104 protein-coding genes and 1 tRNA gene (1 of these 105 running past the window's edge) are annotated in these 115,343 nt (G+C 61.9%); 23 read left to right on the forward strand and 82 right to left on the reverse strand.

Annotated features, from left to right (window positions below):
- Window positions 1–497, reverse strand: a 497-nt coding sequence (locus BLR77_RS20220) for a POTRA domain-containing protein (protein ID WP_139203054.1), incomplete at its 3' end; no start/stop codon positions are given.
- 224 nt (window positions 498–721) lie between these two features.
- On the opposite strand from BLR77_RS20220, the gene BLR77_RS20225 reads away from it, so the two are divergent.
- Window positions 722–1,588: an ion transporter gene (locus tag BLR77_RS20225; RefSeq protein ID WP_074681186.1), complete on the forward strand. Its 867-nt coding sequence runs from the start codon at window positions 722–724 to the stop codon at window positions 1,586–1,588.
- 83 nt (window positions 1,589–1,671) lie between these two features.
- On the forward strand, window positions 1,672–3,129 hold the full coding sequence (locus tag BLR77_RS20230; protein WP_074681188.1) for an SLC13 family permease: 1,458 nt from the start codon (window positions 1,672–1,674) through the stop codon (window positions 3,127–3,129).
- Between the two features lie 133 nt (window positions 3,130–3,262).
- Here the strand turns inward: BLR77_RS20230 and BLR77_RS20235 are convergent, their stop codons facing one another.
- From BLR77_RS20235 to ccmA, 10 genes are read right to left on the reverse strand one after another with little or no spacing between them, the layout of a single operon-like run.
- Complete coding sequence (locus BLR77_RS20235; RefSeq protein WP_074681190.1) at window positions 3,263–3,589, reverse strand: hypothetical protein; 327 nt, start codon at window positions 3,587–3,589, stop codon at window positions 3,263–3,265.
- On the reverse strand, window positions 3,586–4,797 hold the full coding sequence (gene ccmI / locus BLR77_RS20240; protein WP_074681192.1) for a c-type cytochrome biogenesis protein CcmI: 1,212 nt from the start codon (window positions 4,795–4,797) through the stop codon (window positions 3,586–3,588). The genes BLR77_RS20235 and ccmI overlap by 4 nt, the downstream gene beginning before the upstream one ends.
- Complete coding sequence (locus BLR77_RS20245) at window positions 4,794–5,282, reverse strand: cytochrome c-type biogenesis protein (RefSeq protein WP_074681194.1); 489 nt, start codon at window positions 5,280–5,282, stop codon at window positions 4,794–4,796. The genes ccmI and BLR77_RS20245 overlap by 4 nt, the downstream gene beginning before the upstream one ends.
- Window positions 5,279–5,818, reverse strand: coding sequence for a DsbE family thiol:disulfide interchange protein (locus tag BLR77_RS20250; RefSeq protein ID WP_045735314.1), 540 nt, complete (start codon window positions 5,816–5,818; stop codon window positions 5,279–5,281). Before BLR77_RS20250 ends, BLR77_RS20245 begins: the two co-directional genes overlap by 4 nt.
- Window positions 5,815–7,788 carry a heme lyase CcmF/NrfE family subunit gene (locus BLR77_RS20255; protein WP_074681196.1) on the reverse strand — a complete coding sequence of 658 codons (1,974 nt, stop codon included), beginning with the start codon at window positions 7,786–7,788 and terminating at the stop codon, window positions 5,815–5,817. Before BLR77_RS20255 ends, BLR77_RS20250 begins: the two co-directional genes overlap by 4 nt.
- Window positions 7,785–8,273: a cytochrome c maturation protein CcmE gene (gene ccmE / locus BLR77_RS20260; protein WP_074681198.1), complete on the reverse strand. Its 489-nt coding sequence runs from the start codon at window positions 8,271–8,273 to the stop codon at window positions 7,785–7,787. Before ccmE ends, BLR77_RS20255 begins: the two co-directional genes overlap by 4 nt.
- The gene (ccmD, locus tag BLR77_RS20265) at window positions 8,270–8,446 is read right to left on the reverse strand and encodes a heme exporter protein CcmD (protein ID WP_021489619.1); all 177 of its coding nucleotides are present in this window, start codon (window positions 8,444–8,446) and stop codon (window positions 8,270–8,272) included. The genes ccmE and ccmD overlap by 4 nt, the downstream gene beginning before the upstream one ends.
- Entirely contained in the window at window positions 8,443–9,198 is a 756-nt protein-coding gene (locus BLR77_RS20270) for a heme ABC transporter permease (protein WP_074681200.1), read from the reverse strand. The genes ccmD and BLR77_RS20270 overlap by 4 nt, the downstream gene beginning before the upstream one ends.
- 59 nt (window positions 9,199–9,257) lie before the next feature.
- On the reverse strand, window positions 9,258–9,929 hold the full coding sequence (ccmB, locus tag BLR77_RS20275) for a heme exporter protein CcmB (RefSeq protein WP_003460796.1): 672 nt from the start codon (window positions 9,927–9,929) through the stop codon (window positions 9,258–9,260).
- Window positions 9,926–10,570: a cytochrome c biogenesis heme-transporting ATPase CcmA gene (ccmA, locus tag BLR77_RS20280; protein WP_074681202.1), complete on the reverse strand. Its 645-nt coding sequence runs from the start codon at window positions 10,568–10,570 to the stop codon at window positions 9,926–9,928. Before ccmA ends, ccmB begins: the two co-directional genes overlap by 4 nt.
- 230 nt (window positions 10,571–10,800) lie before the next feature.
- Here ccmA and fliK point away from each other — a divergent pair, with 230 nt between their 5' ends.
- Together fliK and BLR77_RS20290 are read left to right on the forward strand one after the other, a co-directional pair.
- Window positions 10,801–12,330, forward strand: coding sequence for a flagellar hook-length control protein FliK (fliK, locus tag BLR77_RS20285; RefSeq protein WP_074681204.1), 1,530 nt, complete (start codon window positions 10,801–10,803; stop codon window positions 12,328–12,330).
- Window positions 12,327–12,668, forward strand: a complete 342-nt coding sequence (locus BLR77_RS20290) for an EscU/YscU/HrcU family type III secretion system export apparatus switch protein (RefSeq protein WP_074681206.1) — start codon at window positions 12,327–12,329, stop codon at window positions 12,666–12,668. Before fliK ends, BLR77_RS20290 begins: the two co-directional genes overlap by 4 nt.
- Here the strand turns inward: BLR77_RS20290 and BLR77_RS20295 are convergent.
- The 54 genes from BLR77_RS20295 to flgB all read right to left on the reverse strand — a co-directional run bounded on the left by BLR77_RS20295 (window position 12,649) and on the right by flgB (window position 68,856).
- Window positions 12,649–13,092 carry a rhodanese-like domain-containing protein gene (locus BLR77_RS20295; protein ID WP_074681208.1) on the reverse strand — a complete coding sequence of 148 codons (444 nt, stop codon included), beginning with the start codon at window positions 13,090–13,092 and terminating at the stop codon, window positions 12,649–12,651. The two genes, BLR77_RS20290 and BLR77_RS20295, sit on opposite strands and share 20 nt — an antisense overlap.
- Window positions 13,093–13,237: 145 nt before the next feature.
- Complete coding sequence (locus BLR77_RS20300; RefSeq protein ID WP_074681210.1) at window positions 13,238–13,660, reverse strand: DUF2802 domain-containing protein; 423 nt, start codon at window positions 13,658–13,660, stop codon at window positions 13,238–13,240.
- Between the two features lie 3 nt (window positions 13,661–13,663).
- Entirely contained in the window at window positions 13,664–14,143 is a 480-nt protein-coding gene (locus BLR77_RS20305) for a chemotaxis protein CheW (protein ID WP_003243242.1), read from the reverse strand.
- Between the two features lie 95 nt (window positions 14,144–14,238).
- The gene (locus tag BLR77_RS20310) at window positions 14,239–15,051 is read right to left on the reverse strand and encodes a CheW domain-containing protein (protein ID WP_074681212.1); all 813 of its coding nucleotides are present in this window, start codon (window positions 15,049–15,051) and stop codon (window positions 14,239–14,241) included.
- Window positions 15,052–15,137: 86 nt separating this feature from the next.
- The gene (locus tag BLR77_RS20315) at window positions 15,138–15,926 is read right to left on the reverse strand and encodes a ParA family protein (RefSeq protein ID WP_074681214.1); all 789 of its coding nucleotides are present in this window, start codon (window positions 15,924–15,926) and stop codon (window positions 15,138–15,140) included.
- An 82-nt stretch (window positions 15,927–16,008) separates the two neighbouring features.
- Entirely contained in the window at window positions 16,009–16,818 is an 810-nt protein-coding gene (motD, locus tag BLR77_RS20320; RefSeq protein WP_074681216.1) for a flagellar motor protein MotD, read from the reverse strand.
- Window positions 16,819–16,830: 12 nt separating this feature from the next.
- Window positions 16,831–17,571, reverse strand: a complete 741-nt coding sequence (locus BLR77_RS20325; RefSeq protein ID WP_074681218.1) for a flagellar motor protein — start codon at window positions 17,569–17,571, stop codon at window positions 16,831–16,833.
- A gap of 25 nt (window positions 17,572–17,596) precedes the next feature.
- A complete protein-coding gene (locus tag BLR77_RS20330) occupies window positions 17,597–18,733 on the reverse strand; it encodes a protein-glutamate methylesterase/protein-glutamine glutaminase (RefSeq protein WP_074681220.1) in 1,137 nt (378 codons plus the stop codon).
- A gap of 45 nt (window positions 18,734–18,778) precedes the next feature.
- Entirely contained in the window at window positions 18,779–20,995 is a 2,217-nt protein-coding gene (locus BLR77_RS20335) for a chemotaxis protein CheA (RefSeq protein ID WP_074681222.1), read from the reverse strand.
- 12 nt (window positions 20,996–21,007) lie between these two features.
- Window positions 21,008–21,796: a protein phosphatase CheZ gene (locus BLR77_RS20340; RefSeq protein ID WP_074681224.1), complete on the reverse strand. Its 789-nt coding sequence runs from the start codon at window positions 21,794–21,796 to the stop codon at window positions 21,008–21,010.
- A gap of 19 nt (window positions 21,797–21,815) precedes the next feature.
- On the reverse strand, window positions 21,816–22,190 hold the full coding sequence (locus tag BLR77_RS20345; RefSeq protein ID WP_169968482.1) for a chemotaxis response regulator CheY: 375 nt from the start codon (window positions 22,188–22,190) through the stop codon (window positions 21,816–21,818).
- A 99-nt stretch (window positions 22,191–22,289) separates the two neighbouring features.
- Window positions 22,290–23,036, reverse strand: a complete 747-nt coding sequence (fliA, locus tag BLR77_RS20350) for an RNA polymerase sigma factor FliA (protein ID WP_026088789.1) — start codon at window positions 23,034–23,036, stop codon at window positions 22,290–22,292.
- Window positions 23,033–23,863, reverse strand: coding sequence for a flagellar synthesis regulator FleN (gene fleN, locus BLR77_RS20355; protein WP_162275021.1), 831 nt, complete (start codon window positions 23,861–23,863; stop codon window positions 23,033–23,035). Before fleN ends, fliA begins: the two co-directional genes overlap by 4 nt.
- A gap of 113 nt (window positions 23,864–23,976) precedes the next feature.
- Entirely contained in the window at window positions 23,977–25,287 is a 1,311-nt protein-coding gene (flhF, locus tag BLR77_RS20360; protein ID WP_074681228.1) for a flagellar biosynthesis GTPase FlhF, read from the reverse strand.
- A gap of 11 nt (window positions 25,288–25,298) precedes the next feature.
- Window positions 25,299–27,428 carry a flagellar biosynthesis protein FlhA gene (flhA, locus tag BLR77_RS20365; RefSeq protein ID WP_074681230.1) on the reverse strand — a complete coding sequence of 710 codons (2,130 nt, stop codon included), beginning with the start codon at window positions 27,426–27,428 and terminating at the stop codon, window positions 25,299–25,301.
- A 103-nt stretch (window positions 27,429–27,531) separates the two neighbouring features.
- The gene (gene flhB / locus BLR77_RS20370; protein ID WP_074681232.1) at window positions 27,532–28,668 is read right to left on the reverse strand and encodes a flagellar biosynthesis protein FlhB; all 1,137 of its coding nucleotides are present in this window, start codon (window positions 28,666–28,668) and stop codon (window positions 27,532–27,534) included.
- 2 nt (window positions 28,669–28,670) lie between these two features.
- On the reverse strand, window positions 28,671–29,447 hold the full coding sequence (gene fliR / locus BLR77_RS20375; RefSeq protein ID WP_074681234.1) for a flagellar biosynthetic protein FliR: 777 nt from the start codon (window positions 29,445–29,447) through the stop codon (window positions 28,671–28,673).
- A gap of 13 nt (window positions 29,448–29,460) precedes the next feature.
- A complete protein-coding gene (fliQ, locus tag BLR77_RS20380; RefSeq protein WP_074681236.1) occupies window positions 29,461–29,730 on the reverse strand; it encodes a flagellar biosynthesis protein FliQ in 270 nt (89 codons plus the stop codon).
- A gap of 11 nt (window positions 29,731–29,741) precedes the next feature.
- The gene (gene fliP, locus BLR77_RS20385; protein ID WP_074681238.1) at window positions 29,742–30,527 is read right to left on the reverse strand and encodes a flagellar type III secretion system pore protein FliP; all 786 of its coding nucleotides are present in this window, start codon (window positions 30,525–30,527) and stop codon (window positions 29,742–29,744) included.
- Window positions 30,527–30,958 (reverse strand): flagellar biosynthetic protein FliO, encoded by a 432-nt coding sequence (fliO, locus tag BLR77_RS20390; RefSeq protein ID WP_074681240.1) that lies wholly within the window; start codon window positions 30,956–30,958, stop codon window positions 30,527–30,529. The genes fliP and fliO overlap by 1 nt, the downstream gene beginning before the upstream one ends.
- Before the next feature lie 2 nt (window positions 30,959–30,960).
- Entirely contained in the window at window positions 30,961–31,437 is a 477-nt protein-coding gene (gene fliN, locus BLR77_RS20395; RefSeq protein ID WP_074681243.1) for a flagellar motor switch protein FliN, read from the reverse strand.
- A 70-nt stretch (window positions 31,438–31,507) separates the two neighbouring features.
- Window positions 31,508–32,479 (reverse strand): flagellar motor switch protein FliM, encoded by a 972-nt coding sequence (fliM, locus tag BLR77_RS20400; protein ID WP_074681245.1) that lies wholly within the window; start codon window positions 32,477–32,479, stop codon window positions 31,508–31,510.
- A 12-nt stretch (window positions 32,480–32,491) separates the two neighbouring features.
- Window positions 32,492–33,013 (reverse strand): flagellar basal body-associated protein FliL, encoded by a 522-nt coding sequence (gene fliL, locus BLR77_RS20405; RefSeq protein WP_074681247.1) that lies wholly within the window; start codon window positions 33,011–33,013, stop codon window positions 32,492–32,494.
- A gap of 240 nt (window positions 33,014–33,253) precedes the next feature.
- Complete coding sequence (locus BLR77_RS20410; protein ID WP_074681249.1) at window positions 33,254–34,480, reverse strand: flagellar hook-length control protein FliK; 1,227 nt, start codon at window positions 34,478–34,480, stop codon at window positions 33,254–33,256.
- 67 nt (window positions 34,481–34,547) lie between these two features.
- Window positions 34,548–34,901 (reverse strand): Hpt domain-containing protein, encoded by a 354-nt coding sequence (locus tag BLR77_RS20415; RefSeq protein WP_074681251.1) that lies wholly within the window; start codon window positions 34,899–34,901, stop codon window positions 34,548–34,550.
- Between the two features lie 29 nt (window positions 34,902–34,930).
- Window positions 34,931–36,619, reverse strand: a complete 1,689-nt coding sequence (locus BLR77_RS20420) for an ATP-binding SpoIIE family protein phosphatase (protein ID WP_083366099.1) — start codon at window positions 36,617–36,619, stop codon at window positions 34,931–34,933.
- A gap of 2 nt (window positions 36,620–36,621) precedes the next feature.
- Window positions 36,622–36,927: an STAS domain-containing protein gene (locus tag BLR77_RS20425; RefSeq protein WP_003460737.1), complete on the reverse strand. Its 306-nt coding sequence runs from the start codon at window positions 36,925–36,927 to the stop codon at window positions 36,622–36,624.
- Between the two features lie 268 nt (window positions 36,928–37,195).
- Window positions 37,196–37,645 carry a flagellar export protein FliJ gene (gene fliJ / locus BLR77_RS20430; RefSeq protein WP_074681253.1) on the reverse strand — a complete coding sequence of 150 codons (450 nt, stop codon included), beginning with the start codon at window positions 37,643–37,645 and terminating at the stop codon, window positions 37,196–37,198.
- A 46-nt stretch (window positions 37,646–37,691) separates the two neighbouring features.
- Window positions 37,692–39,038, reverse strand: coding sequence for a flagellar protein export ATPase FliI (fliI, locus tag BLR77_RS20435; protein ID WP_074681256.1), 1,347 nt, complete (start codon window positions 39,036–39,038; stop codon window positions 37,692–37,694).
- Entirely contained in the window at window positions 39,028–39,828 is an 801-nt protein-coding gene (gene fliH, locus BLR77_RS20440; protein ID WP_074681258.1) for a flagellar assembly protein FliH, read from the reverse strand. The genes fliI and fliH overlap by 11 nt, the downstream gene beginning before the upstream one ends.
- 3 nt (window positions 39,829–39,831) lie before the next feature.
- Window positions 39,832–40,848, reverse strand: a complete 1,017-nt coding sequence (gene fliG, locus BLR77_RS20445; protein WP_072425685.1) for a flagellar motor switch protein FliG — start codon at window positions 40,846–40,848, stop codon at window positions 39,832–39,834.
- Complete coding sequence (gene fliF / locus BLR77_RS20450) at window positions 40,841–42,625, reverse strand: flagellar basal-body MS-ring/collar protein FliF (RefSeq protein WP_074681260.1); 1,785 nt, start codon at window positions 42,623–42,625, stop codon at window positions 40,841–40,843. Before fliF ends, fliG begins: the two co-directional genes overlap by 8 nt.
- A gap of 10 nt (window positions 42,626–42,635) precedes the next feature.
- The gene (gene fliE / locus BLR77_RS20455; protein ID WP_013714978.1) at window positions 42,636–42,965 is read right to left on the reverse strand and encodes a flagellar hook-basal body complex protein FliE; all 330 of its coding nucleotides are present in this window, start codon (window positions 42,963–42,965) and stop codon (window positions 42,636–42,638) included.
- Between the two features lie 212 nt (window positions 42,966–43,177).
- Window positions 43,178–44,593 carry a sigma-54-dependent response regulator transcription factor FleR gene (gene fleR, locus BLR77_RS20460; protein WP_074681262.1) on the reverse strand — a complete coding sequence of 472 codons (1,416 nt, stop codon included), beginning with the start codon at window positions 44,591–44,593 and terminating at the stop codon, window positions 43,178–43,180.
- A gap of 3 nt (window positions 44,594–44,596) precedes the next feature.
- Window positions 44,597–45,811: a sensor histidine kinase gene (locus BLR77_RS20465; RefSeq protein ID WP_074681264.1), complete on the reverse strand. Its 1,215-nt coding sequence runs from the start codon at window positions 45,809–45,811 to the stop codon at window positions 44,597–44,599.
- Window positions 45,812–45,978: 167 nt separating this feature from the next.
- Window positions 45,979–47,454 (reverse strand): sigma-54 dependent transcriptional regulator, encoded by a 1,476-nt coding sequence (locus BLR77_RS20470; RefSeq protein ID WP_074681266.1) that lies wholly within the window; start codon window positions 47,452–47,454, stop codon window positions 45,979–45,981.
- A 258-nt stretch (window positions 47,455–47,712) separates the two neighbouring features.
- Complete coding sequence (gene fliT / locus BLR77_RS20475) at window positions 47,713–48,006, reverse strand: flagellar protein FliT (protein ID WP_010302606.1); 294 nt, start codon at window positions 48,004–48,006, stop codon at window positions 47,713–47,715.
- Between the two features lie 21 nt (window positions 48,007–48,027).
- A complete protein-coding gene (gene fliS, locus BLR77_RS20480; RefSeq protein WP_074681268.1) occupies window positions 48,028–48,408 on the reverse strand; it encodes a flagellar export chaperone FliS in 381 nt (126 codons plus the stop codon).
- Window positions 48,409–48,521: 113 nt separating this feature from the next.
- Window positions 48,522–48,914, reverse strand: coding sequence for a flagellar export chaperone FliS (gene fliS, locus BLR77_RS20485; RefSeq protein ID WP_074681270.1), 393 nt, complete (start codon window positions 48,912–48,914; stop codon window positions 48,522–48,524).
- Window positions 48,915–48,917: 3 nt separating this feature from the next.
- Window positions 48,918–50,390, reverse strand: coding sequence for a flagellar filament capping protein FliD (fliD, locus tag BLR77_RS20490; protein WP_074681272.1), 1,473 nt, complete (start codon window positions 50,388–50,390; stop codon window positions 48,918–48,920).
- A 79-nt stretch (window positions 50,391–50,469) separates the two neighbouring features.
- Complete coding sequence (locus tag BLR77_RS20495; RefSeq protein WP_074681274.1) at window positions 50,470–50,862, reverse strand: flagellar protein FlaG; 393 nt, start codon at window positions 50,860–50,862, stop codon at window positions 50,470–50,472.
- Window positions 50,863–50,934: 72 nt separating this feature from the next.
- The gene (locus BLR77_RS20500; protein ID WP_074681276.1) at window positions 50,935–52,416 is read right to left on the reverse strand and encodes a flagellin; all 1,482 of its coding nucleotides are present in this window, start codon (window positions 52,414–52,416) and stop codon (window positions 50,935–50,937) included.
- A gap of 247 nt (window positions 52,417–52,663) precedes the next feature.
- The gene (locus tag BLR77_RS20505) at window positions 52,664–56,302 is read right to left on the reverse strand and encodes a glycosyltransferase (protein ID WP_238380604.1); all 3,639 of its coding nucleotides are present in this window, start codon (window positions 56,300–56,302) and stop codon (window positions 52,664–52,666) included.
- A gap of 711 nt (window positions 56,303–57,013) precedes the next feature.
- Window positions 57,014–58,693, reverse strand: coding sequence for a flagellar hook-associated protein 3 (locus BLR77_RS20510; RefSeq protein ID WP_074681280.1), 1,680 nt, complete (start codon window positions 58,691–58,693; stop codon window positions 57,014–57,016).
- A gap of 68 nt (window positions 58,694–58,761) precedes the next feature.
- Entirely contained in the window at window positions 58,762–60,810 is a 2,049-nt protein-coding gene (gene flgK, locus BLR77_RS20515) for a flagellar hook-associated protein FlgK (RefSeq protein WP_074681282.1), read from the reverse strand.
- 9 nt (window positions 60,811–60,819) lie between these two features.
- A complete protein-coding gene (flgJ, locus tag BLR77_RS20520) occupies window positions 60,820–62,004 on the reverse strand; it encodes a flagellar assembly peptidoglycan hydrolase FlgJ (RefSeq protein ID WP_074681284.1) in 1,185 nt (394 codons plus the stop codon).
- 14 nt (window positions 62,005–62,018) lie between these two features.
- Window positions 62,019–63,098, reverse strand: coding sequence for a flagellar basal body P-ring protein FlgI (locus BLR77_RS20525; protein ID WP_074681540.1), 1,080 nt, complete (start codon window positions 63,096–63,098; stop codon window positions 62,019–62,021).
- 256 nt (window positions 63,099–63,354) lie between these two features.
- Entirely contained in the window at window positions 63,355–64,077 is a 723-nt protein-coding gene (gene flgH / locus BLR77_RS20530; protein WP_074681286.1) for a flagellar basal body L-ring protein FlgH, read from the reverse strand.
- A gap of 38 nt (window positions 64,078–64,115) precedes the next feature.
- A complete protein-coding gene (flgG, locus tag BLR77_RS20535) occupies window positions 64,116–64,901 on the reverse strand; it encodes a flagellar basal-body rod protein FlgG (protein WP_074681288.1) in 786 nt (261 codons plus the stop codon).
- A gap of 46 nt (window positions 64,902–64,947) precedes the next feature.
- Window positions 64,948–65,688, reverse strand: coding sequence for a flagellar basal body rod protein FlgF (locus BLR77_RS20540; RefSeq protein WP_074681290.1), 741 nt, complete (start codon window positions 65,686–65,688; stop codon window positions 64,948–64,950).
- A 211-nt stretch (window positions 65,689–65,899) separates the two neighbouring features.
- A complete protein-coding gene (gene flgE / locus BLR77_RS20545; RefSeq protein WP_074681292.1) occupies window positions 65,900–67,270 on the reverse strand; it encodes a flagellar hook protein FlgE in 1,371 nt (456 codons plus the stop codon).
- 36 nt (window positions 67,271–67,306) lie between these two features.
- Window positions 67,307–67,972 (reverse strand): flagellar hook assembly protein FlgD, encoded by a 666-nt coding sequence (gene flgD / locus BLR77_RS20550; RefSeq protein WP_074681294.1) that lies wholly within the window; start codon window positions 67,970–67,972, stop codon window positions 67,307–67,309.
- A gap of 21 nt (window positions 67,973–67,993) precedes the next feature.
- Window positions 67,994–68,437, reverse strand: a complete 444-nt coding sequence (flgC, locus tag BLR77_RS20555; RefSeq protein WP_074681296.1) for a flagellar basal body rod protein FlgC — start codon at window positions 68,435–68,437, stop codon at window positions 67,994–67,996.
- Between the two features lie 11 nt (window positions 68,438–68,448).
- The gene (gene flgB, locus BLR77_RS20560; RefSeq protein WP_074681298.1) at window positions 68,449–68,856 is read right to left on the reverse strand and encodes a flagellar basal body rod protein FlgB; all 408 of its coding nucleotides are present in this window, start codon (window positions 68,854–68,856) and stop codon (window positions 68,449–68,451) included.
- A gap of 99 nt (window positions 68,857–68,955) precedes the next feature.
- On the opposite strand from flgB, the gene BLR77_RS25855 reads away from it, so the two are divergent.
- Window positions 68,956–69,090, forward strand: a complete 135-nt coding sequence (locus tag BLR77_RS25855) for a hypothetical protein (protein WP_274379667.1) — start codon at window positions 68,956–68,958, stop codon at window positions 69,088–69,090.
- A gap of 135 nt (window positions 69,091–69,225) precedes the next feature.
- On the opposite strand, the gene cheR is transcribed toward BLR77_RS25855, so the two are convergent.
- Complete coding sequence (gene cheR / locus BLR77_RS20565; RefSeq protein WP_074681300.1) at window positions 69,226–70,053, reverse strand: protein-glutamate O-methyltransferase CheR; 828 nt, start codon at window positions 70,051–70,053, stop codon at window positions 69,226–69,228.
- 43 nt (window positions 70,054–70,096) lie between these two features.
- Window positions 70,097–71,029, reverse strand: a complete 933-nt coding sequence (locus BLR77_RS20570) for a chemotaxis protein CheV (RefSeq protein ID WP_074681302.1) — start codon at window positions 71,027–71,029, stop codon at window positions 70,097–70,099.
- A gap of 77 nt (window positions 71,030–71,106) precedes the next feature.
- Between BLR77_RS20570 and flgA the strand changes: the two genes are divergently transcribed.
- The 4 genes from flgA to BLR77_RS20590 all read left to right on the forward strand — a co-directional run bounded on the left by flgA (window position 71,107) and on the right by BLR77_RS20590 (window position 73,695).
- On the forward strand, window positions 71,107–71,865 hold the full coding sequence (flgA, locus tag BLR77_RS20575) for a flagellar basal body P-ring formation chaperone FlgA (RefSeq protein WP_074681304.1): 759 nt from the start codon (window positions 71,107–71,109) through the stop codon (window positions 71,863–71,865).
- 135 nt (window positions 71,866–72,000) lie between these two features.
- Window positions 72,001–72,336 carry a flagellar biosynthesis anti-sigma factor FlgM gene (gene flgM / locus BLR77_RS20580; RefSeq protein WP_074681306.1) on the forward strand — a complete coding sequence of 112 codons (336 nt, stop codon included), beginning with the start codon at window positions 72,001–72,003 and terminating at the stop codon, window positions 72,334–72,336.
- A gap of 50 nt (window positions 72,337–72,386) precedes the next feature.
- Entirely contained in the window at window positions 72,387–72,854 is a 468-nt protein-coding gene (locus tag BLR77_RS20585; protein WP_074681308.1) for a flagella synthesis protein FlgN, read from the forward strand.
- Window positions 72,855–72,945: 91 nt separating this feature from the next.
- Window positions 72,946–73,695 (forward strand): flagellar brake protein, encoded by a 750-nt coding sequence (locus BLR77_RS20590; RefSeq protein WP_074681310.1) that lies wholly within the window; start codon window positions 72,946–72,948, stop codon window positions 73,693–73,695.
- Window positions 73,696–73,708: 13 nt separating this feature from the next.
- Here the strand turns inward: BLR77_RS20590 and BLR77_RS20595 are convergent, their stop codons facing one another.
- Together BLR77_RS20595 and BLR77_RS20600 are read right to left on the reverse strand one after the other, a co-directional pair.
- Window positions 73,709–75,028 carry an MFS transporter gene (locus BLR77_RS20595; RefSeq protein WP_074681311.1) on the reverse strand — a complete coding sequence of 440 codons (1,320 nt, stop codon included), beginning with the start codon at window positions 75,026–75,028 and terminating at the stop codon, window positions 73,709–73,711.
- Window positions 75,029–75,067: 39 nt separating this feature from the next.
- Entirely contained in the window at window positions 75,068–76,411 is a 1,344-nt protein-coding gene (locus tag BLR77_RS20600) for a glutamine synthetase family protein (protein WP_074681313.1), read from the reverse strand.
- Window positions 76,412–76,690: 279 nt separating this feature from the next.
- Here BLR77_RS20600 and sstT point away from each other — a divergent pair, with 279 nt between their 5' ends.
- The 4 genes from sstT (at window position 76,691) to BLR77_RS20620 (ending at window position 81,749) form a co-directional block, all read left to right on the forward strand.
- A complete protein-coding gene (gene sstT / locus BLR77_RS20605) occupies window positions 76,691–77,914 on the forward strand; it encodes a serine/threonine transporter SstT (RefSeq protein ID WP_074681315.1) in 1,224 nt (407 codons plus the stop codon).
- A gap of 164 nt (window positions 77,915–78,078) precedes the next feature.
- Complete coding sequence (locus tag BLR77_RS20610) at window positions 78,079–78,828, forward strand: siderophore ferric iron reductase (protein ID WP_074681327.1); 750 nt, start codon at window positions 78,079–78,081, stop codon at window positions 78,826–78,828.
- A gap of 63 nt (window positions 78,829–78,891) precedes the next feature.
- A complete protein-coding gene (fhuB, locus tag BLR77_RS20615; protein WP_074681329.1) occupies window positions 78,892–80,886 on the forward strand; it encodes a Fe(3+)-hydroxamate ABC transporter permease FhuB in 1,995 nt (664 codons plus the stop codon).
- Window positions 80,883–81,749 (forward strand): ABC transporter substrate-binding protein, encoded by an 867-nt coding sequence (locus tag BLR77_RS20620; protein ID WP_074681331.1) that lies wholly within the window; start codon window positions 80,883–80,885, stop codon window positions 81,747–81,749. The genes fhuB and BLR77_RS20620 overlap by 4 nt, the downstream gene beginning before the upstream one ends.
- A gap of 38 nt (window positions 81,750–81,787) precedes the next feature.
- Here the strand turns inward: BLR77_RS20620 and BLR77_RS20625 are convergent, their stop codons facing one another.
- The 10 genes from BLR77_RS20625 to BLR77_RS20670 all read right to left on the reverse strand — a co-directional run bounded on the left by BLR77_RS20625 (window position 81,788) and on the right by BLR77_RS20670 (window position 97,066).
- The gene (locus tag BLR77_RS20625) at window positions 81,788–83,974 is read right to left on the reverse strand and encodes a TonB-dependent siderophore receptor (protein ID WP_083366100.1); all 2,187 of its coding nucleotides are present in this window, start codon (window positions 83,972–83,974) and stop codon (window positions 81,788–81,790) included.
- 102 nt (window positions 83,975–84,076) lie between these two features.
- The gene (locus BLR77_RS20630; RefSeq protein WP_083366101.1) at window positions 84,077–85,261 is read right to left on the reverse strand and encodes an aromatic ring-hydroxylating oxygenase subunit alpha; all 1,185 of its coding nucleotides are present in this window, start codon (window positions 85,259–85,261) and stop codon (window positions 84,077–84,079) included.
- Between the two features lie 168 nt (window positions 85,262–85,429).
- Entirely contained in the window at window positions 85,430–87,292 is a 1,863-nt protein-coding gene (locus tag BLR77_RS20635) for an IucA/IucC family protein (RefSeq protein WP_074681333.1), read from the reverse strand.
- Complete coding sequence (locus BLR77_RS20640) at window positions 87,289–87,873, reverse strand: GNAT family N-acetyltransferase (RefSeq protein WP_074681335.1); 585 nt, start codon at window positions 87,871–87,873, stop codon at window positions 87,289–87,291. The genes BLR77_RS20635 and BLR77_RS20640 overlap by 4 nt, the downstream gene beginning before the upstream one ends.
- Complete coding sequence (locus BLR77_RS20645) at window positions 87,863–89,062, reverse strand: MFS transporter (RefSeq protein ID WP_083366102.1); 1,200 nt, start codon at window positions 89,060–89,062, stop codon at window positions 87,863–87,865. Before BLR77_RS20645 ends, BLR77_RS20640 begins: the two co-directional genes overlap by 11 nt.
- A complete protein-coding gene (locus BLR77_RS20650) occupies window positions 89,059–90,396 on the reverse strand; it encodes a lysine N(6)-hydroxylase/L-ornithine N(5)-oxygenase family protein (protein WP_162275022.1) in 1,338 nt (445 codons plus the stop codon). The genes BLR77_RS20645 and BLR77_RS20650 overlap by 4 nt, the downstream gene beginning before the upstream one ends.
- A gap of 355 nt (window positions 90,397–90,751) precedes the next feature.
- Window positions 90,752–90,826 (reverse strand) — tRNA-Arg (locus tag BLR77_RS20655).
- Window positions 90,827–90,972: 146 nt separating this feature from the next.
- Window positions 90,973–92,370, reverse strand: a complete 1,398-nt coding sequence (locus tag BLR77_RS20660) for a sodium-dependent transporter (protein ID WP_074681339.1) — start codon at window positions 92,368–92,370, stop codon at window positions 90,973–90,975.
- 88 nt (window positions 92,371–92,458) lie between these two features.
- On the reverse strand, window positions 92,459–93,517 hold the full coding sequence (locus BLR77_RS20665) for a Leu/Phe/Val dehydrogenase (protein WP_074681341.1): 1,059 nt from the start codon (window positions 93,515–93,517) through the stop codon (window positions 92,459–92,461).
- A gap of 81 nt (window positions 93,518–93,598) precedes the next feature.
- Entirely contained in the window at window positions 93,599–97,066 is a 3,468-nt protein-coding gene (locus BLR77_RS20670; protein ID WP_074681343.1) for an indolepyruvate ferredoxin oxidoreductase family protein, read from the reverse strand.
- A 198-nt stretch (window positions 97,067–97,264) separates the two neighbouring features.
- On the opposite strand from BLR77_RS20670, the gene BLR77_RS20675 reads away from it, so the two are divergent.
- The gene (locus BLR77_RS20675; protein WP_072425327.1) at window positions 97,265–97,732 is read left to right on the forward strand and encodes an Lrp/AsnC family transcriptional regulator; all 468 of its coding nucleotides are present in this window, start codon (window positions 97,265–97,267) and stop codon (window positions 97,730–97,732) included.
- Here the strand turns inward: BLR77_RS20675 and BLR77_RS20680 are convergent.
- Window positions 97,729–98,691, reverse strand: a complete 963-nt coding sequence (locus tag BLR77_RS20680) for a DMT family transporter (RefSeq protein WP_074681345.1) — start codon at window positions 98,689–98,691, stop codon at window positions 97,729–97,731. The genes BLR77_RS20675 and BLR77_RS20680 overlap by 4 nt on opposite strands.
- Before the next feature lie 278 nt (window positions 98,692–98,969).
- On the opposite strand from BLR77_RS20680, the gene BLR77_RS20685 reads away from it, so the two are divergent.
- Window positions 98,970–99,230, forward strand: a complete 261-nt coding sequence (locus BLR77_RS20685; RefSeq protein WP_074681347.1) for a DUF6316 family protein — start codon at window positions 98,970–98,972, stop codon at window positions 99,228–99,230.
- Window positions 99,231–99,241: 11 nt separating this feature from the next.
- Here BLR77_RS20685 and BLR77_RS20690 read toward each other — a convergent pair whose 3' ends face one another.
- Window positions 99,242–100,231, reverse strand: a complete 990-nt coding sequence (locus tag BLR77_RS20690) for an alpha/beta fold hydrolase (protein WP_074681349.1) — start codon at window positions 100,229–100,231, stop codon at window positions 99,242–99,244.
- A 198-nt stretch (window positions 100,232–100,429) separates the two neighbouring features.
- On the reverse strand, window positions 100,430–102,733 hold the full coding sequence (gene metE / locus BLR77_RS20695) for a 5-methyltetrahydropteroyltriglutamate--homocysteine S-methyltransferase (RefSeq protein ID WP_074681351.1): 2,304 nt from the start codon (window positions 102,731–102,733) through the stop codon (window positions 100,430–100,432).
- A gap of 168 nt (window positions 102,734–102,901) precedes the next feature.
- Here metE and metR point away from each other — a divergent pair, with 168 nt between their 5' ends.
- The 8 genes from metR to BLR77_RS20735 form a co-directional block, all read left to right on the forward strand.
- Window positions 102,902–103,819, forward strand: a complete 918-nt coding sequence (gene metR / locus BLR77_RS20700) for a transcriptional regulator MetR (protein WP_061241551.1) — start codon at window positions 102,902–102,904, stop codon at window positions 103,817–103,819.
- A gap of 312 nt (window positions 103,820–104,131) precedes the next feature.
- The gene (locus tag BLR77_RS20705; protein ID WP_074681353.1) at window positions 104,132–104,788 is read left to right on the forward strand and encodes a TetR/AcrR family transcriptional regulator; all 657 of its coding nucleotides are present in this window, start codon (window positions 104,132–104,134) and stop codon (window positions 104,786–104,788) included.
- Window positions 104,789–104,794: 6 nt separating this feature from the next.
- Window positions 104,795–105,877: an efflux RND transporter periplasmic adaptor subunit gene (locus BLR77_RS20710; protein ID WP_074681355.1), complete on the forward strand. Its 1,083-nt coding sequence runs from the start codon at window positions 104,795–104,797 to the stop codon at window positions 105,875–105,877.
- A gap of 1 nt (window position 105,878) precedes the next feature.
- On the forward strand, window positions 105,879–109,025 hold the full coding sequence (locus tag BLR77_RS20715; protein WP_074681357.1) for an efflux RND transporter permease subunit: 3,147 nt from the start codon (window positions 105,879–105,881) through the stop codon (window positions 109,023–109,025).
- Between the two features lie 822 nt (window positions 109,026–109,847).
- Window positions 109,848–111,158: a nucleotide sugar dehydrogenase gene (locus tag BLR77_RS20720; protein ID WP_074681359.1), complete on the forward strand. Its 1,311-nt coding sequence runs from the start codon at window positions 109,848–109,850 to the stop codon at window positions 111,156–111,158.
- A 163-nt stretch (window positions 111,159–111,321) separates the two neighbouring features.
- The gene (locus tag BLR77_RS20725; protein WP_074681361.1) at window positions 111,322–112,746 is read left to right on the forward strand and encodes a mannose-1-phosphate guanylyltransferase/mannose-6-phosphate isomerase; all 1,425 of its coding nucleotides are present in this window, start codon (window positions 111,322–111,324) and stop codon (window positions 112,744–112,746) included.
- Window positions 112,747–112,807: 61 nt separating this feature from the next.
- The gene (locus tag BLR77_RS20730) at window positions 112,808–114,328 is read left to right on the forward strand and encodes a glycosyltransferase (protein WP_074681363.1); all 1,521 of its coding nucleotides are present in this window, start codon (window positions 112,808–112,810) and stop codon (window positions 114,326–114,328) included.
- 17 nt (window positions 114,329–114,345) lie between these two features.
- A protein-coding gene (locus BLR77_RS20735; RefSeq protein ID WP_074681365.1) for a PilZ domain-containing protein crosses the window boundary here: on the forward strand, window positions 114,346–115,343 show its 5' portion. 148 nt of this gene lie beyond the right edge of the window; only the first 998 of its 1,146 coding nucleotides appear in the window; the start codon lies at window positions 114,346–114,348; its stop codon lies off the right edge, out of view.

The raw sequence follows: 115,343 nt of genomic DNA on the forward strand, positions 1-115,343 counted from the left end.
AAACCCATGGTCAGTTCACGATCACTGGCCAACTCGGAGCTGTCCAGCCCTTCCAGGCGGCCTTCGACCACGATGACCCGTAGCTCGCCCGAGGACAGATCCTGCTGCGGTAGATAGGCGCGCGAGGTCACGTAGCCCCGGTCGATATAGAACTGGGTGATGGCCTTGAGCAGCTCGTTGAGCTGACCAACGCCCAAACACTCGCCAGCGAAACGCTGCAGAATGGCCTGCTGGTCGTCCTCAGCGAGGAGAGTGGCACCTTCCAGGCGGATCTGCTCGATGTCGAAGCAGCGTTCGTCTTCGACGGGGGCGGTTTGCAGTTGAGGCGTTTCACCTGGGAGTTGCTGCAGCTCGTCGAGGCGGCGCTGCTGCTCCTGCAGCAAACGCTCCTGGCGCTCGCGGATCAGCTCACGGTCGCCCGGCGTCTGCGCCAACGCGGTAACAGGAAGAGACAACAAACAAAGCCATACGGCCAAAGGGCTAATACGAGAAAGCATGCCTTCAGTCCTTTGAATAGCAGAAAAACGGCGTCGGAAAACCGGCGGCGATTAAAGCATATGGCACCTTGATATCAAATAGGACTTTGACGAACGGCGTCACCATCACTGGCTGCCAGCCTTTTCACCCGACGAATGGCATATAGCCATCAATTTTCTCATCCCTTGCCCTACCCCCTCCTTCCTGCCTAGGCTGTGCCCTTTCGCTCAATTTGGACCTTGCCATGGAAAACCGGCAGACCTGGCGTCAACGCATCTACATCATCATCTTCGAAACCAGTACGCCGGCCGCTCAGCGCTTCGACAACTGGCTGCTGGTGACCATCCTCGCCAGCCTGGTGGTGGTGATGCTCGACAGCATCGAACACTTCCACAACCAGTACGCCGGGCTGTTCAGCGCGCTGGAGTGGGGCTTCACCGCGCTGTTTGCCATCGAGTACGGCTTGCGCCTGTACAGCTCGCCCAAGCCGATGCGTTATGCCTTCAGTTTCTTCGGCCTGGTGGATCTGCTGGCGGTGCTGCCGGCCATCCTGGCGTTGATGTTCGCCGATGCGCAGTACCTGATGATCATTCGGGTCATCCGCATGATCCGCATCTTCCGCGTGCTCAAGCTGCGCCAGTACCTGACCCAGGCCAACTTCCTGCTGGTGGCGCTGCGCGGCAGCAAACAGAAGATCGTGGTGTTTCTGGTGAGCGTCTCGACCCTGGTCACCGTGTATGGCGCGATGATGTATGTCATCGAAGGCCCGGCCAACGGCTTCACCAGCATTCCCACTGGTATCTACTGGGCGGTGGTGACGCTGACCACGGTGGGCTTCGGCGATATCACGCCGCAAACGGCGCTGGGGCAGATGCTGGCCACGCTGGTGATGATCACCGGCTATTCGATCATCGCCGTGCCCACCGGCATCTTCACCGCCGAACTGGCCAATGCCATGCGTCAGGACGGGCTGATGGAGCACGACTGCCCGAACTGCCGCAAGAACCGCCACGAGTACAGCGCGGCGTTCTGCAGCCGCTGCGGTGGGCCGCTGTTCAGCCGGCAGGCTGCGCCCTTATCGCCAGCGCAAAACGCACCTGAAACAGACTGAAGCAAAACCGAACGGCCGTCGCGTGGTCATAAAGTCGCCCTGTGGGCTATAAAGCCCGACTTTTAATAACAAGGAAGCGCGCCATGGCCGTTACCACCAATGAATCCACGGCACCTGCCAAGGCCGCCTGGATTGGCCTGATTCTGGGCCCGTTGTTACTGCTCGTTTGCCTGGTTACCGAGCCGCCAGCCGGCCTGTCCAGCACCGCCTGGGCCACCATCGGCCTGACCCTGCTGATGGCCACCTGGTGGTCGACCGAAGCCATTCCGATTCCGGCCACCTCGCTGCTGCCGATCCTGCTGATCCCGGCACTGGGCATCGACAGTCTCAACGCCGCGACCGCGCCCTACGCCAACCCGACCATCTACCTGTTCCTCGGCGGTTTCATCCTCGGCCTGGCCATGGAGCGCTGGAACCTGCACAAGCGCATCGCCCTGATGACGCTGCTGGCCATGGGCAGCAAGCCGAGCAAGCAGATCGCCGGGTTCATGATGGCCACCGCGTTCCTCAGCATGTGGGTGAGCAACACCGCCACCACCATCATGATGTTGCCTATCGGTCTCTCGGTGATCGCCATGCTCACCGGCGAGAAGGACGCGGCCGACAGCGAGCGTGAACGCTTCGCCACCGCCCTGCTGCTGGCGATTGCTTACGCCGCCAGCGTCGGCGGTATCGCCACGCTGATCGGTACCCCGCCCAACGCCCTGCTGGCCGCCTTCCTCGCCGACAACTACGACGTGCAGATCGGCTTCGGCCAGTGGATGCTGCTGGGCGTGCCGGTGGCGGTGATCATGCTGGCGTTCATCTGGTGGTGGCTGACCCGTGGCGGCTTCAACCTGGCTGGACATGACAGCACACAGCTGATTCGCAGCGAGCTGGCCGAGCTCGGCCCGCTGAGCCGTGGCGAGAAGCTGGTGGCACTGGTGTTCGTGGTCACCGCGCTGGCCTGGGTGTTCCAGCCGCTGATCTCCGGCTGGGTGCCCGGCGTCAATGACACCAGCATTGCCATTGCTGCGGCGCTGGCATTGTTCATGATTCCGGTGGACGTCAAACAGCGCGTGTTCCTGATGAACTGGGAAAGCGCCAGCAAACTGCCCTGGGGCGTGCTGCTGCTGTTCGGCGGCGGCCTGTCGCTGGCGGGCGTGATTCGCAGCACCGGCCTGGCCGAATGGATCGCACAGAGCCTCGGTGCGCTGGGCGCCCTGCCGGTGATCGCGATGATCGGCGTGGTGGTGCTGGTGATCATCTTCCTCACCGAAGTCACCTCCAACACCGCCACCGCTGCCGCCTTCCTGCCGTTGCTGGGGGCGCTGGCCGTGTCGCAGGGCATGCCGGCCGAGCTGCTGGCGATTCCTGCCGCCATCGCTGCCAGCTGCGCCTTCATGATGCCGGTGGCGACGCCACCTAACGCCATCGTGTTCGGCACCGGGCACATGAAGATACAGTCGATGATCAGAGCAGGCTTCGCCCTCAACCTGTTCGGCGTGGTGCTGGTGACAGTGATCAGCTACCTGCTGGTGGGCTTGATCTGGGCGCATTGAGCCTGGATCGCACCAACAAAAACGGCGCCTTCGGGCGCCGTTTTCATATGTGGAGGTTGGGGTATAAGCCAGGGTTGAAACTCACCTGATCGATGCGGAGGTTTACAACCGTCGCCCCGCGTGTGACGGCCGATCAGCGATTCTGATACTGACGAAACAACCCCGGTGGAATGCCGGAGCTGTCGGTATCCTTCCACGGCCCGCCGGCTTGCGACGACCAGCTCCAGCCGCCGTCCCAGCGGTAGAAGATACGCTCGCGGTAGTACAGATCACGTGCGCCCTCGACCACATAGACGCCCAAACCCGGATTCCAGTGGCTCTGTACCCCAGGCGGCGGCGCATAGCGCGGGTGCGACGGCTGCTGCACCGGTGGCAGCTCGCCAACCGGTGTGCTCGGCTGCTGCAATACGCAGCCACTCAGGCCAAGCCCGAGCGCGCAGGCCAGCGCCAGGCGCTTCACTGGGCCTGCCCATCGCGGCTGTCGATCAGCAGCGCCTGGACGTCACGGGCGGTGTTGGCAACCGGGCCGGTCTGGCCGCTCCATTCGCCCTGGGTGGCGTTACCGGCGCGCGATACACGCGCCACCAGTTGCACCTGCTCGAATCGGGAAATTTTCAGTTCGGGCATCATCGCATCCACATCGGAAAGGCTGATCTGCGCCGGCAGGTCGGAGACCTTCAGGCGCTTGACCGCCAACGGCATCGGCGGGCCACTGAGTGCGCGGGCGAAGACGAATACAGCATCGTCCGGCTGCACGTTCTGCTGCACTTCAGGTGACAGCGATACGCTGACCTCCAGCGCATGCACCTTGGCGCCCGGCTCGGCGGCAGCGCTGGGCTGCTCGCCCTCGCCCATCTGCTGACGGGCACGTTCGATACCGCCGGCGATGGCCGCACGCGACGGGTCCTGCTCCGGCAGCACGGCGACCAGACGCTCCCAGTAGCGCACGGCATCAGCATAGCGCTGGCTTTCATAGGCGGCGATGCCGAGCAGGCCGAGGCTGGTGACCTCTTCCGGATCGGCCTTCAGCGCTTCGTCGGTGAGCGTCTGCATCTGCTCGCTCCACTGCTTGCCTTCAGCGAAGTACAGCGCCTGCGCCCACTGGCCGAGCAGCTCCGGGGCACGCCCGGCGATCTCCACGGCACGCTCGAACGCCTTGGCGGCATCGCCGGCACGCTCCTGTGCCATGTAGGTACGACCGAGGAAGTACCAGGCCTCGGCAGACTCCGGCTGTTGCTGCACGGTCTGCTCCAGGCGCGCGGTCATCTCCTCGATGCTCTGCGGCTGCATGGCGGCCAGTTGGCGAGTCTGTACGACCTCATCGACAGCGCCCCAGTGCAGGTAAAGGGCCACGCCCAGCACCGGCACCAGCAGCGCCGAGACCAGCGGGATCTTGCCGCCGAGCACGCTGCTGCGGCGCTGTACGCCTTCGGTGTCATCCAGCAGCTCGCGCGCCGCCTCAGCGCGGCCGGCCTCCATCTGCGCCTCATCGAGCACGCCGGCCTGGCGCTGGGTTTCCAGCTCCTGCAGACGCTCCTGATAGAGGGTGACGTTGAGTGCGGTGCGGTCTTCTTCGGCCTGCAGCTTGCGAATGCGCAGTACCGGAATCAGCAGAAACGCCAGGGCAGTCAGCAACAGCAGCCCGGCGGGCAACCAGAAATCGATCATCGGTCTTTCTTGTCCTGAGAGTTTTGCTCGAGCAACGCGGCGAGGCGCGCCTGCTCATCGACGGAGAGGCCAGCGGCCGAGCGGTCTTTGTTCTGGCCACGGCGGCGCAGGACGATCACCCCGAGCACACCGAAACCTATTACCAGCAGGCCGGCCGGGCCGTACCAGAGCAGCAGCGTGCGGCTGGTCAGCGGCGGTTTGTAGAGCACGAAATCGCCATAGCGCGAGACCAGGAAGTCGATGATCTCGTCGTTGCTCTTGCCCTCTTCGAGCATGCGGAAGATCTCGTTGCGCAGATCCATGGCGATCGGCGCGTCGGAGTCGGCGATGTTCTGGTTCTGGCACTTCGGGCAACGCAGCTCTTCGATCAGATTGCGATAGCGCTGACGCTCGGCCTCGTTGGCGAACTCGAAGGTATCGATGGCGGCATGCGCGCTGGCCAACAGGCCAAGCGCCAGACCGGCCGAAATCAACAGGCGCTTCATGGCTGGGCCTCGTCGACCAGTTGCTGGTAGATCGGCGCCAGTTTCTCGCGCCAGACGCGCTCGTCGATGGTGCCGACGAACTTGTGACGGATGATGCCCTTGGCATCGACGAAGAAGGTTTCCGGCGCGCCGTATACACCCAGGTCCAGACCGAGGCTGCCCTTGGCGTCCTCGATATTGAGCTGATAGGGGTTGTGCAGGTCGCGCAGCCATTTCTGTGCCGGTTCGCGCTGATCCTTGTAGTTGACCCCATGGATCACCACACCGGCCTCGGCCAGCTTGTTCAGCACCGGATGCTCGTGACGGCAGGCCGGGCACCAGGTGGCCCAGACGTTGACCAACGCAGGCCGCCCCTTGATGTCGGCCTCGCTGAGGGTACGCTCGGGATCGTCCAGAGACGGCAGGCTGAAAGCCGGGAACGGCTTGCCGATCAGCGCCGAGGGCAGCTCGGACGGGTCGAGGAACAGACCGCGATAGAGGAATACGGCAATCGCCAGAAAGGCCAGCAGCGGCAACAGCAGGAGCAGGCGTCTCATGCGCTGGCCTCCTGCCTGCCCAGGGCTTCGCGCACGCGGGTTCTGACCTTGATGCGGTAGCGTTTGTCAGCTGCGGCGAGGAAGCCGCCGAGGCCCATCAGCAGCGCGCCCAGCCAGATCCAGCGGACGAAGGGTTTGATGTGCACCCGCACTGCCCAGGCGCCCTGCTCCAGCGGCTCGCCGAGGGCAACGAACAGATCGCGAGTGAAGCCGGCATCGATGCCCGCCTCGGTCATGGTCGCCTGCTGCACGGTGTACAGGCGCTTCTCCGGGTGTAGCACGCTGATCTGCCGCTCGCCATCGAAGACCCGTATCGTGCCTTTGTCGGAGATGAAGTTGGGGCCTTCATGATGCACGGCGCCGTCAAACTGGAAGCGATAGCCGCCCAACTCCACGGAGTCCCCCGGCGCCATGCGCAGATCGCGCTCGTAGCTGCCCAGGCTGGTGAGCACCACACCGAGGGCACACACGGCGAAACCGAAGTGCGCCATCTGCATGCCCCAGTAGCTGCGGCCCAGGCTAGGCAGGCCCTTGATCAGGCCCTTGTGGCGCGTCTTGTCGAGAATGTCGCGCACGCCTGCCAGGATCACCCAGAAGGCCAGCAGGCAGACGGCCAGCACGGCCCAGTGGAAGTCACCATGCAGGAAGGTGGCGGCTACCGCCAGCACCACGCTGGCCACCAGCACCGGTGCGAGCATGCTGCCCAGCCATTTCAGCGGGGTGTCCTTCCAGCGCACCAGTACGCCGACACTGATCACGGCCATCAGCAGTGCCATCAGCGGCAGGAACAGCGCGTTGAAATAAGGCGGGCCAACCGACAGCTTGGCGCCGGTCAGGGCGTCGAGCACCAGCGGATAGAGCGTGCCGAGCAGGATCATCGCGGCCGAGACCACCAGCACGATGTTGTTGACCAGCAGCAGCGTCTCACGCGACCACAGGCCGAAGCCGACCTGGCTCTTGACCACTGGCGCGCGTACGGCAAACAGCGCCAGCGAACCGCCCACCACCACCAGCAGGAAGGCGAGGATGAACACGCCGCGCTCCGGATCGGTGGCGAAGGCGTGTACCGAGGTCAGTACGCCGGAGCGCACCAGAAAGGTACCCAGCAGGCTGAGGGAGAAGGCCGCGATGGCCAGCAACACGGTCCAGCTCTTGAACACGCCACGCTTCTCGGTCACCGCAAGCGAGTGAATCAACGCGGTGCCCACCAGCCAGGGCATGAACGAGGCGTTCTCTACCGGGTCCCAGAACCACCAGCCGCCCCAGCCCAGTTCGTAGTAGGCCCACCAGGAGCCCAGGGCGATACCAATGCCGAGGAAGGCCCAGGCGACGATGGTCCACGGACGCGACCAGCGTGCCCAGGCGGCGTCCAGCTTGCCGCCGAGCAGCGCGGCGATGGCGAAGGCGAAGGCCACCGAGAAACCGACATAGCCCATGTACAGCATCGGCGGATGCACGATCAGGCCGAAGTCCTGCAGCAAGGGGTTGAGGTCGCGGCCGTCGGCCGGCGAGTTCGGCAGCAAGCGCTCGAAGGGGTTGGAGGTGACGATGAGAAACAGCAGAAAACCGATGCTGATCATGCCCATCACCGCCAGCACACGGGCGAGCATCTCTTCCGGCAGATGGCGCGAGAAGATCGCCACGGCGAAGGTCCAACCCGCGAGGATCAGCGCCCACAGCAGCAAGGAGCCTTCGTGCGCCCCCCATACCGCACTGAACTTGTAGTACCAGGGCAGCGCGCTGTTGGAGTTGTTGGCCACGTAGGCGACGGAGAAATCGTCGACCATGAAGGCGTAGGTCAGGCAGATGAACGAGAACAGCAGGAAGGCGAACTGGCCCCAGGCAGCCGGCTGCGCCAGGCTCATCCACTGGTGGTCACCACGCCAGGCACCGATCAGCGGCAGCGTCGCCTGTACCAGGCACAGGCACAGCGCCAGGATCATCGCCAGATGGCCGAGCTCGGGGATCATTGTGCGCTCTCCTGCTGATAGCCCTGTTTGGCGGCTTTGGCCTCATTATGCTTCTGCATCATTCCGCTCTTTTCCAGCGCCTGCATGACTTCAGGCGGCATGTAATTCTCGTCGTGCTTGGCCAGCACCTCGTCAGCCACCAGCACACCCTCTTCATTGACCCGACCCAGGGCGACGATGCCCTGCCCTTCACGGAACAGGTCCGGGAGGATGCCGTGGTAGCGAATGGTCACGCCGTGAGCGCCGTCGGTGACGACGAAGTCGACTTCCAGAGTGTCGGCGGAGCGCTTGACCGAGCCCTCCTCGACCAGGCCGCCGGCCCGAATGCGGGTATCGACCGGGGCTTCGCCAGTGGCGATCTGACTGGGGGTGTAGAACAGGTTGATGTTCTCCTGCAGCGCGGTCAGCGCCAGCGCCACGGCGATGCTGACGCCGCAGAGGATGGCCAGAACGATGTACAGGCGTTTCTTGCGAACCGGATTCACTTCGACTTCTCCCGGCGCAAACGGCGCGCCTCGTCTTGCAGGTAACGGCGGCGCGCCAGGATCGGCAGCACCACATTCAACGCCAGAATCGCCAGGCTGATGCCGTAGGCGCTCCAGACGTAGGGGCCATGGGTACCCATGGCGAGAAACTCGGAGAACGACGCGAAACTCATGCCTTGCCCTCCACCAGCGTCTGCACTTCGGCTTTCACCCAGCTGCTGCGCGCTTCGCGCTTGAGCACTTCCAGACGCATGCGATAGAGCAGCACGGCGCCGAAGAAGCAGTAGAAACCCAGCACCGCGAGTAGCAGCGGCAACCACATCTCCATCGGCATCGCCGGCTTCTCGGTAATCTTGAAGGTGGCGGTCTGGTGCAGTGAATTCCACCACTCCACCGAGTACTTGATGATCGGGATATTGACCACGCCAACGATGGCCAGCACGGCGCAGGCCTTGGCGGCGCTGTCGCGGTTGCTGATGGCGTTGCCCAGGGCGATGACGCCGAAGTAGAGGAACAACAGGATCAGCATCGAGGTCAGGCGCGCGTCCCACACCCAGTACGTGCCCCAGGTCGGCTTGCCCCAGATGGCGCCGGTGAGCAACGCGATGGCAGTCATCCAGGCACCGATGGGAGCGGCCTGCTGCAAGGCGACGTCGGCCAGCTTCATCTTCCATACCAGCCCGACCAGGCCGGCAATGGCCAGGGTCACGTAGATCGACTGGGCCAGGAAGGCTGCCGGAACGTGGATGTAGATGATGCGAAAGCTGTTGCCCTGCTGGTAGTCCGGCGGTGCGAAAGCCAGGCCCCAGATCAGGCCGGCGGTGATCAGCACCACAGCAGCGATGCTGAGCCAGGGCAGCCAGCGGCCACTCATCTCATAGAACCACTTGGGCGAACCCCACTTGTGAAACCACGTCCAGTTCATGCTCGACTCATTATTCAGGCCTGGCTCGACTGTTATCGGCCAGATATCACGGTTCGTTCTTATTCGCCGACACTGATGGTCAGACCGGCGGCAATCGCAAAAGGTGTCAGGGTCACCGCCAGGGCAGTGAGGCTCGCCAGCCACAACAGGTGGCCGCTAGCCGGCAGTCCTTGCAAGGCCGCCTGCAGCGCCCCGCTGCCAAGAATCAGCACCGGGATGTACAGCGGCAGGATCAGCAGCGCCAGCAGCAGGCCGCCGCGCTTGAGACCAACGGTGAGCGCCGCGCCCACCGCGCCGAGCAGGCTCAGCACCGGAGTGCCGAGCAGCAGGGAAATCAGCAGTACCGGCAGGCAACGCCCAGGCAGACCGAGCATCAGTGCCAGCACAGGCGCCAGCAAAACCAGCGCCAGACCACTGAAAAGCCAGTGTGCCAGCACCTTGGCCAACACCAGAAGAGGCAGGGGGTGCGACGAAAGGACCCACTGCTCGAGCGAGCCGTCCTCGAAATCACTGCGGAAAAGCCCGTCCAGCGAGAGCAGCACGGCCAAAAGGGCCGCCACCCAGACCAGGCCCGGAGAAAGGGTTTGCAACAATTGCGTCTCAGGCCCCACTGCCAATGGGAACAGCGCGATGACGATGGCGAAGAACACCAGCGGATTGGCCAGGTCGGATGGGCGACGAGCGAGCAAGCGCATTTCGCGCGACAGCAGCTGGGTGAAGACGTTACTCATGCGGCGTACTGCCCCAGATCCAGATCACGATAAGTCGCTGGTTTGTGTTGCAGGCTGTGGTGGGTGGTCAGCACCACCACACCGCCGCGCTCGCAATGGCTGGCCAGGTGCGCTTCGAGTTGCGCCACACCGCTCTTGTCCAGTGCGGTGAACGGCTCATCGAGCACCCACAACGGCGGCGTATCGGCCAGATACAGGCGTGCCAGGGCGACACGGCGCTGTTGGCCGGCCGACAGGGTATGACAGGGAACATCCTCGAAACCGCGCAGACCAACTGCCTCCAGCGCCTGCCAGATCGCCTCGCGACTCGCTGGGCGATGCAACGCACAGAGCCAGGCCAGGTTTTCTTCGGCGCTCAGCAGCCCCTTGATCCCAGCGGCATGGCCGATCCATAGCAGGTTGCGCGCCAGCTCGCTGCGTTGTTCAGCCAGGGCCTGGCCCTGCAGGAAGATGTCACCGACAGTCGGCTGACGCAGCCCGGCGATCAGCCTTAGCAGGCTGGTCTTACCGCTGCCGTTGGGGCCACTGATCTGCAACATGTCGCCTGGCTGCAGGGCAAAATGCAGCTGCTCGAAGAGCATGCGCCAGTCCCGCTCACAGCTGAGCGCCACGGCTTCGAGAAGGGGAACGGGACGGGTCATCGATACCTGGCAGGGTTAAAGTCGACGGTGCTCCGGCCGCTATACTGACGCGTGCCGGAAGTGCGGTGCGGAACGGGCCGGCATTATACATGTCGCATCACTGTCCCCGCAGTCAGCATTTTCGACAGGGTGTTAATCACGTAGGGTGTACCGTACGCACCTCCCACCGAAAGCCGGTGCGCACGGCGCAGCCTACGGCACCTGCAAAGGACGGAGCCCAACGAAAGCCCATGAGCGAAATCAGCAGCCCACGCCCACTTCCCCCCTCCGTGCCGGTAATTCGCAACACTGCGAGCGCGGCTGACCTGGCCGTGCGCCTGTTGCAGCCGCTGGAAGGCATGCTGGCGGCCGGCGAAAGCGCCAAGGCCGAAGTCGTCGCGATTCGCGAGCAGGCGCAAAGCTTCCAGCTTTTGCTCAAACTGACCCTCGCAGGTGGCAAGCAGGCCACTCTGCAAGCCGAAAGCCCCAGGCCATTGGCCCAGGGCAGCGCACTGGTGGTCACCGCACTGTCCGACACCCGCCTGGCGCTGGCCTTGCAGGCTGGCGGCGACAAGCCGCTGACCAGCCTCGACCTCCAGCAACTGCCGCCCGGCACATTGGTCCAGGGCAAAGTGGTCAGCCGCGACACGTTGCCGCCGCAGGGCGCGCAGACGATCTATCGCCTGGTGGTAAACCTGCTCAATACCCCGCTTGCCGGCAGCCAGCTGGCGCTCGACAGTCCGCTGGCACTGCCACTCGGCAGCCTGCTCAGCGCCCAGGTTCAGGGTAGCCAGAGCCTCGCCTTCCTGCCTCTCAGTGGCCGCCTCGATCAACTGGTGCTGGGCCAGCAACTGGCCGCACAACAGAATCGCCAGGCCTCGCTGGAAGGTTTGTTCAAGGGCCTGCAAAAGCTGAGCGGCGGCGACGAAGCGCTGCGCGGCAGCATCGACAAGCTGCTTGGCGCCCTCCCCGACAGCACCCAGTTGAGTACCGCCAAAGGCCTGGCGCAGGCACTCGAAGGCAGCGGTGTGCTGCTCGAAGCCAAACTGCTGCAGGGGCAGACCGGCACATTGCCGCAGGACCTGAAGGCCAACCTGCTGCGCCTGATCGCCCAGCTTATGCCGCAACTGCCAGGTGGCACCGGTCCCCTTGCCGGCCTGCAGAGCGCCCTCAGCCAGAACCTGCCCAACCTGGCCCGGCAACTGCTCGGGGCAGGCGCTGCCGGCTCGGCGCGCCAACAGGCATTGACCTTCCCATTACCTTCGCGCCTGTTGCAAAACATGGATGGCGAGGCCGACCTGGAAACCCTGCTGAAGCTCGCCGCAGCGGCCGTCTCACGGCTGCAGACCCACCAACTGTCGAGCCTGGCGCAAACCCAGGTCGACGCCAACGGCAACCTGCTGACCACCTGGCAGCTGGAGCTGCCCATGCGTCATCAGCAGGAAGTGATTCCCCTGCAGATCAAACTGCAGCGTGAAGACAGCGGCAAGGCGGAAAAAACGGAGCAAAAGGAGACGCTCTGGCGCGTGGAACTGGCCTTCGACCTCGATCACCTTGGCCCGCTGCAGGTTCGCGCCCAGCTGCTACGCGGCAGCCTCTCCAGCCAGCTATGGGCCGAACGCGCCGATACCGCCTCGCTGATCACCGCCGAACTGGGCAATCTGCGGGAACGCCTGCTGGCCGCAGGCCTGGAGGTCGGCGAACTGGCCTGTAGCCAGGGCATGCCGCCGCAAGGGCCGAAAACCTCGCTGGAACAACGCTGGGTGGATGAAACCGCATGAGCCGCAAGCCGAAGTCCGAAGCGCGTCAGGCCATCGCCCTCAACTACGACGGGCAGAACGCGCCGATACTCAGCGCCAAGGGTGATGACGAGCTGGCCGAAGCCATCCTCGCCATCGCTCGCGAATACGAAGTACCGATTTACGAAAATGCCGAGTTGGTGCGTCTGCTGGCGCGTCTGGAACTGGGCGACGCCATTCCGGAAGCATTGTATCGCTGCATCGCCGAGATCATCGCCTTCGCCTGGCACCTGCAGGGCAAGGCCCCGCCGGGTTTCGAGGCCGATGCCGAGCGCGACGTCACCCCGCCGCTTCCCTTGCTCAAGGGTCCGGCGAACTGAGTGCCAGGCGCTCGTTGACGCTGCCCTTGCTGCTTGGCATATCGAACAGCTGCCAGGCGAAGTAACCGCCACGAAAATAGAACACACGGGTAAAACCCCAGCCAACTGCCTGCTCGACTGCAACGGCGCTCTGCGCGCACACCTCACTGTCGCAATAGATGACCAGGGGCACCTCGCGCGGCCACGGCACCTGCGCCAGAGATGCAAAGCGCCCGCGCAGATCCAGATGGATGGCTCCCTCGATATGCCCCCAGCCCCACTCGCGGGCCGGCCGCACATCGATGAACAGTGCGCCGTGGTCGTGCAAGTGCTTGGCCTGTATGACGTTGACCGTGATCGCACCCGCGACCTGCAGCGGCGCCTCCTGAGCAACCAGAGGCTGGCAGAGCAGCCAGCCAACGCAAACCAAAACCAGACGATGCATGACCAATCCCCCGTGACGACCACAGCTGGATGAACCACTGCCTTCTATCAGCGTAGATGGACACACAGGGGGCTCTAGGATTGATTGCGCAGGCGACAAGGCCTGCTAAGAACGCGCTCGACTATGCGTCAAGGCTTGAGGGAGGCTATTGCGGCTGGCCAGCCTTGGGTGTGTGCAGGCGGCTGATCAGTTCGGCCTCGGCCTTGCTCAGGCCGCAGGACTGGGTCAGGTCCTCGACGCTCGCGCCCATGCCTACCAGGCGTGCAGCCTGGGTGAAAGACAGGCTGCTGGGGTCACGCTGTTCGATCTGGCTGACCTTGTCCGGCAACGGCGCCACCACGCGGCGCAGCTCATGCAGCTCTTCGCCCATGCGAATGCTGCCGGTCAGGTAGGCGTCGAGACGTTTACTCAGTTCCCTGATCCGCGCATCGCGCACGGCGTCACGCTTGGCCTGCTCGTCCAGCAGGCGCTGCTGGTTGCGGTACAGGCCTTTGCAGACGATGCCCAGTGCCACGCACAGCAGCGCCACGAAGGCCAGGGCCGCGGCAAGCATGGCAAACTCGGACATGGCTCAGATGCTCTCCAGCTCCGACCATTCTTCCTCGGACATCATCTTGTCCAGCTCGACCAGGATCAGCAGCTCGCCGTTCTTGTTGCACACGCCCTGGATGAACTTGGCCGACTCGTCGTTGCCGACGTTCGGTGCAGTCTCGATCTCGGACTGACGCAGATAGACCACTTCGGCCACGCTATCGACCAGAATGCCGACCACTTGCTTGTCCGCTTCGATGATGACGATACGAGTGTTGTCGGTGACCGGCGCCGAACCCAGGCCGAAACGCTGGCGGGTATCGATCACGGTGACCACATTGCCGCGCAGGTTGATGATGCCCAGCACGTAGCTCGGAGCGCCCGGTACCGGGGCGATCTCGGTGTAGCGCAGGACTTCCTGCACCTGCATCACGTTGATGCCGTAGGTCTCGTTGTCCAGGCGAAAGGTCACCCACTGCAGAATCGGATCTTCGGCACCTTGTGCAGAACTTTTCTTCATGTCCCTAGCCTCGTCAAAAACCGCTCAGTGCGGCATGTGCGGGTCGACCCGCTTGTCATCAACTATAGAGCCCGTTGGCACAGGCTCACCAATTCTCAATGCAGTTTTCCGCCATTCAGGCGTTTTGCCCCGCCGCTGGCGATCAGTTCGGCCAATGCCGCCACGTCGAGCAGCGCGCACATGTGCTCGATCACCGTACCGGCCAACCAGGGCCGCTGGGTACGCTGACTGCGCCACTTGACCTCGCTCGGGTCCAGGCGAATCGAACGGCTGACCTGATGCACCGACAGACCCCACTCGTAGCCCTGCACCGAAATCACGTACTGCAGGCCTTCGCGGAAGTCCTCGCGGTAACGGTCCGGCATCACCCAGCGCGCGGTGTCCAGCACCTTCAGGTTACCGGCCTGGCTCGGCAGGATACCGAGGAACCACTCCGGCTGACCGAACAGCGGCGTAAGCTCCTGTCCTTCCAGCGGGTAGATCGACCCCAAACAAATCAATGGCACGGCCAGGGTCAACCCGGCAACGTCGAACAGCAGGCATTCGAACGGCTCCTCGGCCCAGGCAGGGCGACCATCGGCCAGGACAGCAGCCGGTTGCGGCACCTGTTCGGCAGCGGGGGCAAGCGCTGGCGGCGCTTCGTCGATGACCGGGGCCTGTATCGGCGCGAGTAATTCAACCGGTGCGACTTCCACCTGTACCTGCGGCTCGACCACGGTAGCCAGTGCGACCGGCGCTACCGGCTCGACCAATCGCGCATCACGCACCTGCTCCTCGAGCACCGCGGCCTCGAACTCGTCGAGGCTGACGGACATCTCCAGTTCGGCGGCAGCCTCCTGCAGCAACCCGTCGAGGTAGGACTGCAGGGCCAGCTGGGAACGCGTGGCGGTGGCGACATTACGACTCATGACTGGAACCCGGAATAAGATCTTGACAGCCTATCGGCCGCTGCATGCTCCGACTTGAGTGATGCAGTTCAACACAGACGCTCATTTCAAGCCACCTGCGCCGCCGGCTGATGACTCAACAGATGCTTGAGTAGCGCACGATAGGCGATCACCCCACGGCTGCCCGCATCGAACTGCGAGGGCGTGCGCCCTGCCCGGCTGGCATCACGCAAGCGCGTATCGACCGGAATGTAGGCCGGCCACAGGTGATCGGGATAGGTATTGCGCAGCACCCGCAACGTGCTCATGGACGCCTGGGTACGACGGTCGAACAGCGTCGGCACTATGGTGTAGGGCAAGGCCTGCTTGCGCGAACGGTTGATCATGGCCAGCGTGGTGATCATGCGCTCCAGGCCCTTTACCGCGAGGAACTCGGTCTGTACCGGAATCACCAGTTGCTGGCTGGCTGCCAGGGCGTTGACCATCAGCACGCCGAGCAATGGCGGGCTGTCGATAACGGCGTGATCGAAATCTTCCCACAGCTGCGCCAGGCTCTTGGCGATCACCAGCCCCAGGCCACTTTGCCCAGGCGACTGGCGCTCGAGCGTGGCCAGCGCAGTGCTCGACGGCAACAGGGAGATATTCTCGTGACTGGTGCTATGCAGCAACTGCTTGGGCAGGCCTTGCGGCACATTGCCCTGGTGCAGGAACAGATCGAAGCAACTGTGCTCCAGTGCATCGGGATCATGACCGAAGTAACTGGTCATCGACCCGTGCGGATCGAGATCGACCACGACCACACGCTTGCCGGCATCGGCCAACAGGCCTGCCAGAGCGATGGAGGTGGTGGTCTTGCCGACCCCACCCTTCTGATTGGCTACTGCCCAGACTTTCATCTTCTCTCATCCTCCCGGCAAGAGGCGCTCAGGCCGAGAATGGCTGTCGCACGCACGCAGCAGGCGACTGGGATTTGACGGCTCACGACTGTGGAACCCCCGACGCAGACGCTGGTGCAGGTTGCGTGCCAGCCTCCGACTGCTGGGTCGCGGCACTGCCAGCGCCACGTCGCGTGTCGAGGTTGCGCGAAATCACCAGCACGACCCGGCGGTTACGCCCCCTGCCCTCCGCAGTGGCATTGTCCGCCACCGGCTGGAACTCACCGTAACCTACGGCAGCCAGACGTGAAGGGTCGACGCCATCCATGGCCAACATACGCACGATGCTCGCCGCGCGCGCCGAAGACAACTCCCAGTTGGTTGGGTATTGAGCGGTCTGGATCGGCAGGTTGTCGGTGAATCCCTCTACCTTAACTGGATTCTGATAGGGCGCCAAAATCTTGGCGACCTTTTCGATGATGTCGAACGCCTGATTGTTCGGAATGGCATCACCGCTGGGAAACAACAGACTGGAGCTGAGCTCGATCTCGATCCACATCTCGTTGCCGCGCACGGTCAGCTGATCACTCTGGATCAGCTCGCCAAACACCTCGCGCACGCTGGACGCGATGCTTTGCAGGGTCGAGTCCGAACTGGGGTCGTCCATCGTGGTGTCGTCAGGCTCGCTGGTGCGCGGCCGTTCCTCACCGACCGGAATCGGCTTGATCGAGCGATCGGGCTGATTGAACACGCCCGTCAGCGACTCCGAGAGGATCTTGTACTTGCCTTCGTTGATCGAGGAAATCGAGTACATCACCACGAAGAAGGCGAATAGCAGGGTAATGAAGTCGGCATAGGAGACCAGCCAACGCTCGTGATTCTCGTGCTCTTCATGATGCCGCCTGCGCGCCATGCCATACCTCCATCAGTCCATGAAGCCTTGCAGCTTCAGTTCGATGGAGCGCGGGTTCTCACCCTCGGCGATGGACAGGATGCCTTCGAGGAGCATCTCGCGATATCGCGACTGGCGCAGGGCAATGGACTTGAGCTTGTTGCCCGCCGGCAACAACAGCAGGTTGGCGAAGCCGACGCCGTAGATGGTGGCAACGAACGCCACGGCAATGCCGCTGCCGAGCATGCTCGGATCGGCCAGATTGCCCATCACATGGATCAGTCCCATCACCGCACCGATGATGCCAATGGTCGGCGCATAGCCACCCATGCTCTCGAACACCTTGGCGGCCTGGATATCGCGAGCCTCCTGAGTATAGAGATCGACCTCCAGAATGCTGCGAATGGATTCCGGCTCGGCGCCGTCGACCAGCAACTGCAGACCTTTGCGCGCATAAGGATCCGGCTCGGCATCGGCCACCGCCTCCAGGCCGAGCAGGCCTTCCTTGCGCGCCACCATGCTCCACCCGGTCACACGATTGATGCCGCCGACCAGATCGATATGCGGCGGGAAGAAGATCCAGCGCATGATGGCCATGGCACGCTTGAACACCTGCACCGGCGCCTGCAGAAAAGCCGCGCCCAGGGTGCCGCCGATGACGATCAGCGCCGCCGGACCGTTGAGCAAGGCACCAGCGTGCCCGCCTTCGAGATAATTGCCGCCCAGAATGGCAACGAACGCCAGGATGACGCCAATCAGGCTCAGTACATCCATGCGCATGTTTCCGACTTAGCGTTCGTCACTGACAGGCCTCGGTCAGATGCCGGCCGATGTCATCCAGGCCGTAGACCGCATCCGCCAGATTGGCTTTGACCACGGCCATGGGCATGCCATAGATCACGCAACTGGCTTCATCCTGCGCCCACACCTGGCTGCCGCCCTGCTTGAGCAGACGCGCGCCCTCACGGCCATCGGCGCCCATCCCGGTCAGCACCACGGCCAGTACCTTGTCGCCATAGGACTTGGCCGCTGAGCCGAAGGTGATGTCGACACAGGGCTTGTAGTTGAGGCGTTCGTCACCCGGCAGGATTTTTACCGCGCCGCGCGCATCGACCATCATCTGCTTGCCACCAGGAGCCAGCAGCGCAAGGCCAGGGCGCAGAATATCGCCGTCCTCAGCCTCCTTGACCTGGATGCGGCACAGCTTGTCCAGGCGCTCGGCGAAGGCCTTGGTAAAGGCCGCCGGCATGTGCTGGATCAAGACCAGCGGCGCCGGGAAATTGGCTGGCAACTGGGTCAGTACACGCTGCAGCGCCACCGGGCCACCGGTAGAGGTGCCGATGGCCACCAGCCTGTAAGCCTTGCGCTTGGGTGCTGGTGACGCAGGTGCTGCGCCACCGGCCGATGCTGACGAACGCGCAGGCGCAGCGGGAGCCGGTGCGGCGGGACGCGTCGAAACGGCTGGGCGACTAATCGGCGCCGCGCTCGGACTGGCCGCAGTCGGCGCCGGAGCCACCGCGGCCGCACTGAAACGGCGGTTGCTGCGAGCGATGCTGTGCACCTTCTCGCACAGCATCTGCTTGACCTTTTCGGGGTTACGCGAGATGTCTTCGAAGTTCTTCGGCAGGAAATCCACCGCCCCCGCATCCAGCGCATCGAGCGTGACGCGGGCGCCTTCATGAGTCAGCGAGGAGAACATCAGCACCGGCGTCGGACAGCGCTGCATGATGTTCCGCACAGCGGTGATGCCGTCCATCATCGGCATCTCGTAATCCATGGTGATCACGTCGGGCTTGAGCGCCAACGCCTGATCGATGGCTTCGCGCCCGTTGGTGGCCGTGCCCACGACCTGAATACTCGGGTCAGCAGACAGAATTTCCGACACGCGCCGACGGAAGAAACCGGAGTCGTCTACCACCAAGACCTTGACTACCATACACACTCCTAGACGGCGTGGACCTGAGGTCCACGCCGCGAAACATCAGAAACGTCGAGCGTAGCGTTTGAGCATGCTCGGTACGTCGAGAATCAACGCGATACGTCCGTCGCCCGTGATCGTGGCGCCGGACATTCCGGGCGTGCCTTGCAGCATCTTGCCCAGTGGCTTGATTACCACTTCTTCCTGGCCAACCAATTGATCGACGACAAAGCCGATGCGCTGACTGCCAACGGTGAGAATCACCACATGGCCTTCGCGCTGACCTTCATGGAAGGCCTGTGGCACCAGCCAGCGCTTGAGATAGAACAGCGGTAATGCCTTGTCACGCACGATCACCACCTCCTGCCCGTCGACCACGTTGGTACGCGACAGGTCGAGATGGAAGATCTCGTTGACGTTGACCAGCGGGAAAGCGAAGGCCTGGTTCTCCAGCATCACCATCAGCGTCGGCATGATCGCCAGGGTCAGCGGCACCTTGATGATGATCTTCGAGCCCTGCCCTTTCTGCGAGAACACGTTGACCGTGCCGTTGAGCTGGGAAATCTTGGTCTTCACCACATCCATGCCGACGCCACGGCCAGACACGTCGGAAATCTCGGTCTTGGTCGAGAAGCCTGGGGCGAAGATCAGGTTGTAGCATTCGAACTCGTTGAGACGATCGGCTGCGTCCTTGTCCAGCAGCCCCTTCTCCACCGCCTTGGCACGCAGCACGTCTGCATCCATGCCCTTGCCGTCGTCAGTGATCGACAGCAGGATATGGTCGCCTTCCTGCTCTGCGGAGAGCACCACACGGCCAGCACGGGCCTTGCCGCTCTTCTCGCGTTCTTCCGGCGTTTCCACCCCGTGGTCGACGGCGTTGCGCACCAAGTGCACCAACGGGTCAGCCAGGGCCTCGACCAGGTTCTTGTCGAGATCGGTTTCTTCGCCCACCAGCTCGAGATTGATTTCCTTCTTCAGGTTACGCGCCAGATCGCGTACCAGGCGTGGGAAACGGCCGAACACCTTCTTGATCGGCTGCATCCGGGTCTTCATCACCGAAGTCTGCAGATCGGCCGTGACCACGTCGAGGTTCGACACTGCCTTGGACATGGCCTCGTCGCCGCTGTTGAGCCCCAGGCGCACCAGGCGGTTACGCACCAGCACCAGCTCGCCGACCATGTTCATGATCTCGTCGAGGCGCGCGGTGTCGACCCGTACGGTGGTTTCCGCTTCACTCGCGGCAGGCGCCTTGTCGGCCGCAGTTGCAGGCGCGGCGGGAGTACGCACAGCAGCGGGCTCGGCCTTGGCAGGTGCGGGGCTGGCAGGAGCGGCCTTGGCTGCCACAGCCGGTTTGGCAGCCGGCGCAGGGGTTGGAGCCGGCTCGCTGGGCGGCACGAACTTGCCCTTGCCGTGCAATTGGTCGAGCAACGACTCGAACTCGTCGTCGGTGATCTCATCACCCGCCGGAGCGGTCGCAGCAGCAACGGTTGTAGCCGGAGCAGCGGCTTCGGCCGTGGCCGCGAACTGGCCTTTGCCATGCAGTTGATCGAGCAGCGCTTCGAATTCGTCGTCGGTGATGTCATCGCCTGCCGTTGCGCCAGCAGGCGCAGAAGCGACTGCCGCGGCAGCAGAGGTCTCGACCGTACCGGCGAACTGCCCTTTACCGTGCAACTGATCGAGCAGCGACTCGAACTCGTCATCAGTGATCTCATCGCCGGCACTGCTCTGCGCACTCGGGGCGGCAGCCGGCGCTTCACCCAGTGCATCGAGCAGTTGCTCGAATTCGCTGTCGGTGATGTCGCCCGAGGGGGCGGACGGCGCAGCTGGCTGAGGCACCGGCGCGGGTTCCGGCTCGGCCTGCTGCACCGGCGCAGGAGCCGCTTCGGCGCCGCCCGGCTCGGCCAGGCGTGCCAGTGCCGCCAGAAGTTCAGGCGACGCTGGCGTGGGCTCGCGGCGCTCACGCACCTCGCCAAACATGCCGTTTACTGCATCAAGAGCCTCGAGCACCACATCCATCAGTTCCGAATCGACGCGACGCTCACCCTTGCGCAGGATGTCGAACACGTTTTCGGCGATATGGCAGCACTCCACCAACTCGTTGAGCTGGAGGAAACCCGCTCCGCCCTTGACGGTATGAAAACCGCGGAAGATGGCGTTGAGCAGGTTCATGTCGTCCGGTCGGCTTTCCAGCTCGACTAACTGCTCGGACAACTGTTCGAGAATCTCGCCGGCCTCTACCAGGAAGTCCTGGAGGATCTCTTCATCGGCGCCGAAGCTCATATTGTGTGCTCCTTAGAACCCTAGGCTGGACAGCAGGTCGTCGACATCGTCTTGACTGGAGGCGACGTCATCACGCTTATCGGCATGAATCTGCGGACCTTCACCCCGCGATGGCTCTTTTGATTTTTCCTGTTCGGTACGCAGCGCTTCGTGGTCGTGCTGAATACCGGCAAAACGGTCGACCTGGCTGGCCATGAGCATCAGCTTGAGCAGGTTGCTTTCCACTTCGGTCACCAGCTGGGTGACACGCTTGATCACCTGACCGGTAAGGTCCTGGTAGTCCTGCGCCAGCAGAATGTCGTTGAGATGGCCTGAGAGCTTGACGCCATCTCGCTCACTGCGTGCGAGGAACAGCTCGACACGCTTGGCCAGCTCGCGAAAACCGTCGGCACCGATTTCACGGCGCATGAAGCGGCCCCATTCGACGTTCAGGCTCTGCGCTTCATCACTCAGATCATTGACCAGCGGCGCGCTCTGTTCGACCAGATCCATGGTCCGGTTGGCAGCCTTCTCGGTCATGGTCACGACGTAGTTCAGCCGCTCGGTAGCGTCGGCAATCTGCGACAGCTCCTGGGCATGCGGCATACGCGGATCGAGTTGAAAATTGACAATGGCGTTGTGCAGTTCACGGGTCAGTTTGCCGACCTCGTGATACAGCCCGCGATCACGAACCTTGTTGAGCTCGTTGATCAGTTGCACCGCGTTGCCGAAGTTACCTTTTTCGAGGCTATCGACCAGCTCACGGGCATTGGTTTTCAGGGACGATTCAAGATCGCCCAGCGTGGAGTCATCGTGTTCCATAGCACCCTCGCGGCTGGCATCAGCCGTTGACTCGCTCGAAGATCTTCTCGATCTTTTCCTTCAGCACCTGAGCGGTGAAGGGTTTGACTACATAGCCATTCACGCCGGCCTGGGCCGCCTCGATGATCTGATCGCGCTTGGCTTCAGCGGTCACCATCAGCACCGGCAGGTGCTTGAGGCGCTCGTCGGCGCGTACGGCACGCAGCAGGTCGATGCCGGTCATGCCGGGCATGTTCCAGTCGGTCACCAGAAAGTCGAAACTGCCGCTTTGCAGCATCGGCAGCGCCGAGGTGCCGTCATCGGCTTCCGCGGTGTTGGTGAAACCCAAATCCCGCAAGAGGTTCTTGATGATCCGTCGCATCGTCGAGAAATCGTCAACGATGAGGATTTTCATGTTCTTGTCCAAGTCGACCTCCGTACAGTCCCAAACGTATTGCGCTTGCAACTACGTCCTTTAATCGTGAAACCGTTTGCGCCTGCGAGTACGCCGCCTTCAGCCAGCACGCCATTCACTCAGCCGCGAGCGCAGACGCGCCGCGCACTGGCTGTGCAACTGGCTCACGCGTGACTCGCTAACCCCCAGCACTTCACCGATTTCCTTCAAGTTCAGTTCTTCATCGTAATACAGCGCCAGCACCAGACGCTCGCGCTCCGGCAAACCGGCGATGGCATCGGCCAAGGCCGCCTGGAAGCGTTCGTCTTCGAGGTCCCGCGAAGGTTCGAGGTGAGTGTGTCCGGCGTCTTCGTGCAACCCGCCATGCTCGCCGTCCTGCAACAGGTCGTCGAAGCTGAACAGGCGGCTGCCCAAAGTGTCGCCAAGAATGCCGTAGTAATCCTCCAGACTCAATTGGAGTTCGGCCGCGACCTCGTGATCTTTAGCGTCGCGCCCAGTTCTTGCTTCAACGACACGAATGGCATCGCTGACCATACGGCTGTTGCGGTGCACCGAACGCGGCGCCCAATCACCCTTGCGCACCTCGTCGAGCATGGAGCCACGGATACGGATACCCGCGAAGGTCTCGAAACTGGCGCCCTTGCTGGAGTCGTATTTGCGCGAGGCTTCGAGCAGGCCGATCATGCCGGCCTGGATAAGATCGTCGACCTGCACGCTGGCCGGCAAGCGGGCCAGCAGGTGGTAGGCGATGCGCTTGACCAGCGGCGCATAGCGCTCGATCAGCTGGTGCTGGGAGTCCTGCGCCTGAGCCTTGTTGTACATACGAAGTCCAGAGGCTGCTGTCATACGGCCGAGTCTGCGGTCGGTTGTTGCACCAGACGCTCGACGAAAAACTCCAGATGACCACGAGGATTGGCCGGTAACGGCCAGGTATCTACCTTCTGAGCTATCGCCTTGAACGCCAGGGCGCACTTGGATCGAGGGAAGGCTTCATAAACGGCGCGCTGCTTCTGCACGGCCTTACGCACACATTCATCGTAGGGCACGGCACCGACATACTGCAGGGCGACATCGAGGAAACGATCCGTCACCTTGGTCAGCTTAGCAAAGAGATTGCGTCCTTCCTGCGGGCTATGGGCCATATTGGCCAATACACGGAAGCGACTGATGCCGTGATCGCGATTGAGCAGCTTGATCAGCGCGTAGGCATCGGTAATCGAGGTGGGCTCATCGCACACCACCACGAGGATCTCCTGCGCAGCCCGCACGAAGCTGACTACCGCATCGCCGATGCCGGCAGCGGTGTCGATCACCAGCACGTCAAGATTTTCGCTGATGTCACTGAACGCCTGGATCAAGCCTGCGTGCTGCATCGGCGTGAGACTGACCATGCTCTGTGTGCCGGACGCTGCCGGCACGATGCGGATGCCGCCTGGCCCCTGCAGCAGGACGTCACGCAGATCGCATTCACCCGAGATGACATCAGCCAGGGTGCGCTTGGGCGTGAGTCCCAACAGAACGTCGACGTTGGCCAAGCCAAGGTCAGCGTCCATCAGCATCACCCGACGGCCGAGATCGGCCAGGGCCATGGACAGATTGACCGACACATTGGTCTTGCCGACGCCACCCTTGCCGCCAGTAACCGCAATCACCTGTACGGGATGCATAGCCATGTTCTTTCTACACCTTGTCTAACTTCGACTTGGCCCTACAGGCCTTTAAAACTGCCTGTTGAGGCCGTTCACTCCCGCACCATCTGGCGAGAGGGTGCAACATTATCGCCGCTTCAGCCGGCTCGCTTGGCCGGGTTGTGATAGAGACCAGCGAACATCTGCGCCATGGCGTCTTCACTCGGTTCCTCAGCTGCCTGCAGCCCCACGGCCCGGCTGACCAACTGATGGCTGCGCGGCACTTGCAGATCATCCGGAATTCGCGGCCCGTCCGTCACATAGGCTACCGGCAGTTGCTGGCCTATAGCCAGATCTAAAACCTCACCCAGACTCGCGGCTTCATCCAGCTTCGTCAGTATGCAGCCTGAAAGGCCACAACGCTTGTAACTATGGTAGGCCGCCTTGAGCACTTGGCTCTGACTTGTTGCGGCAAGTACCAGATAATTCTTCGCCTTGATGCGTGCCGAGGCCAGGCTCTCCAGTTGCATACGCAGCGCCGGATCGTTGCCTGGCAGGCCAGCGGTATCGACCAGCACCACGCGTTTCTTGGCCAGCGGCGCCAGCGCCTGCAGCAGAGACTGACCAGGATCGACCTGAGTCACCGACACACCGAGAATGCGCCCCAGGGTCTTGAGCTGCTCCTGCGCGCCAATACGGAAGCTGTCCATGCTCACCAGAGCGACCTGTTGCGAGCCGTACTTAAGCACGTAACGTGCTGCCAGCTTGGCCAGGGTGGTGGTCTTGCCCATGCCGGCCGGACCGACCAGAGCGATCACTCCGCCCTCTTCCAGCGGCTCGACCTTGGGCGTGCTGATCGCGTGAGCCAGATGCGCCAGCAGCATACGCCAGGCCTGACGCGGCTCGGCAACGCCGGCCACCTTGCTCAGCAGCGCCTGCGACAGCTCGGCAGACAGCCCCATGCGCTGCAGACGGCGCCACAGATTGGCCTGCTGCGGGCGGCGATTCTGCAACTGCCCCCAGGCGATGGAACCCAGCTGTACTTCGATCAGCTCACGCAAGCCGTGCAGCTCGAAGCGCATGGCTTCCAGTGCGCGCGGGTCGACCGCAGGCGTAGCAGGTACAGCGGCTTCGACCGGGCGCTGCGGCTTGACCAGGGTCGCCGGCAGTTCGGGCGCCAGCAGCGACTCATTGGCGAACAGTTGACGGTCCTTGCCGGCATCCTGCTCGGCACGCGTGGTCAGCTCGGCCTGGGCACTGGCGATGCGCGCCTGGGTCTTGCGCAGCTCGGCTTCCAGCGCCGGGTTCGGGCGCACCGGCGTCGGCGCCTGATAGTCCAGCGCTGCCGTCAGCTCGACGCCACCGGCGACACGGCGATTGCCGATGATCGAGGCGTCGGCGCCCAATTCATCACGCACCAGTTTCATGGCGGTCCGCATATCGGCGGCGAAGAAGCGTTTGACCTGCATGACCCTTTACCTCAGTTCTGGCCAACCGTAGCGACTATGGTGACCTGCTTGTTGTCCGGAATTTCCTGGTATGCCAGCACGTGCATGCTGGGTACCGCCAGCCGCGCGAAGCGCGACAACATCGCCCGGACCGGTCCGGCCACCAGCAGAATCACCGGCTTGCCGAGCATTTCCTGGCGCTGCGCCGCTTCCACCAGGGAACGCTGCAGCTTCTCGGCCATGCCTGGTTCGAGGAGGATGCCATCCTCACCGCCCTGACCGGCCTTCTGCAGACTGTTGAGCAAGATCTGTTCCAACCTTGGCTCGAGGGTTATCACAGGCAGCTCCGGCTCTAGTCCCACGATGCCTTGCACGATGGCGCGGGCCAGCGAGACGCGTACCGCGGCGACCATCGCGGCGGGATCTTGACTCTTCGGCGCGACGTTGGCGATGGCCTCGGCGATGGTACGGATGTCACGCACCGGCACCTGCTCCTGGAGCAGCGCCTGCAGCACCTTGAGCAGGGTCGACAGCGATACCAGCCCCGGCACCAATTCTTCGGCCAGCTTCGGCGAGCTCTTGGCCAGCAGCTGCATCAGTTGTTGCACTTCCTCGTGCCCCAGCAGCTCGTGGGCATGCTTGTGCAGAATCTGGTTGAGATGAGTAGCCACCACGGTACTGGCATCGACCACGGTGTAGCCCAGCGACTGCGCCTGATCGCGCTGAGTGGGGTCGATCCACACGGCCTCCAGACCGAACGCCGGATCCTTGGCGGCGATGCCATTGAGCGGGCCGAACACCTGGCCGGGGTTGATCGCCAGCTCGCGGTCCGGATAGACCTCCGCCTCGGCGACACTGACCCCCATCAGCGTCAGACGATAGGCGTTGGGCGCCAAATCAAGGTTGTCGCGGATATGCACTGAGGGCATGAGAAAGCCCATCTCCTGCGACAGCTTCTTGCGCACACCCTTGATCCGCGCCAGCAGCTGGCCACCCTGGTTGCGGTCGACCAGCGGAATCAGGCGATAACCTACCTCCAGGCCGACCATGTCCACCGGGGTGACATCGTCCCAACCCAGCTCCTTGACCTCCTGGGCCTTCTGCGCAGGCAGCAGCTCCTGCTGGCGCTGTACCTCCTTGACCTCGTCTTCCTTGACCTTGCGATTCTTGTGCGCGATCCAGTAGGCACCACCGGCCGCCACCAGCCCCAGACTGATGAAGGAAAAATGCGGCATGCCCGGCACCAGGCCCATGGCGATCAGGATGGCAGCAGCCACCGCCAGCGCGCGGGGCGATGCAAACATCTGCCGGTTGACCTGCGCCCCCATGTCTTCGGAGGTGGACACCCGGGTCACCATCACGGCGGCGGCCGTGGACAGCAACAGCGAAGGAATCTGCGCCACCAGACCGTCACCGATGGTCAGCAAGGTGTAGACCTTACCGGAGTCGGCGAAAGCCAGGTTGTGCTGCAGCACGCCGATGGCGATACCGCCGATCAGGTTGATGAACAGGATCAGCAGACCGGCGATGGCGTCGCCGCGAACGAACTTGCTGGCACCGTCCATCGAGCCGTAGAAGTCAGCCTCCTGGGCCACTTCGCTGCGGCGTTTCTTGGCCTCGTTCTGATCGATCAGACCGGCGTTGAGGTCGGCATCGATGGCCATCTGCTTGCCGGGCATGGCATCGAGGGTGAAGCGCGCGCTGACCTCGGAAATCCGTCCGGCACCCTTGGTGACCACCACGAAGTTGATGATCATGAGGATGGCGAACACCACGATACCGACCACGTAGTTGCCACCGATCACCACCTCACCGAAGGCCTGGATCACCTGACCAGCCGCTCCATGCCCCTCGTGGCCGTTGAGCAGCACCACACGGGTCGAAGCCACGTTGAGCGCCAGACGCAGCAGCGTGGCGGCCAGCAGGATGGTGGGAAATACAGCGAAGTCCAGCGGCCGCAGCGCATAGATACTGACCAGCAGCACGACGATGGATAGCGCGATACTGAAGGTGAACAGGGTGTCGAGCAGAAACGGCGGGATCGGCAGCATGACCATGCCGAGCATGACCAGCAGCAGCAGCGGAATGCCCAGGTTGCCATGGCGCAAACCTGCAAGGTTGCTGCGTACGTCACCGATTATCTGTGCGCGATCTACTGCCACGTCCCTACCTCAAACCATTCAATCTTTTGACGCGAAAGTGCGTCCTGGAGAGGTAATGGCAAGAAGCGTTCCAGAAATGACGGGGCAGCGCGCAAGGTGCTCTTTACGGGTCGCGGCGTAGATCCGCCGGGATCGGAAAGTCCGGCAGTGGCCCCGGCGGCTTGCCCTTGCCGGCCTTGTACTGACGAAGCTGATAGACGTAGGCCAGCACCTGCGCCACGGCCAGATACAGGCCGGCGGGGATTTCCTGATCCAGCTCGGTGGAGTAATACACGGCACGGGCCAATGCTGGCGACTCCAGCACCATCACCCGATGCTCCTGAGCGATCTCGCGAATCTTCAGCGCCAGGAAGTCGCCGCCCTTCGCCAGCAACAGCGGCGCGCTGCCTTTCTCCGGATCGTACTTGAGCGCTACGGCGAAGTGCGTCGGGTTGGTGATCACCACGTCAGCCTGCGGCACGGCCTGCATCATCCGCCGCTCGGCCATCTCACGCTGCAACTGACGAATACGTCCTTTGACCTCGGGCTTACCCTCGGTGTCCTTGTACTCGTCGCGCACTTCCTGCTTGGTCATCTTCAGCTTCTGCTTGTGACTCCACAGCTGGAACGGCACATCCACGGCGGCAATCAGGATCAGCCCGCAGGACAACCAGAACGCGCTCCAACCGACGACCTGGAGGCTGTGCAGGATGGCCGGCTCGACCGATTCGTTGGCGATTGCCAGCAGATCGTCCTGATCCACCGAAAGCACCACCAGCGCCACCGCAAGAATGACCAGAAACTTGGCCAGCGCCTTGAGCAACTCGACCAATGCCTGAACCGAGAACATGCGTTTGAGGCCCGCCAGAGGATTCATCCGACTGGCCTTGGGTTGCAGCGCCTCGGCAGAGAACAACCACCCTCCCAGTGCGATGGGGCCGGCGACGGAGGCGATCAACAGGGCAATGAAGAAGGGTTGCACCGCCAGCAATGCCTGCTTGCCAGAAGCCAGCAGATAGAGAGCCATGCTGCCTTCGCTCATCAGCACATCACGCGGCAGGCTGAAATTGCCGCGCATGACATCCATCAGCACGTTGCCCATGTAGGCGCCGAAAAGGATCAGGGCTACGGTGCCGGTGAGCGTCACCGCCACCGTGTTGAGCTCCTTGGAACGAGCGATCTGGCCTTTCTTGCGCGACTCTTCAAGTCGCTTGCCTGTGGGTTCCTCGCTCTTGTCAGCACCACTCTCGCTTTCGGCCACGGCTACCTCACAAGAGCGAATTCGCTCAGTTGCTGCAGGGCTTCACTGGCCAGTGCCTGGAACAGGTTGCCGAAATCGGAAAGCCCCACCCAGAAAATAACCAGGCCCATGGCCAGGGTCAGGGGGAAGCCGATGGAAAAGATGTTCAGCTGTGGCGCAGCGCGGGTCATCACGCCAAACGCCAGGTTGATCACCAGCAGCGCGGTGACCATGGGCAGGGTCAAAAGGAGGCCAGCACCTATCACCCAGCTCAGCTTGCCAGCCAGCTCCCAGTAGTGATTGACCATCAACCCTTGCCCGGACGGCAGTGTGACGAAGCTTTCCGCCAGAATCTCCAGCACCACCAGATGGCCGTTGATTGCCAGAAACAACAGGGTCACCAGCATCAGCATGAACTGGCCAAGCACCGGCACCGACACACCATTGGTGGGGTCGACCATGGAAGCAAAACCCAGCCCCATCTGCATCGCGATGATCTGCCCCGCTACCGCGAACAGATGGAAGAACAACTGCAGGATAAAGCCGAACATGACACCTATCAGCACCTGTTCCAGGATCAGCAGCAGACTGCGCAGGTTCAAGGCATCGACTTGCGGCATGGGCGGCAGCGTCGGTACCAGCACCACGCTGATGGCCAGAGCCAGATAGAGGCGTACGCGGGTCGGCACCAGCTGGGTACCGATGATGGGCATGACCATCAGCATCGCGGCGATCCGGAACAATGGCAGCAAAAACTGGCCGACCCAGCCACTGATCTGCTCGTTGCTCAACTCCAGCATCGCACCCAGCCCCTCAACCTATGAGGTACGGAATGTTCTGTATCAGCGTCTGGGTGTACTCCATCAGCTGACTCACCAGCCAGGGGCCGGCCCAGATCAGCGTGATCAGCATCACCATCAGGCGCGGCAAAAAGCTCAGCGTCTGTTCGTTGATCTGCGTGGCGGCCTGGAACATGGCGACCAACAGACCGACCATCAGACTCGGCACCACCGCCAGACCGACGATCAGCACGATCAGCCACAGCGCTTCGCGAAACAGGTCAACCGCAACCTCGGGAGTCATCAAAGGCCTCGCTATAACGTGCCGAAACTGGCGGCCAGGGTGCCCATGATCAGCGCCCAGCCGTCGACCAAGACGAACAGCATGATCTTGAACGGCAATGAGATGATCAGCGGCGAAAGCATCATCATACCCATCGCCATGAGGATACTGGCGACCACCATGTCGATGATCAGAAACGGAATGAAGATCATGAAACCGATCTGGAACGCGGTCTTCAACTCGGAGGTGACGAACGCCGGCACCAGAATGGTCAACGGCACGTCCTCGACGCTGGCCAGGTCGGTACGCTTGGACAGCCGCACGAACAGCTCCAGGTCGCTTTCGCGGGTCTGCGCCAGCATGAAATCACGGATAGGCCCCTCGGCCCGTGTCAGCGCCTCCTGAGCGACGATTTCCTCATTCAGATAAGGCTGCAACGCATCGGTGTTAATCCGGTCGAAAATTGGCGCCATGATGAACATCGTCAGAAACAGCGCCAGGCCGACCAGTATCTGGTTAGAGGGTGTCTGCTGCAGGCCCAGCGCCTGACGCAGGATGGAAAAGACGATGATGATCCGGGTAAAGCTGGTCATCAGCATGACGAATGCCGGGATGAAACTCAGCGCCGTCATGATCAGCAGGATCTGCAGGCTGACCGAGTATTCCTGCTGGCCCTGCGCGTCCGTTGACAGGGTAATGGCCGGGATCGACAGCGGACTGCTGCCCTGCTGAATCAGTGTGCTGCCGCCAGGTGGGTCCTCGGCGAACGCCAGCGAAGCGGCGAGGCTCAGCACCAGCACCAGCAACAAACGCAGCATCAGGATTTGTCCTTCTGATCCTTGCCCATCAGCTCCATCAGGCGCTGGGCGAATTCTGGTGTGGCCTGCTCGACGTCGCCCAGATGCACGGGTTCCTTGAGCACGTGCAACGGGGTGATCCGTCCGGCGGACAGGCCCAGCAAAATCTGCTCATTGCCCACCTGCACCAGTACCAGGCGATCACGCGGGCCGAGCGCTTGGGTCGACAGCAGCTTGATCACCTGACCACCGCGCGGAGCCAGCTTCTGCATACGGCGTAGCAGCCAGGCGAGCAGGAAGATCAGACCGATCACCAGCAGCAGGCCGAGTAGCAACTGACCGAGCTGGCCGGCTATGTCGCTGCCCGCCATGGGAGTCGCCGCCTTGCCGGTGGGTTCGGCAGCCATGGCCGCCAGGGGCATGCTCAGAAACAGAACGAGAAGACGAGCCATGGTCAGCGCAGCTTCTTGATACGTTCGCTGGGGCTGATCACGTCGGTCAGGCGAATGCCAAACTTCTCGTTGACCACCACCACTTCGCCGTGAGCAATCAATGTGCCGTTGACCAGCACGTCGAGCGGCTCACCGGCCAGACGATCCAGTTCGATCACCGAGCCCTGATTGAGCTGCAGCAGGTTACGGATAGTGATATCGGTGTTGCCCACTTCCATGGAGATGGACACCGGAATATCCAGGATCACATCCAGATTGGGCCCATCCAGATTGACCGGCAGATTGCTGGGAGGCGGCGCGCTACCGAATTCTTCCATCGGTGCACGCGGCGCTGCAGGTTGCTCCGACTGAGCGGGCGCCTGCCCGGCCAGCATGGCATCGATATCGTCCTGATCGGCATCACCTGCCTCGGCCAGCGCTGCGGCCCATTCATCGGCCAGTGCCTGCTCCTCGGGGGAGGTGTTCTCTTCGTCTGCCATCGTCGTTCCTCGCCTGGCTTCTGCTATTCGTTCGCTTCGGGCCCAGCGGCCCTACGGAGTTGCCAGCGCCTCAGCGCTGGCGTTCGATTGGTTCCAGTACTTGCAGGGCCAGATTGCCCTTGTGCGCACCGAGCTTGACCTTGAAGGTCGGTACGCCGTTGGCGCGCATGACCACGTTGTCCGGCAATTCCACGGGAATCACATCGCCCGGCTGCATATGCAGGATGTCGCGCAGTTTGAGCTGGCGACGGGCCACGGTGGCGGCCAGCGGCACGCTGACATCGAGGATGTCCTCACGCAGCGCCTTGATCCAGCGTTCGTCCTGGTCATCGACATCGGACTGAAAGCCAGCATCGAGCATCTCGCGGATCGGCTCGATCATCGAGTACGGCATGGTGATGTGCAGGTCGCCGCCACCTCCATCCAGCTCAATGTGGAAGGTGGACACGACCACCACCTCGCTCGGACTGACGATGTTAGCCAGCGCCGGGTTGACCTCGGAATTGACGTACTCGAAGTTGATATCCATCACCGCGTGCCAGGCCTCACGCAGATCGACGAAGGCCTGGTCGAGTACCATGCGTACCACGCGCAGCTCGGTGGGGGTGAACTCGCGCCCCTCGATCTTGGCGTGACGCCCATCGCCGCCGAAGAAGTTGTCCACCAGCTTGAACACCAGCTTGGCGTCGAGGATGAACAGACCGGTGCCGCGCAGCGGCTTCATCTTCACCAGGTTGAGGCTGGTGGGCACATACAGCGAATGCACGTATTCGCCGAACTTCATCACCTGCACGCCACCCACCGCCACGTCAGCCGAGCGGCGCAGCAGGTTGAACATGCTGATGCGGGTGTAACGGGCGAAGCGTTCGTTGATCATCTCCAGCGTCGGCATGCGCCCACGAACGATACGATCCTGACTGGTCAGATCATATTGCTTGACGCTCCCCGGCTCCCCGGCATCCTCGGTTTCGACCAGGCCGTCGTCGACGCCATGCAACAGCGCATCGATCTCGTCCTGGGAAAGCAGGTCTTGCACGGCCATCTTCGGCTCCCGCTACTGCAACACGAAATTGGTGAACAGCACTTGCTCGACCACAGTGCTGCCCGTTTCCTTCTGCGCCAGCTCCTGCACGCTGGCCAGCGCCTGCTGCAGAAGCATCTCCTTGCCCAGCGGGGTTTGCAGCGCGGCAAAATCCTGGCCGGACAGCAGCATCACCAGACGGTTGCGCAATACCGGCATATGCACCTTGAGCTTTTCCATGCCGGCGGCATCGCGGCTCATCAAGGCCATGCTGACCTGCAGGTAGCGGGTACGATTCTGGTGACTGAAATTGACCACGAAGGCGGGCATCAGATCCTGGTAGATAGCAGGCTGGCGCACTGGCGCCGCCGGTGCCGCGGCCTCTGCCGGCTTGGCCTCCTCGCTCTTGTCGCCTTTGCTGAGAATGAACCAGGTACCGCCCACGGAAAGACCAACGGCCAGAAGCAAACCCACCACGATAAGGATGATGAGTTTGAGCTTGCTCTTGCCGGCGGGTTGTCCGTCGGCAGCCGGTGCCGCTTCTTTCTTAGCCATGCCAATAATCCGTCACTATCGGAGTTCTTTCCGCATTCAAAGGGTTAAGAGCAAGTGTTATGCCAGCATATGAGCAGGCTTGTCTAACTCTGGGCTGCGGATTTAACAGCTCCAGCTCGCTGCTGTCACCCAAAATGCATTCGCCCGGGCACCTTTCGGCAACCCGGGCGAATACAAGTCTAGCGGAGGAATACCGATCATCGGGCATTGCCCAGTGCCGATACAGTGTTTAACCGCTACTCACGCGTAGTAGTCGATCAGCCCACGGCCAGTGCTCAAACGCTCACCGCGCACGTCCTGATGGACACCAGGCTGCAGTTCGTCACTGGCAAGCAGATCATCACGCGAACCGGAACCACCACGCCCACCCTCGCCCTGCCCCTGCCAGCCACGGTTAAGCGACTGATCGGAAACGTTGGCATCGGCCAGGTTCATGCCTTGCTGCGCGAACAGCTCGCGCAGACGATGCATCTGCCCTTCCAGCGCCTCGCGTACGCCAGCATTGGGGCTGGCGAACGTCACCTGGGCCTGGTCCTGGGACAGGTTCACGCGCACTTCGAGACGCCCAAGGTCTGCCGGGTCCAGCTGAATTTCAGCCGACTTGAGGTTCTGGCTGGAAAGCCACATGACGCGATCCACCACCGCCTCGCTCCAGCCGCCCTGCTGCATGGCGACCGGCTGACCAGGCACCAATGGCAGACGCTGCGTAGCACCAGCCTGATGATTGAACGCCTGCGTCAGCGCATTGAGCTTGCTGACGAATTGATCGGGTCGAGTGGGCTGAGCGCTGTCCTTGAGACTCTCCAGCGCGTCCTTGGCCAGGCTTTCAAGCGGCAGGTCCAGGGCCGGTTCGTCAGTGCTCTCTGCTGACTCCTCGCCTTTGCCCATGGCCGCCATGGCTGCGGCGAAGTCAGTGCTGGTGGCCACTCTGGTGCTCTTGATCGCAGCGTCCTGCGGGGCCTGGGCCTTGCTCGCCTCTTCCGCTGGCTGCTTGAGCAGTGCCAACGGATCGAGCGCCTCCTCCTCCAGCACCGGCTCGGCATTCTCAGCGGCATCGGTGCCTGCGCCAGTAATCACCAGCGCCGGCAGCTCCGGCGACTCCTCGGTTACCGGCGCGTCGTCTACCTGAGTCTGAATACCGCCCAGCGCCATTGCCAGCAACGGATCGAGCTCTTCTTCAGCGCCCTCCTGCGTCGGCAAGGAATTGCCGGGGGCGGCAACCGCAGGCTGCTCGGCGGCAGCAGAAGCGGCATCGGGCTCCCCTGCTGATGGCGCAGACTTCTGCTCCTGGCTGGTTTTGTCGGTACTGCCTGCGCGCTCGCCAGGCTTGGCCTGACGCTCCTTGGCATATACCTCGGCAAAGCTGGAAGCACCGTTCTTGCTGGGTTCCGGCGCTTTGGCCGGCTGCTTCGCTTTGCTCTTCACCTCAGGCGTAGCCTGCAGGCGTAGGTCGGGCAACGCGGACATGGACGCTCTCCGTCTGATGGGTCGTGACGGGATCAGAGCAAAGGGCGGGCCAACTCGTGAAAAGGCATCAAACGCGATAGCGCTGACGCTCGGATTTGAACAGGATACGGACGATGGCGAACTCGCGCTCGATCTGCTCGATCAGGGCCGGAGCCGGTTCCAGAACCTCGCGCCGCCCCGCGTCCTCGAGCTCCTTGCACAAACTGGCCAGAAGCACCGCCCCCATGTTGCTGCAGCTGCCCTTGAAGCTGTGCGCAGCCAGGCGCAAGCCCTGCGCGTCACCCTCGGCCACAGCTTTATGCAGCAGACGCAGACGCTCCTCGGAATCGGCCACGAAGGTATCGAGCAGAACGGGGTATTCGTCCTCCATGACGTCCTGCAGGGCCGCCAGGACGGCATCGTCGAGATGGATATCGGACACCGGGTCACTCCCTGAACAACAGCCTCGCATTATGCCTCACCGGACCAGCAAAACTCCACGCTGACCCCCTGGCCAACCGGGGAGATCTGGAAACCATCGCTGAGCTGACGTACCAGGGCAAGACCGCGACCACACAGGGCTTCGTCGCCAGCCGCCATGACGGTGACCGGATCGAATCCGGGGCCACTGTCCTCGACCCGGACGATCAATCGCCCTCCCCCCTCTTCCGGCAGCATCTGCAAGTGAAATCGCACATAGCCATCGTGCAATGCGGCCAAACGCAGACGTCGCTCCCGATAGTACTCGGCAAAGCCGCTGGCATCCTGCTTGAGCGAGGAGTCCAGGCCCATCACCCCATGCTCCAGGGCATTGGAATAGAGCTCGGCGAGCACGGTATACAGCTCACCACCACGCGGACGCAGTGCCCGCACGTCCAGCAGCAGCTGCAGCAAAAATGGCAGGGGGTTGAAGTGACGCAGGCTCAGCGCACGAAACTCGAAACTGGCCGACCAGTCCATCACGCTGCCTTGGCCACTGTCGGCAAAGGCCAGCGGGCGAGGATGCTCGTCGTCTTCGGCGAGCCCGACCTGAACCAGGCTGACGTCGTCCTGCTGCTCGCCACGGAATGCCGCCAGCGCCAGCTGGATTTCCTCGAACAGCGCCTGCGGCTGACGATTGGCCTCCAGAAGCTTGAGCAGGCGCGCCTCGCCGAATAGCTGCCCTTGCTGGTCACTGGCCTCGAGCACACCATCACTGAGCAAAAAAATCCGATCCCCCGGCGCCAGTGGGTAGACCTCGCAACGATCGCTGAACGCCGCCGGATCGAGAATTCCAAGGGGCAAATGACGTGACACCAGTGCCTGACGCGGACGACCATCGGCATGTAGCAGGTAACCATCCGGCAACCCGCCATTCCACACTTCGAGCAAGCCCCGCTTGCTGCTGATGTTGAGCACGGTGGCGCAGCAGAAAACGCCCACCGGAAGGATGCGCTTGAGTTTGGCGTTGATCTCGCGAAGGATCTCGGCAAGGGCGTGGCCTTTGGCGGTCATGCCGTAGAACACCTCGGCTAGCGGCATCGCGCCAATAGCCGCAGGCAAACCATGACCGGTGAAATCGCCCAGCATCACGTGCATGCCGCCAGATGGTTTGTACGCCGCCAGCAGCAAATCGCCGTTGAACAGCGCATAAGGCGACTGCATGTAGCGGATGTTCGGCGCATCCAGACAGCCGGAATGCGCCACCTTGTCGAAGACCGCCTTGGCCACGCGCTGCTCGCGCAACAGGTGCTCGTTGTGTCGGGCGATCAGGTCGCGCTGTTTCAGTACCGTGTCATGCAGACGGCGCAGGCGATCCATCGCACCGATCTTGGCCTCGAGTATCACCCGGTTATAGGGCTTGGCGAGAAAGTCGTCGCCACCGGCCTCGAGACAACGCACCAGCGCCTCGCCCTCGGTCAACGAGGTGAGAAAGATGATCGGCACCATCGCTTCACCGGCCTGATCCTTGATCCGCCGCGCCGCCTCGAAGCCATCCATCACCGGCATCAGCGCGTCCATCAGCACCAGGTGCGGGCGCTCCTGCTCGAACAGAGCGACCGCCTCCAGGCCATTGCTGGCGGTCAGTACGCGGTGGCCCTGACGACTGACGATGGTGGACAACAGCATGCGGTCGGCCGCGTTGTCCTCGGCGATCAGGATCGCAAGACGGTCAGGCATGCTCAGCTGATCTTGAACAGCTGCTCGAAGTTGGAGATGGCGAGGATCTTGCGCACGTCACTGCTGCAGTTGAGCAGGCTGATCTGCGCCGAATCGCCGCCAGCATGGTCACGCAACAACAGCAGCATGCCCAGTGCCGAGCTATCCAGATAGCTGGTGTCGCGCAAATCGACCTGATAACGCTTGGGCGTCAGATTGACGCGCTCATAGGCGTCACGAAATTCCTGGTGGGAGGCGAAGTCGAAGCGTCCTCTAATCACGATGGTCAGCTCTTGCCCGTCTGCCGAGGGCTGCGAGGTAATGGCCATGTCTACTCCTTTGTCGAGACTTTGCCAGATAGGGCAATTCACGTCTGAAGGTGTAGCACTTGGCCGGCGACGAAACAACCTCAAGGTTTGTATGAAAAGTCGTCAAGCGAAGGTCAGGCGAGGCAAAAACGGCAAGGGACGGACTGGGTTCGCACTCGACTTCACGAGCTGTAAATGAGCATTTTGACGGGTGGCCCGGTTGGCGTTGCCTCTCCAGCCCGCTTTTAGCAGGCACCACCGAGCGGGGGCACTGTTCGTACACACCCGATCAGGGTTCACCGCGATCCATAAGGCGTTGCGCCAGCTCGTCGAGCAGTTTCTGTTCGCGCTTGTCCTCGGCCAGCCGAGCCTCGTCGATGTAGCGCTGGACCAGTTTGCGCAGCCCCTCGAGACGCGCATAGCGCTGCTGCCAAACGGCCCGCACTTTTTCAAGATTGGCGCGATGCCACTCCAGACTTTGCTGCTGTTGGCCGACCGCCGTTTCCAGCTGCGACAGAAAGCGCTGATAGTTCATCAGCCACTGACCGGAAACGCCCTTGCTACCCTCGCTGATCCACTGCTGCTGGTAATCGCCACGGAAACGCTCCAGCTCACCCAGCTTGGCTTCGGCCTGACCGACCAGCCCCTGGCAATGCCCGAGCTGGCGCGCGGCCTCGCGCTCGGCCTTTTCTGCCATCTCGACGACCGGCTGCAGACGCTTTGCGCGACTGAGGCTCATCGATGCACGACCTCAGCGACGACGAAAAATACTCCAATCAACACCATCATTGCCCCAGCACGGCAGCCAGTTGCTCACGGCTCAGCGGCATGCCCACACTTTCGTCCAGCCCCTGACGCAGGTATTGAGCCATGACCGGCTGGCGAGCGATGGCCTGGTCAGTGTCCGCGTCACCACCCGGAACATAGGCGCCAACACTGATGAGATCGCGGCTCTGTTGATAGCGTGACCACAGCTGTTTGAACCGCTGGGCGTGCTTGAGCTGCTCCGGCGGCACCACCTGCGGCATCACCCGGCTGATCGAGGATTCGATATCGATAGCGGGATAGTGCCCCTCCTCGGCCAGACGCCGGGACAGGACAAAGTGCCCGTCGAGCACACCACGGGCGGCATCGGCGATGGGGTCCTGCTGGTCGTCGCCCTCACTCAGTACGGTGTAGAACGCGGTGATCGAACCGCCGCCGGCCTCGGCATTACCGGCACGCTCGACCAACTTGGGCAACTTGGCAAACACCGATGGGGGATAACCCTTGGTCGCCGGCGGCTCGCCGATAGCCAGAGCGATTTCACGCTGAGCCTGGGCATAGCGCGTCAGTGAATCCATCAGCAGCAGAACGTTCTTGCCCTTGTCACGGAAGTACTCGGCGATACGCGTGCAGTACTGCGCCGCGCGCAAACGCATTAGCGGCGCTTCATCGGCCGGCGAAGCCACGACCACGGAGCGCTTGAGACCTTCTTCGCCGAGAATCTCGTCGATGAACTCCTTGACCTCACGCCCGCGCTCACCGATCAACCCGACCACGATGATCTCGGCCTCGGTAAACCGCGTCATCATGCCCAACAGCACCGATTTGCCCACACCGGTACCGGCGAACAAGCCCAGACGCTGGCCGCGTCCTACGGTGAGCAGGCCGTTGATCGAGCGAATGCCTACATCCAATGGCTGGCTGATGGGGTCGCGATTGAGCGGGTTGATGGTCGGGCCATCCACCGGCACCCAGTCCTCGGCCTTCATCCCGCCTTTGCCATCCAGGGCGCGGCCGGCGCCGTCGAGCACTCGACCCAGCATGGACATGCCCATGGGCAAACGCCCGGCATCGGGCAGCGGCACCACGCGCGCGCCGGGCGCAATACCCGCCAGACTGCCCGCCGGCATCAGATAGATCTTGCCCCCGGAGAAGCCCATCACTTCGGCCTCGACCTGCACCGGGTGGTAACTGTCCTCGTTGATGACTAGGCAGCGACTGCCTATGGCCGCGCGCAGTCCTTCGGCCTCCAGGGTGAGACCGACCATACGCAACAGACGACCTTCGAGTATGGGCTGGCTGGGCAGGCTGATCGCGTCACTGTAGCCCTCCAGACGCCGGGCAAAACTCACGCGATCAAGGCGCATCGTCGCGGTCCAGATCCAGATTGATGTCCGCTTCCGGCGGCTGGGTGCTCTGCGCGCGCTGCTGCTCGAACAATTGCTTGAGCGCCTGCGCCATGCGCGTCTCGACGCTGGCATCGATCTGGCTATGCTCCGACTCGATACGGCAGCCACCTGGCAGCAGACTGTCGTCCTCGAGGATGCGCCAGCTTTCCTCATGACGCTCGCGCAGTGCCTTGATCGCCTCGAAGTCCTGCGGGTTGACCTGAATGCGCACGTTGCCCGCGCCCATCGGCAGCAGCTTGAGTGCTTCGCGCAGAACCTGACGAATCTGGCTGGAGTCGGTGTTCAGTTCGCGCTGAATCACCTCGCGCACCATATGACTGACCAGACGCACCATGGCCACTTCCATCTGCTGGTCCTGCTCGGCAATCGGATCGAGCAGCTGCGTCATGAGCTTTTCCAGGCTGCCAACCTTCAGCGCCAAGGCCGCATCGGCCTCCTGCTTGGCCTTGATCTGGCCGGCATGAAAGCCGTCCTTCTCGCCCGTGGCAAAACCTTCGTTGTAGGCGTCCTGGCGGATGGCTTCGAGCTCATCGAGCGTCAGCGGTTTGACATCTTCGAGTGCGACCTCTTCGACCTGCGCAGTGTCCTGCTCCTCGACCTCGACTGGAGACTGCGCCTGTTCATCAGCAGCAACGTCGGCGTCCGCAGGTTCTTCACCCGGTGCATCGAAGCTGGGCAACGCCCAGCGGTCGAAAGTGCCCAGATCCTTGGCGCGAATCAGCTCGCTCTCAGGCTCCTTGGCAGCCATGACTTAAACCATCTCCTCGCCACCCTTGCCGCCGAGCACGATCTCTCCGGCTTCGGCCATGCGCCGGGCGATGGTGAGAATTTCCTTCTGCGCCCCTTCGACATCGCTGACGCGCACCGGCCCCTTGGCCTCCAGGTCGTCGCGCAGCAGCTCGGCTGCACGCTTGGACATGTTCTTGAAGACCTTGTCCTTGATCGCGTCGTCGGCGCCCTTGAGCGCCAGCACCAGAACCTCGGACGAGACTTCGCGCATCAGCGCCTGGATACCGCGGTCGTCGACATCGGCCAGGTTGTCGAAGACGAACATGAGGTCTTCGATCTGCGTCGACAGGTCTTCGTCCACCTCGCGGATGGAGTCCATCAGCTGACCTTCCACCGAGCTGTCGAGGAAGTTCATGATGTCCGCCGCACGCTTGACGCCACCCATGGTGGCGCGTGTGGTGTTAGCGCTGCCGGAGAACTGCTTCTCGAGGATCTGATTGAGTTCCTTGAGCGCGGACGGCTGCACGGTATTGAGCGAGGACACGCGCAGGATGATGTCCAGGCGCACCTTGTGGTCGAAATGGCTGAGCACCTCACCGGCCTGGTCCGGGTCGAGATAGGCGACGACGATGGCCTGGATCTGCGGGTGCTCGTAGCGAATCACGTCGGCAACGGCACGTGGCTCCATCCACTTCAGGCTGTCCAGGCCACTGGTGCTGCCGCCAAGCAGGATGCGGTCGATCAGATTACCGGCCTTGTCCTCACCCAACGCAGAGGTGAGCATCTTGCGGATGTAGGCATCGGAACCCACACCGAGGCTGGTCTGGTCGCCGACGATATCGACGAACTCGGCCATCACCTGCTCGACCTGCTCACGATGGATATTGCGCATGCCGGCCATGGCCACGCCGACGCGCTGCACTTCCTTCGGCCCGAGGTGACGCAACACCTGTGCGGCATCAGTCTCGCCCAGCGAAAGCAGCAGAATCGCAGCCTTGTCGACCTTGTTCAGCTTGGTAGCGGTACGATTGTCACTCATCGGCGTTGATCCACTCTTTCACGACCTGGGCGACGCGGCCAGGATCATCCGCTACCAGACTCTTGATAGCGTTCAGTTGTGCATCATACCCCTCACTGGGGCTCGGCAACATGATGCTCTGCGGCCCGCCGAGGCTGACGCGATCGTCGGACAGCTCGCCGTCCAGACCTGCCATTTCACCAAGCTCCACATCGCCAGAGCCTGCCAGCTCCTTGCCCCTGCCGCCGCCGGTGATGTTGTTGAGTACCGGGCGCAGCACACCGAACACCAGCACCAGGATGAACAGCACGCCGAGCACCTGCTTGACGATGTCCCAGAACCAGGGCTGGGTGTAGAACGGAATATCGGGGATTTCCTCGCCCAGCGAAGCGGTGAAGGCGGTATTGATCACACTGACGCTGTCGCCGCGACTGGCATCGAAGCCAACCGAATCCTGGACCAGACGGGTGAAGCGCGCCAGATCATCGGTCGTCCACGGCACTCGGCTGCTCTCGCCAGTAGCCGGATCGATACGTACCTGGTCGTCCACCACCACCGCGACCGACAGGCGACGCAGACGTCCCTGCTGCTGACGGGTGTAGCTGATGGAACGGTCCAACTCGAAATTGCGGGTGGACTGCTCGCGCTTGTCTGCCGGGTACGGTGCCAGCATCGGCTGGCCGGTTACCGGGTCCATGATCTGCTGGCCATTGGCGTCGATCAGCGGCTGACCAGCTGCGACCGGGCCGGCCGGGGCAGCAGCGCCAGCGGCCTGCTCCGGCGCGGCAGCCGGACCAGGTGGTTGATTGGACAGCGCGCCCGGCACGCCCTGCGGCGGCAAGCTGCTCTGACGTTGTTCGTTGACCTGTTGCTCGCTGCGCAGCGCGGGTTGATCCGGATTGAACATTTCGGAAGTGGATTCTACCGAGCTGAAATCCACGTCAGCCGATACTTCCGCCTTGTAGCGACCCGTGCCCAGCACCGGCTGCAGAATGTTGTGCACACGCTGGGTGAACAGCGTTTCCATGCGGCGGGTGTAGTCGAACTGCTTGCCGGCCATGGTCAGCTCGGACAGCTCCTGCTGATCGGAGAGCAGATTGCCCTTCTGGTCGACCACCGTGACCTGGCCCTTGTCCAGCTCAGGCACGCTGGTCGCCACCAGGTTGACGATCGCCATGACCTGGCTGGGCTCCAGCCCACGCCCCGGGTACAGCTCGACCAGAACCGAGGCGGACGGTTTGCGCTCGTCACGCACGAAAACGGAGGCTTTGGGCATGGCCAGATGCACGCGCGCCGCCTTGACGTTGTTGAGGCTGGCAACCGTACGCGCCAGTTCGCCCTCGAGGCCACGGCGATAACGGGTCGCCTCCATGAACTGGCTGGTGCCGAGGCCTTGATCACGGTCGAGAATTTCGAAACCGACGCTGTTGTCGGTCGGCGCCACACCGGCAGCAGCGAGGCGCATGCGCGCACGTGCCAGATCATCTGCCTTGACCAGCAGCGCGCCGGAGTTGGGTTCGATGGTGTAGTCGATGCCGGAGGCGGCCAGGGTTTCGACTACCTGAGAGGCATCCATACCGTTGAGGCTGCCGTAGAGCGGACGGTAATCCGGTTGCTGCGACCAGAGCACCACGGCAAAACCGATCGCCACGCTGGCAGCCAGACCGACCAACAGGCCGAGCTGACGCAACACCGACATCTCGGCGAGGTTTTCCAGGAAGCTAAGGCCCAGCAGGGGCTTCTTGGGCTCGCCCGATTCGGCCTTGGCCGGTACGTTTGCTACTACTGCTTCAGCCATGAATCAACCCTCAGACCGGCATCTGCATGATGTCTTGATAAGCCTGGACCAGCTTGTTACGCACTTGGGTCATGGCCTGGAAGGATACGCTGGCTTTCTGCGAGGCGATCATCACGTCGGTCAGATCGACCCCGCTCTGCCCCATCTCGAAAGCGGTAGCCAGTTTATTGGAAGCCTGCTGGGTCTCATTGACCTTGTTCACCGCCTGGCCGAGCATTTCCGAGAAGCTCGGCGCCCCCTGCACCGGCTCGCTCGCAGCAGGCTTCTGACGCGCCATGGCCTCAGCCTGCATGGAACGCATTTCCAGCATCAAGCGATTGAATTCGACACCTTGGCTCATGACTTCCTCCACTGCCCGCTTTTTGACACTAGCGGCGCTATGCAGGGGTATTTGCAACAAGGGTGCCAACAAAGCCACGACTAGCGGCACGCCTCAAGCGGCAGGTAGAAGCAGGCCCGAAGCGGGCTTATAGGAGGGGCAAGCGAAGATGGCGAACCAGACGGAGGGTACGCCTGGTTCGCCTGCATAGGCAGGACATGGCCAGGGCCAGACTAGCTGGCGTAGAGATACGCCTCGACATCCATACCGGCATCACGCATCTGCGCCAGCTTGTAACGCAGCGTACGCGGGCTGATGCCCAGGCGTTCGGCGGCTTCCTTGCGGCGGCCGCGCTCGGCGCGCAGGGTATCGATGATCACCTGGAACTCGCGGCGACGAAGGTCCTCACCCAGAGCACCGGAATCCGCCGCACTCGGCGACTCGACCGGCTGCGACGCAGGCGGCGCCACGCTGGGTACAACCGCAAGACGTGGCGCCGTACTCTGCACCGTCTGGCCGATGGGTGCATGCAGGCAGAGATCCTGCGCCTGAATTACCCCGCCCTGCTGCAGGATCAATGCGCGCTGAATGGCGTTGTCCAACTCGCGCACATTGCCCGGCCACTGATGCTGCACCAGGCTCTGCGCAGCCGACTCGGACAACCTCACCTGAGCTTGATTCATTTTTTTGACGTGCTTGGCCAGCAGACGCTCAGCCAGCGGCAGAATGTCGGCAGGCCGCTCACGCAGCGGTCGCCAGGCCAAGGGAAAGACCGACAGGCGATAGTAGAGATCCTCACGGAAGCGCCCCGCCGCCACTTCACTGGCCAAGTCACGGTTGCTGGTGGCCAGCACGCGAATGTCCAGATTGATCGGTTTGCGCGCCCCTACCCGCTCCACCTCACGCTCCTGCAGCACACGCAGCAACTTGGCCTGTAGACCCAGCGGCATTTCGGAAATCTCGTCGAGCAGGATGGTGCCGCCATCGGCCAGCTCGAACTTACCCGGCTGAGCGGTGACCGCACCAGTGAATGCGCCCTTCTCATGCCCGAACAACGTGGCCTCAAGCATGTTGTCGGGAATCGCCGCACAGTTGATGGCGATGAAGGGCCCGGATGCACGCGGCGACTGCTGATGGATATAGCGCGCCAGCACTTCCTTACCGGTACCGGACTCACCCGTGATCATCACCGTCGAGTCACTCTGCGCCACTCGGCACGCCAGCTCCAGCAGCTGCACGCTGGCCGGTTCGAGCGCTACCGGACCATCACGGTCCCCCGCGATCAGCTTGCCGAGTGCATGCCTGGCCACCAATTCCAGCAGCGTGCGCGGCTCGAACGGCTTGACCAGATAGTCGGCGGCGCCCTGGCGAATGGCATCCACTGCCCGCTCCACCGCACCGAAAGCCGTCATCAGCAACACCGGCAGTTGCGGGTAACGACTACGAATCTGCGCCAGCAGCTGATGACCGTCCATGCCCGGCATGTTGACATCGCTGACCACCAAGCCGAACGGCTCCTCGGTCAACGCGACCAACGCCGCCTCGGCGCAATCGACCGCCCGATAATCATGCCCGCCCAGGCACAGGGTATCGGCCAGGGCTTCGCGCAGCGCGCGATCGTCTTCAACCAGCAGGACTTTGGCAGCCATGGGTTACTCCTGATTCGAGTGAGGCGCTGCATCGAGCAGCGGCAAAGAAACGATGGCGCAGGTGCCACGACCCGCACGCGATTGCAGCAGCAGCTGGCCCTGATGAGCACGCGCCACCGCCTTGACCACCGCCAGCCCGAGGCCGGTCCCAGTGGTTTTGGTGGTAAAGAAAGGTTCGCCAAGACGCGCCAGGACTTCCCTGCTCATTCCAGGCCCGTTGTCACTGACAGACAGGCGCAACTGGCTGTCGCGGCGGTAGAGATGAATCTTCAGACGTGCATCACGCCCTGCAGCCTGAATGGCGTTGTCGATCAGATTGAGCACGGTGCCCACCAGCGTGTCGCGATTGCACAGCAGCTCGCCGTCGCGCACATCGCACTGCCAACGCACGGCCATATCGCCCACATGCGCATCGGCAGCCGCACGTAACGCGTCGAACAAGACCGACGGCGACAGGCGATCCGGCAACGGCAGCTCGCCCCGGGCGAAGATCAGCATGTCGCGCACCTGGTTTTCCAGCTCGTGCAGCCGCTCCTTCAAACGCCCGGCGAAGCGCTGCTGCTGTTCAGCCGGCAGCACCTGCTCGTTCAGATGGCTTGCGTAAAGCAGCGCAGCGGAGAGTGGCGTACGGATTTGATGCGCGAGGGAAGCAACCATTCGCCCCAGCGCCGATAGGCGCTCATGGCGAGAAAGCTGATCCTGTAGGCGACGGGTTTCCGTCAGGTCGGTCAGCAGCACAAGCTGCCCCGGTTCCCCGTGCAGAGAACGCGTGGCAATAGATAGACGGCGGCCGTCGCGCATGGAGATTTCGTGACCATCGTCTTCGCGCGGCGCAAAGTTGCGAGCGATCACCTGGCGCCAGAGCATACCCACCAGTGGCTGGCCGAGCAGAGCACGCGCGACGGGATTGGCCTCGCGCACGACGCCCTGACCATCGATGACGATCACACCGCCAGGCAGCAGATCCAGCAGGCTTTGCAGACGATGGGCCAGACGCTCCTTCTCCGCCAGTTCCTGCATACGCTGAGCACTGACCAGTGCCAGCTGCCCCTTCAGCTCATTGACCCTCGCCTCGAGCAGGCTGTAGGACTCGCTGAGCTGATTGGACATCTGATTGAACAGGGCAAAGGCCTGCTCCAGTCCTGCACGGCTGGCTTGTTCGAGCGGCGCCGGAACGCCTGGCTCGGCTGACTCGGTAGGACGAAGGTTGGCTTCCATCTGCTTCTCTCGTACGACGCACCGTCAGAAGACGGTCAGATACAAGAGCTTTAGCAATCCCCGTGCCTACTTTTTTATCCTTACTTATCAGTTACTTGAAAAAACAAAGCCGGAGCTCGCGTCAAAGCTCCGGCTTTCTTTGTGCTATTTACCGCGAGGCTGCTGGATCAATCCTCGTCCTGACCATCCTCTTCGCGACGGCTCATGCCGTACTTGCGCATCTTCTCGACCAGCGTGGTACGACGAATGCGCAGACGCTCAGCCGCACGCGCGACCACACCGCCAGCATCATCCAGCGCCTGCTGGATAAGACCCTGCTCCAGGTTACCGAGGTAGTCCTTCAGATCCAGCCCCTCCGGCGGCAGCATGGCTGGCGTATCGAGGCCCGGCAAACCGGCCATGATTGCCGCGCGCTCTTCCATTTCATCACGCAGGCTGGCTGCAAGCTGCTCATCCTCGTCATCGACATGACGGAATTTCTTCGGCAACTCGCCCACCCCGATCACACCATAGGGATGCATGATCGCCATGCGCTCCACCAGGTTGGCCAATTCACGTACGTTGCCCGCCCAGTCATGACGGCACAGCGACATGATGGCGGCCGAGTTGAAGCGAATGGAGCCGCGCTTCTCGTGCTCCATGCGCGAAATCAGCTCATTCATCAGCAGCGGAATGTCTTCGATGCGCTCGCGCAGCGGCGCCATCTCGATCGGGAAGACATTGAGGCGGTAATACAGGTCCTCACGGAAACTGCCGTCCTCGATCATCTTCTCCAGGTTCTTGTGCGTGGCGGCGATGATGCGTACGTCGGCCGTCTGCGTCTTGTTGCTGCCCACACGCTCGAAGGTTCGCTCCTGCAGCACGCGCAGCAGCTTGACCTGCATCGGCAGCGGCATGTCACCGATCTCATCGAGAAATAGCGTACCGCCGTTGGCCAGCTCGAAGCGCCCTGCACGACTGGTGATGGCTCCAGTGAAGGCGCCCTTCTCGTGACCGAACAACTCGCTTTCCAACAACTCGGCCGGAATCGCGCCACAGTTGACCGGCACGAACGGCGCTTCGCGGCGCTTGGAGTGGTAGTGCAGATTGCGCGCCACCACTTCCTTGCCGGTTCCGGATTCGCCGAGGATCAGCACACTGGCCTCGGTATCGGCCACCTGCTGCATCATCTGCCGCACCTGCTGAATGGCACGACTGGTACCGACCAGGCTGCGGAACAGATTGGGTTCGCGCTGCCGACCCCGATCACGAGCCTGGTCGTACATCTCGCGATAGACCTGGGCACGATGCAGAGAGTCGAGCAGCTTGTTATAGCTGAGCGGAGTCTCCAGGCTGGCCAGCACGCGTCTGCGCAAATCCTCCGGCCACTCGACGATACTGGAGTCGCCAACCGTCAACAGCGGCAGGAACTCATCCCAGCCGGCAATCTGCTTGGTCAGTTCGAGCGCACCGCCCTTGGCCTCGACATCACCCAGCAATACGCTGAGCACTTCGCGGCTGGAAGCGAGCTCGGTCACCGCATTGCGCCAGTCCTGACTGGTGCAGGCCAGATGCTCTTCGCCGAGAAAACTCAGAATGATCGCCAACTCGTGGCGGCGCGCAGCATTGTCGTCGATCAACAGGATTTTGGTTTCACGCCACATCTTGTGCTTGTCTGACCCGAGAAGTGAGGAAAATTGCGCGCCAGATCTTCGGCGCACGCCGGCAATTAGCCACTAGTAAAGTCAAAAAATTGAAGCCAGTCAATTTTATGGCGTAACTTTTTTGCCCGCCAATGGAATTAGCTAAGCAGCTGTTTGCAGAGCCGGGTAGTGGCAACCGATAAAAAAGAAAGAGAAACGCAAGCGGAGAGAGGGACAACCGAGCCGAACCTGCTGGTTAAACTCGGTAACACGCCGTTATCAGCCGAAAAGCTGATAAACCTTGGCTCCCTGACGGGACTGATTGAGCTGCACCAATTCGCCGGCCAGGCGCTGCTGCTCGGTCTGACAGACGGTCACCAGCTCACGGTACAGTGACAGCAGATTTTCCAAGCCACTGCGTAGCTCTTCTTCATCGTGACTATCGACCATAGCCGCGTCGACGACCATGCGGCACTGCAGATCAAGCTCGCCAATCGCGGCCCAGTCCTGTTTGGCCAGGGCGTCGCGCAGGGCCGAACCGGTCGCTTGCAAACGCTGGACGGATGAACTCATTCGCTTCTCCTCCGATGCTCGCTACTGAGCGATGGCATCCCAACCCTGTTTGACGTTACGCAGCAGCACAGAGACTTCTTCGAGAAGCTCGGACTCGTTGCTCACATTGGCCTCGGTCAAACGGGCGATCATGTATTCGTACAGGCTATCGAGGTTACCGGCCAGCTCGCCACCTTGCTGGTGGTCGAGACTCTCGCGCAGTCCCGCGACGATGGCAATGCTCTTGCCAATCAATTCACCTTTCAGCGCTGTCTGTCCGCGCTCCATGGCACCACGTGCCTGAGCGATTCGAGACAGACCACCCTCCATCAACATCTGGATCAGTCGATGAGGGCTGGCTTCTGCAGCCTGCGCTTGGTTGTTGACGGTCTGATACTGCTTGAGGGCCGCCATTGCGTTCATAGTCGCTCTCGCTCTACCGATGGGCTGATACTTCAGGTATCGGCCCTGCAGCTCAAAGCTTTAACGCTTTTGTCGCTGAAACGGCCCAGCTAAAGCGAAAACGAAACGATCAATCACCCAGCAGGCGTCGGCTCGACCTCTGGGCCAATGGCATCCCAGGCACTTTTGATATCACCCAACAGCACCTGAACTTCTTCCAGGGTACGCGGCGTATCGTCCAGCGCAACGCCGGCCAGGCGGCGTGTCATGTAGTCGTACAGGGCATCCAGATTCTCGGCGATTTCACCGCCCAGCTCCTTGTCCAGAGCCGCCTGCAACACGCCCAGAATGGTGATGGTGCTACCCACGGCCATGCCACGAATCTCGGTATCACCCTCGGCCTGTGCCTGCTTGGCAAGCATCACGCGCTGCAATGCGCCTTCGAGCAACAGCTGTACCGTGCGATAAGGCGATACCTCTTGGCTGGTCTTGACCTGCTTGTAGGCATCGATGGGATTTTTGCTCATGAATTATTTATCCTTTCTGACGAAGCCTGGCAGGTTGGCGAGCATGCCACTCAAGCTATCACTGGTGCGCTTGAGCTGACCGACCAGGGAGTCCATGGCGTTGTATTGGGCAAAAAGACGAGTTTCCAGACTTTCGACACGTTTGTTCAGACTTTCGCGCTGAGAGTCAATGTTCTTCAAGGTACCGCGCAAGGCACTGTCACGCTGCTTCAATACACCATCGGTCGCCACATAGCTCGAAACAAACCCGGATAAACGCCCCATCAGGCCATCGCTCCCGGTGAGATAACCGCCTACCTGATCGAAGTTGCTATCGAGCGCCTTGGTCAGCGTGGCGTCATCGAGAGACAGTTTGCCATCCTTGCCTGTTGTAATCCCCAGATCTGCCAGCGCCCGCACGCCACTCTCTCCACCGCCGGTCATCTTGACGATTTCATTGCGCAAGCCAGCCAGAACGCTGCGCACCGTGGAATCACCAACCAGAGGGCCTGCCACAGGCTTGGAGCCTTCCACTTCGACGACCGCAGTGAGCTGCGCCGATGAGGTGATCAAGGCATTGTAGGCGTCGACAAACTTCTGCAGATTGCTCTTCACGCTCGACTTGTCGACACCAACGGTGAGACTGATGGTCTTGCCATCAGTCAAGTCGGCAGTACTTTGTGCCGCGACCAGATCGAGCGTAACACCCTCGAGCGCATCCTCGATCTTGTTACTGTCACGCACCAGCTGGAGACCATCGATGGTCAATTTCGCAGACTTGGCCTGGCTAATTACCCCGCCCGCGCCACTGTCCGAGCTTGGCTTGAGGAAAGCGCCAGCATTGTCAGGATCAGCCTCTGGCGTGAACGCCTGAGTCGTCAGGGCATTGCCGCCAGTCGTTTCACCATCTTCGGTAACCGCTACCTGGATGTCATTGCCTTCGCCAGTCTTGGTTGAGCTCAGCACCAAGCGGGAACCGGAATCATCGGTAATGATGGTGGCACTTATACCGCTGCCTTTCCCGGCTTCGTTTATCGCGTCACGCATACCAGCAAGCGTATTGTTAGCTGCGGTGACATCGACACTGATGCTGGTACTGCCAGCGGAAATTTCCAGCGTACCGCTGTTGAAAGTAGCCGCGGCGCTACCCACCCCCGAGACGGACTGCAGGGCAACCTTGCTGCTGGCAGCCAGTTGCTGAACCTGAACTCCGTATGTTCCTGCAGGCGCAGTTGTGACAGCAGTAGCCTTGAGCACGCTGCTATTGGAAGTACTTGCAGTGCGGGCCTCGAACAGGGAAGGCTTGTTGAGCGCATCAAGGGCCGTCTTGAAGGAGTTCATCGCCCCCATGAGAGTGCCAATCGCCGATATACGAGTGGTGGTCTGCTTCTCGAGGTTGTTGAGCTGGTTGGTCTTCGGCGCTTTCTCCGCATTAACCAACGCAGTGACAATCTCGTTGATGTTGAGACCCGAACCGATTCCCGTGATACCTGCCATGATTTTGCACCTCGTCAAAAATTCGACTGCACCCTGTCGATTGAAGAGTATCAGTCAAAAATCATGCCAAAACGTGTTGCTATGCCTCGGCCTGAAACAGAAGGCTGCGCACCTCTGACAGATTTTCTGCCAACTTCAACGCTTCCTCAGATGGAATCTGTCGGATCACATCACCCGACCCGGCATCCGTTACCTTGACAACCACACGCCCAGAACCGTCATCGACTGCGAAATTGATACTTCGACGAACCGACTGAACGAACTCCTGGATGGTCGCTACCGCATCCTCGACCTGTTCACGACTTACTTCCTGAGTAGGTGTGACGGCCCGGGCAACGGTCTGATCATCACCAGTCGAAACCGCCGCGCTATTCGAGAGACCTTGCTTCTGCCGAGACTCAGCGGCATTGGAGACGCCACCATCGCGGACAACCGTAGAATTGACCTGGGGCTTAATTGAGCTGACGTCCATAAATTACTCCTCAGAATGAGGTAACGGGGGGAAGAGCATAGCCCTTCCCCCCGTAGTCTAGCGCCTTCGAGCTTAGCCCAGCAGACTGAGCACGGCCTGTGGCAGCTGGTTGGCCTGGGCCAGGATCGCAGTACCGGCCTGCTGCAGGATCTGATTCTTGGTCAGTTCCGAGGTTTCGGCAGCGAAGTCAGTGTCACGAATCCGGCTACGAGCAGCCGAGGAGTTCTCAGCGATATTCTGCAGGTTCGAGATGGTGTTCTCGAAGCGGTTCTGCACGGCACCGAGCTGAGCACGCTGGCTGTCGATGTTGGAGATCGCACCGTTGATGATACCCAGTGCATCCTGAGCGCCTACCGCTGTGCTGATATCAATCTCCTTGACACTATTCAAGATACTGAAGCCATCAGTGAAACCATCACCAGAGCCAGTAATCTGGAAAGCACTAGAGGCTTCGAACTGAATCTGACCATCGACACGTGCACCGCCAGTGGCGACGATATCAACTGCATCACCATTATTTTCACTGCCATCGAAGTTCTTGGCCTGCAGACTTGCGGTGCCACCACTTGCCAGATTGAACTCGGTAATTTCGATTTTTTCGCCGCGATCACTGACCAACTCCAGCTTGTCGCCTTTGGAGATAGCCGAGATACCAGTCTTGCCACTTTCCTTGTTGATCGCGTCAGCAAGAGCAGACAGTTGAGACTGATCATCGATGACAGCAGAGATGACAGAAGCCGTTTCACCGGCACCGCCCAATTTGAAGGAGACGGTACCCGACGCACTCAGACCTGACAGCTCAGCAACGGTACGCGCGTTCGCAGTGACACCGGTTTCATCGCTCTTCGAATTGATCGCTGAAGCGATATCGCGAGCCGAGGAGTTCGCTCCATAACTGACTGCTACGGAACCGCCAGACGCATTGGTAGTGAACTGAGACGTGATATTGAAAGAGCCAGAAGCTGCACCGTATGCCGATGCACCGCTAGCACCAGCTGCAGCGATGGCTACGGCACCCGAACTATCAGAGGTAACACGGTTGATGCCGATGCGGTCAGTGGCTGCGGAGCCGATAGACACACTGATAGTCTCATAGGCGTTTGCACCAACCTGGAAAGCCTGCGAACCGAAGCTGCCGTCAAGGATCTTGCGACCACCGAAACTGGTGGTATCGGAGATACGGTTCAGTTCCTGTTGCAACTGTGCGACTTCGCCTTGCAAGGCAGACCGCTCGATAGCACCGTTGGAGCCGTTAGAAGCTTGCAGGGCCAGATCACGCATACGCTGCAGAATGCCGGTGGACTGCTGCAGGGCACCTTCAGCGGTCTGCGCCAGGGAGATACCGTCGTTGGCGTTACGGGTAGCAACACCCAAGCCACTGATCTGGCTGGTCAGGCGGTTGGAGATTTGTAGACCCGCAGCGTCGTCTTTAGCGCTGTTGATACGGAAACCAGTGGACAGGCGCTGGAGGGAAGTATCCAGACCCTTCGAGGAAGTGTTCAGGTTACGTTGGGTGTTGAGGGACGCAACGTTAGTGTTGACTGTAAGGGCCATGGTATTGCCTCCAGATGACCGTAGAACCGTTTGTCTGAGCTTGCGAGCTCGGGCCTGCATGCTCAGACGCCCAGAGAGTTCGCATTCGATCTCTTTATCGGCGCTTGCCTAAGGAGCTTTAGAGAAAATTTTCAGCTTTTTTTATTCTTTAAAGTCATTCACTTAACCAAGCAAACCAGCCAGGCAGGCGGCTTTGACTGAAATCCGTCGAGCGCCATTGCAGCACCCGACGGATTTTTCGTCCCGATCAGTCCGGCATCCACGCCCTACGCCAGCGCTCCAGGTTCTCGCCTTCGAGCATCCAGTCACGATAAACGGCGTCGCGTAGACGATCACCGGCCTGGGCGGCCGCATCCAGATCGCTGATGTGCATGCGGATCGCGTCGACCCAGTCCCGGAAGCGGTTCTTCACCCGCGTCACCGGTAGGTCACCGCGATAGCACACAAGGTCGCTGCAAATTACCGGGAAGCCACATGCGCCATATTCCAGCAGGCGCAAGTTACTTTTGCACTCGTTGAACAGGTTCTGCTCTACCGGCGCTAGAGCCAGATCCAAATTCAGGCTGGCAAGCGTAGCCGGGTATTTTTCGATCTCAACCCCCACGTGTATTTCATGTACATAAGGGCGGATTTTATCGGGACACATCCCGAAGAATACCCACTCCACCTCATGGGTGAGCTCCTTTACCACGTCGGCAATCAAATCCAGATCTCCGGTGTGGCTTATACCTCCGGCCCAGCCGACCCTCGGCTTGCGACCACGACGACGCTGATTTTCGAGGCCTCTCCACCATTTCGCCGGCAGGCGATTCTCGATTACCCGAATATCATGATGCAAGCCGGCGAACGCCTCCGCCAGCGACTGGGTGGACACTACGAAGCGGTCGACGAAATCCAGACCACGACGAAGCGACTTGAGGATATCGCGTGGCATCTGATCCCTATGCACGCTCTTGAGCGGCAGGTTTGGCAGGTAGTCATCCAGCTCGTAGACTTTGAAGGCACGCGAAAAGCGCTTGATACGACGCATGGCGTCTAGACGCTCGTCGCCGATCTGTCGCTGCAACACAACCACGTCCGGGTCGTAGCGCTCCAGATCGGTCACATGCAGCAGCCCCATGGACAGGGTGCCGTCGATCAGCCCTTGCGCCTTCAACGCCGAGAACGGTTGGATGACGCGGTAGTGACCACAGCCCCAGGGATCTGCAGGATGCGCCAGCACCACCGGCGACGGACGCCAGCTGAGCGGACGCCAGGTCAGCGACACATCGCTTTCAAGATCGAAGCCGCGCCCGTTCAGCGCCAGGTTGCGGTTGTAGGCCGGATCGTTGGCCAATTGCGGTAGGTAGCGGTCATAGAACTGATCCTGCGCCTCGGCGTCGGCGCTGACCAGTTCGGCCTCATGCAATACGATGGCATGGGCCGCCCAGACCGTCAGGTAACCGGCCTCCCGCACACGCAGGCAGAGATCCACATCGCGGAACGCGGCCAGCTCGCCATCCATGCCGCCGAGCTGACGGTACACTTCGGTACGAATCATCAGGCAGGCTTCGCCGACCGCACTGTAGTTCTGGTCCACCTGCAAGCGATGCAGATAACCGGCGGCCTCCATCGGCTCGCCAGCAAATGCCGGCGTGGACGGACCATTTAGCCCCAGCAGCAGCCCAGCCTGGGCGACTCGTCCATTTGCAGTCAGCAATTTGCCGCCGACTACGCCGACTTCCGGACGCTGGGCATGATTGAGCAACTCATCCAACCAGTCGGCGTTGACGATCGCAGCTTCGCCGGAAAGCAGCAGCAGGTACTCGCCGCGCGCCTGTTCGGCAACACGATTCTGCGCCAGCCCGGCCCCGGCCGCGATCACACGTACCTTGTCGTCACCCAGAGCCGCTACATCATGCAGCCAGGCAGTGACGTCTGCACGATTTCCACTATCGGCCAGAAGCAACTCGTAGTGATCATAGGTCGTCTTTTCCAGCAGACTGTCGGCGCAACGCTGCAGCGCCGCCAGCGGCACATCCGTAGAAAGAATGATCGACACTAACGGCCTAGTGACATGACCATAATGCGTGCGGTAGCGGCCCGGTAAGCCAGGCAGAACCCGTGCCTGATAGCCCCGTTTGCCCAGGTGGTGCTCGATCACCCGACGCTCGTCGGGATTGTCGCGCAACTGCGGCGCATTGGTGATCAGTAGCGGCTCGTCGATGTGCCCAAGGCCAACTAGCCCTTCCTGCTCAACGAGTCGGGTCAAAAACTCGAACTCGAAGGCCTCCGAGAACTCGCCGTCGAAGCCGCCGACAGCGAGAAACAGGTCGCGGCGATACAGCCAGTGGCGCGCCATGACCAAGGGGAAGCTGAGCAACAGATCAAGGTTGAACCCTGGCAGAAAGGCGCCGCCAAGGCTGCCATCCGGCAGGCGCTGTAACTGGTCGCCATACACCGCTCGGCATTCGGGATTGCGGGCCAGTTCCACCCCCGCGACCATCAACCCGCTCTGGGTGAACTCATCGCCGGCGCGGGCCAGCATGAACCACTGGCAATCGCTCGCTTCGACTGCACAGTTGATCTGCACAGCCAAAGGCTCGCCGGTCATTTTCAGGAAACGCAGCTTGTCCGCTGCCGAGGGGGCAGGTACATCGGCCGGGGTAATCACCAAGATACGCAGCGTCGCGTAGAGGCAACGCTCACCGAGCAAGCTCTTGAGCGTGAGCATCAGCTGTTCGGCCTGACCTTCAAGATCAAGCACCAACACACCGATTAGCGGCCCGCCTTGATGATCCTGCAGGTAATCGGCTATCAGACGGTTCTCGCTGGCCGTCGGCAAGCGCTCGGCCAACCAGGCCGTCAGGCTGTCTCTGGGCCGTTCGCCCAGACTGGCCAGCATCTGCTGGCGACCGCGCTTTAAATCCTCGCTGGCAGAGCCGGAGTAGCGCTGGTAGAGCTCGCGGTACAGCGCCGGGAAATTCTTGCGCTCGCGGCCCAGCATGTGGTCGCTACCGGCGCCCGGGGGGCGCGTGTGGACTTCACTCGTCACGGTCGGAACATGCACGAAGGGATAACGCGTAGCCAGGCGCAAGAGCATGTCCCAGTCTTCGAACGCGGCAAGGTCGGTATCGAACTCGCCGACCGTGGCGAGCATCTCGCGCGGATGCGCCCAAGTGTTGACCGGAATGTAGTTCTGCACGAACAGGCGGTCACGGTCGAATACCTCATGCTTGAACGGCTGGCCACGGCCAAGTTCGATGCGTTGGCCGTCCTCCAGCTTTTCGTTGACGTATTCGACACCAGTGTAGATGACGCTACCAGGGTGCTGATCGAAGGCCTCGGCCAGCACGGCCAGGTGATTGGGCAGGTAGATGTCGTCGTCATCGAGGTAGACGATGTAGCGCCCGCGCGCCATCGCAAGGCCGGCGTTACGCGCAGCGGACAAGCCCTTGTTGCGCCCCTGACGGAGATAGGTGATGGGGAAGTCGTAGTCCGCCAGAAGGTGCTCCACTGGAGCGCCGTTGTCGTTGATCAGGATGACCTCGAAGTCGAGCAGCGTCTGCGTACCGACGCTGGCTAGGGCATCCCTTAGCAAATCGGGGCGATTGTAGGTGGTGAGAACAATGGAGAATAGTGGGCCTTCGCTATAAGGCCCTGGAGACGCCACCGACGAAAACCCACTACATGCGTACTTGGCAACTTCATCTTCTTTGTAAGATGACCACCCTAAAATCTCGACCAAATTACTAGCGGGGTAAACAACATCGAAGCCCAGCTCGCGCTGGGCAATTTCCTTAGTTTTCTTTGAATCTGTATAAATTCCGAAGAATTCTGGAAAAACGCTTTCAGCATAGCAACCGGATACTTGCTCTTGGGATAATCCAGGATCATTTATAGCCATCGAATCGCCATAGACAGCCACTTCACAGCCAATTGACGCTGCGTACATGATAGCCGTCGAAAGCCTGTTAGAAATTACACGACGATGCCTGGCAAGCTCGGTATATTGTCGATAGAGAAAATCTTCGTCGCCCGGCCGAGCAGTATCACCACCTCTATAGCCATGGCATATCACCCTAAAACCAGCTGCTTCGTATACTGACCGAATCTCTGGCGTTTCATATTCTAGCCAATAAAGACAGACCGTGACTGGATCGACCTCAACTGCCTTAACCTGACTAATTAAGGCTTGGTGATCACCAGAAACACGTCCACCTTCCCACCCATGAAAAGGGTATAAAAGAGTACCCTTTCTGCTATTGGAAACAGGACTTAGACAGGGATCTCTTAATAAATAAGCCCATGGCGAACCAATTGCCACCCCCTTATCCCACCCTTTTTCCTGCAGAGCTGAAAGAACTCGTTTAGACCAAACAAACTTGAAAGAACCTGGATAAATATCCTTATCAAATCCAAACCCATGATGGGCGTTCCACCCATGCTGAAGATAACCATTTATTCTTGGAGCTACCGCACTGGAAATATTACAATAGCGAGCAAGTATGGACTTATGTCCATAGTAAGAATTTCCAGAATTCATTATATATAATTCTCAAAATTTAAGTTCATTCCACAGCGATACTAGCGCAACAAATTAATCAGGCACATGACGTTAACGCAACTGGTTGAACAGATTCAGCCCGGCGATCTTCACGTAGCTCTGCTGCGCCGCCTCGAGAATGATGGTCTGGAACGACAGGCGCGACAATGCCTCAGCGTAATCCAGCTCGCGCAATTCGGCCTGCACAGACCGGTTCACCAGCGTTACGTCCTCGTTGTCGGTACCGGTGGTCTCGATCAGATTGAGGCGCGCGCCGATTTCGGTCTGCACTTCCAGTACCTTGCCCATGCCGTTGTCGAGGTTCTTCAGGGCGATGGCCACTTCGTCGCGCACGGCCAGGTTGCCCGCTGGCGAGGTGGGCGAGGATTCCAGGGCCTGGCGTAGACGAGAGATGGTATTGAGGATGCTGCGTTGTTCTTGGAATTGCGGCTGAACGCCGAACTCATCCCCCCCCGCAGCAGCGGCGGGGCCGGAGATGCTGAACTCCGCACCATAGACGGTGAAGGTTGCGGGATAGGGAGCGGTAACGGTTCCGGTGGTGAGTACCGGGCTGTTAGGCCCGACCGGCTGGGCGTACACCTCGTAGTTGGTGTCATCGGTAAAACGCAGCACCACGCCCGAGGTTGGGAACTGGCTGTCGAACACAGCCTGGTTGACGACGTTGCCCCCAGCCACCACGGCGGCCGAGCCGTTGGTGGAGGCGCGGGTCACGGCGAACTCGGTGGACGCCGACTGCAGGGTGAAGCTATGGGTGCCTATTCCTGGCGCACCAGGCGTCCCGGTGTCGGCCAGGAGATTATCCAGGTCGAGGGCGTTATCACCGTCCTTCAGCACTACATCGAGCTGAAAACGCATGCCGCGGAAGTTGATGACGTTGCCACCGTTAACCAGCGGATCGACCTTGCCGCCTCCGGGGATCTCGGAAGTGACATCGGCACCGCTGGCGTCGTAGATGCGGAATTCGGTACCGCTGACGAAGGCCAGCGAATAGGGTTCGCCGCCGCGGAAATCGGAGTTGAATGCGCGGTTGTCCTCGACCAGCCCCGGCGAAATGAAGACCCGTTGATCAGCGGCGGGTACTGCGGGAATGGTGGTAGCCGGCAAGGGCGGCGACGGCAGCGCCGGGTTATTGACTCCATTGCCATTGGCGACGCGGTTGGCGTTGGTGACGGCTTCGAACAAGCGCTTGCCGTTGTCGTTGATCGCCACGTTGGTGGAACTGGCGACCTGCAGCGTCCGCTGCCCTTCGTCACCGAAGTACGAGTAGGTACCATCCGGGTTGCGCACGAAGGGTTCGGTCTTGCCCAGATTCCCCGCAAACAGATACTCCCCCCGGGCGTTACGGCTGTTCATCAGATTGAGCAGCTCGGCCTCGCGCTCGGAAAGCTCCTTGGCGATGGAGTTGCGGTCCTCCGATGAGAGCGAACCACCACCGGCACGCACCGCCAGCTCACGCACACGCTGCAGCACGGTATTGACCGAGTTCAGTGTGGTCTCTTCCTGGGTCAGGCTGTTCTTGGCAGCGGTGAGGTTGTCGCTGTACTGCTTGAGCACAGCCTGCTGCTGCTCGAGTTGCAGCAGGCGAACCGATGCTACCGGATCATCCGCCGGGGTCAGGATGCGGTTGCCGCTGCTGATCTGTTCCTGGGTGCGAATCAGGTTCGAATAGTTGCGCCCAAGGCCGGAAACGCCGTTATTGAACGCCTGAATGGATGAGATGCGCATGACCATGGGGCTTGCCTCTTGCAACGCCTGTCATCAGCACAGGCGGCACCCTCCCCTGTTCGGGAAGGCGACTATCAGAATGTATTGATCAGAGTATCGAACAGGTTACGCGCAACTTGAATGATCTGCGCGGATGCCTGGTAGTACTGCTCGAACTGGATTAGCTTGGCCGCTTCTTCATCGAGGTTGACCCCGGAAACCGAGTCGCGGTTGTCGGTAGCCTGTTTGAGGATCGCGCCAGTCGCCTCGCCGTCCACACGCGCCTGGCTGGTCAGCGTACCGACCCGCTCTACCAGGTCACCATAGGAGTCGGAAAAGCTCGACCCCGTAGTATCGGGCGCCGCCGGATTGACCCCGACCACGGCTTTGTTCTGCAAATTGACCAGGTTCAGCGCGTTACGGTTATCCGATACGCCATTGGTGTTGAACGACACCGAGAAGTTGTCGCCGCCCGACGGTCGACCACTGATGGTCACCTGATAGTCGAAAGCAGCGGGAACCGCTGGCGGGTTGGCCGGCACGCTGATGGTCAGTGCGTTGTCCTGCCCCGGAACGATGCTGCCGGTGTCGATCACGTTGCCGTTGATATCGACGACCTCGTAGCTCTGCGTCGCGCCACCACCGGCACCCATCACGATACGCAGCGGCGGCGCGTTGCGCAGGCTGGTTTCCAGATCCGCCTGCGCGGCAGGATCGTAGATATTGATCTCCGTCAGCAGCTTCGGCTGGGTAATCTTGCCGGTGCCGATATTGGCCGGGCTGGTTTCCGCTTTCAGCGGCGCGGCGAAGGCCAGTTCTTCGGCATTCTTCATGTCCGCACGGATATCACGGCCGGCATTGCGGGTCGGCATCACCTGAAAACGATCACCTGCAGCGAAGGTGCTGCCGGTCACCATACCGAGAGAAAATCCGTCTACTTCGGGAGCTGGCACTGTGTTGATATCAAAAGTGCCGGGGCTGGGTGGAAACATCGTGCCGTCGGATGCACGCCGGACCACATACTCAGTGGCACTGGTGAACTGCACTTCGTAGTCGCTGGTAGTCAGCCGCGTGGTATCGGTGATGCTGACATTGAGATTGGCATTCGGATCGCTGTTACCGACCCGCGCCAGGCTCCGCTGGCTGAGCAGCAGCGGATCATTGAGTGGGCGAAACAGCTCGTTGCCGAACTGGCCGTTGAGATCCAGCCCCTGCCCCAACTGCCGGTTGATCTGATCAGTAATCGACAATGCCAGACGTCCGACGGCATTCATCGAGGTATCCAGCACATCCTCGCGATAACGCAGCAGCCCTCCCATCTCGCCACCCGTGATCAGCGAGGTGACGTTCTGTCGGGAGTTGCCACTGACGAACTGGATCTCGTTGCGTAGCGGGTCGGCCAGCCCAGGCGTTATCTCAAGGCGGGACGCCTGCTTACCGACGACCAGCGGCTGGCCAGAACCGATGAACAGGTTATAGCTATTGTCGTCCTGCTGAACCACGGTTACGCCGACGAACTCGGAAAGCTTGCGTACCGCCTCTTCACGGGCATCGAGCAGATCGTTCGGCGCCTGGCCATTGGAGGCCGCCACGGCGATGGCATCGTTGTAGCCAGCAATCGCTGTTGCTAGTTGATTGACCTGATCGGTGACTGCCGAGAGCTGCTTGTTGATGAACGAGTTTTGCTCGTACAGGCGGTCGTAAACAGTATTGAAGCGCTTGGCCAGCCCCTCGGCCTCGGACAACGCCAACTGCCGTGCCGGCACGTTGGCCGGGTCTTCGGCAGCGGTCTGCAGGGCAGCGAACAACTTCTGCAGGCCCGGTGTGATGCCTGTGGTACTACCGGCCAGCAACGAGTCGAGCTGGTTGATCTGGCTCAGGTACGCCTTGGTATCGCTGTTGAGCGCCGTGCTGCTGCGCACCTGGGTATTGAGGAATTCGTTGTAGATGCGCCGCACGTCGGTTAGGGTCGTACCCGAACCGATATAGCCGGCACCACTGAACTGCGGCGTGCGCGTGGCCTGAATCGTCTCCTGACGAGAGAAGCCAGGCGTATTGACGTTGACGATGTTGTGGCCGGTAACAGCCAGCGAAGTCTTGTTCGCCGCCAGGCCCGAGAGGCCTATGTTCAATAGGTCAGCCATGGTTCAACCTCAAGTCCTTGTAGTGGCGCTATCGGCAGCGGCGATTGCTTGATAGGTCTGCATCTTGCGGGCGATCTGCGAGATCTTGCGCGCATAGTTCGGGTCAGTGGCGTAACCGGCCTGCTGCAGTTCCTTGACGAAACGCTCCGGGTTCTCGGTGACGTTCAGCGCCTTCTCGTAGCGACCATTGTTCTGCAGGAAGCTGACGTAATCGTCGAAGCTCTGCGCAAAGGAGTCATAGGCACGGAAGCTGGCCGCCTCCTTGACCGCCTTGCCACCCTTGTATTCCGTGGTCAGCACGCGGGCCGACTCGCCCTCCCAGCTGCCATGGGACTTGATGCCGAACAGGTTGTGGCTGCTTTCGCCATCGCGAGTGCGGATGATCGACTTGCCCCAACCGGTTTCCAGCGCGGCCTGGGCCACCAGATAACGCGGGTCGACACCAATTTTCTCGGCAGCGGCTTCCGCCATCGGCAGCATGGTGGCGACGAATTCCTGCGGTGAGCTGAATGCTGCCTTGCCCGGCGCCAGCGGCGGTTGAGCAATACGACGGCCCGTCAATGCATCGCTATTGCCAAGGCTCAGGCCCCGATCCTTGGGCGCGGCACTGGTCTGCGCCGGAATCCAGTCACTGCCGGCAAGAGTCTTGCCCTCGCCTTCTGCAGCCGATGGCACGATACCGGCCAACAGGCGATCCGCCAGTTTGCCCGGCACAGAGAGGCGACGGCGATTGAGCAGCGCCACGTCATCACGGAAGCCTTCGCTACTGGCGACCTTGTCAGCCTTCGACTCGCTCACTGCTGCGACCGGTTGCTCGATCTGCGCGAAGGGGTTTGGGCGGCTCGACGGCTGCTTGATCTTCGACATCTGCCGCACCAGCACGTCAGCCAGGCCAATGCCGCGCCCTTCCTTGGAGAGCGTCACCGCCAGCTGCTGGTCGTGCATATCCTGATAGGTCTTGCTCTCGTTGCTGTTCATGAAGTTGCCCTCGCCAAACGCGGCGTTGGCCGAACGCATGGCTTTGAGCATTTCGTTCATGAACAGCGATTCGAACTCCTGCGCGACCTTGCGGATGTTCTGCTCGGTGTCGCCGCCCACCTTGAACTGGTTGAGGCGGTTCAGGTCGGTGAAGGCACCACTGTCGATCGGGCTTTTACCGTTGCCGAGCAGACCGGCTGAGAGTCGAGAGTCCATATCAGCAATCCTCCTCAGATCACGATCAGGTCGGCCTGAAGGGCGCCGGCTTGCTTGAGCGCCTCCAGGATGGCCATCAGGTCGGAAGGCGCTGCACCCACCTGGTTAACCGCGCGGACGATCTCGTCCAGACTGGTACCTGGGCCGAACTTGAACATCGGTTTGGCCTCTTCCTCGGCGCCCACTCGGGAGCGCGGCACCACTGCGGTCTGGCCGCCAGAGAGCGCTTCGGGCTGACTAACGATGGGGTCTTCAGTGATGGTCACGGTCAGGCTGCCGTGAGTCACTGCAGCCGGCTGTACCTTGACGTCCTGGCCGATGACGATGGTGCCGGTACGCGAGTTGATGATGACCTTGGCCACCGCCTTGCCGGCCTCGACCTGCAGGTTTTCCAGAATCGACAGATAGTCGACCCGCTGATTCGGGTCGAGCGGCGCGCTGACGCGAATCGAGCCGCCATCAATGGCCTGCGCGACACCTGGGCCGAGCAAGTCGTTGATCTGATCGACGATGTTCTTGGCCGTGGTGAAATCGGGACGATTGAGGTTGAGCGTCAGGTAGTTGCCCTGATCAAAACCGCTCGGCACCGGACGCTCGACGGTAGCACCACCGGGGATGCGCCCGGCAGACGGCACGTTGACGGTGATGCGCGAACCATCGGCGCCACTGGCATCGAAACCGCCGACCACCAGGTTGCCCTGGGCGATGGCGTAGACGTTGCCATCAATGCCCTTGAGCGGCGTCATCAACAGGCTGCCACCGCGCAGACTCTTGGCGTTACCAATGGAGGAAATGGTGATGTCGATGGTCTGACCCGGCTTGGCGAACGCCGGCAGGTCAGCATGCACCGATACGGCCGCGACGTTCTTCAGCTGCACGTTGCCACCTGGCGGCACCTTGATGCCGAACTGCGCCAGCATGTTGTTGAAGGTCTGCACGGTAAAGGGGGTTTGCGTGGTCTGGTCGCCGCTGCCATTGAGACCAACCACCAGGCCGTAGCCGATCAACTGGTTGCTACGTACACCCTGAATCGACGCCAGATCCTTCAGGCGCTCGGCCTGGGTCGGCAAACTCAACAACAGGCACGCCAGCATGGTTGCCAACAGCACCCAGTCGTTGGCGCCGCGATGACGATAACCGCGATGAGCGACCGCGAACTGTCGACGGCAGGCCCCGGCCTGTGCCGGCTCACTGCCATGCACTCGCGCCCCTCGCTTGGCAGCCGAAGTCACGGCGAAGGCCTTGCGCGCCGAACCGCTGGTCGTCACTCGCGTGTACCAATTGGACAGGTGCTCGAGTAACAAGGACGGAGAATGAGTCAGCCAGGTTTTCATCTACAGCACCCCGAGATCAGAACGGCCACATCGGGCTGAGGAAGAAACGGCTCAACCAGCCAGGTTGGCTGGCATCGGCGAAGGCACCGGTGCCGGAATAGGTGATACGTGCATCGGCAACCCGAGTGGAAGACACGGTGTTGTCAGTGGAGATGTCGTCAGCACGCACCAGCCCGGAGATACGCATCAGCTCATCGCCAGTATTGAGCGTCATCCACTTCTCGCCACGCACCGCGAGAATGCCGTTGGGCAGCACTTCAGCGACGGTCACGGTGACCGAGCCAGACAGGCTGTTGCTCTGCCCTGCCTGACCAGAACCGGAGGCGTCACGCTGGGAGTTCCAGCTCGAATCCAGGCTCAGATTGTTGTTGGTCATGCCCAGCGCGCTGAGGCTGCGCAGCGGGTTGTCCGGTGCAACGGCCATGCCGAACAGGTTGGGCACACCCATTGTGCCGCTGCTGTCCTTCTGGATATTGCTGTTGGCGTTCTTGCTGGCCTGAGTGCGCTCATTCAGGGTGATGGTGATGATGTCACCAATACGAAAGGCCTTGCGGTCGTCATACAGACCATTTTCGAAACCGGCCTGATAGATCGAGCCATTGTTCTGCGCAGCCGGCAAGGGGGTGCGCGGTAAAACCGGCGCGTAATAGGGATCGTCCGGCTTGGCTGTCGGCGCCATGCAACCGCTGCCGAGCAGCAGGCCAGCCAACAGGGGGAAACAGAGAATTTGCCGGTTCATAACCACTACCTCGCGGCGTTCACAACAGTGTCAAAAAATCAGAGGTTCTGCGTCACGAAGGACAGCATCTGATCGGCGGTGGAAATCACCTTGGAGTTCATTTCATAGGCGCGCTGGGTGGTGATCATGTTCACCAACTCCTCCACCACGCTGACGTTGGAGTTTTCCAGGGTGTTCTGCAGTGTGGTGCCAAGGCCATTGAGGCCCGGGTTGCCCACCTGCGGCGCACCGCTGGAACCGGTCTCCAGGAACAGGTTGTTACCGATGGCTTCCAGGCCAGCCGGGTTGACGAAGTCGGCCAGCTGAAGGTTGCCGATGATCTGCGGTTGCGGGTTACCGGCAGTGGTCACCGAGACGGTGCCGTCTTCACCCACAGTAAAGGTGCGCACTTCATTCGGCAGAACAATTGCAGGCTCCAGGGCAAAGCCCTGAGAGGTCACGATCTGGCCATCGGAGTTCAGGTGAAAGCTGCCATCGCGGGTATAGGAAACGGTGCCATCGGGCTGCAGGATCTGGAAGAAACCCCGGCCGTTCACCGCCATGTCCAGCGGCTGCTCGGTTGTTTGCAGGCTGCCAGCGGTGAAGATCTTCTGTGTACCTACCACACGCACACCGGTGCCGAGCTGCAAACCCGAGGGCAACTCGCTGTCCTGACTGGACTGACCACCTGGCTGACGACGGATCTGATAGAGCAGATCCTCGAATTCCGCGCGATCACGCTTGAAGCCGGTAGTCGCCACGTTGGCCAGGTTGTTGGAAATGGTGGTCAGGTTCATGTCCTGGGCGGACAAACCGGTCTTGCTGACCCACAGTGCCGGAAGCATATCGTTTCTCCTCGGACGCCGGTTTTACGGCGCCGCGTGCTGGTAATTAGCTAATTTGCAAAACCCGCGCCATGGCCGACGCATTATCTTCGGCGGTGCGCATCATCTTTACCGACAGCTCGAACTGGCGGGACAGGGAGAGGATGGAAGTCATCTCTTCGACGGCGTTGACGTTGCTCGCCTCGAGGAAGCCCGAAGTCACCTGAACGGTCGCGTCAGCCTCTACCTCGGGCTGGCCCTTGACGCGGATCAGGCCATCGGTGCCCTTTTCCATGCTTTTCGGGTCAGGGTTGACCAGCTTGATGCGGTCGACCTCAGCCAAGACGTTGGGATTTTCACCAAGCGCACGAATGCTGATGGTACCGTCCTGACCAATCTCCACCTTCTGCTCCGGCGGCACGGCAATCGGCCCGGCATTGCCCATGACCGGCAAACCATTGCCGGTACGCAGCACGCCCAGGGCATCGATATTCAGGCTGGCAGTACGTACGTAGGCCTCACTGCCATCGGCTGCCTGCACGGCGATCCAGCCCTTGCCACCAATGGCCACATCAAGGTCACGACCGGTTTCCTGCAACGAGCCGGGGCGAAAATCCGTGGCCGGGCGCTCGCTCATGGCGAATACGCGCGCCGGATAGGTTTCACCGAACAGCGGCATGGAGCGCGCTTGCTCGAAATCGCGACGAAAACCCGAGGTGGAAACGTTCGCCAGATTGTTGGCATGGGCGCGCAGAGCCAGTGTGTTGTTCTGCGCTCCGGTCATGGAGACGTACAGCATCTTGTCCATGGTAATTCTCCGAGTGGGCGACGGGCCCTTGGCTCTTTGCATTGACTACAGCAAGCGTCGTGCCAGACTCAGAAAAATAAATACAAGATACTGATTTATATGAGATTTATATGAAAAATAAAACCCATTTTGAAAGGCGACGGCGAGGTTTTGCCGGCCCTGAAACGGCAAAGCGGCAAGCCAGGCTTGCCGCTTTGCCTCCCCACAACCATCAACGCAGGTTGATGATGGTCTGGGTAATGGCGCTTTCGGTTTCGATGGTCTTGGCATTGGCCTGATAGTTGCGCTGAGCCACGATCAGGTTCACCAACTGATCCGACAGCTCGACGTTGGAGTCTTCCAACGCTCCCGCCTGCAGAGCACCGAGGGTACTGCTACGCGGCGTACCAATCACCGGCTCGCCGGACTCGAACGACTGCGCCCAGGCAGTCTTGCCTACCGGCGTCAGCCCCTGGACGTTGGCGAAGTTCGCCAGCAGAACCTGCCCTTGCACCTTGGACTGGCCATTGGTGTAACGAGCGAAGATCACCCCGGTGTCATCAATCTCGATGCCCGCCAACTGTCCAGTGGTGTAGCCATCCTGGCTGACGGCATTGACGCCGAAGGACGCCGCATACTGGGTCGAACCGCGCATGTCGAAGGTGAAGGCCTCGCTGTCAGCGCCATTGGGCACCAGGGTCCCAGGGTTGACCGGATCTTTCTCGGCTGGCACCCAATCGGTATCCGCAAGCGCGAAGACGCCATTGGGCGTACCTGCAGGAATAGCCGGTGCATCCAGAGCAGGGTTGGCTGGCGTGCTGGCCAACGGCGTGATGGCCGGCGCGGCCAACTGCCCTGCCGCATCGTAGTTCACCGCATAGCTGTAAGGCTGGGTGCTGCTCGGATCACGCGGATTGACCCCATCGATCAGCACATGCATGACCCAGCCATTGTTGGCCGGCGCTTCGTTCTTGACGAAGTATTGGGTCATCACGTGGGCATTGCCCTGAGAGTCGTAAATATTGGTCGAAGTGGACCAGTTGAAAGACCTCGAGTCACTCGGGTCGAAGGTCGGCGCCGCCATGGTTCCGGCGTTAGCAGGCCGTACGGCATTGGAGTTCAGGTTGAGGCGCTGGGTGACACTGGTAGTCGCCCTGGGCTCTTGCTGACCGGCACTGATGCGCAGATCAGACTGCACCGGCAGGATGTTGCCGCTGTCATCGGCCGCGTACCCCTGCAGACGATAGCCGAAATTGTTGACGATAAAGCCATCGCGGTCCGTACCGAAGTAACCAGCGCGGGTATAGCCGATCTCACCGTTGTTGCTGGTCACGAAGAAGCCGTTGCCGTTGATGGCCAGATCCAGAGCGTTGTTGGTGTAGTTGACATTGCCCTGGTTGAACAGCTGCGACACGTCTGCCAGCAGCACACCACTGCCCTGCGCATTCTTGCCGGTACCCAGCACGGAAGCGGCGTAGACATCGGCGAACTCGGCACGGGACTGCTTGAAGCCTGCGGTACCGGCGTTGGCGATGTTGTTACCGGTGACGTTGAGGTCGCTGGTCGCAGCACGCAGGCCGCTAAGACCAATATTGAACGACATGGAAAACTCCTTTGCCGGAACTGCCGGCGGCAATAGTTATTGGCCGATGACCTGCACTTGAGAAAGCGGAACGCTACCGAGGCCAGCAAGGTTGAGCATCAGCTCGTTGCCGCCCAGGGTGACGCTGTCGACGTTGGCCGGCAGCAGGGTATACAACCCTTTGGTTTCGCTGCCGTAGGTGGCCTGCGCCTCGAACTTGTAGGTGCCCGGCGGCGCCACGTTGCCATCGGAATCCTTGCCGTCCCAGATGAAGCTGACGTTGCCGGCAGCCTGCTCGCCCAGGTTGACGCGGGTAACCAACGCCCCCGAATTGTCATAGACGTTGACGTACACGTTGCTGCTGCTGACCGGCAAAACAGTGCTGGCCTTGAAACTTTCACTGGTATCGACCACCGCCTTCTCGCTCGGCACGATGACCTTGCGCCCGACCAGAGAAGAGGCTTGCAACGCCTGCGAAGACTGGAAGCTGGAAAGCATCGAGCCCATGCTGGTGTTGAGCTTCTCGATCCCCTCTACCTGACTGAACTGTGCCAACTGGGCAATGAACTCACCATTGCCCTGAGGCTCCAGCGGGTTCTGGTTGTTGAGCTGCGCTACCAGCAGATTGAGGAACTCGTTCTTGCCGAGGTCCTTACTCTTAGGTGCGTCCTGTTTGTGCTGGTACTGATCCAGTACCGAGCCAGTGCCGCTTACTGTGCTCATCCCTAGTCTCCTCGTCTCGGCTTACTGACCCAGGGTCAGCACGCGCTGCAGCATCTGTTTGGCGGTGTTCATCATTTCCACGTTGGTCTGGAAGGCGCGACTGGCGGAAATCATGTCGGCCATTTCCTCGACCACGTTGACGTTCGGGTAGAAGACGTAACCATCGGCGTTGGCCATCGGATGATCGGGCTCATAACGCGGCATCAGGCTGCTCTGGTCCTCGATCACGCCAAGCACCTGAACACCGCGACCTGCCTCATCCTGCTCGGCGAACAGTGAGCCACGATCACCGCCCTGCGCCTGCTGGAACACGGTGGCAAACACCGGATGACGTGCGCGATAAGTCTGATCCAGGCTCGAGGAAACGGTCTCGGCGTTGGCGATGTTGCTGGAAATGGTGTTCAGGCGAGTGCTCTGGGCGCTCATGCCGGTTCCGGCGATGTTGAAAACACTGGCAAGGGACATGGTCGCGCTCCTTATTCGCCGCGCAGGGCATTGGTCAGCCCTTTGAATTTGCTATTGAGGAAGGTGAAGCTGGCCTGGAACTGCACCGAATTTTCGGCGTAGTTGGATTGTTCGATCTGCAGGTCGACGGTGTTCTGATCCAGCGACGCGTGGAACGGCGTGCGATAAGGCAGTTCTGCCTCGCCACTCTTCACACCCTCGGCCGGGATGTGGCGACTGTCGGTGCGATTCAGGGAAACGCCGCCGCGCTGCATGCGGCTGTTCTGCTCGGCCAGCACACTGGCGAAGTCCAGATCACGAGCCTTGTAGTTCGGCGTATCGGCGTTAGCGATGTTGTTCGCCAGCACCTCGGCACGCTGGGCGCGAAACCCGAGTGCCTGTTCATGGATACCGAGTGCTCTGCCGAAGTTGATGCTCATGTTCTGAACCTTTGCCGCAAGGGCCGTCTGATCACTGTTGCCAGACATACAGCAAAGGCTGTGCCATTTATTTAAGTGCTTATAAATCAATGGCTTGACATGAAACTGGCCGAGCAAAAGCGGCAAAGCGGCAAAGCCTTACCGCGTGTAGGCAAGGAAGCGGCAAAGCTGATCGGGCAGATTGCCGCCCGCCGAATTGTGGGGCTCGCCATGCGCACCAGCGATCTGGCGTGAAGGCAAACGTCGGTGCGCGCAGCAACCTCCCCGTCCACGCTCAGCCGTCACAGGCCGGCGCATCGTCTGCAGCGCCCAGAAACGCAAACGGGAGGCCAAAGGCCTCCCGTTGCTGATACCAAACATGCCTTGCGACTATTTGGCCTTGTAGATGATCCCAGGGCTGCACTGCACCATCTGGTATTTTTCCGGCAGGCCATTGAGCGCCTCGGAAGCGCCGAGGAACAGATAACCGCCCGGTTTCAACGTGGCATGGATGCGCGTGAGGATGTCCTTCTTCACTTCCGCAGAGAAGTAGATCAGCACGTTGCGGCAGAAGACGATGTCGAACTTGCCCAACGCCGCGTAGCTGTCCAGCAAATTCAGCGGGCGGAATTCGACACGGCTCTTGATGGGAGCCTTGACCTGCCAACGTCCCGGCCCCTTGGGGTCGAAGTAACGCTGCAAACGCTCCTGCGACAATCCACGCCCCATTGCCAGGCTGTCATATTCGCCCGACTTGCAATTGGTCAGCATCGAAGGCGACAGGTCGGTGGCCACGATCTGTATACCTGCCTTGAGCTGACCGAGGTTGGTGCGCTCGAACTCGTCGATGGACATCGACAGCGAATAAGGCTCCTGGCCGGACGAGCAGGCCGCCGACCAGATACGCAGGCGCTGAGCCGGGTAAGCCTTGATCAATTCCGGCAGCACGCGATTCTTGAGCACCTCGAAGGGATAAGTGTCACGAAACCACAGGGTTTCGTTGGTGGTCATGGCATCTACAACCTGCTCGCGCAGCCCTCCGCGCGGCTGGCTTTGCATACGCTGCACCAGTTCGCCCAAGGTCTTGATGCCGTTCTGTTCCATCAACTTGTTCAGACGGCTGGAGACCAGATACTGCTTGTTGCTGCCAAGCAGAATACCGCAGGCCTTTTCCAGGAAAGTCCGGAACTGCTCGAAATCCAAATTACCTGAAGACACTAGTGCCGCCTCTCCAACCATAACGTTCGCCGAAGGTCGCCCCTCAGCCCCCATCCGATACACGAATGCGATCAACCACACGCGCCGCCAGATCATCTGGCTTGAACTTGGCGAGGAAGTCGTCAGCGCCGACCTTCTTCACCATCGCCTGGTTGAACACACCGGAAAGTGAAGTATGCAGGAGGATATGCAGCTTCTGCATGCGCGGATCGCTACGAATCTCCGTAGTCAGCGTATATCCATCCATCTCGGGCATCTCGATGTCGGAAATCAGCATCAGCAGTTCCTTGTCGGGATTATGCCCTTCGTCCGCCATTTTCTTGAGGTAGTTGAGCGCCTCACGGCCATCATTGAGCGCGGTAACCTCGACACCGACGGTCTGCAGGCAGCGCGAAACCTGTTTGCGCGCCACCGAGGAGTCATCGACGATCAGCACATGCTTGGTCACCGCCTGACTCTGCACCTGATCATCGATAACGCCAGCGGAGATCACTTCGGAAGTCGGCGCGACTTCGGCAAGAATCTTCTCGACATCAATGATCTCGACCAACTGCTGGTCGAGCCGCGTGACCGCCGTCAGATAGTGATCGCGCCCGGTGCCCTTGGGTGGAGGATGAATCTCCTCCCAGTTCATGTTGACGATACGTTCGACCGAGCGCACCAGAAAACCCTGAACCTTGGTGTTGTACTCGGTGATGATCACGAAGCTGGTCTTCAGATTTTCCAGCGCGGCACTGCCGGTAGCGATGGAAAGATCGAGGATCGGAATGGTGCCCCCGCGAATGTTGGCCACGCCCCGCACCACCGGGCTGGATTTGGGCATGATGGTGAGATTCGGGCACTGCAGCACCTCTTTCACCTTGAATACGTTGATACCGTAAAGCTGTGGGCCCTCCAGGCGAAACAGCAACAACTCCAAGCGGTTCTGTCCCACCAGCTGAGTGCGCTGGTTAACCGAATCCATCAACCCGGCCATGCCCGGACTCCTTCTTGTCTAGTGACGCCTTCCCCATTGAGCCTAGCAGGCGGCACGGGGCTTGCTTTGCATTGCTTATGAAACAGAGAACGCCATCATTCCGTCAGCTACTGGCAAAGTGCCTTGCCTCTTTGCCCGTTTTACTCGCTTTGCCGACACTCGGCTACAGCGCTACTGCGGCTGCCACCTTCACCAGCACTGAGCAACTTATCGGCGCCACCGAGTCCTTTCTTGAGCAGGCGACCACTGAATATCTACAGCGTAGCGAAATTCAGGGCCGCCATGAGATTCGCGTCAATCGTCTCGACCCGCGGTTACGCCTGCCCCTGTGCGATCAGCCGCTGAGCACCACCCTGGAGAGCCCGGCGCAGCCGCTGGGCCGCGTCACTACACGCGTGCGCTGCGACGGCAGCGCCCCGTGGACGGTATTCGTGCCCGCTGAAGTGCGCTTGTATCGTCCCGTCGTCGTACTGACTCGCCCCCTCAAGCGCATGAGCGTAGTCAAGGCTACGGACTTGAGCATGGTGGAACGCGACATCGGGCAACTGGGTCAGAACTTCCTGACCGACCCGACGCAGGCAATCGGCAAGAAATTGACGCGACAGCTGGGCAGCGACCAGATTCTCCTTTCAACCCATCTGCAAGTAGCCGAAGTCATTCGGCGCGGCGATCAGGTCGTCATCAGCGCCCGCGGCGGTAACGTGAATGTCCGCATGCCCGGTGAAGCCCTGACCGACGGTGCGCCTGGCGAACAGATCAATGTCCGTAACCTGCGCTCGCAACGAGTCGTTCGAGCCCGCGTTGTCGGCCCTGGCCAAGTGGAAGTACCCATGTAGGCATGTTTCTTGTAGCGCAAAGGCGTGGCGATTCCCTACACTGTTCAGCGACGCGATGAAATTAATCCTAAAGTTTTTCCGGCGGCAGCCGAGAAGCATGGCAAGCGTCCACCAAATCGTCCGAGGTTCTGCATCATGGTCATCGACTTCAACCGGCTGAACAATGCCAATACGCCCGCCAATGCGGGACGTACCGGCGCGACTCAGGCTGGCAATCGCAATGAGTCGGCACAGCCGAACAAAGCGCCTGTCACCGGTAACGATGAACAAACCACCGCCAAGAGCGGCGAATCGGTGCAACTGAGCCGTGAGGCACAACAGTTGCAAGCAATCGGCGAGAAGCTGCGTGATCAGCCCATCGTCAACAAGGAGCGCGTGGCCCAGCTGAAACAGGCCATCGCCGATGGCAGCTATCAGGTCGACAGCAAACGCGTCGCCCAGAAACTGCTCGACTTCGAATCCCAGCGCTAGTCTCAGGGCTGCGCTGGGGGTGTTGGACGCCCGACCCCCAAGAGCCCGCCATGAACGACACAGCCTTGCTTGACCTCTTCACCAACGATATCGGCACTGCCGAGCAATTGCTTGAGCTGATCGATAACGAATTCCAGGCCCTCACCGAACGCGACCTGCCGCGCCTCGATAGCTTGCTCAGCGAAAAACAACCTCTGCTTGCCCTGCTTCAGCAGCATGGCAACGACCGCAGCCGTCTGCTGCAAACCGCCGGTCTGAGTGCAGATCGCGAGGGGCTCACCGCGCTGGCGAGCCAGTCCTCGGTAGGCGAACAACTGCTGCAGCGCAGTGAAGAATTGTCCGCTCTGCTACAGCGTTGTCAGGAGGCCAATCTGCGCAATGGGCGTTTGATTCGCGCCAACCAGGCCTCGGTCGGCAGCGTCCTCGGCATTCTGCGCGGCGGAGAAACCCCCGGCCTCTATGACAGCCGCGGCAGTGCCGCTAGAATCGCGCAGCAAAGGCCGCTCAGCCAGGCCTGAGCCATCCCCCCAACAAAAAGCACAGGGACATGCGGGCACTCTGCCAGTATGCTAGTGCCGTTGTAGTCCATGACTCGGAGAGTTCCGAACTGTGTCCAGCGCGTTCAACGACGAGAGCGGTCCTCAACCGCCCAAGGTGCTCAAGACATCCGTCGAGATCATTGCCACCCTACGTCAACTGCAACAAAACCATGATCCCCTGGTTATCCAGTTCAAGGATCGTGGCCAGCGTTTTCAAAGCTACCTTGTCGAAATCGATAAAGACCGTGCGCGCGTAGCGCTGGATGAAATCATCCCTACCGATGGCGAACGTTTTCTCAAGCAAGGCGAAACCTTCAACGTCGAGGCGTTCCGCGAGGGTGTGCGAGTAGCCTGGACCTGTGATCACGACGTGCAACTCGGCGAACTCGAGGGTGCCCCCTGCTACTGGGCGCCGCTGCCCGTCGAAGTGATCTACCACCAGCGCCGCAGCGCCTTCCGTGCGCCACTGAAGCAGAGTGATCTGGTCAAGGTTGTACTCAACGGCGACAAGCTGCGCGAGCCGCTGTCAGGTCATCTGCTGGATATCTCGGCCACTGGCTGCAAACTGCGTTTCGCCGGCAACCTCAGTCAGCAACTGAGCAATGGCCAGGTACACGAGCGCCTCACCGCCTACCTGCCCTTCGGCAACATGACCTGCGCCGTGGAGTTGCGTCACGTGCAATACGAGGATAAGGTCGACATGACCTTCATCGGCACTCGCTTTCATCGCATGAACGGCCTGGAGCAACGTCAGGTCGAGCGCTTCGTCTATCAGCTGCAACGCGAGGCACGTCGCACCGAGAGCGACGACTCCTTCTGAACGCCGGCAACCCTTACTGGTCTGCCTGCGTTTTCTGCTGATCCTCTTCAGCCGCCGCTGCCGCAGCAGCGGCAGGTTCCTGCATCTGCTCCTGCACCGTCTGCTCATCGACCCTCGGGTCGAGCGCAGCGACCAGCGGCGAGCTGGTGACGTTACCCGGCATGGCCATATGATGCAGCGGCGCATCATCGACCTGATGCAGATGCGTCACCGTTTCAGGACGAATGCGCCAGACCAGAATCAACGCGCACACGCTGACGAACACATAGAGCATGTTGGCGCCATAGAAACGCATCAGCACACCGGCCAGCAGCGGACCGATACACGCCCCCACGCCGAAGGTGACCAGCAACATGGCCGTCAATGACACGCGGCGCTCCGGCTCGACATGGTCGTTGGCCAGCGCCACCGCCAGCGGGTAGAGGCTGAATTGCATCAGGCTGACCAGGAAGCCGACACCGAACAGCAAGCCGAGAAAAACCTCCGGCAGCGCTGCCAGTGGCAGGGCTGCAAACAGCAGCAGGACCGCACAGCCGCGAATCAGGCGCACGCGGTCATGCCGATCGGATAACCAGCCCAGCGGCCATTGCACCAGCAGGCCGGCGAGAATGCAGCTACCCATGAACAGGCCCACCTGCTCGGTCGACAGGCCCATGCGCGTGGCATACAGCGGCGCCAGACCGTAGAAGGAGCCGATCAGCAGACCCGCCACCGAGATGGTGGTCAGCGACAGCGGCACACGCCTGAGGAAGAAACGCAGTTCCAATGGAGCCGGATGCAAGGGGGCCGGGTGCAGGCGACGAGTCAGTGCCACGGGCACCAGACACAGCGCGAAGCACAGAGCGACCAGCATCAGCAACTCCAGCCCCAGCGTCGGGTGCAGGACCAGAGCCAGTTGGCCAAGTATCAGTCCCAGATAGGAGGCAGCCATATAGCCACTGAACACCAGGCCGCGCTGCTTGGCTTCAGCCTGCTCGTTGAGCCAGCTCTCGATCACCATGTACTGGCACATCATGCCCAGGCCCACCAGCACGCGCAGGAACAACCAGAATGGCAGCCACTCCACCAGACCGTGACCGAGCACCGCCGCGGTGACCACCCCGGCGCAGGCCACGTACGCACGGATGTGCCCCACCCGACCGATCAACCGATGCCCCAGCTTGCCGCCCAGCACCAGGCCGAAATAGTTGGCCGCCATCAGTGCACCGACCCACAGACCATCTACGGTCTCGGCCAGGCGCAGGGCCAGATAGGTACTGAGCAGACCGGAGCCGAGCAGCATCAGCAGAGTGGCAAAGTACAGCGAGCGGAATGACTTCCAGATCAGTCGCATTTGCGGGTAAAGCTCCTTGTGCGGTAACCGGGAGTCGCATCACGCCTGCGCGGCGAGAACACGACGCTCCCAGGGCGTGATTTCATCGTAGAAGCTGGCCAACTCTATGGCCTTGCTGGCGATGTAACCTTCGATGAATTCCGCACCGAACAGTTCGATTGCCAGCTCGCTGCGTTTCAGACGCTCGATAGCGGCGTGCATGGTACAGGGTAGCGCCAATTCTTCCGGCACCTCGAACTCACCCTGGATCGGCGCACTGGGTTGCAGCTCGCACTCCAGGCCATGCAGCCCAGCCGCGAGGCTGGCAGCGAGGGCCAGATAAGGGTTGGCATCGGCACCCGGCAGACGATTCTCCACTCGCCGCGCCACCGGCGCACTGGCCGGAATACGCAGCCCCGCAGCACGGTTGTCCGCCGACCAGCAGGCGTTGTTCGGTGACGCATAGGGATGACACAGGCGCTGATAGGAATTCACGTGCGGGGCGAACAGCAGGGTGAAATCAGCCATTGCAGCCTGCTGACCACCGATGAAGTGATAAAAAGCTGCAGTCGCCTCACCATTGTCAGCACTGAAGATGTTACGACCGCTGCCCTGCTCCACCACGCTCTGATGGATATGCATGGAGCTACCCGGCGTGCGCGCCAGCGGCTTGGCCATGCAGACCACGGACAGACCGTGCTTGAAGCCGATCTCCTTGAGCAGGTGCTTGAACAGGAAGGTCTGATCGGCCAGCAACAGCGCGTCACCGTGCAGCAGGTTGATCTCGAACTGGCTGACGCCCATCTCGTGCATGAAGGTATCACGCGGCAGACCGAGTGCCTCCATGCAGCGATAGACCTCGGCGAAGAACGGCCGCAGGCCATTGCCGGAGCTGACGCTGAAAGCCGAACCGCCATCCTCACGACGTCCATCCAGCCCCAGTGGCGGCTGGAACGGCTGCTGCGGGTCGGGGTTGGCGGCGAACACGAAGAACTCCAGCTCGGTCGCCACGACCGGCTGCCAGCCATGCTCGGCGTAGCGCGCCAATACCCGTTTGAGCAGACCGCGCGTGGAAAGCCCCGAGCTGCGCCCGTCCAACTCGTCCGCGTCGCAGATGGCCAGTGCGCGCGGCGACTCGCTCCAGGGCAGACGGTGAATCTGGCGAGGGTCGGCGTTAAGCACCAGGTCGCCATCGTCACCGCCGTAGAAACGTGCCGGCGGGTAGCCGCCCATGATGCATTGCAACAGTACGCCGCGAGCGAGCTGCAGGCGCCGTCCCTCAAGCAAACCGCTGGCCGTCATCACCTTGCCTCGGGGAACTCCATTGAGGTCCGGAGTTACGCAATCGATCTCATCGATGCCCTGCAGCAGGGTTTCCAGTGCGTGACGGCTGGCAGTGCTCATCTTTTGTTGTCCTTGAATAGCGCGGATACCGCCTGACGGCGACGATGCGTACAAAATACGCACCAGTCGTTCGATATTTCAAGCAGGCAAAGCTTGCCGAGATGCGACACCGGCTTGCACCCTGTCGTCCAGATGCCCGCGGCTGGCTCGAAGCGGCGTGAGGCTGTGCTAGAGTCGCGCGCTATTTTTTCGGCTGAGCCTCCACAGGCTGCGCTGAAAGCCCTCTCGACCCAGGCGCGACGGCCCTTGCCACACGCCCAGCAACCAGAGAACCACGCGATGTCCCAAGCCATCCACCCTGCCCTGCAGCTTCTCAACCGTACCAGCCTGGTGACGCAGATCATCATCGGCCTGCTCGCGGGTATCGCCCTTGCCGTTATCGCCCCGCAGGCAGCGCTGTCTGTCGGCTTCATCGGCAACGTGTTCGTCTCGGCGTTGAAGGCGGTGGCACCGGTACTGGTGTTCATCCTGGTGATGTCGTCCATCGCCAACCACCAGCAAGGCCAACAGACTCACATTCGCCCGATCCTGGCGATGTACCTGATCGGCACCTTCAGCGCCGCCCTGGTGGCGGTGATTGCCAGCTTCGCCTTCCCGTCGTCGCTGGTGCTGAGCAGCCAGGCCGCCGAACTGTCGCCCCCCGGCGGCATCGGCGAAGTGCTCAGGACCCTGCTGATGAACGTGGTCGACAATCCGGTCAATGCACTGCTGCGCGGCAATTTCATCGGCATCCTGGCCTGGGCCATCGGCCTCGGCTTCGCCTTCCGTCATGCCAGTGCCAGCAGCAAGCAGTTGCTGGGCGACCTGTCCAATGGCGTTACGGCCATCGTCAAGCTGGTGATCCGCCTGGCACCGCTGGGCATCTTCGGCCTGGTCGCCGCGACCCTGGCCGAGTCCGGTTTCGAGGCCCTGCTCGGCTACCTGCACCTGCTGGTGGTACTGGTCGGCTGCATGTTGCTGGTAGCTCTGCTGATCAACCCGGCACTGGTGTACTGGAAGATTCGTCGCAATCCCTACCCGCTGGTGCTGACCTGCCTGCGTGGCAGTGCGATCACCGCTTTCTTCACCCGCAGTTCGGCTGCCAACATCCCGGTCAACCTGCAACTGTGCAAGGATCTGAACCTGCACGAAGAAACCTACTCCGTCTCCATCCCGCTCGGCGCCACCATCAACATGGCCGGTGCGGCCATCACCATCACCGTCCTGACCCTGGCTGCGGTGCATACCCTGGGCATCCCCGTCGATCTGCCGACCGCACTGCTGCTCAGTGTGCTGGCCGCGATCAGCGCCTGCGGCGCGTCCGGTGTGGCCGGCGGCTCGCTGCTGCTGATCCCGCTGGCTTGCAGCCTGTTCGGTATCCCTAACGAAGTGGCCATGCAGATCGTCGCCATCGGCTTCATCATCGGCATCGTTCAGGACTCGGCGGAAACCGCGCTGAACTCCTCCACCGACGTGCTGTTCACCGCCGCTGCATGCATGGCACAAGAGCGTCAGGACAGCTGAAGCTCGGCGCTTTGATAGAAAGGCCCACTTCGCGTGGGCCTTTTTTGTGGCTGAAACACCCAGATACGCAAATGATAATTTGTATTATTAGCGTTTGATTGCTAGATTGCCCCGGTCGCTTCTGCCGACGCGTTCTATTCGCGAAGCTTCCGGGTTCAATCGCCATGCATCCTGCTACCGACCTCGACGCCCTGCTCAAGTCCGTCTCCCTCTGCCTGCCAGGCCTGAATGGCAACGTGGCGCCAGTACGCAGCGACCAGTTGCTGTGTGGCAGCCAAGGCAATCAGGAGCGCATCGCCGCGCTGCACGACTATTGGCAGCAAGCCCATCCCGAGGCCGGGCGACACTACTGGTCCACCCGTTGCTGGACCTTGTTGATCTGGCAACCCATTTACCTCAGCCTGTTGGCCGCTCACCTGGAACACCGCGTACCCTGCCTGAAACGCATGGGGCAATCGATCCGACAGGGCTTCGTCGGAGGCTTCAACCTGCCGCCCGATTGCCCACTGCGTAGCGGTGACAGAAATCTTGTCGAGAACGCCGCTGAGCGACTGATGAACCTGCTGGAACGTCAGCTGGAGGAGTTCAACGGTGTCTCCAACATCTACCCCAAGCTGGCGCGCCTGCTGATTGCCGACTGCGCCCGTGCTGCATTGCTTTTGCTGCAACGCCACCAGGGCATGAGCAATGGCCAGCTGCGCGAGCTGGAAGACCGCTGGCTGCAGGCGCTGGGCTTCCCTGGCAAGAGTCCACTGATCGAGGTAAGTCTCGAAGATGGCAGCCAGTGCCTGGCGCTGGGACGCAACGCCTGCTGCCAGCATTTTCGCCGCGCCGACGGCGAGCCCTGTGCCGGCTGCCCGAGATTGAAGCCTGCCGAACGCTTGCAGCGCTTTCGCGAGGAGCTGGTCTGCTGATGTGCGCGTGCTACGCAACGCACAATCCACTTCGAATCAACGGGTCGCCCGGGTTTGGCTGAGATGCATAGCGCACCGAGCCTGGTCGACAGTTGGCGCCCACTGAAAGCAGGCGCTTGCCGCTACGGACTGGCGTTGCTCGGTCTGCTGATCATCGCCTTGCTGCACCTCAATATCAGCCTGGACCACTGGACGCTGACTGTCCCCGAAGGCGACAGCTTCGCCGCTCTGCAATTTCACCTGGCCAGCCTGCCGCGCCTGGTGATGACGCTACTGGTGGGCGCGGCACTGGGGCTATCCGGCAGCCTGTTGCAACAACTGACGCAGAACCGCCTGGTATCACCCATGACCCTCGGCGCTGCCTCCGGCGCCTGGCTCGGCTTGCTGGCCGCCAGCCTGGTCCTCCCTATTTTTGCTGCCGAATATGGACATTGGGCGGCGCTGGCCGGCGCACTGCTGAGCGTCGGGCTGGTGTTGCTGATTGCCGGACGCGACGGTATCGCCGGCTTGCCAGTGATACTCGCCGGCATGGCGATGAACCTGCTACTGGGCGCACTGGCCATCGCTGTGCTGATACTCAACCAGCAACAGACACGCGGCCTGTTCATCTGGGGCGCAGGCGACATGGGTCAGATCGACTGGTCCTGGGTTCATTGGCTCTGGCCCAAGTTGTTGCCGGGGCTGCTGCTCCTGTGGCTCGCCCCGCGCGTGCTGACCTTGCTCAAGCTGGGCGGCACCGCCGCTCGAGGGCGCGGGCTGAACCTGTGGCCGGCGCTGCTGATGCTGTTTCTTGCCTCGTTGTGGATGACCGCTGCAGCCATTACCGCCGTGGGTCTGATCGGCTTCATCGGCCTGGTGGCGCCCAACCTGGCGCGTCTGTGTGGCGCCCGCACGGCCCGTGACGAGCTGGTCTACAGCGTACTGCTGGGCATGTTGGTGCTGTTGGCCAGCGATGCCGTGGCGCTGCTACTCAGCCACTGGTTGAGTGAGCAGATACCAACGGGCGCCGTCGCCGCCCTGATCGGCGCGCCAGCCCTGCTCTGGCTTGCCCGTCGCCAGGGTGCTGCGCAAGATCGGCAAGCGCTGGCCCTGCCCCGAGGCAGCGACAGCTGCAAGGTTCGTACATGGTGGTTGCTGACGTTGGCCACGGTGCTCACCGCGCTGTTTGGCCTGTGCCTGCAATACGCGCCACAGGGTTGGCAACTGGCCTGGCCAGCGGACGTCCTGTGGTCGCTGCGTTGGCCGCGACTGCTCAGTGCGGCAGCCGCTGGCACTGGGCTGGCCGTTGCCGGTGTGCTGCTGCAACGCCTGCTGCACAATCCGCTGGCCAGCCCCGACATTCTCGGCCTCAGCGCCGGTGCTGCACTGGCGGTGATGATCAGTCTGCTGCTGTTCGGTCAAACGCTGTTCTGGCTGCTGGCACCGATTGCCGCCTTCATCGGCTGCCTGCTGGTGCTGGCGACGTTATTGCTGCTAGGGCGCAAACAGAAGTACTCGCCAGCGCTCATGGTACTGGTCGGCATGGCCCTGGCGGCTCTGCTCAATACCGCTCTGCAATTGGCCCTCAGTCAGGGCTCTTCGGATTCCCTGGCCTTGCTCGGCTGGCTAGCCGGTTCAACCTATAGGGTCAGCGGCCTGCAAGCCATCGCGCTGGGTTCGGGGGTAAGCCTGCTGATCGGCCTCAGCCTGTTCTGGCAACGCGCGCTGGATCTGCTCTCGGCAGGCGACGGCATCGCCCATGGACGCGGCCTGGATGTACCGGCAACGCGCTTGGTCCTGCTGTTGCTGGTGTCGCTGCTCTGCGCCCTGGTGACCAGCCTGGTCGGCCCGGTGAGCTTTCTCGGTCTGCTCGCTCCGCACATGGCCGTCACCCTCGGTGCTCGGCGCATCCAGCAGCAACTGCCGCTGGCGGCGCTACTTGGCTGCCTGCTGATGCTGCTGGCCGACCTCATCGGCCGCAACCTGATCTTTCCCCTGCAGATCCCGCTGGGCATCGTCGCCTCGATCCTCTGCGGCAGCTACTTCATCTTCTTGTTGCTGCGCAGGCGCCTGGCATGAAGCGCTGCACGATGCTGCTTTGCCTGCCTCTGTTCTGCTGGCTGCCAATGGCCGAGCCGGGCGAACCGCGTATTGCCGCGCTGAGCTGGGAGCCTGCCGAGCACCTGCTGCAACTGGGCATCACCCCGCTCACCGTGGCCGACGCCGCGGATTATCGCGATTGGGTGGTGCATCCGACGCTACCCGCCGAGGTGCTCAACGCCGGCAGTCGTACCGAACCGAACCTGGAGCGGCTGGCACAGCTGCACCCCGAGCTGATCCTGATCACGCCTCTGCTGGAGGACATGCGCCAACCGCTGGAGCGCATTGCGCCGGTGCTCAGCTACGGTGACTTCACCCAGCAGCAGAACAACCTGCAACTGCAGCGCGACAACTACCTGGACCTGGCCGCACGCCTGCAGCGCAGTGATCTCGCGCACGAGCGCCTGCTGCAGATGGAACAGCGCATCGACGAGTTGCGCCAACACCTGCTGGAACACTTCGGCGGTGAGTTGCCCAAGGTCACTCTTATCCGTTTCGCATCGGCCACCCAGGTGTACATCTTCGGCCCCAATTCACTGCCGCAGCACGCCATGTCCTTGCTCGGCCTGCAGCCGGCACAAGCAGTGCCAGTCAGCCGCTGGGGCAATATCCAGGCGCCGGTCACCCAGCTCGGCACGATCGAGGATGGCGTGGTGATCTATATCGAGCCCTTCGCCCAGCAGGAGCGCCTGTTCACCACCCGCCTGTGGCAGGCCATGCCGTTCGTGCGCCAGCAGCGCCTGACCAGCATGCGTTCGACCTGGACTCATGGCGGCGTGTTCAGCGTTGAGTATCTGGCCGAAGCGATCAGCGAAGCGCTGCTGAAACTGCCGGCGCAATAGAAAGCCCCACCTGTGATCAGGCGGGGCTGGGGGCGGGATCAGTACTTCCAGCTCAGACTCAGCATCGCATTGCGCGACGGCGCATAGTAGGACTGCGCCCAGTACAGGCTGGTCAGGTACTTGCGGTCGAACAGGTTGTTGACGTTGAGCGAGACATTGAAGTGCGGGTCGATGTCGTAGCTGGCCAGCGCATTGACCACGGCGTAGGAGCCCTGACGACTGACGATGGTCTCGCCGGTGGTCGAAGTGCCCTGCTCACGGAAGATCTCGCTCTGCCAGTTGACGCTGCCGCCTACCTTCAAGCCCTGTACCTGCGGCACCTGATAGGTGGTGGCCAGGTAGAGGGTGTTCTGCGGAATGAAGGTGCGCGTGCTGCTACCGTCACCATCGCGAATCGAGAACAGATGAGTCAGACCGGCACTGGCTTCCCAGCCTGGCGTCAGCTGCCCGGCCAGGGTCATTTCATAGCCTTCGACCTTGGTGTCCACGCCCTGGTAATAGGAGAAACCCTCAACGCTATCGAAGCCGGCGTACTCGGGGGTGTTGTCCTGCTTGGTGCGGAACAGGGCGAAGCTGGCATTGAGGCGGCGGTCGAACCACTCGCCCTTGATTCCGCCCTCGATGTTGTTGCCCTCGATCGGCTCGAGCAAGGCATGGTTGCGATCGACCTGGTGCTGCGGGCTGAAGATCTCGGTGTAGCTGGTATACAGCGAGTAGTTGTCGTTGAGGTCGTAGGTCAGGCCGACATAGGGCGTGGACTTGCTCTTGTCATACTGATGGCCTTCACCGACACGTTCGCCGCTGCTCTTGAGGTTGCTGTGGTTGACCCCGGTAATCAGCTTGAGCTGGTCGCTCAGGGCGAAATGCCCAGCCGCGTAATAGCTGCGGCGGTAGGTGGTGTAGTCGGCCCAGCTGGTGACACTGGCGAAATCCGGGCGCGGATAGTTGCCGTCGTAATCCCATACCGGTGGCAGCGCCACCCCCGCGGCATCGTCGCTGGAGGTCCAGTGCGCGCGGGTGCGCGACCAGTTGCTGCCCAGCACCACCTCATGGGTACGACCGAACAGCTCGAACGGCCCCTTGACCGAGGCATCGCCCAGCAGCTGGCGCTCGGTACGGTCGAACTTCGACGCATAGGTGGTCAGTCCCAGTCCCGTGCTTGCATCCGGCACGCCGCCGGCCATGAGCATTTCGGCGTCGGAGCCGATCTCGCGGTAGTTGAGGGTCACCTGGGTCTGCCAGCCGCCGCCCCAGTCGGTTCTCAGCTCGGCGAAGGTCTGTTCGTCATCGGTATCCCAGTAGCTCCAGTCCGGCGCGGTATTGTGCGAACGGTCGTAATGCACCTTGGAGCCGTTGGTGTAGTACAGCGAGAGCGCGCTCCACATGATGCCTTCCGGGCGGTTGCGCTGTTTGGAGTAGCCGATGGTCGCGGTGCTGCTATCGGTCAGGTCGGCCTCCAGAATGCCGGAGAACAGCGTCTTGCTCGGCTGGTAGCGATCCAGGTAGGAGTTGCCCTCCTGCCCGGCGACCAGGGCGCGCCCGCGCAGCGTGCCGCTGTCGTTGAGCGCGCCGGACACATCGGCCTCCAGGCGTCGGGTCTGCCAGGAGCCATAACTGAAGCCCAGCTGCGCCTGGGTTTCGCGGGTCGGGCGCTTGCGCACGAAGTTGATCGTCGCCGATGGGTTGCCGGGGTTGGAGGTCAGGCCATTGGCGCCCTTGAGAATCTCGATACGGTCGTAGAGGAAGGTATCGATGTCGCCCATCTGCTCTTCAGAAGAGAACGGCACACCGATGCCATCGATCTGGAAGTTGTTCACGTCCAGGCCACGCGCGGTGAAGTAGGTGCGATCGGTCTCTACCCGCTGCACGCCGATGCCCGCCGCCTGCAGGGCATCGTTGGCGCTGCCGAGCTTGAAGTCATCGAGTTGCTGACGGTTAACGCTGGTGATGGTTTGCGGCGTTTGCCGCGGCGTCAGGTCGAGCTTGGTCGCCGTGCCGCTGCGACCCAGGGTGTAGGAGTCGCTCTGCTCGGTGACGACCGGCGGCGCCTGGTTGACGCCGGTAACGCTGACCGGCTGCAGCACCACCGCCTCGCCTTCTTCCTCGGCTGCGGCGGCCACCACCGGCCAGGCCAATGGCGCCAGGCACAGGGCCATGGCCAGTACGCGAGAGCTGCAGGTAGCGCGCAAGCGCGCCGGGTGTTGTGAGTAATACATCGATTTCATGGGCAGACACTTTTTCTTGGTTGAGTTGGATAAGGCGTGGACACAGCACAAGGGGACATCAGCTCATTGCAGCAACCTCCATGTCGGGCCGATACGCGCGCCTTAGCGACGCTCGGCAGCCAGGGCCTGGCCCATCACCTGGCGATACCAGCCGTGGAAGTGCTGCATGCCCTCCTCCAGCGGTATCTGGTACGGGCCGCTGTCATCGACGCCGCGCTGATACAGCGCACGCCGGCCGGCATCGGTTCGCTCGGCGATCTCGTCGTCCTCGATGGCGGTTTCCATGTAGGCGGCGCGGTGCGCCTCGACCAGCTCGCGATTGCCTTCGCACAGCGCCTGCGGGTAATAGAACTCGACGACGTTGAGGCACTCGTGCACGCCCTTGGGGTAAACGGTGGAAAGCACCAGGGCGTGGGGGAACACCTCGATCATGTGAGTCGGGTAGTAGCTGGCCCAGATCGCACCGAAATCCGGCGCGGCATCGCCATGCACGGCCATCAGGCCTTCATGCCAGGCGCGGTAGGTATCGGTGCCGGCACGCGCCAGGTTGGGGTTCACGTTGATGCGCTGCAGGCTGTACCAGTCGCCGTAGTCCCACTGCAGCCCCTCGCTGCGCACGTAGCGGCGCAGGCCGGGATGGAAAGAGGCGATGTGGTAGTCGTCGTTGTAGATCTCGATGAAGGTCTTCCAGTTGCACTTGCACGGGTGCATCTCGACGTGGTCGAGCTGGTAATCGGAGAAGTCCATGTCCGGGCGGCGGAACAACGCGCCGATGTCGGCGACCGGGTCACGCGGCCCCTCGAAGAGAAAGCCGGCAACGTTGTGCAGGGGGTAGCGCGGCAGGTTGCGGCAGGGCTTTTGCGGAAACTTCGGCGCACCGACGATCAGCCCGCTGGTGTCGTACGTCCAGGCGTGCAGCGGGCACATGATGCGATTGCCGGTGGCGCGCAGATTGCCACGGCGCACGGTGCTGGCATCGCTGCCCGGGCTGAAGTCGCCGAGCATCAGTGCCTGACGGTGACGGCACACGTTGGAGAGCAACTCCACGCCATGTTCGTTACGCACCAGGATGCGGCTGTGCTCCTCGTGCGGCAGCGCGTACCAGTCGCCCAGCTCGGGCACCATCTTCTCGTGGCCGATGTAGTTGGCGCAGTGGCGGAAGATCAGCTCCTGCTCGCATTCGTAGATCGCCGGGTCGCAGTAGCTATGAATCGGCAGCTGCGGCTCGGTGGCGCGAAAATCGTAGGGCGTGGCGGCAAACTGAGCGGTACGACTGGGGTTGTACATGCTTGGCTCCTTGCAGCGAACTCAAGGCTGGCTGGCAGCCGCGAGCTGAAACCGGCCTGCACCGATCCCGCCCGCGTAGACGCGCCAACGCCTCAGGCTCTGGGCTATGGCCCAATCCGGACCATGGAAGTCGTTGCCCCGCCAGGCACCGCCTGACGGGGCAGGCAGCTAGCGCTGCAGCTCGGCGATACGCCGCGGCGCTGGCTCGTGCTCGACACGAGGTGCGAACGGTGCGACCGGGTTGGCCAGCGGCTCGGCCATGATCAGGCTCCCCGCCGGGTTCGCCAGGTCGACCATCTGCAGGTTGTTCTTCAGTTGCAGGCGGTTCAGGCACGAATGCAGGAAGCTCGGCGCGAAGAAGTCGTAGCGCGCGAAGCGCTCGGCCAGCTCCGGGTGCGCGTGCTGATAGTCGATCACCGACTCGGCGACACCGCGCCAGAATTCGGTCTCGCTCATGCACTGGTTCTCTTCGAGAATCTGGCTCATATGGCGGAACACGCCGTCGAACACGTCGATGAAGATGCCGAGAATCTTGTAATCCTCCGGCACGTCCACGGCCAAGCGCTCCAGGCCCGGCGGCATTTGCGCGTCCTTGTCGAGAATCGCCGACTCCTCGGCGATGTCCTTCATGATCGCGCGCACCGGCACGTGGCCGTCGAGCACCAGAATCAGGTTCTCGCCATGCGGCATGAACACCAGGTGGTGCGCATAGAAGCAGTGCATCAGCGGTCGCAGGAAGGCGTCCATGTAACGACGCATCCAGGCCCGCGGCGCCAGCCCGGAACGGCGGATCAGCTCGGGTAGCAGGGCCTGGCCCTGTGGGTCGACGTGCAACAGCGCGGCCATGGTCATCAGCCGTTCGCCGCTTTTCAGGCGGCTAGCGGGGCTCTCCCGCCACAGCGCTGACAGCATCTTCTTGTACGGGCTGTCGGTCTCCAGCGCCGCCTCGTAGTAGCGGTTGCGATAACCCACCGAGGCGACTTCGCGCAGGATGCTGAAACCGTATTCACGCAGCACCGGATCGCTGCTGATCAACTGGTCCAGATAGGCGTTGATCGCTGGCGTGCCGGCCATGTAGTACGGCGACAGGCCGCGCATGAAACCCATGTTGAGGATCGACAAAGAGGTCTTCACGTAGCAGCGCTGCGGCTGCGACATGTTGTAGTAGGTACGCAGCGACTGCTGGGCGACGTACTCGTCGCTGCTGCGCCCCAGCGGCACGATTTTGCGCTGGGCGATGTCGGCGGCGAACATCAGGCTCAGCTTGCTGAACCACTGCCAGGGATGGGTCGGCATCAGCAGGTAGTCATCGGCATTCAGCCCCTGCTCGTGCAATTGCTGGCGGTAGGCCTGCAGCTGCGCCTCGCCCAGTTCCTCACGCAGCAATTGTTCGTGATCCAGCCCAGGTACGGCGGCGAAGTGCGCGTTGTCGCGGTGCACAGCAAGCCAGATGATGGCGAAGCGCGAGCCGGTTTCCGGTGCGTAGGCGTGGTAGTCGAAGGCGTTGAAGCCCAGGCGACCGTTGTTGGCGACGAAGCCTGGGTGGCCCTCGATCATCGCAGCCTCGATGGTCTGGTAGTCGGCGTCGGCCAGCTCGGCGCTGCTCAGCGCGCGCTCGCCGTGCTTGAAAGCTGCGCCGTAGAGCGTGCTGCTGATTTCATCCAGATACACCGGCAGCTTGTCCGCCGGAATGCCCAGCGTACGCTTGAAGTCGATGACGAAGGTCAGCGCATCGAGCGCCTGCGGCTGGCCATCGAGCAGGCGTTCGATGCTGGCCGGCTCGATATGCCAATGACGCAGGGCCATGGTGCGCGCTTCGAAGCGATACACGCAGCCCTCGGTGTCGGCCGCCAGCTCGTAGCGCTGCCAGCCTTCGCGTTCGGCCGCACCCAGCACCTGCGGGCTGAACAGCTGCTCATGGGCGTATTCGGCGATGGCCTTGCGCACCAACAGGCGATTGACCTTGCGCCACAGCTCCGGGGTGAGGTGGGCGACGGCAGCGACAGGATGATCCAGACGAGGAGAAGTCATAGCGGGCTTGATCCTTCAAGTGATTGGAAAAAATCGGCGGGCGTGCAGAACGCCAGCAGTGCGGTCTTGGCGGGCAGCTCCACGGGCCCTTGCTCGACGAAGCCGACCAGGCGATTGAGGCGATGCACCTTGTGATTGCGAATGTCCGGCTCCACCACCACGCGGCGCGCACCGAGTTCGTCGAAGAGAAAGGCCATCACCGCGCGCAGCACGTCACGGGTGAAGTGGCGAATCGGCTGAGCGCTCGGGCCGACGAAAAAGTGCATGCCGAGATCACCAGGCTGCACCGCATAGCGCTTGCCGAGCGGGTCGTGCCGGGGGTCGTAGCACTCCATGACGAAGGCCGGCGCGCCACGGTAGAAACCCATGAAGGCACGCATATGGCCGCTGCCCAGGGCGTCGGCGTAGAAGTCGCGGGTCGCCTCCAGGGTCATGTCCTGCATGTTCCAGTAGTGGGCGTAATCCATCTGGTACCAGGGGTGGATCACCGCAACGTCCTCGTCGAGGCGCAGCGGACGCAAGGTGAAATGCGGGTCGAGCTGCGCTTGTGGCTGGCTCAGCGCAATGGCTTCAGTTGGCATGGCAGAGTTCTCCCTGAGCGGCGTGCCGGCGGTCGACGCCGAACCAGCCGCGGTCGATGATCGCCGTCAACAGCAGGCCTGCCGCAGCGATGACGAAGGTCAGCGGAATACCGACCAGGTTGACCAGGAACCCGGCGCCGAACGAAGACAACAGCACGCCGAGGTTCTGGAAGAAGTTGGTGACGCCAAAGTCGCGGGCATAGGCATCCGGCGTGCTGACCTTGAACAGGGTGACCTCGAGCTTGACGATCACCTGATACAGCGCCCAGCCATACAGGCAGCGGCCAATGATGATCAGCTCCAGCGACTCGCTGGCCTGCAGTGCCAGTCCCAAGGCACCGAGCAGCAGATTGAACAGGGTGTGATCGACCCAGCGTGGTTGCTGCACGACCAGGTGTCTGAGCAGTAGCGCGAGCAACGCGACGATGCCGGGAATGGCGAACACCAGGCCGGTCAGCAGCGGCTCGTGCAGCCCCGTGCGCGCCTCCCAGTACAGGGTGAAAAACGGCCGCACCAGGTAGGCGCTGAAGTCGAAGAGAAACATCAGCAGGCACAGCTTGAGCAGCGCCGACAGCGCCTGCGGGCTGCGCCGCGGCACCGGTGCCTGGCCGCTCTTCTCCTCGCGGCTGAGCACCTTGACCACCCTGCCCGTGCGGATCAGATAGAGACACAGCACCATCTGCGCCAGGTCCCCGGCCGCCATCAGGGCGATGCAGAAGCTCGGCCCGTAATGCTCCAGCGCCATGCCACCGACGGCAGCGCCGAAGATCGCGCCGATATGGATGACCACCGACAGCAGGCCGATCACCAGGCTGTGGTTCTGCGGCTCTTCCAGACGCATCAGGTAGGGAAACATCAGCAGGTAGCTGGCCTTGGTCATGAACATCATCAGGCTCAGCACCCAGTAGCTTTCTACGCTCGGCGCCCAGATCGAGGCCAGGCAGAACAGCGCCGCCGCGCCCTGGGTGTAGAGCAGCAGGTGCATGGTCTCGATGCGCCTGGCCACCCGCGCCCAGACCGGCAACATGCACATCACCGCAATCGAGATGGCAGCGATATAGGCCCCCACGTGTACCGGGCTGGTCACGCCGTAGCGGGTTTCGAAGAACTGCGGGTAGAAGGCGATCAGAATCGAATCGCTGATCACGCCGAAGCCCGACATGATCAGAATGGTGGTGCGCAGGTTCATGCAGAGGCGCTCCCCTGCCCGAGCGCGACGAAGCCGCAGTCAGCCGGCGGCTGGAAATCCTGGTAGGTGGTGCGCGCCTCGCAGGGATACGCATCACGCCCGGTCAGCTCATTGAGCAAGCGACCATTGCGCCAGCAGGCCAGACCAAGATCGGGGTTGGTCAGGCCGTGGCTGTGCAAGCCCACGTTCTGCACATAGATCTCACTATCCTGATGATCCACCGCCCAGTTCGGCGATGGCGCGTAACGCCCTTGTGCATCCCAGCGAATCCGCTGGCGAATGCCTTCGATGAAACTTGGCAGCTGGTAGCGATAGCCGGTGGCGAACACCAGCCCGTCGGTCGCGTGGCCATAACGCGCGCCCGTCTGAGCGTGCTGAAACTCCAGCTGCCACTGCCCGCCGGCAGCGTCTCGCCGGCATTGCTGCAACGCCAGGTTGGGCAGCAGCCTGACACCGGCAAGGCCCTGCTGCTGACGCTCGTCCAGGGTCTGGTAGATGCGCTCGATCAGCGATTGATTGATGCCGTTGTAGATACTGCGCTGGTCATCGAGGATCTGCTGCTTGACCCCATCGCCAAGGCCGTAGAAGTAGCGACCGTAGTCCGGCGTGATCAACTCGAGGGTGAGCTTGGCGTTCTCCATCTGGAAGAACCGCGGCGCACGGGTCACCCAGTTCAACTGGTAGCCATGCTGCGGCGCCTGCTCCAGCAGATCCTGAAAGACCTCGGCGCCACTCTGCCCACTGCCGATCACCGTGATGCTGCGGCAACGCTGCAGTGCCTTCTTGCTGCCCAGATAAGCCGAGGTATGCACCGCCTGGCGGGCATCGCCCGGGCTACAGCAGGCTGGAATATGCGGCACACCGCCGATACCGATCACCAGCTTGCGGCAGCTGTACTGGAAACCTTCGCCGGTATCGCCACGCACCCCGGCCAGCACATAGCCAGGCAGCGAAGCGTCGTACCAGACCTCCTGCACTTCATGCTGATAGCGAAGATTGTCCAACTGAGCCGCCGCCCACTTGCAGTAACGGTCGAACTCCTGGCGCGACAGGTACCAGTTCTCGCGGATGTAGTAGTTGTACAAGCGGCCTTGCTGCTTGCAGTAGTTGAGGTAGCTGAAACGACTGGTGGGATCGGCCATCGAGACCAGATCGGCGAGGAAGGGATTCTGTAGCGTGGTACCGTCCAGCAGCATACCGGGGTGCCAGCTGAATTCGGCCTTTCTGTCGAGAAACAGGCTGCGGCTCCCCAGAGGCTCCGCCAGGCATGCCAGCCCGAGATTGAAAGGCCCCAGGCCTATGGCAATGAAGTCGTAGGGCAATTCCGTGGTCACGTTGCGCCTCATCAGTCCGGATGAAAGTGGCCGAATACTAGACCTTGATGATAATGATTTGCAACAGCGTATAAGAACAAATACTTATAAGAAGACGCACGTCCTATCACGGCATTTCAGAGAGAAGCGCGAATAGAAATTGGAGGAACCAAACCCGCGATTCAGAGGTCTCGCAGGCTTTCAACGGGCGTGAAACGAAGTATTCAGAAGTGCGATATCAGACGCATGAAACACGTCCGATGGCGGCGGGATCGCTGCAGGATGACCACGGGGAAATACGGCAAGCCAGTAAAGGCCGGCCGTGATGAAGCAGAAGAAAGTGCGGAGAAACACACCAGATCGGAGAGGATGAAGATGGCGTCCCCTGCTGGAATCGAACCAGCATCTAGCCCTTAGGAGGGGCTTATTCTATCCGTTGAACTAAGGGGACCTGGCCCAGCGAGTGGTGTCGCCAAGACCGCGCGCATCTTAGCGGCGTCACGCGGTTTTGTCATGCCGTAGAGCCGCCGACCCGGTAATGTCTCAAGCGACAACCCCACCCCACACCGGCTCGGCGCAGGGTGGAGGCAGCCTCAATCAGAACAACCCGAGGCTGTGCAGGAATACCACCAGAATCCCCAGCGGCGTGACCACACGCAGCGCCTGCCACCACAGCGCGAACAGCTGTGGCTGGTCGATGCCGATGGATTCCTGGACCAGCTTGCGGCTCAGTGCCCAGCCCGCGAACAGCACGGTGGCCAGGCCTCCCAGCGGCATCAGCAGGTTTGTGGTAAGAAAGTCCAGGCTGTCGAAGAACGTCTTGCCCAGCAGGGTCACCTCGCTCCAGGCGTTGAACGACAGGACCGTACCCAGGCTAAGCAACCAGAGCGTAATACCGCTGGCCAGCACCGCCTTGAGACGGCTGATGCCGAACTTCTCGGTCAGCCAGGCGATGGTCGGCTCGCTCAGGGAAATCGCCGAGGTCAATGCGGCAATTGCCAGCATGATGAAGAACAGCCCCCCGATCATCTGCCCCAGCGGCATCTGGCCGAAGGCAATCGGCAGGGTGACGAAGATCAACCCCGGCCCCGCGCCTGGCTCCAGGCCGTTGGCGAATACCAGCGGGAAGATAGCCAGCCCCGCCAGCAGCGCCACACCGGTATCGGCCAGCGCTACCATCAGCGCGGTCCTGGCGATCGAGGTCCCCGCCGGCAGGTAGGAGCCGTACGCCATCATCGCACCGCTGGCCAGGCTCAGGGTGAAGAAGGCATGCCCCAGCGCCACCAGCACGCCCTGTCCGCTGAGCTTGCTGAAGTCGGCATCGAACAGGAAATGCACCGCCTGCATGAAGTGCCCGGTGGTGGCCGCGTAGCCCACCAGCACCAGAAGCAGCACGAACAGCCCCGGCATCAGAAAGCGCAATGAGCGCTCCAGCCCGCCACGCACGCCGAAGGCGACGATAGCCAATGTCAGCAGCAACACCAGCGTGCCGTAGCCGGCCAGCTTCCAGGGGTTTGCCAGCATGGCACCGAACAGCGCCCCGCTGCTCTCCCCGTTCAAACCACTGAAGCCACCGCTCATGGCCGTGGGTGTATAGGCCACGGCCCAGCCGGCGATCACCGTGTAGAAGCTCAGGATCAGAAAGCCGGTCAGCACCACCAGAGTGCCCAGCCAGCGCCAGTGCCGACTGGCCCGCGCTTCCCTGGCCAGAGCGGCGATAGCCCCCTCCGGATTGGCACGGCCACGACGGCCGATCATCACTTCGGTCATCAGCAGCGGAATACCGATGGCCAGGATGCACGCCAGGTAGACCAGGACGAAAGCGCCGCCGCCGTTCTGCCCGGTGATATAGGGGAACTTCCAGATATTGCCCAGGCCGACGGCCGAACCAGTGGCTGCAAGGAAGAACACCCAGCGCGACGACCACAAGCCGCGCCCGGCGCTGTTGCTGGAAGCGCCGGCGATGGCGCCGGAAGCGATGCTGTCTTGACTCATTGGGACTGGCCCTCTTGTTGTTGTGAAAAGTCAGGAGACGGGGGTGGTCGACCCACCCCGTGATTGGCGCGCATCGGGGGTGCGCAGATCACAGCCCGCCTTGCAGGCGCTCGCGGGCCATGCGGTCGGCAATCGCGGTGGTGGTCGCGCCTTCACGTTCGGCGCGCTGGAAGATTTCCGTCAGGGTCGGGCCGATGCCTTCGATATGCGCCTTGAGCTGTGCAGCGCTGCCACCGGTGCGTTCGTAGCAGACATCGATGATGCCGCCGGCATTGATCGCGTAGTCCGGCGCGTACAGGCACTCGCGGCGACGCAGAAGCTCGGCCAGGCTGGCGTCGGCCAGCTGATTGTTGGCCGCACCGGCGATGATCGGCGCGCGAAGGGCTTCGAGGGTTTGCAGGTTGATGATGGCACCCAGCGCGCACGGCGCGAACACGTCCACGTCGAGGCCATAGATGTCGTGCTGACCGACCGCGGTAGCGCCAAGCTGGCTGACCGCGCGCTGCACGTTGGCTTCGAAGATATCCGTCACCCACAGCTGCGCACCGGCATCCTTGAGCAACTTGGCCAGGCCGAAGCCGACCTGACCGACACCCTGGATAGCCACGCGAACGCCCTGGAGATTCAGGCGGCCAAGGCGATGCGCCACGGCCGCCTGAATGCCGATGAACACGCCATAGGCGGTCGATGGCGACGGATCACCGTCACGGCTGCCACCCCCGAAAGCCTCGCGCTGCCCGGCGCCGGCCACATGGCGGGTGCGCTCGGCCATGATGCGCATTTCGGCCACGCCGGTGCCCGAGTCCGCCGCGGTGACATAGCGCCCGCCCAGGCTGTCGACGAAATCACCCATGGCCTGGAACAGCGCCTCGCTCTTGCCGTGATGCGGGTCGCCGATGATCACGGCCTTGCCGCCACCGAGCGGCAAGCGTGCCAGGGCCGATTTGTAGGTCATGCCGCGCGACAGACGCAGCACGTCGCGCAGCGCTTGCTCGTCACTGGCGTAGTTCCACATGCGGCAACCGCCCAGCGCAGGGCCAAGGGTGCTGTCATGAATGGCGATGATGGCTTTCAGGCCGCTGGCCTTGTCGTGGCCATAGACCACCTGTTCGTGCTGATCGAAGTCGACGTGAGTGAAGACGGACATCGGGTTACCTCGGTTTTCGGGTCGTAAAAGGCCGCCCCTCTCCCGCGTGGGAGAGGGTGGCAAAGGGGATGGGTCTGAGGCTCAGGCAGCCGGTTCGAACAACTGCACGGCGGCGATCTCGCTGACGGTCAGGCGTGCCTTGAGCTGCGTCGCCTGCTCGCGCGCCTTGGCCAGCGCCGCCTCCTTGACGTGACCGTAGCCGCGGATCTGCTCGGGAATCTCGGCCAGCGCCACCGCGGTGCGGTAATTGTCGGCATTGAGCTCGGTTAGCAGGTAGGCCACGTTGGCCTCGTATTCCTCGATCAGCTCGCGCTCCAGGCGACGTTCGGCACTGTGACCGAACGGATCGAGCGCGCTGCCACGCAGGAACTTGAAGCGCGCCAGCACGCCGAACGCCTTGAGCATCCAGGGGCCGAAGCTGCGCTTGCGTGGCTGGCCGGTGGCCGTATCGGGCTTGCTCAGCCAGCTCGGCGCCAGGTGGAACTGCAGTTGGTAGTCACCTTCGAACTGGGCCTCGAGCTGCTTGCGGAAGGTCGCATCGCTGTACAGACGCGCCACTTCGTACTCATCCTTGTAGGCCAGCAGTTTGAAGTAGTAGCGCGCCACGGCCTTGCTCAGGCGCTGCTGCGCATCGCTGTCGACCTTGCGCACACGTTCGACCAGCTCGCGATAGCGCTCGGCATAGGCGGCGTTCTGGTAGGCCGTCAGGCGCTGCACGCGGTCGGATAGGATCTCCTCCAGGGTGCTGCAATGCGGCGCTTCGACCACCTTGGGCGCGGCGAGTTTTTCCACCGCAGCCAGGTCATGAGCCGCGCGCCGGCCCCAGAGGAAGGCCTGCTGATTGAGCTGAACCGCCACGCCGTTGAGCTCGATGGCCTTGTTCAGCGCTTCGGCCGACACCGGAACCAAACCCTGCTGATAGGCATAGCCGAGCATGAACAGGTTGGTGGCGATGCTGTCACCGAGCAGGCGAGTGGCCAGGCGGGTAGCGTCGACGAAGCGGGTCTTGCCCTCGCCCACCGCCTCACTGATCGCCTCACGCATGGCGGCGCCAGGCACCTGGGCATCCGGGTTGCGGGTGAATTCGGCGGTGGCCGCTTCATGGCTGTTGATCACCGCATGGGCGATCTTGTCGTTGAGCTTGGCCAGCGCCTCCTCGCTGGAGGAAACCACCAGGTCGCAGCCCAACAGCAGATCGGTCTCCCCGGCGGCGATACGCACAGCGTAGATGTCGCTCTGCTGCGCGGCGATGCGGATATGGGTGATCACCGGGCCGAACTTCTGCGCCAGGCCGGCCTGATCGAGCACGGTGCAGCCCTTGCCTTCGATATGCGCGGCCATGCCCAGCAGCGCACCGACGGTGGTTACACCGCTACCGCCAACGCCGGGCAGGAGGATGTTCCAGGGGCGACTCAGGGCCGGTTGCTTAGGCTCCGGCAAGGCGATGAACAGCGCGCTCAGGCCAACGGCCTCAGGCTTGCGCAGGCTGCCACCGTGGACGGTGACGAAGCTTGGGCAGAAGCCTTCCAGACAGCTGAAATCCTTGTTGCAGGCACTCTGGTCGATCTCGCGCTTGCGCCCCAGTTCGGTTTCCAGCGGCAGCACCGACAGGCAATTGGATTTGACGCTGCAATCACCGCAGCCCTCGCACACCGCCGGATTGATGAAGGCGCGCTTGGCCGGGTCGACCAGCTTGCCACGCTTGCGCCGACGGCGTTTCTCGGTGGCGCAGGTCTGGTCGTAGAGGATCACCGAGCAACCTTTGACCTCGCGCAGCTCGCGCTGCACGGCGTCCAGCTCGCGACGGTGATGGAAGGTCACACCCGGCGCGAAGGTAGCGCGGGTTGGATACTTGTCCGGCTCGTCGCTGACCAGGGCGATGCGTTTGACGCCCTCGGCATGCACCTGCTGACTGAGCTGGTCGATGCGCAGCTCGCCGTCGATGGGCTGGCCGCCAGTCATGGCCACCGCGTCGTTGTAGAGGATCTTGTAGGTGATGTTGACCCCGGCGGCCACGGCCGCGCGCAGGGCCAGGTGGCCGGAGTGGAAGTAGGTGCCGTCGCCGAGGTTCTGGAACACGTGCGGGGTGTCAGTGAACGGCGCCTGGCCGATCCAGGTGGCGCCCTCGCCGCCCATCTGGGTGAAGGTATCGGTGCTGCGGTCCATCCACTGGGTCATGTAGTGGCAACCGATGCCGCCGAGGGCGCGGCTGCCTTCCGGCACCTTGGTCGAGCTGTTGTGCGGGCAACCCGAGCAGAAATGTGGCGTACGTGCGGTCTTGTGCTTGGGCGCGGCCAGGGCCTTTTCCTTGGCATCGAGGAAGGCCAGGCGCTCTTCGATGGTCGGGCTGCTGTAGATGGGCGCCAAGCGCTTGGCGATCACCCGGGCGATCATCGCCGGAGTCAGTTCGCCCAGGTTGGGCAACAGCGAATTGCCCTGCTCATCGAACTCACCGACCACCCGCGGGCGCTTGCCCACCGGCCAGTTGTAGAGCTGGCCGGTCAGCTGATCCTCGATGATGCTGCGTTTCTCTTCCACCACCAGGATTTCATCCAGGCCTTCGGCGAACTGGTGCACCGAGACCGGCTCCAGCGGCCAGCTCATGCCCACCTTGAGCACGCGCAAACCGACCTTGGCGCACAGCGCCTCGTCCAGACCGAGGTCGTCCAGCGCCTGGCGCACGTCGAGGTAGGACTTGCCGGTGGTGATGATGCCCAGGCGCGGGTTGGGCGAATCCAACTTGACCTGGTTGAGGTTGTTGGCCAGGGCGAAGGCCCGGGCAGCGTAGATCTTGTAGACGTTGAGGCGTTTTTCCTGCGCCAGGGGCGGATCGGGCCAGCGGATATGCACGCCGTCTTCGGGTAGCTGGAAATCCTCGGGAATCTTCACCTGGATGCGCAGCGGGTCGACATCCACCACGGCCGAGGAATCGACGTTCTCGGCGATGGTCTTCAGCGCCACCCAGCAGCCGCTGTAGCGCGACAGCTCCCAACCGATGATGCCGTAGTCCAGCACCTCCTGGACGTTGGCCGGATTGAGCACCGGAATCGACGCGGCGATGAACGCATGCTCGCTCTGGTGGGCGATGGTCGAGGACTTGCAGCCGTGGTCGTCACCCGCCAGCAGCAGCACGCCGCCGTGCTTGGAGACGCCGGCCGAGTTGCCGTGCTTGAACACATCGCCGCTGCGGTCGACACCCGGTCCCTTGCCATACCACATGGCGAACACGCCGTCGTAGCGGGCACCAGGGAACAGGTTGGCCTGCTGGCTGCCCCACACCGCCGTGGCGCCCAGCTCTTCGTTGACGCCGGGCTGGAAGTGGATGTGGTTTTCCTTGAGGTACTCGCGCGCGTCCCACAGGCTCTTGTCCAGCCCGCCCAGGGGCGAGCCGCGATAGCCGGAGATGAAGCAGGCGGTATTGAGTCCGAAGGCGGCGTCACGCTGCTTCTGCAGCATGGGCAGGCGGGTGAGCGCCTGAGTGCCGGTCAGGTAGAGGTGACCAGTAGCGAGGCGATATTTGTCATCCAGGCGGATTTCGGCCAGTGACATGGAGCGCTCCTTTTATTTTTATGGCGAGCACAGGGAGCGCGACGGTAGACACGCTCCGTTGAGTCCTGTCGCAGGATCACCGCGACGGATTTGCCTAAATCATAACTGGAGGGTTCCGCTTTTTTCTTTCTATTTTCGAGTATCGAAGGCGATACTTCGCATGATCCTTCCAACAATCACAATAAATTGGAAACAATCATGCAGGACAAGCTCAGCCCCATTGACCGCCGGATTCTCCGCCTGCTGCAACACGATGCCGACCTCTCTGCCGCCGAAGTAGCGGAAAAGGTCGAGCTGTCGCAGTCACCCTGCTGGCGGCGCATTCATCGCATGCAGGAAGACGGGCTGATCGAACGCAAGGTCGCCCTGCTCAACCACAAGCGCCTGGGGTTCGGCATCACGGTGTTCGTCGACATCAAGCTGTCGGCCCACGGTCGCGGCAATCTGGACGAGTTCGAACAGGCCGTGGTGGGCTACCCGCAGGTGCTGGAGTGCTACAGCATGGCCGGCGGTTCGGACTACCTGCTCAAGGTGGTGGCCAAGGATATCGCCGATTACGAGCGCTTCCTGCGCGACCACCTGCTGCAGCGCCCGCATGTGCACGAAGCGCACTCGCATATCGCCATGAGCGAGGTCAAACGCACCACCGAGCTGCCGCTGGATTAGACCCTGGCCTGGCGCCTTGCCTTGCGTGCTTGCAGGGCCGCCAGCAGTGATGGCCCGAGGGCGGTGAGCGCCGAGCCGAGCACCACTACCACGGCACCGGCGTAGGCGATCCAGTTGACCTGTTCAGGCAGCACATGATCCGGCCACCAGGTCGAAGCCAGGGCCACGGAGACGAAAGTCACCAGCGGTGTCAGTGCCAGAGTCGCGCTGACCCGCGAGGCCTCCCAATGCGCCAGCGCCTCGGCGAAAGCGCCGTAGGCGACCAGGGTATTCAGGCAGCAAGCCAGCAGTAACCAGCCCTGCAACGGGCTCAGTTCCAATACCTGCATTGGCTGCGCCCAGGGCGTCAGCAGCAGTGCGCACGCCAGGTAGATGACCATCATCACCTGCACCGAATTCCACGAGGTCAGCAGTTGCTTCTGCGCCAGGCCATAGAAGGTCCAGACGAAGGCGGCCGCCAGCACCGTCAGCACCCCGGTGGTATAGGCGGTCAGCGAGGTCAGCAGCTCACCCAGGCGCTGATTGAAGAACAGGCCGAAGCCCAGCAGCATCACCATCAGGCCAATCGCCTGGCCCAGGCTGAAGCGCTCGCGAAAGACGAACAGGCTGCTGATCAGCAGCAGGATCGGCGCCACCTGGATCACCAGCTGCGTGGTGCCGGGGCTGAGCAGGTTGAGCCCGACCAGATACAGCACGTAGTTGGCCGTCAGCCCGCCGATGGCCAGGGCCAGGAGCCAACCGCCCTTGCGTCCCAGCGGACGAAAACGCGGCAACCGGCGGCTCGCGGCGAGATAGGCCAGCAACAGAGAACCGGCAACGGCCAGGCGATACCAGGTGACCGTTACCGGGTCCATCACCTGGAGAACTTCTTTCAGTTTGATCGGCAGGATGCCCCAGAGCACGGAAGTGATCAGGGCGAGCAGCAGGCCGTACATCCAACGGCCGGAAGAAATGTGCATGGCAACCTCTGGCAGGCGGCCAACAGAGCATGTCGACCGCAGCAGAGCATTCTAGGAGAGGCATGCACACCGACACAGCAACAGTTCCGCCCGGTTGCCGAGCGAAACTGTACTGCTCAGCATCCGCAGGACGCCAGCCGACCGGCGCCAATAATCCATAAAATCCGTTAAAAGACGCTAACAAGCGGCCAAAATCTACCATCTGTCGTTTTGCCAAGCACGTCGCATTGGCCACAGTAGACTCAGGTTATCCAGCACCTGCAGATGGAGCGCTCGTCATGTTAGGCCAACGCAACCTCGACCCCCAACCGGGCACGCATTACCGCAGTTCACGCCTGAGCGCCGTCAACGGCCAATACTTCTTCGCCACTCGCGAAGGCACGCTGGAAGGCCCTTTTATCTCCCGCCATGACGCCGAGCAGAGCATCACGCGTTATATCGAGCGCATGGCCATGGCCGACAAGCTGCTACGCCATAGCAGCGAGCACATCGACAATCTGCAGCGCCGAGAAGCGATCAAGCACAATCAGGAGCTTTGAGCGCTCGCCACTTACAGACGCGCCAACCCCAAATCCCCTCTATGCGCCGCGAGATGCGGCAACACCGCGGCGAGCAGCGGCTCCTTGAAGGCATCCTGAAAGCGATGCGCCAGGCCCGGAATCAACTTGAGCTCCGCGCCCTTGATATGTGCCGCCACGTGAACGCCATGCATCACCGGCAATAGCGGATCGGCCGTGCCATGCACCACCAGCGTCGGCACTTTCAGGCGATTGAGCAGTTCGACCCGGCTCGACTCGGCAAGAATCGCCAGCAGCTGACGCTGCACGCCTTCGGGATTGAAGGCACGGTCATAGGCCTGCTCAGCCTGATGCAAGAGCAAGGCACGATCATCAAGCACCGCTGGGCTGCCGAGTGCCGCGAGCAAGTCTGCCTGCTGCTGCAGAGCGGCCTCGCGACTCCCCGCCTCGCGCCTTGCCAACAGCGCCACCAGCGCATCGCTGGGTGCAGGCAACCCTTGAGCACCCGAGCTGGTCATCACCAGCGTCAGACTGAGAACACGCTGCGGCGCCAGATCGGCCAGGTGCTGGGCGATCATGCCGCCCATGCTCGCACCCAGTACATGGAAGTTGTCGACGCCAAGGCGATCCATCAACCCCAGGGCATCGCCCGCCATGTCGCGCAGGTGATAAGGCGCACCGAGCGAAAGGCCCAGACGATAGCGCAGCACCTCGTAAGGCAGGTTGATGCTTGGCGCCGGTCGCCGCCAGGTGCTCAGCCCGACGTCACGATTGTCGAAGCGCACGACGCGAAAACCCTGCTGACACAGGCGCTCGACTACCTCGTCAGGCCAGTGGATCAACTGTCCGCCCAGCCCCATCACCAGCAACAGCGCCGGATCGCGCTCGTTGCCAATGCTTTGATAAGCCAGGCGCACCTCACCGACGTCCGCATAACGGGTCGGCTCGGACAGGTCGCAACGATTGGCCGCAAAAGACGGCAGGCCGCAAAGCAACGCGGCCATGAAAATGAATGCACGCATGAAAACACCAGAAACGCAGAACCCCACTGAAACGCGATTCTGGTGAAAGTCGTTCGACGGCGCTGCCACACAAGCGTGACAGTTTGATGAAGGAGGACGAACGGTTGCCTCAAAGGTGACCAGAGGCGCCACCCGGAGCGTCGCGAACGCCCCTCTCACTGAGCTGTGGAAGGGGCTTCAGCCGCGATTACCGGGGGATCAGGCCAGCTCGGCCCGCAACTGCCTGGCGGCCGCCACCATATTCACCAGCGCTGCTTCGGTCTCCGGCCAGACGCGGGTTTTCAGGCCGCAATCGGGGTTGACCCATAGGCGTTCGAGCGGGATCCGCCGCGCCGCCTTGCGCAGCAGATTGGCCATCTCGGCGCTGTCCGGCACCCGTGGCGAGTGGATGTCGTAGACACCTGGGCCAATCTCGTTGGGATAATCGAAGCGCTCGAAGGCCTCCAGCAACTCCATGTCAGAACGCGAGGTTTCGATGGTGATCACATCGGCATCTATCGCCGCGATGGACTCGATCACATCGTTGAACTCGCTGTAGCACATGTGGGTGTGGATCTGCGTTTCGTCACGCACGCCGCTGGCGGTCAGGCGGAAGGCCTCGGTGGCCCAGTCCAGGTAGTGCTGCCAGGCGGCCTGACGCAACGGCAAGCCCTCACGGAACGCGGCCTCGTCGATCTGGATGATTTTGATGCCGGCGGCCTCCAGGTCCACCACCTCGTCACGAATCGCCAGCGCCAGTTGCCTGGCCTGCACCTCGCGCGACACATCCTCACGCGGGAAGGACCACATCAGCATGGTCACCGGGCCGGTCAGCATGCCCTTCATCGGCTTGTCGGTCAGGTCCTGGGCGTACTTGATCCACTCCACGGTCATCGCCTCGGGCCGGCTCAGGTCGCCGACGATCACCGCCGGTTTGACGCAGCGCGAACCGTAGCTCTGCACCCAGCCGAAGCGGGTGAAGGCGTAGCCGTCGAGTTGCTCGGCGAAGTACTCGACCATGTCGTTGCGCTCGGCCTCGCCATGCACCAGCACATCCAGACCCAGACGCTCCTGTATCTGCACCGCGTGGCGAATTTCGCTGTGCATGACCTCGGTGTATTCGGCCGCACTCAGCTTGCCTTGCTTGAACGACTGCCGCGCCAGGCGAATCGCCGAGGTCTGCGGGAAGGAGCCGATGGTCGTGGTCGGCAGCAATGGCAGTTGCAGGCGCTCACGCTGTTGTTCGATGCGCTCGGCGAACGGTGACTGGCGCTGAGCATGGCGCGGACGAATCGCCGCCAGGCGTGCCTGCACCTCGGGCTTGTGAATGCGCGTCGATGCAGCACGCGCCGCCTGCACCGCGCGGCTCACCTCCAGTGCGGCTTGAACGGCGGCATCCTCCGGCGCCTCGAGAGCCTTGCCGAGCAATGCGACCTCCTGGCATTTCTGCACGGCGAAGGCCAGCCAGCTGTTGAGTTCGGCGTCGAGTTGATCTTCACGGGCCAGATCCACCGGGCTGTGCAACAGCGAGCAGGACGGCGCCACCCACAGCCTTTCGCCCAGGCGCTCGTGAGCGTGACGCAGCACCTCAAGCACCTTCTCCAGATCGCAGCGCCAGACGTTGCGCCCGTTGACCACGCCCAGCGACAACACTTTATAAGCCGGCAGGCGGTCGAGAATGGTCGGGTACTGCTCCGGCGCACGCACCAGGTCGATATGCAGACCGTCCACCGGCAGGTTGGCGGCCAGCCCCAGGTTATCCTCCAGGCCGCCAAAATAGGTGGCGATCAGCTTCTTGCACGGCTCGCGCTGAATCAGGTTGTAGGCGCGCTCGAAGGCGTTCTTCCACGCCTGCGGCAGGTCGAGCACCAGAATCGGCTCGTCGATCTGCACCCACTCCACGCCCTGCGCGGCCAGGCGCTGGAAGATTTCGCCATAGACCGGCAGCAGGCTTTCAAGTAACTCAAGCTTGTCAAAGTCGCCACCCTTGGCCTTGCCCAGCCATAGATAGGTCAACGGGCCGATCAGCACCGGTTTGACCTTGTGCCCAAGGGCATGAGCCTCAGCTACTTCTTCGAACAGTTGTTCCCAGCTCAGGGCGAACTGCTGATCCGCGCTGAACTCCGGCACCAGATAGTGGTAGTTGGTATCGAACCATTTTGTCATCTCCTGGGCGTGGGCGCCGCCACAGCAACCATGGCTGCGGTCCGTCGCCACGGCGCCTCGGGCCATGGCGAACAGGGTATCCAGGGTCGGCTTGCCGGCGGCCGGGCGAAAGCGCTCGGGAATCACGCCGAAGGCCAGGGAATGACCAAGCACCTGGTCGTACCAGGCGAAGTCGCCCACCGGCAGCAGATCGATACCGGCATCCTTCTGCAGCCGCCAGTGCTCGGCCCGCAGACGCTGACCAACGGCGCGCAGTCCGGCTTCGTCCAGCTCACCCTTCCAGTAGGCTTCGAGGGCTTTTTTCAATTCACGGTCGCGGCCAATGCGCGGAAAACCGAGGGAATGAGACAGGGCCATGTCGTGAAACTCCAGAATCAATCGAGATGGCGCCATTCTCGGCATCGAGCACGAGTGAGACAAACTCAAGATTTTCGCCTTGATCTATAGATTTACTCATGTAGGCTTTATGAACCACTTTCATCCAGTTCCGTTATTGGATGAGTGAAACCTTCACAGAGACCCAGCATGCTCGAGCTACGCCACCTGAAAACCCTGCACGCCCTGCGCGAGACCGACAGCCTGGTAGAGGCGGCCGAGCGCCTGCACCTGACCCAGTCGGCGCTGTCGCATCAGTTCAAGGAACTGGAAGAACGCCTTGGTCTGCAGCTGTTCGTGCGCAAGACCAAACCGGTGCGCTTTACCAGCGCTGGTCTGCGTCTGCTGCAACTGGCCGACGCCACCCTGCCCCTGCTGCGCGGCGCCGAACGTGACCTGGCGCGCCTGGCGGGTGGCACTGCCGGTCGCCTGCATATGGCCATCGAATGCCACAGCTGCTTCCAGTGGCTGATGCCGACCATCGACCAGTTCCGCGATGCCTGGCCGGAAGTGGAGCTGGACCTGGCCTCGGGCTTCTCCTTCGCCCCGCTCCCCGCACTGGCCCGGGGTGACCTCGACCTGGTGGTGACGTCCGACCCCATCGAGCTGGCCGGCATCACCTACGTGCCACTGTTCACCTACGAGGCCATGCTTGCCGTGGCCAACCAGCACCGCCTGGCGCACAAGGCCTGCATCCAGCCGCAGGACCTGGCCACGGAAACCCTGATCACCTACCCGGTTGAACGCGACCGCCTGGACATCTTCACCCGCTTTCTCGAACCCAACGATGTCGAGCCGGCCCAGGTGCGCACTTCCGAGTTGACGGTGATGATGATGCAACTGGTCGCCAGCGGTCGTGGCGTGTGTGGCCTGCCCAACTGGGCGCTGCACGAATACAGCTCGCGGGGTTACGTCAGCGCCAAGCGCCTGGGAGAAAAAGGCCTGTTCGCCACGCTCTACGCGGCGATCCGCACCGACATGCTCGACGCGCCGTTCATGCGCGACTTCCTGCTCACCGCCAAGGACACCTCCTTCGCCAGCCTCGAAGGCGTCAGCGTGGCGCGCTGAGCGTAGCCTCACGGGGCAAGGATCGAGCGAAAGTCGTAGGGCGGGTTAGCCGCCTGCCCCTTTCCGCAATCACCCCTGCAATGTCTGCTGCGGCGTAACCCGCCATCGGCGCAACGCGTTTCATCGCCTGGTGGGTTAGAAGCCCCGCCCCGGGGCGGGGCTCCTACACTCATGCATCCCCTCTAGGAACCGCGCCTCGCGGCGAATGAGGCAGTGAACGGCCACCCGCCAATTGCCTTGTTACAACTCCCGCCTTGCTGCATCGTGACCAACAGTCATAGCATGACCACCGGTCACGAACCCGGAACCGTCATGCGCTACCAGGATCAACTTTTCCAGCAGCGGGAAAACGCCCTGCTGCAATCCGCTCGCCAGCTGTTTCAGGAGCAATCCTGGGATCGCGTCACCATCGCTGAGGTGGCCCGTCATGCCGGCATTGGCAAGGGCACGGTGTACAAGCACTTTTCCAGCAAGGAGGCACTCTATGCGCGCCTGGTGCTGGATTGCTCGCGCCAGCATCTGGGCGAACTGCGCGAGACCGCGAACCAGGCACCGCCGCGCGAAGCCATGCGTCATGTGATTCGTCGCGCCTTCGAACAACTGCTGGCCGACCCGCTGCAAGCCCAACTCTGCCTGCTGTGCGACCGCCCCGCCTTCCAGGAACGCCTGGACGCGCCCTACCGTGAACAGTTCCTCGAACTGGAAGGCCAGTACATGGCCCTGTTCAACCAACTGCTGCAAGGCAGCTTCAGCGAACTGAAACTTTCCCCCACTGATTGCCAATACCTGCTGTGGGGCGTGGAGGCTTGCGTAAATGGCGTGATGGCACGTATTGCCTCCGGCGGCTTCGCCCATTGGGCAGAACCCATCGAGCTGGACGCCTATTTCCAGCGCGTCACCGATTTCATCATTGCCGGCCTGCAAGGCCAGGCCGCCGCGCTGCACACAGCGCCTGTACTCAGCGAGTAAACCGTCATGTTCGCCCAACTCAGCAAGCGTCCCTGGATCATCGCCATCGTCATCGCAGTCCTGCTGGTGGCCTGGCTGCTCAGCGGCGATCGTTTCGTCGCGCGCGACGAGGTCGAGCCCGACCAGCCCGCCACGACCGCCGACCTCGCGCGTGTCGAAATTCAATGGCTACAGGCCGAGCCGATGCAACGCCAGCATGTAGTGCAGGGGCAGGTCGAAGCCTGGCGCCGCGTGGAACTGCGCGCCCAGGTCAGCGGCAGCGTGCAGAACCTGGACCAGGACAAGGGCAGCCGCGTCGCTGCCGATCAATTGCTGCTGAGCATTTCGCCAGACGACCGCCCGGCCCAGGTCGCGCGTAGCGAGGCCGATGTACGCCAGCGTCAGAGCGACGTCACCGCCGCCAAACGCCTGCGTGAACGCAGCCTGGTTTCGGCCAACGAGCTGATGCGCCTGGAGAGCGAACTGGCCAAGGCCCGCGCGGAACTCGACAGCGCCCGCTTGCAGCAGCGCAACACCAAGATCAAGGCGCCGTTTGCCGGAATCTATGACCAGCGCATGGTCGAACTGGGCGATTTCGTCCAGCCAGGCCAGAGCCTGCTGACCCTGGTGGATATCGACCGCCTCAAGGTCAGCGCGCAGATCGCCCAGCAGCAGGTCATCCAGTTGGAGCTGGGCCAACCGGTAAAGGTGGAACTGCTCGATGGCCGCACACTGGAAGGCGAGCTGCACTTTATCGCCGCTGCCGCCGACCCCGGCTCACGCAGCTTCCGCATCGAGGTCAAGGTGGACAACCCCGACGGCCTGCGCCTGGCCGGCGCCAGCGCCACCCTGCATATCCAGACCGGAGAGGCCATGGCCCATCGCCTGTCACCTGCCCTGCTCAGCCTGGATGAAAGCGGCCGCCACGGCGTCAAATGGGTCAACGAAGCGCAGCGCGTGGAGTTCACCCCGGTGCAACTGATCAGCGTCGACAACCAGGGCGCCTGGGTCAGCGGCCTGCCGCCGAAGGTGGCCCTGATCACCCTCGGCCAGGGCTTCGTCCAGCCCGGCCAGCAGGTACGCACGCAACTCGCCGCAGAGGGCAGCTGAGATGCATGCACTGATTGCCGCAGCGCTGGATCGCAGCCGTACCAGCCTGATGATCCTCACCTTCCTGATCCTCGGTGGCCTGGTCGCCTATGTCGCCATCCCCAAGGAATCCAACCCGGACGTGGTCATTCCCATGATCTACGTCTCGGTGACCCTGGAAGGTATCAGTCCGGAAGACGGCGAACGTCTGCTGGTGCGCCCACTGGAGCAGGAGCTGCGCAGCCTCGAGGGCGTCAAGGAAATGCGCTCGGTATCCAGCGAAGGACACGCCTCGGTGACCCTGGAGTTCGACGCCGGCTTCGACGCCAAGGTGGCGCTGGCCGACGTGCGCGAGAAGGTCGATACCGCTCGCAGCAAGCTGCCTGAAGAGGCCGACGAGCCGACCGTCACCGAAGTCAATGTGGCGCTGTTCCCGGTGCTGTCGATCGGCCTGTCCGGCCCCATCGCCGAAACCGAGCTGGTGTATATCGCCCGGCGCCTGAAGGAGAACGTGGAAGGTATCGCCGAAGTGCTCTCGGTGACCATTGGCGGCGACCGCGAGGACCTGCTGGAAATCGTCGTCGATCCGCAGGTGCTCGACAGCTACGGCATCGATTACAACGAGCTGTTCAACCTGGTCAGCCGCAACAACCGGCTGGTCGCCGCCGGCAGCCTGGATACCGGTGCCGGCCGCATGAGCATGAAGGTACCTGGCGTCATCGAAGACCTCGAAGACGTGATGACAATGCCGATCAAGGTGGTCGGTGACAGCGTGATCACCTTCGCCGACGTCGCCACCATTCGCCGCACCTTCAAGGACCCCACCGGCTTCGCCCGCATCAATGGCCAGCCCGCCATCGTGCTGGAAGTGGCCAAACGCAGCGGCGCCAACATCATCCATACCATCGAGCAGATCAAGGCGCTGATGGAGCAGGCAAAACCCCTGCTGCCGCCCGGTGTTGAAGTCAGCTACATCATGGACCAGTCGCAGGAAGTGCAGAGCATGCTCAGCGACCTGCTCAACAACGTACTGACCGCCATCGTCCTGGTGCTGATCCTGGTGGTGGCGAGCATGGGCATGCGTTCGGCGCTGCTGGTCGGCCTGACCATTCCCGGCGCCTTCCTCAGCGGCATCCTGCTGATCTGGATGCTCGGCTTCACCCTCAATATCGTCGTGCTGTTCAGCCTGATTCTGGTGGCCGGCATGCTGGTCGACGGCGCCATCGTCGTTTCCGAGCTGGCCGACCGCTACCTGCACCAGGGGCAAACGCCTCGTCAGGCCTGGGCCAATGCCGCCACGCGGATGGCCTGGCCGGTTATAGCCTCCACCGCCACCACCTTGGTGGTGTTCCTGCCGCTGCTGTTCTGGCCCGGCGTGGTCGGTCAGTTCATGAAGTACCTGCCGGCCACCGTGATTCTCTGCCTGCTGGCCTCGCTGGCCATGGCCCTGGTGTTTCTGCCGGTGCTCGGCGCAGTCACCGGCGGCAACGCACGGCCAAAGGCGCAGAGCGCCAGCCGCGCGGGCAATGCCTATCGCCTGCTGCTGGAGAAACTGCTCAAGCGCCCCGGCCTGACCCTGCTTGGCATGCTCGCGCTGGTCTCGCTGATTTATGTCGGCTACGGCCGCTTCAACCACGGCGTGGAATTCTTCCCCGATGTCGAGCCGGAAAGTGCGCAGATCTGGCTGCGCGCCCGTGGCGATCTGTCGGTGCAGGAGAAGGACGCCCTGCTCAAGCAGGTGGAAAAACAGGTGCTGGGCATGCGCGAGGTCAAGGCGTTGTATGCGCGCTCCCTGGCCCAACCGGAAGGCCAGCTCGGCGCCGATGTGATCGGCACCCTGCAGTTCCAGTTCGTCGACTGGCACCAGCGCCGTCCGGCCAACGACATTCTCGCCGAAATGAGCCAGCGTACCGCCGACATTCCCGGCGTGGTACTGGAGTTCCGCAAACAGGAACAGGGCCCCACCGACGGCAAGCCGGTGAAGCTGCAGATCAGCTCGCTGGACCCGGCGCAGGGCGAGCAGTGGGTCGAGCGTATCCGTGGGGAAATGCAAAGGCTCGGTGGCTTCGCCGATATCGAGGACGACCGCGCCCTGCCCGGCATCGAATGGCGGATCAAGGTCGACCGCGAGGCGGCCGCGCGCTTCGGCGCCGATGTGCTCAGCGTCGGCAACGCGGTGCAGATGATCACCAACGGCCTGAAACTGGCCACCTACCGCCCTGAAGATGCCACCGATGAAGTGGACATCCGTGTGCGCCTGCCCGGTAACTGGCGCTCGCTCGACCAGCTCGGCCGTCTGACCCTCAATACAACCGCCGGCCAGGTACCGCTGAGCAACTTCGTCGACCTGCAGCCTGCGCCCAAGGTCGGCACCCTGCGCCGTGTCGATGGTGACCGCACCATCACCCTGCAGGCCGACCTGGCCGAGGGCGCGCGCCTGGACGAACGCCTCAGGGCATTACGCGAAGCCCTTGGTGATGTACCAGCCGAGGTCAAGGTGAAGTTCGCCGGCGAGGATGCCGACCAGCGCGAGGCCGCCATCTTCCTGATGACCGCCTTCGTCGTTGCGATCTTCCTCATGGCGATCATCCTGGTGACACAGTTCAACAGCCTCTACCAGGCAGCGCTGGTGTTGTCGGCCATCGTCCTCTCCACCGCCGGTGTACTGATGGGCCTGCTGGTAAATGGTCAGTCGTTCGGCATCGTCATGGTCGGCATGGGCCTGATCGCCCTGGCCGGCATCGTGGTGAACAACAACATCATCCTGATCGACACCTACAACCAGCTGCGCCGCCAGGGCCTGGAACCGCGCGAAGCAGCACTGGAAACCGGCAGCCTGCGCCTGCGCCCGGTACTACTGACGGCGGTGACCACCATCCTTGGTCTGATGCCCATGGTGCTCAGCATCAACGTCGACCTGGTGACACCGAGTCTCGGCTTCGGCGCGCCCTCGACGCAGTGGTGGACGCAGCTGTCCAGCGCCATCGCCGGCGGCCTGGCCTTCGCCACCGTGCTGACGCTGCTGCTCACCCCTTGCCTGCTGGTACTCGGCGCTCGCTTCGAGCGCCGCCCGCCACCGCTGGAGACCTACGACACCGACCTGCTCGACCTGCCGGAACACCTGATCGCCCGCAAACCCGACAGGGCAAACCTGCAGCGCACCAACTGACGCTGGAGTCCGGCGCCCCAGCAACCAAAGCTGGATACATGGCAAAACGCCAGATATCGCCTAGGCTAACCAGCAACGATGGTTAGGGCGGGAATGGAAAGACAGCAGGGATGCTTTTAACAGACAGCAGACGCGCAGGCGTCTTGCAGAAACGACAAAGCCCTCTCTCGGAGGGCTTTGCTTTTTCCACTCGCTTGCATTGGCCAGCGGAAGGAAGAAATACCGAGCTAACGAAGTGTATGGGGTCGGCATCCTGCCGGTTGGCCACTTCGTTAGCCCGGTGACCGGAGAGTAGTCCAGGCAGTGGCACTGTGCCAAGCCTCAATTGCGCGGCATGTTTCACAGAGCGGAGATGCTCCCCTGGCAGCGCTCCCCCCGCCCGAAATCCCCCCAGCACGTTCGCATGACTGCTGCTCAGCACCCTCTCTCGTGACGTTGAGAACAGCGAAACGCACTTATGCACAACTTACGAGCAGGGTCTTACTCCAGCGCCATACAACTAAGCACAAAATACAATGTTTTTATGGCGCCATAAAAATAACGCCCATAAAAGCACCAACTATTTTTTGGCGCCTAAAAAACAGCAAATATAAGTTATTGTTTTTATTGAACAAAATTTTAAAGAAAGACAAACAAGAACAATTCGAAGTTTTTGGTTCACGTTTTGCTTGAAATGCCAAAACAGCCAACTTAGTATCCGCGCCAATTCGAGTACCACCCATTCGATTGCAGTAACCATTACGCAATCTTAGTGGCGTACTTAATGAACACGGATGTCGGCCAGTTCAAACCGGCTAGCTCAATTATATGAGAGAGGGACCTATGAGAATCACCATCTTTGGATTGGGTTATGTGGGCGCCGTATGCGCCGGTTGCTTGTCGGCTCGCGGCCATGAGGTCATTGGCGTCGATGTATCGCAAACCAAGATCGACCTGATCAATCAAGGCAAATCCCCCATCGTCGAACCCGGTCTCGGCGAACTGCTCGAAGCCGGCGTCAGATCCGGCCTGCTGCGCGGCACCACCGATGTCAGCGCCGCAGTGCTGGCCAGCGAGCTGTCGTTCATTGCCGTGGGCACACCGAGCAAGCGCAATGGCGACCTCGACCTCGGTTATATGGAGTCGGTGTGCAAGCAGATCGGTACCGCCCTGCGCGACAAGCAGGAACGTCACACCGTGGTTGTGCGCAGCACGGTCCTGCCGGGCACGGTAAAGAATGTGGTGATACCGCTGATCGAAGCAGCGTCCGGCAAGAAAGCCGGTATCGATTTCGGCGTGGCCACCAACCCGGAATTCCTGCGTGAAAGCACCGCGATCAAGGATTACGACTTCCCGGCCATGACCGTGATCGGTGAGCTGGACGAACAATCCGGCGATCTTCTGCAAGAGCTGTACAGCGAACTGGACGCGCCGATCATCCGCAAGTCCATCGAAGTGGCGGAGATGATCAAGTACACCTGCAACGTCTGGCACGCAGCCAAGGTCACCTTCGCCAACGAGATCGGCAACATTGCCAAGGCCGCCGGCGTCGATGGCCGCGAAGTGATGGACGTGGTCTGCCAGGATCACAAGCTCAATCTCTCCAAGTACTACATGAAGCCCGGCTTCGCCTTCGGCGGCTCGTGCCTGCCCAAGGATGTGCGCGCCCTCTCCTACCGTGCCGGCAGCCTGGACGTGGAAGCACCGCTGATCAACTCGCTGATGCGCAGCAACGCCGCCCAGGTGAAGAAAGCCTTCGACATCGTCGCCAGCTATGACAAGCGCCGCATCGGCCTGCTGGGTCTGAGCTTCAAGGCTGGCACCGACGACCTGCGTGAAAGCCCCCTGGTCGAGCTGGCCGAAATGCTGATCGGCAAAGGCTACGAACTGCGCATTTTCGACAGCAACGTCGAATACGCCCGCGTTTTCGGCGCCAACAAGGAATACATCGAATCGAAGATCCCCCACGTTTCCTCGCTGCTGTGCAAGGAGCTCGACGAGGTGGTCTCGCAATCCGACGTACTGATCATTGGCAATGGTGAACAGCGCTTCGCCGAAGTCATAAACAGCGTCGGTGACGACAAACAGATCGTCGACCTCGTGGGCTTCATGACGCATGCCACCCAGGCCAACAAGGAAGGTATCTGCTGGTAGCAAAAAGCTAGGGCCTGTACGAAAAGTCGCCGAGCGCAGGCACTTTTCGTACAGAGCCTAACAAGAACAGAGGCGGCACCGGTTGGGCGCCGCTTGATTGGTTATGGCATGTCGCCCGTTCACTGCCCATACGATCCGAATCGATGTTTACAGGAGTGACAGCATGATTCCTCTGATTTTGTCCGGTGGTAGCGGTTCCAGACTCTGGCCGCTCTCGCGCAAGCTTTATCCCAAGCAGTTCCTGGCCCTCACCGGCAGCGAGACCCTGTTTCAGCAGACACTCGGCCGCCTGGCAATCGAGGGCATCAGCAAGCCCATCGTGGTGTGCAACGAGGAACATCGCTTCATCGTCAGCGAGCAACTTGCCGCTATCGGCGGCGAAGCGCAGACCATTCTGCTGGAGCCGTTCGGCCGCAACACCGCGCCGGCCGTGGCCATCGCCGCCATGCACCTGCTCGCCGCCGGGCGCGACGAGCTGATCCTGGTCCTGCCAGCTGATCATGTGATCGAAGACCTCCCGGTGTTCCATAGCGCACTCGGTGTGGCTCGCAAGGCTGCAGAACAGGGCGAGATGGTGCTGTTCGGCATCCCCGCCGAGCGGCCTGAAACCGGTTACGGCTATATCAGGACCGGCGAGCGATCCGGGCTGCCGGGTGGCGTTCTGTCAGTCGAGCAGTTCGTCGAGAAACCCGACCTGGCCACCGCCAGCGAATTCGTGGCGCAAGGCGACTACGTCTGGAACAGCGGCATGTTCCTGTTCCGCTGCAGCCGCTATCTGGAAGAACTGCAACGGCACGATCAGGACATCTACGACACCTGCCAGCTGGCGCTCAGCCGCAGCAAGAGCGACCTGCAATTCATCCGTATCGACCCCAGCTCCTTCGAGTGCTGCCCGGACAACTCCATCGACTACGCGGTGATGGAAAAGACCGATCGCGCCTGCGTGGTGCCGCTCGCGGCAGGCTGGAACGACGTCGGCTCCTGGTCTGCGCTGTGGGATGTTCAGGACAAGGACGACCAGGGCAACAGTTGCTCTGGCGACGTGGTGATCCACGACAGTCAGGACTGCCTGGCCCATAGCCAGAGCAAGCTGGTGACCCTGGTCGGTCTGAAGGACGTGGTGGTGGTGGAGACCAAGGACGCCGTGATGGTCGCCCACAAGGACCGCGTGCAGGACGTCAAGCATCTGGTCAACACCCTCACCTGCGAGGGGCGCACCGAGGCGCAGAACCACTGCCAGGTCTATCGCCCGTGGGGCAGCTACGACTCCATCGACAGTGGTAACCGCTTTCAGGTCAAACGCATCGTGGTCAAGCCAGGCGCCAGCCTGTCGCTGCAAAAGCACCACCACCGGGCCGAACACTGGATCGTGGTCTCCGGCACTGCGCGGGTGACCTGTGACGACAAGACCTTCCTGCTCTGGGAGAACCAGTCGACCTACATCCCCATCGCCGCCGTTCACCGTCTTGCCAACCCCGGCAAGATTCCCCTGGAGATCATCGAAGTCCAGTCCGGCAGCTATCTGGGTGAGGACGACATCGAGCGATTCGAGGATGTCTACGGCCGCACCGACGCCACGATCAGCTAGCGACTTTCAGCGTCACAACGCCTGACGTCCGTACACGGCTTCACTGGAGGAAGCACGTCACATGCCTAGGTTATTCAATGGGGTCGACACCTCATCCGGTTTCGGCAAGCTGTGCGGTTGGCTATGCCTGATCGCCTTGCTCGCGCTTGCCTCGGAAATGGTCGACCCGAGCTACCTCGACCCGTCGCATCAGAAATTCATTTTCCTGATCGGCGCGCTGGGCATGTGGCGGTACGGCAACGCCGCCACTCACTATCTGCGCGGCATGTACTTCCTGCACTGGCGTTTCCCACGGATGCGCAAGGCCGTCGAGCGCATGGGGGCCGCGGCGCTGCCCGAGCACATGTTCATGGTGGTGACCAGCTTCCGCATCCCGACCCACACCACTTTCAAGGTGTACCAGTCGGTGTTTCAGGAAGTGCAGCGGATGCCGGTGCCCTGCACCGTCATCGCCTCGATCGTGGAGAAAGGCGACGAGAATTTCATCAAGGACATCATGCGGCAGGAAGTGCGCGACCGCGACGACATCAAGCTGATCATCGTGCGCGCCCGTGGCACCGGCAAACGCGACGGCCTGGCGCATGCCTTCCGCGCCCTGTCCCGGCAGATGCCCCTGGAGAACGCCGTGGTGGGTGTGGTCGATGGCGACACCATGATGCTGCCCGGCTGCGTCGAGCGCGCCGTCAGCATGTTCGCCTACCTGCCCAGCGTCGGTGGCATCACCACCAACGAGTTCTGCGAGGTGGAAGGCAGCAAGCTGATGCAGGAATGGCACACCATGCGCTTCGTCCAGCGGCACATCAACATGTGCTCGATGGCACTGAGCAAACGCGTGCTGACCATGACCGGGCGCCTGTCGTTCTTCCGCGCCAGCGTGATGACCAACCCGGAATTCATCAAGGACGTGGAAGCCGACTTCCTCGACCACTGGCGGCTGGGGCGTTTCCAGTTCCTTACCGGTGACGACAAGTCCTCCTGGTTCAGCCTGATGCGCGCCGGCTGGGACACCTTCTACGTCCCCGACAGCCACACCCTGACGGTGGAGCATCCACCAGACAACAGCTTCCTGCGCGCGACCCGGCAGCTGATGTACCGCTGGTATGGCAACTCGCTGCGCCAGAACTTCCGCGCTACCCGACTGCTGGGCCTCGACCGCCTGGGCCTGTTCACCATGTACGTGCTGTACGACCAGCGCGTGTCCATGTGGACCTGCCTGATGGGTTTGAGCGCCTCGGTAGTGGCCGGCCTGCTGTTCGGCATCCAGTACCTGTTGCTGTACCTGTTCTGGGTGCTGTTGTCGCGCACCCTGGTAACGCTGTTGTTCTTCTTCGCCAAGCACCCGGTGCATCCGATGTACCCCTTCGTTCTGTATTACAACCAGATCGTCGGCTCGGTGATGAAGGTTTACACCATGTTCCACATGGATCAGCAGAGCTGGACCCGGCAAAAGACCACGCTCAGCAATGGCAGCGTCAGTTTCGATGCGGCCCTTAATCGATGGACGTCGAAGACGATGTTGTTGTCCTCCATTGCCATCTTCTTCGGGGTCATTTCGGTCCTGCTAGAACTCACGCAACCTTAAGTAAAGGCGCGAATGCTATGAGTAGCACCACTGTCTTACCTGTAAACGTTGTTCACGAAGCGATCGATGAGCGCCAGTTCGTCCGCGCCAAGATTCCCGCCCGCATCAGCCTGGAAGGTCACGGCCTGAAGGGCGTGGAATGCGAGATTCTGGACATCTCCCTGGGCGGTATCGGCCTGTTCCTCGAGCAGCCGCTGAAACTCGGCAGCCTGTTCCACGGTTCGATCAAGCTGAAGCTGAACAAGATCGACCTGAACATCGACACCACACTGAAGATCGTCTCCCAGCGCGGCCATGAAGTGGGCGCCGAGTTCGTCGAGCTGGATCGGCAGAAGCGCGACATCCTGCGCTACATCATTTCGGCCTACATGTCCGGCGACATCGCCGACATCAACGGCCTGTTCAACGTGATGCAGCGCGAGAACTACATCAAGGAGCGCAAGACCAAGCAGGCCAATGCGCGCACGCCCATGGAACGCCTGCAAGCGGCGCTGGGTTCGATGCTGTTTCTCGGCGCCGGCCTGGCCGCACTGAGCCTGATCGTCTACAAGAGCTACCTGCTGTTCTTCCAGATGCCGGCCGCACAGGCGGTGGTCAGCGCCAACGCCTACGTGGTGAGCATGCCGGAAAACGGCAACCTCAAATACCTGATAGGCCCCGAGCAGACCAGCGTGAGCACCGGCCAACCACTGGCCAGCGTGTCCACGCAACTGGCCAGCAGCCTGACCAGCCCGACCGACATCGCCGCCCTGGCCAGCCTCTCCGAACAGGATGCAGCCGCCCTGCTCGGCCGCGTGACCGTCGAGACGGTGATCGCCAGCCCCTGCGACTGCAGCCTGTACTTCCCCCGACCGCGTATGGATGGCTTCGCCTACAAGCAGGAGCAGCTGGTGCATCTGCTGCCGCAGGATCAGCCGCTGAACGTCAAGGCCAGCGTCCCCTTCGATCGCATGGACAAGATCGAGCGCGTGCGAGCGGTCGAGATGCGCGTCCTGGGCAGTGACACCCTCTACAG

Origin of the sequence: Ectopseudomonas alcaliphila, assembly GCF_900101755.1 — a bacterium.
In the GTDB taxonomy this organism is placed as follows: domain Bacteria; phylum Pseudomonadota; class Gammaproteobacteria; order Pseudomonadales; family Pseudomonadaceae; genus Aquipseudomonas; species Aquipseudomonas alcaliphila.

What these genes read in the sequence shown, in the direction of transcription:
- BLR77_RS20225 (WP_074681186.1), top strand. Translation starts at nt 722, where the DNA reads ATGGAAAACCGGCAGACCTGGCGTCAACGCATCTACATCATCATCTTC.
- BLR77_RS20230 (WP_074681188.1), top strand. Translation starts at nt 1,672, where the DNA reads ATGGCCGTTACCACCAATGAATCCACGGCACCTGCCAAGGCCGCCTGG.
- ccmI (WP_074681192.1), bottom strand. Translation starts at nt 4,797, where the DNA reads ATGATCGATTTCTGGTTGCCCGCCGGGCTGCTGTTGCTGACTGCCCTG.
- BLR77_RS20245 (WP_074681194.1), bottom strand. Translation starts at nt 5,282, where the DNA reads ATGAAGCGCCTGTTGATTTCGGCCGGTCTGGCGCTTGGCCTGTTGGCC.
- BLR77_RS20250 (WP_045735314.1), bottom strand. Translation starts at nt 5,818, where the DNA reads ATGAGACGCCTGCTCCTGCTGTTGCCGCTGCTGGCCTTTCTGGCGATT.
- BLR77_RS20255 (WP_074681196.1), bottom strand. Translation starts at nt 7,788, where the DNA reads ATGATCCCCGAGCTCGGCCATCTGGCGATGATCCTGGCGCTGTGCCTG.
- ccmD (WP_021489619.1), bottom strand. Translation starts at nt 8,446, where the DNA reads ATGAGTTTCGCGTCGTTCTCCGAGTTTCTCGCCATGGGTACCCATGGC.
- BLR77_RS20270 (WP_074681200.1), bottom strand. Translation starts at nt 9,198, where the DNA reads ATGAACTGGACGTGGTTTCACAAGTGGGGTTCGCCCAAGTGGTTCTAT.
- ccmB (WP_003460796.1), bottom strand. Translation starts at nt 9,929, where the DNA reads ATGAGTAACGTCTTCACCCAGCTGCTGTCGCGCGAAATGCGCTTGCTC.
- ccmA (WP_074681202.1), bottom strand. Translation starts at nt 10,570, where the DNA reads ATGACCCGTCCCGTTCCCCTTCTCGAAGCCGTGGCGCTCAGCTGTGAG.
- fliK (WP_074681204.1), top strand. Translation starts at nt 10,801, where the DNA reads ATGAGCGAAATCAGCAGCCCACGCCCACTTCCCCCCTCCGTGCCGGTA.
- BLR77_RS20290 (WP_074681206.1), top strand. Translation starts at nt 12,327, where the DNA reads ATGAGCCGCAAGCCGAAGTCCGAAGCGCGTCAGGCCATCGCCCTCAAC.
- BLR77_RS20295 (WP_074681208.1), bottom strand. Translation starts at nt 13,092, where the DNA reads ATGCATCGTCTGGTTTTGGTTTGCGTTGGCTGGCTGCTCTGCCAGCCT.
- BLR77_RS20300 (WP_074681210.1), bottom strand. Translation starts at nt 13,660, where the DNA reads ATGTCCGAGTTTGCCATGCTTGCCGCGGCCCTGGCCTTCGTGGCGCTG.
- BLR77_RS20305 (WP_003243242.1), bottom strand. Translation starts at nt 14,143, where the DNA reads ATGAAGAAAAGTTCTGCACAAGGTGCCGAAGATCCGATTCTGCAGTGG.
- BLR77_RS20310 (WP_074681212.1), bottom strand. Translation starts at nt 15,051, where the DNA reads ATGAGTCGTAATGTCGCCACCGCCACGCGTTCCCAGCTGGCCCTGCAG.
- BLR77_RS20315 (WP_074681214.1), bottom strand. Translation starts at nt 15,926, where the DNA reads ATGAAAGTCTGGGCAGTAGCCAATCAGAAGGGTGGGGTCGGCAAGACC.
- motD (WP_074681216.1), bottom strand. Translation starts at nt 16,818, where the DNA reads ATGGCGCGCAGGCGGCATCATGAAGAGCACGAGAATCACGAGCGTTGG.
- BLR77_RS20325 (WP_074681218.1), bottom strand. Translation starts at nt 17,571, where the DNA reads ATGGATGTACTGAGCCTGATTGGCGTCATCCTGGCGTTCGTTGCCATT.
- BLR77_RS20330 (WP_074681220.1), bottom strand. Translation starts at nt 18,733, where the DNA reads ATGGTAGTCAAGGTCTTGGTGGTAGACGACTCCGGTTTCTTCCGTCGG.
- BLR77_RS20335 (WP_074681222.1), bottom strand. Translation starts at nt 20,995, where the DNA reads ATGAGCTTCGGCGCCGATGAAGAGATCCTCCAGGACTTCCTGGTAGAG.
- BLR77_RS20340 (WP_074681224.1), bottom strand. Translation starts at nt 21,796, where the DNA reads ATGGAACACGATGACTCCACGCTGGGCGATCTTGAATCGTCCCTGAAA.
- BLR77_RS20345 (WP_169968482.1), bottom strand. Translation starts at nt 22,190, where the DNA reads ATGAAAATCCTCATCGTTGACGATTTCTCGACGATGCGACGGATCATC.
- fliA (WP_026088789.1), bottom strand. Translation starts at nt 23,036, where the DNA reads ATGACAGCAGCCTCTGGACTTCGTATGTACAACAAGGCTCAGGCGCAG.
- fleN (WP_162275021.1), bottom strand. Translation starts at nt 23,863, where the DNA reads ATGGCTATGCATCCCGTACAGGTGATTGCGGTTACTGGCGGCAAGGGT.
- flhF (WP_074681228.1), bottom strand. Translation starts at nt 25,287, where the DNA reads ATGCAGGTCAAACGCTTCTTCGCCGCCGATATGCGGACCGCCATGAAA.
- fliR (WP_074681234.1), bottom strand. Translation starts at nt 29,447, where the DNA reads ATGCTGGAGTTGAGCAACGAGCAGATCAGTGGCTGGGTCGGCCAGTTT.
- fliQ (WP_074681236.1), bottom strand. Translation starts at nt 29,730, where the DNA reads ATGACTCCCGAGGTTGCGGTTGACCTGTTTCGCGAAGCGCTGTGGCTG.
- fliP (WP_074681238.1), bottom strand. Translation starts at nt 30,527, where the DNA reads ATGCTGCGTTTGTTGCTGGTGCTGGTGCTGAGCCTCGCCGCTTCGCTG.
- fliO (WP_074681240.1), bottom strand. Translation starts at nt 30,958, where the DNA reads ATGGCTCGTCTTCTCGTTCTGTTTCTGAGCATGCCCCTGGCGGCCATG.
- fliN (WP_074681243.1), bottom strand. Translation starts at nt 31,437, where the DNA reads ATGGCAGACGAAGAGAACACCTCCCCCGAGGAGCAGGCACTGGCCGAT.
- fliM (WP_074681245.1), bottom strand. Translation starts at nt 32,479, where the DNA reads ATGGCCGTGCAAGACCTGCTTTCCCAGGACGAGATCGATGCGCTGTTG.
- fliL (WP_074681247.1), bottom strand. Translation starts at nt 33,013, where the DNA reads ATGGCTAAGAAAGAAGCGGCACCGGCTGCCGACGGACAACCCGCCGGC.
- BLR77_RS20410 (WP_074681249.1), bottom strand. Translation starts at nt 34,480, where the DNA reads ATGTCCGCGTTGCCCGACCTACGCCTGCAGGCTACGCCTGAGGTGAAG.
- BLR77_RS20420 (WP_083366099.1), bottom strand. Translation starts at nt 36,619, where the DNA reads ATGCCTGACCGTCTTGCGATCCTGATCGCCGAGGACAACGCGGCCGAC.
- BLR77_RS20425 (WP_003460737.1), bottom strand. Translation starts at nt 36,927, where the DNA reads ATGGCCATTACCTCGCAGCCCTCGGCAGACGGGCAAGAGCTGACCATC.
- fliJ (WP_074681253.1), bottom strand. Translation starts at nt 37,645, where the DNA reads ATGAGCCTCAGTCGCGCAAAGCGTCTGCAGCCGGTCGTCGAGATGGCA.
- fliI (WP_074681256.1), bottom strand. Translation starts at nt 39,038, where the DNA reads ATGCGCCTTGATCGCGTGAGTTTTGCCCGGCGTCTGGAGGGCTACAGT.
- fliH (WP_074681258.1), bottom strand. Translation starts at nt 39,828, where the DNA reads ATGGCTGCCAAGGAGCCTGAGAGCGAGCTGATTCGCGCCAAGGATCTG.
- fliG (WP_072425685.1), bottom strand. Translation starts at nt 40,848, where the DNA reads ATGAGTGACAATCGTACCGCTACCAAGCTGAACAAGGTCGACAAGGCT.
- fliF (WP_074681260.1), bottom strand. Translation starts at nt 42,625, where the DNA reads ATGGCTGAAGCAGTAGTAGCAAACGTACCGGCCAAGGCCGAATCGGGC.
- fliE (WP_013714978.1), bottom strand. Translation starts at nt 42,965, where the DNA reads ATGAGCCAAGGTGTCGAATTCAATCGCTTGATGCTGGAAATGCGTTCC.
- fleR (WP_074681262.1), bottom strand. Translation starts at nt 44,593, where the DNA reads ATGGCTGCCAAAGTCCTGCTGGTTGAAGACGATCGCGCGCTGCGCGAA.
- BLR77_RS20465 (WP_074681264.1), bottom strand. Translation starts at nt 45,811, where the DNA reads ATGGAAGCCAACCTTCGTCCTACCGAGTCAGCCGAGCCAGGCGTTCCG.
- BLR77_RS20470 (WP_074681266.1), bottom strand. Translation starts at nt 47,454, where the DNA reads ATGTGGCGTGAAACCAAAATCCTGTTGATCGACGACAATGCTGCGCGC.
- fliT (WP_010302606.1), bottom strand. Translation starts at nt 48,006, where the DNA reads ATGAGTTCATCCGTCCAGCGTTTGCAAGCGACCGGTTCGGCCCTGCGC.
- fliS (WP_074681268.1), bottom strand. Translation starts at nt 48,408, where the DNA reads ATGAACGCAATGGCGGCCCTCAAGCAGTATCAGACCGTCAACAACCAA.
- fliS (WP_074681270.1), bottom strand. Translation starts at nt 48,914, where the DNA reads ATGAGCAAAAATCCCATCGATGCCTACAAGCAGGTCAAGACCAGCCAA.
- fliD (WP_074681272.1), bottom strand. Translation starts at nt 50,390, where the DNA reads ATGGCAGGTATCACGGGAATCGGTTCGGGTCTCAACATCAACGAGATT.
- BLR77_RS20495 (WP_074681274.1), bottom strand. Translation starts at nt 50,862, where the DNA reads ATGGACGTCAGCTCAATTAAGCCCCAGGTCAATTCTACGGTTGTCCGC.
- BLR77_RS20500 (WP_074681276.1), bottom strand. Translation starts at nt 52,416, where the DNA reads ATGGCCCTTACAGTCAACACTAACGTTGCGTCCCTCAACACCCAACGT.
- BLR77_RS20505 (WP_238380604.1), bottom strand. Translation starts at nt 56,302, where the DNA reads ATGGCTATAAATGATCCTGGATTATCCCAAGAGCAAGTATCCGGTTGC.
- BLR77_RS20510 (WP_074681280.1), bottom strand. Translation starts at nt 58,693, where the DNA reads ATGGTCATGCGCATCTCATCCATTCAGGCGTTCAATAACGGCGTTTCC.
- flgK (WP_074681282.1), bottom strand. Translation starts at nt 60,810, where the DNA reads ATGGCTGACCTATTGAACATAGGCCTCTCGGGCCTGGCGGCGAACAAG.
- flgJ (WP_074681284.1), bottom strand. Translation starts at nt 62,004, where the DNA reads ATGGACTCTCGACTCTCAGCCGGTCTGCTCGGCAACGGTAAAAGCCCG.
- BLR77_RS20525 (WP_074681540.1), bottom strand. Translation starts at nt 63,098, where the DNA reads ATGCTGGCGTGCCTGTTGTTGAGTTTGCCGACCCAGGCCGAGCGCCTG.
- flgH (WP_074681286.1), bottom strand. Translation starts at nt 64,077, where the DNA reads ATGAACCGGCAAATTCTCTGTTTCCCCCTGTTGGCTGGCCTGCTGCTC.
- flgG (WP_074681288.1), bottom strand. Translation starts at nt 64,901, where the DNA reads ATGCTTCCGGCACTGTGGGTCAGCAAGACCGGTTTGTCCGCCCAGGAC.
- BLR77_RS20540 (WP_074681290.1), bottom strand. Translation starts at nt 65,688, where the DNA reads ATGGACAAGATGCTGTACGTCTCCATGACCGGAGCGCAGAACAACACA.
- flgE (WP_074681292.1), bottom strand. Translation starts at nt 67,270, where the DNA reads ATGTCGTTCAATATTGGTCTTAGCGGCCTGCGTGCTGCGACCAGCGAC.
- flgD (WP_074681294.1), bottom strand. Translation starts at nt 67,972, where the DNA reads ATGAGCACAGTAAGCGGCACTGGCTCGGTACTGGATCAGTACCAGCAC.
- flgC (WP_074681296.1), bottom strand. Translation starts at nt 68,437, where the DNA reads ATGTCCCTTGCCAGTGTTTTCAACATCGCCGGAACCGGCATGAGCGCC.
- flgB (WP_074681298.1), bottom strand. Translation starts at nt 68,856, where the DNA reads ATGAGCATCAACTTCGGCAGAGCACTCGGTATCCATGAACAGGCACTC.
- BLR77_RS25855 (WP_274379667.1), top strand. Translation starts at nt 68,956, where the DNA reads ATGAAACTGGCCGAGCAAAAGCGGCAAAGCGGCAAAGCCTTACCGCGT.
- BLR77_RS20570 (WP_074681302.1), bottom strand. Translation starts at nt 71,029, where the DNA reads ATGGCCGGGTTGATGGATTCGGTTAACCAGCGCACTCAGCTGGTGGGA.
- flgA (WP_074681304.1), top strand. Translation starts at nt 71,107, where the DNA reads ATGAAACAGAGAACGCCATCATTCCGTCAGCTACTGGCAAAGTGCCTT.
- flgM (WP_074681306.1), top strand. Translation starts at nt 72,001, where the DNA reads ATGGTCATCGACTTCAACCGGCTGAACAATGCCAATACGCCCGCCAAT.
- BLR77_RS20585 (WP_074681308.1), top strand. Translation starts at nt 72,387, where the DNA reads ATGAACGACACAGCCTTGCTTGACCTCTTCACCAACGATATCGGCACT.
- BLR77_RS20595 (WP_074681311.1), bottom strand. Translation starts at nt 75,028, where the DNA reads ATGCGACTGATCTGGAAGTCATTCCGCTCGCTGTACTTTGCCACTCTG.
- BLR77_RS20600 (WP_074681313.1), bottom strand. Translation starts at nt 76,411, where the DNA reads ATGAGCACTGCCAGCCGTCACGCACTGGAAACCCTGCTGCAGGGCATC.
- sstT (WP_074681315.1), top strand. Translation starts at nt 76,691, where the DNA reads ATGTCCCAAGCCATCCACCCTGCCCTGCAGCTTCTCAACCGTACCAGC.
- BLR77_RS20610 (WP_074681327.1), top strand. Translation starts at nt 78,079, where the DNA reads ATGCATCCTGCTACCGACCTCGACGCCCTGCTCAAGTCCGTCTCCCTC.
- fhuB (WP_074681329.1), top strand. Translation starts at nt 78,892, where the DNA reads ATGCATAGCGCACCGAGCCTGGTCGACAGTTGGCGCCCACTGAAAGCA.
- BLR77_RS20620 (WP_074681331.1), top strand. Translation starts at nt 80,883, where the DNA reads ATGAAGCGCTGCACGATGCTGCTTTGCCTGCCTCTGTTCTGCTGGCTG.
- BLR77_RS20625 (WP_083366100.1), bottom strand. Translation starts at nt 83,974, where the DNA reads ATGAAATCGATGTATTACTCACAACACCCGGCGCGCTTGCGCGCTACC.
- BLR77_RS20630 (WP_083366101.1), bottom strand. Translation starts at nt 85,261, where the DNA reads ATGTACAACCCCAGTCGTACCGCTCAGTTTGCCGCCACGCCCTACGAT.
- BLR77_RS20635 (WP_074681333.1), bottom strand. Translation starts at nt 87,292, where the DNA reads ATGACTTCTCCTCGTCTGGATCATCCTGTCGCTGCCGTCGCCCACCTC.
- BLR77_RS20640 (WP_074681335.1), bottom strand. Translation starts at nt 87,873, where the DNA reads ATGCCAACTGAAGCCATTGCGCTGAGCCAGCCACAAGCGCAGCTCGAC.
- BLR77_RS20645 (WP_083366102.1), bottom strand. Translation starts at nt 89,062, where the DNA reads ATGAACCTGCGCACCACCATTCTGATCATGTCGGGCTTCGGCGTGATC.
- BLR77_RS20660 (WP_074681339.1), bottom strand. Translation starts at nt 92,370, where the DNA reads ATGAGTCAAGACAGCATCGCTTCCGGCGCCATCGCCGGCGCTTCCAGC.
- BLR77_RS20665 (WP_074681341.1), bottom strand. Translation starts at nt 93,517, where the DNA reads ATGTCCGTCTTCACTCACGTCGACTTCGATCAGCACGAACAGGTGGTC.
- BLR77_RS20670 (WP_074681343.1), bottom strand. Translation starts at nt 97,066, where the DNA reads ATGTCACTGGCCGAAATCCGCCTGGATGACAAATATCGCCTCGCTACT.
- BLR77_RS20675 (WP_072425327.1), top strand. Translation starts at nt 97,265, where the DNA reads ATGCAGGACAAGCTCAGCCCCATTGACCGCCGGATTCTCCGCCTGCTG.
- BLR77_RS20680 (WP_074681345.1), bottom strand. Translation starts at nt 98,691, where the DNA reads ATGCACATTTCTTCCGGCCGTTGGATGTACGGCCTGCTGCTCGCCCTG.
- BLR77_RS20685 (WP_074681347.1), top strand. Translation starts at nt 98,970, where the DNA reads ATGTTAGGCCAACGCAACCTCGACCCCCAACCGGGCACGCATTACCGC.
- BLR77_RS20690 (WP_074681349.1), bottom strand. Translation starts at nt 100,231, where the DNA reads ATGCGTGCATTCATTTTCATGGCCGCGTTGCTTTGCGGCCTGCCGTCT.
- metE (WP_074681351.1), bottom strand. Translation starts at nt 102,733, where the DNA reads ATGGCCCTGTCTCATTCCCTCGGTTTTCCGCGCATTGGCCGCGACCGT.
- metR (WP_061241551.1), top strand. Translation starts at nt 102,902, where the DNA reads ATGCTCGAGCTACGCCACCTGAAAACCCTGCACGCCCTGCGCGAGACC.
- BLR77_RS20705 (WP_074681353.1), top strand. Translation starts at nt 104,132, where the DNA reads ATGCGCTACCAGGATCAACTTTTCCAGCAGCGGGAAAACGCCCTGCTG.
- BLR77_RS20710 (WP_074681355.1), top strand. Translation starts at nt 104,795, where the DNA reads ATGTTCGCCCAACTCAGCAAGCGTCCCTGGATCATCGCCATCGTCATC.
- BLR77_RS20715 (WP_074681357.1), top strand. Translation starts at nt 105,879, where the DNA reads ATGCATGCACTGATTGCCGCAGCGCTGGATCGCAGCCGTACCAGCCTG.
- BLR77_RS20720 (WP_074681359.1), top strand. Translation starts at nt 109,848, where the DNA reads ATGAGAATCACCATCTTTGGATTGGGTTATGTGGGCGCCGTATGCGCC.
- BLR77_RS20725 (WP_074681361.1), top strand. Translation starts at nt 111,322, where the DNA reads ATGATTCCTCTGATTTTGTCCGGTGGTAGCGGTTCCAGACTCTGGCCG.
- BLR77_RS20730 (WP_074681363.1), top strand. Translation starts at nt 112,808, where the DNA reads ATGCCTAGGTTATTCAATGGGGTCGACACCTCATCCGGTTTCGGCAAG.